The organism is Microcoleus sp. T2B6 (genome assembly GCF_036700475.1).
Classification (GTDB): domain Bacteria; phylum Cyanobacteriota; class Cyanobacteriia; order Cyanobacteriales; family Microcoleaceae; genus Microcoleus.
The window spans coordinates 14,225-103,316 of record NZ_JAUBOZ010000015.1; the positions used below are offsets into that span (position 1 = coordinate 14,225).

60 protein-coding genes are annotated in these 89,092 nt (G+C 45.5%); 44 read left to right on the top strand and 16 right to left on the bottom strand.

What is annotated here, in order from left to right; translation table 11 throughout:
• Nucleotides 1-229 precede the first annotated feature (229 nt).
• Nucleotides 230-1,744: a phospholipid carrier-dependent glycosyltransferase gene (locus QUA00_RS09270; protein ID WP_333409425.1), complete on the bottom strand. Its 1,515-nt coding sequence runs from the start codon at nt 1,742-1,744 to the stop codon at nt 230-232.
• Between the two features lie 123 nt (nt 1,745-1,867).
• Between QUA00_RS09270 and QUA00_RS09275 the strand changes: the two genes are divergently transcribed.
• On the top strand, nt 1,868-2,017 hold the full coding sequence (locus QUA00_RS09275) for a hypothetical protein (RefSeq protein WP_333409426.1): 150 nt from the start codon (nt 1,868-1,870) through the stop codon (nt 2,015-2,017).
• Nucleotides 2,014-5,679, top strand: coding sequence for a CHAT domain-containing protein (locus tag QUA00_RS09280; protein WP_333409427.1), 3,666 nt, complete (start codon nt 2,014-2,016; stop codon nt 5,677-5,679). Before QUA00_RS09275 ends, QUA00_RS09280 begins: the two co-directional genes overlap by 4 nt.
• A gap of 121 nt (nt 5,680-5,800) precedes the next feature.
• Here QUA00_RS09280 and QUA00_RS09285 read toward each other — a convergent pair whose 3' ends face one another.
• The 3 genes from QUA00_RS09285 to acsF form a co-directional block, all read right to left on the bottom strand.
• Nucleotides 5,801-7,198 carry a site-specific DNA-methyltransferase gene (locus QUA00_RS09285; protein ID WP_333409428.1) on the bottom strand — a complete coding sequence of 466 codons (1,398 nt, stop codon included), beginning with the start codon at nt 7,196-7,198 and terminating at the stop codon, nt 5,801-5,803.
• Nucleotides 7,195-8,076, bottom strand: a complete 882-nt coding sequence (locus QUA00_RS09290; protein ID WP_333409429.1) for a hypothetical protein — start codon at nt 8,074-8,076, stop codon at nt 7,195-7,197. The genes QUA00_RS09285 and QUA00_RS09290 overlap by 4 nt, the downstream gene beginning before the upstream one ends.
• A 162-nt stretch (nt 8,077-8,238) precedes the next feature.
• The gene (acsF, locus tag QUA00_RS09295) at nt 8,239-9,315 is read right to left on the bottom strand and encodes a magnesium-protoporphyrin IX monomethyl ester (oxidative) cyclase (RefSeq protein WP_333209316.1); all 1,077 of its coding nucleotides are present in this window, start codon (nt 9,313-9,315) and stop codon (nt 8,239-8,241) included.
• Nucleotides 9,316-9,801: 486 nt separating this feature from the next.
• Here acsF and QUA00_RS09300 point away from each other — a divergent pair, with 486 nt between their 5' ends.
• Both QUA00_RS09300 and rpmF read left to right on the top strand, forming a co-directional pair.
• The gene (locus QUA00_RS09300) at nt 9,802-10,278 is read left to right on the top strand and encodes a TM2 domain-containing protein (protein ID WP_333409430.1); all 477 of its coding nucleotides are present in this window, start codon (nt 9,802-9,804) and stop codon (nt 10,276-10,278) included.
• 176 nt (nt 10,279-10,454) lie between these two features.
• Nucleotides 10,455-10,628 (top strand): 50S ribosomal protein L32, encoded by a 174-nt coding sequence (rpmF, locus tag QUA00_RS09305; RefSeq protein ID WP_006632406.1) that lies wholly within the window; start codon nt 10,455-10,457, stop codon nt 10,626-10,628.
• Between the two features lie 42 nt (nt 10,629-10,670).
• Here the strand turns inward: rpmF and queA are convergent, their stop codons facing one another.
• Complete coding sequence (queA, locus tag QUA00_RS09310; RefSeq protein ID WP_333409431.1) at nt 10,671-11,813, bottom strand: tRNA preQ1(34) S-adenosylmethionine ribosyltransferase-isomerase QueA; 1,143 nt, start codon at nt 11,811-11,813, stop codon at nt 10,671-10,673.
• 157 nt (nt 11,814-11,970) lie between these two features.
• On the opposite strand from queA, the gene QUA00_RS09315 reads away from it, so the two are divergent.
• On the top strand, nt 11,971-12,360 hold the full coding sequence (locus QUA00_RS09315) for a hypothetical protein (protein ID WP_006632408.1): 390 nt from the start codon (nt 11,971-11,973) through the stop codon (nt 12,358-12,360).
• Nucleotides 12,361-12,713: 353 nt separating this feature from the next.
• On the opposite strand, the gene QUA00_RS09320 is transcribed toward QUA00_RS09315, so the two are convergent.
• Nucleotides 12,714-13,307, bottom strand: a complete 594-nt coding sequence (locus tag QUA00_RS09320) for a YraN family protein (protein WP_333409432.1) — start codon at nt 13,305-13,307, stop codon at nt 12,714-12,716.
• A gap of 14 nt (nt 13,308-13,321) precedes the next feature.
• Between QUA00_RS09320 and QUA00_RS09325 the strand changes: the two genes are divergently transcribed.
• From QUA00_RS09325 to QUA00_RS09335, 3 genes are all read left to right on the top strand, one after another.
• Entirely contained in the window at nt 13,322-13,837 is a 516-nt protein-coding gene (locus QUA00_RS09325) for a pentapeptide repeat-containing protein (RefSeq protein ID WP_333141352.1), read from the top strand.
• 295 nt (nt 13,838-14,132) lie between these two features.
• On the top strand, nt 14,133-15,134 hold the full coding sequence (locus QUA00_RS09330) for a DMT family transporter (RefSeq protein WP_333409433.1): 1,002 nt from the start codon (nt 14,133-14,135) through the stop codon (nt 15,132-15,134).
• Nucleotides 15,135-15,155: 21 nt separating this feature from the next.
• The gene (locus QUA00_RS09335; RefSeq protein ID WP_333141347.1) at nt 15,156-15,674 is read left to right on the top strand and encodes an SET domain-containing protein-lysine N-methyltransferase; all 519 of its coding nucleotides are present in this window, start codon (nt 15,156-15,158) and stop codon (nt 15,672-15,674) included.
• 511 nt (nt 15,675-16,185) lie between these two features.
• Here the strand turns inward: QUA00_RS09335 and dnaG are convergent.
• A complete protein-coding gene (gene dnaG, locus QUA00_RS09340) occupies nt 16,186-18,213 on the bottom strand; it encodes a DNA primase (protein WP_333409434.1) in 2,028 nt (675 codons plus the stop codon).
• Between the two features lie 261 nt (nt 18,214-18,474).
• Here dnaG and QUA00_RS09345 point away from each other — a divergent pair, with 261 nt between their 5' ends.
• The 3 genes from QUA00_RS09345 (at nt 18,475) to QUA00_RS09355 (ending at nt 22,625) form a co-directional block, all read left to right on the top strand.
• Nucleotides 18,475-19,410 (top strand): NAD-dependent epimerase/dehydratase family protein, encoded by a 936-nt coding sequence (locus QUA00_RS09345; protein ID WP_333409435.1) that lies wholly within the window; start codon nt 18,475-18,477, stop codon nt 19,408-19,410.
• A gap of 155 nt (nt 19,411-19,565) precedes the next feature.
• The gene (locus QUA00_RS09350) at nt 19,566-20,510 is read left to right on the top strand and encodes an Rpn family recombination-promoting nuclease/putative transposase (RefSeq protein WP_333409436.1); all 945 of its coding nucleotides are present in this window, start codon (nt 19,566-19,568) and stop codon (nt 20,508-20,510) included.
• An 18-nt stretch (nt 20,511-20,528) separates the two neighbouring features.
• Nucleotides 20,529-22,625, top strand: a complete 2,097-nt coding sequence (locus QUA00_RS09355; protein WP_333409437.1) for a tetratricopeptide repeat protein — start codon at nt 20,529-20,531, stop codon at nt 22,623-22,625.
• A 67-nt stretch (nt 22,626-22,692) separates the two neighbouring features.
• Here the strand turns inward: QUA00_RS09355 and QUA00_RS09360 are convergent, their stop codons facing one another.
• Entirely contained in the window at nt 22,693-23,430 is a 738-nt protein-coding gene (locus QUA00_RS09360; RefSeq protein ID WP_333409438.1) for a hypothetical protein, read from the bottom strand.
• A complete protein-coding gene (locus QUA00_RS09365) occupies nt 23,427-23,753 on the bottom strand; it encodes an MgPME-cyclase complex family protein (RefSeq protein ID WP_333409439.1) in 327 nt (108 codons plus the stop codon). Before QUA00_RS09365 ends, QUA00_RS09360 begins: the two co-directional genes overlap by 4 nt.
• Nucleotides 23,754-23,867: 114 nt before the next feature.
• Between QUA00_RS09365 and QUA00_RS09370 the strand changes: the two genes are divergently transcribed.
• The 14 genes from QUA00_RS09370 to QUA00_RS09435 all read left to right on the top strand — a co-directional run bounded on the left by QUA00_RS09370 (nt 23,868) and on the right by QUA00_RS09435 (nt 36,037).
• A complete protein-coding gene (locus tag QUA00_RS09370) occupies nt 23,868-24,074 on the top strand; it encodes a hypothetical protein (RefSeq protein WP_333409440.1) in 207 nt (68 codons plus the stop codon).
• A 61-nt stretch (nt 24,075-24,135) separates the two neighbouring features.
• Complete coding sequence (gene cas10, locus QUA00_RS09375; protein ID WP_333409441.1) at nt 24,136-26,508, top strand: type III-B CRISPR-associated protein Cas10/Cmr2; 2,373 nt, start codon at nt 24,136-24,138, stop codon at nt 26,506-26,508.
• Complete coding sequence (locus tag QUA00_RS09380; RefSeq protein WP_333106169.1) at nt 26,505-27,230, top strand: RAMP superfamily CRISPR-associated protein; 726 nt, start codon at nt 26,505-26,507, stop codon at nt 27,228-27,230. Before cas10 ends, QUA00_RS09380 begins: the two co-directional genes overlap by 4 nt.
• Nucleotides 27,217-28,485, top strand: a complete 1,269-nt coding sequence (gene csx10, locus QUA00_RS09385) for a type III-D CRISPR-associated RAMP protein Csx10 (protein WP_333409442.1) — start codon at nt 27,217-27,219, stop codon at nt 28,483-28,485. Before QUA00_RS09380 ends, csx10 begins: the two co-directional genes overlap by 14 nt.
• Before the next feature lie 2 nt (nt 28,486-28,487).
• Nucleotides 28,488-29,003, top strand: coding sequence for a hypothetical protein (locus tag QUA00_RS09390; RefSeq protein ID WP_333309485.1), 516 nt, complete (start codon nt 28,488-28,490; stop codon nt 29,001-29,003).
• Between the two features lie 43 nt (nt 29,004-29,046).
• Entirely contained in the window at nt 29,047-30,213 is a 1,167-nt protein-coding gene (locus QUA00_RS09395) for a putative CRISPR-associated protein (RefSeq protein ID WP_333409443.1), read from the top strand.
• Nucleotides 30,214-30,229: 16 nt separating this feature from the next.
• On the top strand, nt 30,230-31,084 hold the full coding sequence (gene csx7 / locus QUA00_RS09400; protein WP_333309478.1) for a type III CRISPR-associated RAMP protein Csx7: 855 nt from the start codon (nt 30,230-30,232) through the stop codon (nt 31,082-31,084).
• Nucleotides 31,085-31,112: 28 nt separating this feature from the next.
• The gene (locus QUA00_RS09405; protein WP_333409444.1) at nt 31,113-31,733 is read left to right on the top strand and encodes a hypothetical protein; all 621 of its coding nucleotides are present in this window, start codon (nt 31,113-31,115) and stop codon (nt 31,731-31,733) included.
• Between the two features lie 29 nt (nt 31,734-31,762).
• Entirely contained in the window at nt 31,763-32,722 is a 960-nt protein-coding gene (locus QUA00_RS09410; RefSeq protein ID WP_333409445.1) for an RAMP superfamily CRISPR-associated protein, read from the top strand.
• Nucleotides 32,719-33,192, top strand: a complete 474-nt coding sequence (locus tag QUA00_RS09415; RefSeq protein WP_333409446.1) for a hypothetical protein — start codon at nt 32,719-32,721, stop codon at nt 33,190-33,192. Before QUA00_RS09410 ends, QUA00_RS09415 begins: the two co-directional genes overlap by 4 nt.
• Nucleotide 33,193: 1 nt before the next feature.
• Nucleotides 33,194-34,285, top strand: a complete 1,092-nt coding sequence (locus QUA00_RS09420) for an RAMP superfamily CRISPR-associated protein (RefSeq protein ID WP_333409447.1) — start codon at nt 33,194-33,196, stop codon at nt 34,283-34,285.
• A gap of 2 nt (nt 34,286-34,287) precedes the next feature.
• Entirely contained in the window at nt 34,288-34,929 is a 642-nt protein-coding gene (locus QUA00_RS09425) for a hypothetical protein (protein WP_333409448.1), read from the top strand.
• Between the two features lie 369 nt (nt 34,930-35,298).
• Nucleotides 35,299-35,649 carry a type II toxin-antitoxin system RelE/ParE family toxin gene (locus QUA00_RS09430; protein WP_333106180.1) on the top strand — a complete coding sequence of 117 codons (351 nt, stop codon included), beginning with the start codon at nt 35,299-35,301 and terminating at the stop codon, nt 35,647-35,649.
• A 118-nt stretch (nt 35,650-35,767) separates the two neighbouring features.
• Nucleotides 35,768-36,037, top strand: a complete 270-nt coding sequence (locus QUA00_RS09435; protein WP_333106181.1) for a transcriptional regulator — start codon at nt 35,768-35,770, stop codon at nt 36,035-36,037.
• Nucleotides 36,038-36,428: 391 nt separating this feature from the next.
• On the opposite strand, the gene QUA00_RS09440 is transcribed toward QUA00_RS09435, so the two are convergent.
• A complete protein-coding gene (locus tag QUA00_RS09440; protein ID WP_333409449.1) occupies nt 36,429-36,623 on the bottom strand; it encodes a hypothetical protein in 195 nt (64 codons plus the stop codon).
• 45 nt (nt 36,624-36,668) lie between these two features.
• On the opposite strand from QUA00_RS09440, the gene QUA00_RS09445 reads away from it, so the two are divergent.
• The 5 genes from QUA00_RS09445 (at nt 36,669) to QUA00_RS09465 (ending at nt 39,987) form a co-directional block, all read left to right on the top strand.
• Entirely contained in the window at nt 36,669-36,986 is a 318-nt protein-coding gene (locus tag QUA00_RS09445) for a hypothetical protein (protein ID WP_333341232.1), read from the top strand.
• Nucleotides 36,987-37,061: 75 nt separating this feature from the next.
• Entirely contained in the window at nt 37,062-37,460 is a 399-nt protein-coding gene (locus QUA00_RS09450; protein ID WP_333106184.1) for a helix-turn-helix transcriptional regulator, read from the top strand.
• Nucleotides 37,461-37,542: 82 nt separating this feature from the next.
• Entirely contained in the window at nt 37,543-38,040 is a 498-nt protein-coding gene (locus QUA00_RS09455) for a helix-turn-helix transcriptional regulator (RefSeq protein WP_333106185.1), read from the top strand.
• Between the two features lie 157 nt (nt 38,041-38,197).
• Nucleotides 38,198-38,509 (top strand): helix-turn-helix domain-containing protein, encoded by a 312-nt coding sequence (locus QUA00_RS09460; RefSeq protein WP_333409450.1) that lies wholly within the window; start codon nt 38,198-38,200, stop codon nt 38,507-38,509.
• A gap of 278 nt (nt 38,510-38,787) precedes the next feature.
• Nucleotides 38,788-39,987, top strand: coding sequence for a glycosyltransferase (locus QUA00_RS09465; RefSeq protein ID WP_333143742.1), 1,200 nt, complete (start codon nt 38,788-38,790; stop codon nt 39,985-39,987).
• A gap of 602 nt (nt 39,988-40,589) precedes the next feature.
• Here QUA00_RS09465 and QUA00_RS09470 read toward each other — a convergent pair.
• Both QUA00_RS09470 and QUA00_RS09475 read right to left on the bottom strand, forming a co-directional pair.
• Nucleotides 40,590-41,498: a MoxR family ATPase gene (locus QUA00_RS09470; protein WP_333143741.1), complete on the bottom strand. Its 909-nt coding sequence runs from the start codon at nt 41,496-41,498 to the stop codon at nt 40,590-40,592.
• Nucleotides 41,499-41,869: 371 nt separating this feature from the next.
• Nucleotides 41,870-43,072 (bottom strand): bifunctional riboflavin kinase/FAD synthetase, encoded by a 1,203-nt coding sequence (locus tag QUA00_RS09475; RefSeq protein WP_333143740.1) that lies wholly within the window; start codon nt 43,070-43,072, stop codon nt 41,870-41,872.
• A 629-nt stretch (nt 43,073-43,701) separates the two neighbouring features.
• Here QUA00_RS09475 and QUA00_RS09480 point away from each other — a divergent pair.
• The 10 genes from QUA00_RS09480 to QUA00_RS09525 all read left to right on the top strand — a co-directional run bounded on the left by QUA00_RS09480 (nt 43,702) and on the right by QUA00_RS09525 (nt 57,888).
• Complete coding sequence (locus QUA00_RS09480) at nt 43,702-44,046, top strand: ATP-binding protein (protein WP_333144068.1); 345 nt, start codon at nt 43,702-43,704, stop codon at nt 44,044-44,046.
• Nucleotides 44,047-44,110: 64 nt separating this feature from the next.
• Nucleotides 44,111-46,654 (top strand): CBS domain-containing protein, encoded by a 2,544-nt coding sequence (locus QUA00_RS09485; protein ID WP_333409451.1) that lies wholly within the window; start codon nt 44,111-44,113, stop codon nt 46,652-46,654.
• A 60-nt stretch (nt 46,655-46,714) separates the two neighbouring features.
• Nucleotides 46,715-47,113, top strand: a complete 399-nt coding sequence (locus QUA00_RS09490; protein ID WP_333144070.1) for a response regulator — start codon at nt 46,715-46,717, stop codon at nt 47,111-47,113.
• Nucleotides 47,110-50,268, top strand: a complete 3,159-nt coding sequence (locus QUA00_RS09495) for a PAS domain S-box protein (RefSeq protein ID WP_333409452.1) — start codon at nt 47,110-47,112, stop codon at nt 50,266-50,268. The genes QUA00_RS09490 and QUA00_RS09495 overlap by 4 nt, the downstream gene beginning before the upstream one ends.
• Before the next feature lie 339 nt (nt 50,269-50,607).
• On the top strand, nt 50,608-52,548 hold the full coding sequence (locus QUA00_RS09500; protein ID WP_333144072.1) for a response regulator: 1,941 nt from the start codon (nt 50,608-50,610) through the stop codon (nt 52,546-52,548).
• A complete protein-coding gene (locus QUA00_RS09505) occupies nt 52,549-54,456 on the top strand; it encodes a PAS domain S-box protein (protein WP_333144073.1) in 1,908 nt (635 codons plus the stop codon). It abuts the gene before it with no gap.
• 534 nt (nt 54,457-54,990) lie between these two features.
• Entirely contained in the window at nt 54,991-55,161 is a 171-nt protein-coding gene (locus QUA00_RS09510; RefSeq protein WP_333409453.1) for a hypothetical protein, read from the top strand.
• Nucleotides 55,158-55,610, top strand: coding sequence for a response regulator (locus QUA00_RS09515; RefSeq protein ID WP_333409454.1), 453 nt, complete (start codon nt 55,158-55,160; stop codon nt 55,608-55,610). The genes QUA00_RS09510 and QUA00_RS09515 overlap by 4 nt, the downstream gene beginning before the upstream one ends.
• Nucleotides 55,611-55,738: 128 nt before the next feature.
• Entirely contained in the window at nt 55,739-57,400 is a 1,662-nt protein-coding gene (locus tag QUA00_RS09520; RefSeq protein ID WP_333409455.1) for a diguanylate cyclase domain-containing protein, read from the top strand.
• Between the two features lie 299 nt (nt 57,401-57,699).
• Nucleotides 57,700-57,888 (top strand): hypothetical protein, encoded by a 189-nt coding sequence (locus QUA00_RS09525; protein ID WP_333409456.1) that lies wholly within the window; start codon nt 57,700-57,702, stop codon nt 57,886-57,888.
• A 41-nt stretch (nt 57,889-57,929) separates the two neighbouring features.
• On the opposite strand, the gene QUA00_RS09530 is transcribed toward QUA00_RS09525, so the two are convergent.
• The 4 genes from QUA00_RS09530 to QUA00_RS09545 all read right to left on the bottom strand — a co-directional run bounded on the left by QUA00_RS09530 (nt 57,930) and on the right by QUA00_RS09545 (nt 72,739).
• Complete coding sequence (locus tag QUA00_RS09530) at nt 57,930-62,951, bottom strand: PAS domain S-box protein (protein WP_333409457.1); 5,022 nt, start codon at nt 62,949-62,951, stop codon at nt 57,930-57,932.
• A 929-nt stretch (nt 62,952-63,880) separates the two neighbouring features.
• Nucleotides 63,881-65,104 (bottom strand): hybrid sensor histidine kinase/response regulator, encoded by a 1,224-nt coding sequence (locus tag QUA00_RS09535; RefSeq protein ID WP_333409458.1) that lies wholly within the window; start codon nt 65,102-65,104, stop codon nt 63,881-63,883.
• A gap of 406 nt (nt 65,105-65,510) precedes the next feature.
• A complete protein-coding gene (locus QUA00_RS09540; RefSeq protein WP_333409459.1) occupies nt 65,511-72,002 on the bottom strand; it encodes a PAS domain S-box protein in 6,492 nt (2,163 codons plus the stop codon).
• Between the two features lie 605 nt (nt 72,003-72,607).
• Nucleotides 72,608-72,739: a hypothetical protein gene (locus QUA00_RS09545; protein WP_333144081.1), complete on the bottom strand. Its 132-nt coding sequence runs from the start codon at nt 72,737-72,739 to the stop codon at nt 72,608-72,610.
• 263 nt (nt 72,740-73,002) lie between these two features.
• Here QUA00_RS09545 and ppsA point away from each other — a divergent pair, with 263 nt between their 5' ends.
• From ppsA to QUA00_RS09565, 4 genes are all read left to right on the top strand, one after another.
• Nucleotides 73,003-75,480, top strand: a complete 2,478-nt coding sequence (gene ppsA, locus QUA00_RS09550) for a phosphoenolpyruvate synthase (protein WP_333144082.1) — start codon at nt 73,003-73,005, stop codon at nt 75,478-75,480.
• Nucleotides 75,481-76,063: 583 nt separating this feature from the next.
• Nucleotides 76,064-76,384: a DUF6464 family protein gene (locus QUA00_RS09555; RefSeq protein ID WP_333409460.1), complete on the top strand. Its 321-nt coding sequence runs from the start codon at nt 76,064-76,066 to the stop codon at nt 76,382-76,384.
• A gap of 1,516 nt (nt 76,385-77,900) precedes the next feature.
• Nucleotides 77,901-85,625, top strand: a complete 7,725-nt coding sequence (locus QUA00_RS09560) for a DUF4347 domain-containing protein (protein WP_333409461.1) — start codon at nt 77,901-77,903, stop codon at nt 85,623-85,625.
• Nucleotides 85,626-86,277: 652 nt separating this feature from the next.
• Nucleotides 86,278-89,092: DUF4347 domain-containing protein (locus tag QUA00_RS09565; protein ID WP_333409462.1), on the top strand; the 2,815-nt coding region annotated here is incomplete at its 3' end.

Here is an 89,092-nt window from a genome sequence, read left to right on the forward strand (position 1 = left end):
TTTTCTTGTGGAACGGGCCGGAGAGCCCGTTAGGAACAGGCTTTTCGGCCTGTTCCACAAAACTTAATTTTCTTGTGGAACGGGCCGGAGAGCCCGTTAGGAACAGGCTTTTCGGCCTGTTCCACAAAACTTAATTTTCTTGTGAAACGGCTTTCCGGCCTGTTCCACAAAACTTAATTTTCTTGTGGAACGGGCCGGAGAGCCCGTTCATAAAGGAATTATTTTTAACTTAAACCCAAGACGGCAGCCACATCCGAATTTTCCATTCCATTTGCGACAAAGGCAGTCCCAAATAGATAGGCATCCAGAAAATAAAAGCACCCAAAACCAGAAAAATAATTGTTACCCCCATCCCTCGGAGTCGAGTTTGAGGGCTGTGCAGCCACCTGTCAACCCACCAAGCAAGTGCTAAGCCTGAAAACACAGAACAGCCCATATAATGGTACAAAAATATGCAGCGAGTCACCTTCACCCAAGGCAGCAAATTAGCAGCCCAATTAACTATTAAATATAACGCCAGCCACATTTCAGCAGTCGGCGGAAACAAAATCGGCCACTGCTGTTCTATCGTGTCAACAGAAGCCTCGCTGCGCGTTTGCAGCCACACCAAAATCCGGTGAACTAAAACTCCTATTACTAGCAGTAAAGCTAAGGTTGATAGCCACCAAAGGAAGGGATTTCCCATCGCGTGAACGTCAAAAATTGCCTGATTTGCACCTTCAGGTAAAGGCGGCAAAACCGGATCTGGTTGGGCATTGCTGCTAGCAGTTTTGTAGAAGTAAACTATGGGGCGTAGCATCAAAGGCCAACTGTACCACGTGGAACAGTAAGGATGTACATCTGGGCCACTTTTAATCCGCTGGTGATAAGTCAAAATTTCCGTTTGCATCTGCCAGAAATTGGGAGTTGGATTAAAGTGCAGGTGAGGAATCCAAGAGATGCTGTAAACTAGAATAGGAATAATAGCTAGACTCAAGCCGAGTTCTATAAAATTGAGTTGAGTCAGTTTTTGTACTGGACTTTCGGCAGGAATTAGAGGTGAATCTCCCTCGCGGCTTTGTTCTTCATTTCCTCTGTTACCCTGGATGAAACGAACTGCCCAAGCACAGATTAAAATTAGATAAGTACCGAAAAGAAACCACAATCCGTTCCATTTGATAGCCGCAGATGCGCCGAAGCCTATCCCGGCTAGTACCAGCCAAAGCCAGCGCTTTTTGCCTTCTGCTTCTACGGATTTTAAAATAAATAACTGACCTAAAATCCCAAATAAAACCAGATAAATGTTGTTCAGCGCGTAGCGAGACTCAACTAAAAACAAACCGTCGCAGGCAATCAATAAAGCAGCAAGAAAAGCAAAGGTGCGGCGCCTAACTAGCTGATAAGCTAGGGCTCCCACAACTAGGGGAATAAAGGAACCTGTGAGAGCATTCAGCCAGCGGTAATCCCAAGGAGAAAGCAGGGAGCCAGCCATACTGTTGACGGCTGTTTTTCCGAAGGGAAGGTGAGTGCCGATCCAAATGCCGATCGCAATTATGTACTGGCTCAGAGGCGGGTGAGCGTTGAAAAACGGAGTTTTGGTGAGATAATCGTTGGCAAATTTAGCGTAATAAACCTCGTCAAATACTAAAGTGTTAAATCGCTCTAGTTCCCAAAAGCGTAGACTTAAGGAAAAGAGGAAGACACCGAGCATTGCTAGGGAGAAAATAACATTCGATTGGTTAAATTGTTTCTTCTTGATTTTCATAAAACAGCAGCAAATAATAGATACTAAATTTGAGGGCGATCGCTAATTTTAAATTTCTGAGTTGAGAGTAACGTAAAATAGGACTTGTGCAGAAACCGAATTTTTCATGAGGAACCGGGTTTTTTGGAAAAACCCAGTTTCTTAAACCCGGTTTCTAATAATGCTTGGAGAGTGCAGCGAGAAGCAGTAGCCACTATTGTTTCACCAACTGCTCCCCATCTAATTAGCAAGCCGGAAGGAAAAGCGGGCATCACAAGGTGCGATAGATTATGATAGCAGCTAATCATGTCTTTTTTGAGCGAGTGCTTATGAATCCCATACTTTCGATTGGGGGGCGTTGGGGGTTAGCTGTAGGTGCGACTATCCTGATGGGCTCTGCCGCCGCGCCAAATCCCCAGACATTTGAAAGTTTTGCTGATTTCTGTACCAACAAAGAGAATTTGACCCCTGAAGCCAGACATACGGTGGAGGTGTTGCTATCAAAAGCAAAAACACAAGAGTGCGATCGCGCTCAAACAGCACTGACTAATCTCACAGAACTTTCCCTAATTCGCAATCAAATAGTCGATATCAAACCATTATCAAAATTCACCAATCTGAGAGAGCTCAACCTCAGTAGAAATCAAATAACAGATGTGCAACCCTTATCGGGACTGACTAATCTGAGATATCTCACCCTCACTTCCAATCAAATCTCTGACGTGAAACCATTATCTGGACTGACTAATCTCACACTACTTTACCTAGCTGACAATCAAATAGTCGATATCAAACCATTATCAAAATTCACCAATCTGAGAAAGCTCAACCTCAGTAGAAATCAAATAACAGATGTGCAACCCTTATCGGGACTGACAAATCTGAGATCCCTCGTCCTCAATTTCAATCAAATCTCAGACGTGAAACCATTATCGGGACTGACTAATCTGACAGAGCTTTTCCTCGAAGCTAATCAAATCGTAGATGTAAAACCTTTAGCGGGATTGACTAATCTAACAGGGCTGTCCCTCGCATCTAATCAAATTGTAGATGTGACACCTTTATCGACAATGACGGAGTTGAATTTTCTTTATTTGAGTGGCAATAAAATTGCAGATGTGAAACCATTATCGGGATTGACAAATCTGATAGTGCTTTTCCTAGCATCAAATCAAATCGCAGATGTCAAACCTTTAGCGGGATTGACAAATCTGCCCACCCTAGACCTCAGTAGAAATCAAATCGCAGATGCCACACCTTTAGCGGGATTGACAAATCTAACTAACCTAGACCTCAGTAGAAATCAAATCGCAGATATCAAACCTTTAGCGGGATTGGTATATCTGACCACCCTCGATGTCAGTAGAAATCAAATCCCGGATGGAGAAGCCGATCGATTAATTCAGAAAAACCAACAACTATTAAATCAAAAAACAGATGAAGCCGAGCGATTGCTTCAGGAAGCTAAGCGACTATTGGCTCAGGAAACAGCAGCATCTTACCAGGATGCCTTGCAAAAGTTTGATGCAGCGCGTTCGCTTTATCGAATGCTTAGAAATTGGGAGGACGAAGCTTACACGCTGAATCAAATCGGCTTCATTATTAATAGATTAGGAGACAGACAGCAAGCCCTGAACTACTACAAGCAAGCTCTTTCTTGGCATCAGACTATACGCGATCGCCCTGTGCAAGCCCTCATCCTCAACAACATTGGGGCCGTCTACTATGCTTTGGGAGAGAAACAGCAAGCCATCGACTACTATAACCAAGTCCTTTCCTTAATTCGGGAAATGGGCGATCGCCCTGAAGCAAGTATCAACCTCAGCAACATCTCGAACCTACCCGCAAACAGCGATAGATCTTTGGTCAATCGCACTGCGGAAGCCACCACACTCAACAACATCGGCTTAGCCTACAACGATTTGGGAGAAAAACAGAAAGCAAAAGAGTATCTTAACCAAGCCCTTCCCTTATTCCGGGCTATGGGCGATCGGACTAAGGAAGCCACTATCCTCAACAATATTGGCATAGTCTACTATGATTTGGGAGAAAAACAAACAGCCCTCGACTACTACAAACAAGCCCTCGATTTGAGACAAAAAGCGGGCGATAGGCGTGGAGAAGCCAACAGCCTCAACAATGTAGGTAATACTTACTCAGAATTGGGAAAACTGGAGAAAGCAGAAGAATATTTCAACCAAGCCCTGCCGCTGTTTCGCACTGTGGGCGATCGTCCTGGGGAAGCCCTCACCCTCTACAATAGGGCTATTCTCAAAGGCGATCGAGGCAATTTAATCGCAGCCCTCACTGACATTGAAACCTCCATCAAAATCATCGAAAACCTCCGCACCAAAATTACCAACCACGAACTCCGCATCTCATACTTTGCCACGGTACAACACTATTACCAGTTATACATTGACCTGTTAATGGAACTGCACAAAACCAATCCCAACTCTGGTTACGATCGCAAAGCCTTAGAAGCCAGCGAAAGTTCCCGCGCCCGCAGCCTCCTCGAACTTCTTCAAGAAGCAAACGCCGATATTCGCCAAGGTGTCGCCCCGGAATTATTGCAGCAAGAACGCAATTTACAACAGCAACTCGAGGCCTTAGAAACACGCCGAATCGAAACTCTAAGCCGCCCCAATCATACCCCCGCAGAAAAAGTAGAATTAGACCAAAAACGGCAAACTTTACTAGGACAATATCAGGACATTCAAGCCCAAATCCGCTCCACCAGTCCCCGGTACGCCACCCTCACCCAACCGCAACCTCTAACGCTGGCACAGATTCAACAACAAATCCTCGATGACAATACCATTTTACTCCAGTATTCTTTAGGGAAACATCGTAGCTATCTCTGGGCTGTGACTAAAACCAGTATCACCAGTTATGAATTGCCCAAACAGGTTGACATCGAAAAAGCCGCCCGCAATTTCCGCAATGCTGTGACTAACCCGCGCTACCGAAACATTCCCGATCGAGTTGCTGAAGCTAACAACACGCTTAGTCAAATTATTTTACAGCCCGTAGCAGCACAACTCGCTCAAAAGCGCCTGCTGATTGTTGGCGATGGCATTCTCAATTACCTCCCCTTTGCCGCCCTCTCGCTCCCCGAAACACCCGGTGAAAATGGCAATCCGCCTTTAATAGTAGACCATGAAATTGTGCTTCTGCCTTCAGCTTCCACCTTGGGAATATTAAGACAAAACTACAATGACAGACAACCTCCAACTCGGACTTTAGCAATGCTCGCCGATCCAGTTTTTAGCGGTGACGATGAACGAGTCAGAACCCAGTCTAATAGCGCCAATCCCCAAGCAATAGAATCAGTCAACCTCGGTTTAAGCCGGTCTAGCCGCGCCAATAACATACAGTTGAGCCGTTTAAAATTTACACGCCAAGAAGCTCAAATTATTGAAGCGTTAGTACCAGCTAATTCTCGCACCGCATCTTTGGATTTTGCAGCCAGCCGCGCCGCAGCAACCAGTCAGAACTTAAGCCAATATAAAATCATTCATTTTGCCACTCACGGTTTAGCGAATAGCACTAACCCGGAACTATCGGGAATCATCTTGTCACTGGTAGATGAAAAGGGCAATCCATTAAACGGATTCCTGCGACTTACTGATATTTTCAATCTCAAATTAGCAGCAGATTTAGTAGTGTTAAGTGCCTGTCAAACCGGAATGGGGCAGAACATCCAAGGCGAGGGCATGGTAGGATTAACACGGGGATTTATGTATGCAGGGGCTCAGCGAGTGGTGGTGAGCTTGTGGAATGTGGACGATGAAGGAACGGCTACGTTAATGTCGAGTTTCTATCAGGGAATGCTGCAAAAAGGGTTAACGCCAGCGGCAGCATTGAGGGCGGCGCAACTGGAAATGTTGAAGCAGGAAGAGTGGCGTTCTCCTTATTATTGGGCAGCTTTTAACCTTCAGGGGGAATGGCGATAAATTTTAGGAAAAACAGTTAGGATATCAAGTTTGATTAATTGCTGATAAATCTTATATGGTAATAGTCGAGCAAATTTTTGCGATGTGGCAGAAGGCTTTTTGTGATTTTTTTTGTACGCTGCTACTGCCATTCTATCCATTGCCTCACAATATTTTCTAGTTCCCCAGCAAACGAATCAGTTGCATAAAGATCAAAGTTATTAATCATCTCGCTTTTTTCTAAGGGAGACTCAGCTTGAAATATAGATTCATCTAAGTTAAAAAGCGATAATTGGCGAGACTCGTCATCCGATGGATTCTGGTGTACGGATGTTTGCTGGCTGACAAAATCGCCCATCCGTTCGCAACCCTTAGCAAAACGGCGCAAAGTAGTTGCGATCGCCTCAGAACTATTATCAATTCCTATCCATCTCCTCCCAAACTCCGAAGCAACACTCAAAGTCGTACCCGAACCGGCAAAGCAATCGAGCACTAAATCATCAGGATTTGATGAAGCTCGAATAATTCTACTAACTAGATCACGGTTTTTCTCAGTTGGATAACCTGTAATTTTAATATTCTGATTGTGAGCATCGCGAAACTCTAGCCAAATATCTTGTACGGGAATCCCGCTACTGCTATCCAAATATATCTTGCGACGGGGATTTCCTGTTGCAGACCAATATATTTCCCCTCTAGCATCCATTTCATCTAGTGTTTGAGGTGGAAATTGCCAATGCTTTCCCGGTGGCGGATTCATCCCTCGCCAAGACTTTCCAGTTTCGCCATTTCGCACTCCAGGCGCATGAATCGGAACCTTTTTATATCGCCGTCCAGTTTCCTTTTCAATGTATTCATATTCTTTGTTGGCGCGCTTATCTGTCCATTCTTCAACAGGACGATTCCAGACATAAGTATCTGATTTACTATAAAACAGGATAAAATCTGAAACATTGCCGTAAGTCTTTTTTGTGTAGTTCTTTGGATTACATTTTTTGCGAGTAATCCAATTTCTAAAATTGCGTTGACCAAAAATTTCATCCATAATCACCTTGATATAAAAAGCCATTTTATCATCAAGATGGACATATATTGAGCCGTCATCAGCTAATAACTCTCGCAAGAGTATCAACCTCTGACGAATAAATTCAATATAGCTGTTCCCTCCTAATAAGTCAGAATAAGCCTCAGTCTGAGAACGTGATTGAAACACACTTTTAGTTGCAAAAGGCGGATCTATATAAATTAATCTTACTTTACCTTTTACTGAACTATCTTTAAGTAAAGATGCTAAAATTGGTAAATTATCTCCATAGTAAAGACGGTTCTCATTTGCCAGACATAGCTGTTCATTGCTAGACCACAGTTTTACACATTCAGCTTGATGAGTGTCTAAAACTTCACTTGCAGGCACTTTTCCTGGATATGAAAAGCACGCATCCAAGCTATTGTTTAATGAGCTTTCACTAAAATTAGATGCAGCTTCACCCTGCGATTGTTTTTTTGAAATACCCGTAGCCATTGTCACTCCTATTTTCAAGAACGCAGCCATTCCACTGTAATCCGATCTGGAACCATACGCAGTGTCAATACCATAATCTTATCTTGCCAGCTATTTTCAATATTTGCGTAGTCCTCCCACATCGACCCGAGTAAGAGACCAGGCCCATCATTCAGGAAAATTACTTTAGTTCTTAAGTTATGATTTTGTGTATAACTGAGGATTTCATCAGCGCAGCTACGATAACCACCTGTTCGGTCGTCTTCTTGGGCACCGCCTCTATCTGAATCATATCTTGCCAATCCTATTGCTAGCAAGTCATTTTCATTAATATCGTAAATCACAAAATCAACAGGACGTTTCGGGTTGGGATAGTGGGCGAAGACATTTCCCATCAGGATATCTTTTCCAGCTCGCTCTGGCCCTCTGATTGCCAAGTAGGGAAAGTGTAAGCGGAATAAGGAGAAAAATCTTTCAGTTAAGTCGTATCCCTTTTTTCCGCGACTTTTGTATTCCCACAATAGAGCCGACATTGCCTCATCGGGAATTGGACGAGTCATATAAGCAGCTTGAACTTCTTGAACAGACCTAAAACGTGCTCCGAACTGATTGCAAATTTCCGTTGCCTTTTTTTTCCTTCTGAGCATTTCCACGGGAAGCTCAGGGCTGACATACTTGCGAAACACCCTAAAAAGTTGAACTCGCATCCATGTGCTGGGAACCTCTGAAATCTGTATAAATAGACGCACTGATGATTCAGAAGTCCTGAGTAATTGCCCAAACATTACTAGAACAGGTTCGTAAAGTTGGCAAGCCTCCTGCAATATATCGGGATAGTATTCTCCGGCAGTCAAGGTGATCCAGTTGTGTCCATCTGCTTTGTAGTCTGCAAAAGAGTTGCGTCTTCCCGAACTCATATCACTCATTCCTCATCTCACAATTAACTCCTGCATAAAGTTCCTTAATTTAATTTGAAACCCGATCGCACGCCGCCCCTGAAAACTAATCTAACATCATACCAAAAAAAAGCGGTTCTGCTTGCTGCAGAACCGCCGTCACAGAGGATGAAAAATCAAAACTTAACGCACAGCGCCCTGTACTGAAGGTGATTCAATTGTTTTCATGAAGTACAGCTTCACTAATTGCCAGCCGTTCGACAGATACAAAGGCAATTTTTGGAAAAACTGCAAGAATTTCGGAGTATTAGAAGCAACAATTGCTGTCAATTTCTGATTGTTCTTGAGGCAAACATCCAGGCGTTCATAAAATTCTGGATTGTTCACGTCCAGCATGACAGGGAATACGCGGCCTGCTGTTTCGTTGGTCTTTTTAATCACTTCGATGTCGTATTCGCGAGCATCGAGTCCGAGCGATCGATAAAAACCGGCGCGCTGGATATCATTGAGATACATTGTCGCGAACACTGACAGCAAGAAGAAACGGCACCAAAGCTTAGCGCGCCAATCATTCAACATCTGAGGCTGAGCTCTCATCACCGCATCGAAGAAATCTCCGTGGCGGTTTTCATCCTGGCACCAATTTTCAAAGAATCGGAAAATCGGATAAATCTGGTCTTCAGGATGGGCTTTTAAGTGCTGATAAATCGTGATGTAGCGCCAATAACCGATTTTTTCCGACAAGTAAGTCGCGTAGAAAATAAACTTCGGCTTAAAGAATGTGTAACTGCGGCTCTTTGTCAAGAAACCCAAATCCAGGGACAAATTAAAGTCGGACAGCGCTTTGTTGAGGAATCCGGCGTGCCGCGCTTCGTCCCGCGACATCAGGTTGAAACCCTCGGCGAGCACTGGATTTTTGTCTTTGAGCCTGCGTCCCAATTCTTTGTAAAGCAAGAACCCAGAAAACTCAGCGGTGCATGAACGTTCTAGAAACTCAATGAACAACTGGCGTTTTTCGCCGTCAATGTGATCCCAAGATTGAGCGAACTCCTCATCCCGCACGAAGTGGTTTTTGTTGTAGTCAACGCGGAACTCTTGGATAATTGCTTCTAGTTCGGCTTCATTTACCGAGATGTCCATTTTGGCCATCTCGTCAAAGTCGGTTGTGTAAAATCTCGGCGTGAGAATAGTTTCTTTGGCTGGGGCTTTCACTCCCGGCCGCAGTTCTTCAAAAGTGGGTTTTTTGAGGGAATCTACCATATTTTTATTGGATTTCTGCTTATAACTACTCGCTTGTTTCCATTGTCGGGTACTGCGGGCGATCGCGCTCGTGTATGTCCGGCCAGCGCTGGCGGCGCGCTTGGTTTGGCGCTCCGTGTGGAATCCAGGTCTAAGCTGCTGTAATTTCCACGCCCTCCAGTTTACCAAGCTCTCGCCCGCGCAAATATGTTGCTGGCGTTAAGAATTGCTACGCAAAATTACTCACTGGGCATGGGCATGGGGCATGGGGCATGGGGCCTGGGGCATGGGGCCTGGGGCATGGGGCATGGGGCATGGGGCATGGGGCATGGGGCATGGGGCATGGGCATGGGGCATGGGGAATTGGGGAATTGGTAGTAAATAACCAATAACTTCGGACAATACACAAATATCTGCTGGTGTCAAGCTGTTTAAACACGAGATAGAAAGTACAAAATGTATAGAGGGACTCCAATTCTTAGAATAATCAGGCAGGACGGTCAGAAAATGAGCAATTTAGGTGTTAGTTACCTTTTATGGGCAGCTTGTTTTTTCGGCCCATTCGGACTCCACCGCCTCTACAACGGCAAGATTGGTACGGGTTTGCTGTGGCTGTTTACCTTTGGTTTGTTTGGGTTTGGGCAATTGTTTGATTTGCTGTTGCTGCCGAACATGGTGGACGAACACAATGCCAGTCTCAGGGGCAAACTCGGCGTATCTCGCGAAGGTATACCGCTATATCCAGTCAGCGGGGCGATCGCCGCGACATACCCCAAGCCAACTCCAGACCAGTTAGGGGTTAAACTCCTGAAGGCAGCTTATACCAAGAACGGAAGATTATCTGTCACCCAAGGGGTGATGGCAACCGGCGCTACTTTTGCCGAAGTGGAAGAGGCTTTCACGGCACTGCTCAAAACGGGTTATGTGAGTATCGAGAACGATGCCGTCACTGGCGTCGTGATCTACCACTTTCACGAACTTTAGCTGCTGCGGGTGCGTTACCTAGGGGATTTTGTCTATTTTTCCATAAGCTAATGGCTGACGCACCCTACTACTTGATATGGCTGGCCCAGCATTTGTTGCCGTTTTTCGAGTAAGCATTGCCGACAAAATCGGCTAGAATGTTTGTTTGTCTATATAAGCAGAAAGTATTTAGCGTCATGGCAGTCCCTAAGAAGAAAACCTCCAAATCCAAGAAGAATATGCGTAAGGCCACATGGAAGCGCAAAGCTGTAGTGGCAGCTCAGAAAGCTCTGTCTCTGGGCAAATCTGTTCTGACTGGGCGTTCCAACAGCTTCGTGTATCCCGGCAATGAAGAAGAGGAGGAAGAATAGAAACGGCATACCGGGCATAGGGCGAACCCGATGCCCGATCGATCAATCCTTTTTTGCTTTTGGTAAAATCAGCATGGCATCGCCAAAGGAATAAAAGCGGTACTGATGCTCGATCGCTTGTCGGTACAAATCCAACAGCCGAGGCCTTCCTATCATGGCACTTACCATCATCATCAAAGTAGAGCGGGGCAAGTGAAAATTGGTAATCATCCCCTCTACAACCCGCCACTTGTAACCAGGGTAGATAAACAAATTAGTCGCGCCGCAAAAAGGTTGCAAGGAAAAATCGCCACTCGCGGCGGCGGCTCCCTCTAAAGCTCGCACTGCTGTGGTACCCACCGCAATGATCCGCCCGCCTCTGGCTTGAGTTTCCCGGATTTTCTCGACGGTGGCGGCGGGTACTTCCACCCATTCGCCGTGCATTTTGTGAGCCGTCACGTCTGTCACCTCCACCGGGCGAAACGTCCCTACTCCGACGTGTAAGGTGACAAAAGTTTTTTCGATTCCCCGCTGTTCCAAGCGGCTGAACAATTCTTCGGTGAAGTGCAGGCCTGCTGTGGGGGCAGCCACCGCCCCAAGCCGATCGGCATAAACAGTTTGGTACTGTTCGGCTGAAGCTTGGGAATTTTCGATGTAGGGCGGCAGGGGTACGTGGCCGTATTCGTCCAAAAACTTCACCAGATTCTCATCTGTGGAGATGTCAAACTCCAACAGCCGTCCCCCTGTTGCGTCGTCCCTCTCTATAACTGTTGCAGTCAATCGACGACGATGGGGGGGCATCGTGGCATCGGGAAGGCAACAGCAAGGAGTTGTGGTCGAGTCCTCACAGGCAGGGGCGATGGGATCAAACTCAATTTTTGAACCCAACTTTAAGCGTTTCCCCGGTTTAACCAAAGCCAGCCAACAGTTGTGCTGCCGTTCTTCCATCAACAATATCTCCACAGCCGGGCCGTTGGGTTTGTGCCCGTAGAGCCTCGCTGGCAGCACGCGGGTGTTGTTCAGTACCAGCAAGTCGCCCGGTTGCAGCAAATCGGGTAAATCCCTAAAAATCCGGTGTTGGTGGCTGCTGGGAGAATCTACAGCCAGCAAGCGAGAACTGTCCCTCGGCACTACGGGATTTTGGGCAATGCGCGAGGGCGGAAGTTCGTAGTCGTAGCCGTCCAAAGACCAGTCCATCTCTGTCATCGGGTGAATTCCTGTGCGATCGATCTGTCAACTGGGTAACAAATTGGGTAAAAACCCCCATTCAAAGTCGGGTGCTTTTCCCCTTGTGGTGGCGGGTAGAGTCCGCGACGATAGAGGTATAGCATCAGCTTTGCTCATAAGGCTCATAAGGATCGTTATGGAATACCTCTACTACATCGCCAATACTAGCCTTACTCTGAGAGTCGTGGATTACCTACGCACGGCTCATCATCTTCCCTTGCAATTTATCACTGTTATTCACCAAATTGACGGCTGGGTGGTAAAGGTGAAAATGAGCCAATACTTAACTCCCGAAATGCACGGGGATTTTCGGGCTTTTATGAACGAACTCGGGATTCCTTACGATCCTGAAATTCGCTTGCAAATGGCGCTTTGGAGTTTGGAAACCGGACAGTCCCCACTGAGCGTGATGCGCCGCTACCAGGTGGCCGTGGTTTGTCACGGCAGCCCTGATCGTAAGGAAATTGAAGCCTTTCGCCAGCAGTTTGTCAAGGGTCTGGGATATTGCCCGGAAACTCTCGCCTAGATTGCTACGCATATAAATTAACTCTTATAGCCTTTCTCAGTAACATGAGGTGCTCTGGCGGGCATAGGGCATAGGGCATAGGGCATAGGGCATAGGGCATAGGGCATAGGGCATAGGGCATAGGGCATAGGACAAAGCCCCCATACCTCACAACGCTTGAGAATCGCTATATGACAGAACAGGAGAGGGAGAGAAGGGGGAAGCGGGAGAAGATTTAACGCTTTTTTCAGCTCCGTTAAAGCTCAAGAGAGAAATGCGCGACAGCCTAGGCAAGTTAACAATTAGTTAACAATTAAAAATTACCTAGTGGCCTTGCTTTGAGATTTTACCCTCTAAATTTTAATTATATACTTTTAAATGCTAAAAGCCGAGCGAATGTATTCTTGCAGGGTGAGTCGGTAGTTTCCTGCAACGGCGGATTGAGAGTTCGCTGCAGTTAATGGTGGTAATATTCGCTTAGTGTTTTGTTGTGAAGGTTCGCACCTGACTAAGGCGACATCAAAGCGACAAGAATTATTTGCTAAATCTGGGTGAGTGCTTAAAAATATTTCGGCTGTCTGCCACAGCTTGGCTTGTTTTGTTGTGCTAACAGCTAGCATTCCACCCGCATCCCAATTTCCCCGGCGGCGAGTTTTTACCTCTACAAATGCTAATGTTGGGGAGTGGTGATTGGGAAGAACTTGGTTTTTTGCGCTTTCTTCATCTCTTCCGAGTGCGATGATGTCAATCTCTCCCCAGCGACAGTGCCACTGCCGGTGCAGGATTTCCCAACCTTGCTGCTGCAACCACTCGGCGACTAAGTTTTCTCCCAATGTGCCGATATCCCTAGAGTTTGGGGATTGGGGGCAATTGGAGTCAGCGGTGGCTAACGGGCGATTCCCTACGGGATAGCTACGCTTGACGCTCTTTCTGGTAGAATCCAATTCTGAACTGTCACGACTGCCCATTAGCTTGAACTTGTATGATGATTTCTCGAATTCGCCAACATATTTATACTTTCTTGCTGAGTTTTGTTATTTTAGCAGTAATTGCCGCTGGGGCGATCGGCATTAATCCCGCACCTGCTTTGGCTTTGGATCACGACAAAGAAATCCTAGTCGGCGCTGATTTTAGTGGACAAGTTCTGACTGACGACAGTTTTAATAAAGCTAATCTTCGCAACAGCAATTTTACTAAGGCAGATTTGCGGGGTGTCAGCTTTTTTGCGGCCAATATGGAAGAGGCAAATTTTGAAGGCGCTAATTTCACGGGTGCTACTTTAGATTTAGCTCGCATGATGAAAGCAAATTTAACTAATGCTATCCTTGAGGGTGCTTTCGCTTACAATACCAGGCTGGAAGGAGCTATTATTGACGGTGCTGATTTTACAGAGACACTTCTGCGAGACGATATGATAGAAAAACTTTGTAAAGTGGCAAAAGGTACTAATCCCGTGACGGGTAGAGATACTCGCGAAACTCTTTTTTGCGATTATTAAAAGGCTAATTAAACAAAACTTACCCCGCGTGCGGGGTAAGTTCCATGTAAACTCTCTGGCAGTAGGGCGATCGGGATTGAGCCACGGCCCGATACATGACTGCAATATCAGCGGAACCCCCAGCAAATCGAAGATTTTCTGCTGTAAACGAGTCGGCGTCAGGTCGAAACTAACTGCAACACCCGCTAGTTTAGGCTGCATTCGAGTTTAAAATATTGAATTTTATTACTTTAGTCAACCTCTTGACGGTTAACTAACGGAATTTAGTTCCATTGCTAATGAATTAGGCTACTCAATGACTACAGAATTAAATAGTGGTTCTCAAAGATCGCCAAACACTCTCCATGCTTGGGGTATAGCAGTGTTGCTCCTTGTCACCCTAATCTGGGGTACAAGCTATCCGGTTATCAAGGGAGCTCTCAGCAGTCTTTCTCCTTCTGCAATATTTGCAACCCGCTACGTAATAGCAGCGTTGCCGTTTACCCCCTATTTGCGCTTCCTGAATTTTTCCCTGCTACGGGATGGAGTCTTCTTATCACTCATACTGTTTCCTGCATCAGTCCTCCAAACCCTTGCCCTTGAGACGACTTCTGCCGATCGTGCTGCATTCATTGCCAGTTTCAACGTCATCCTAGTTCCTCTGCTAGGGCAACTGCTAGGTAGGCAGGTGTTCCTAAAAACTTTCCTCGCCGCAGGACTTGCCATCTTTGGCATTGGAGTGATGTGTTGGGAGAGTGAACAGCTAGTGCTCGGCGATCTGTTGATGTTGGGCATGGCTTTTCTCTACTCGATCTACATTCTTAAGCTTGAGTCCACCACGTTGCGCCACCCCATTTTGCCACTCGCTGCGATCCAGCTTTGGGTGATAACAATATTTTCTTTAATTTGGGCCGCTCCCGATCTGCTTGCACAACAGGAGGCAATTGGCGCGAATCTTGGTATTCTTTTATATATTGGCTTATTTGATACTGCTGCTACGATTGTGCTTCAAGTATTAGCTCAACGATGGGTTAAGGCTGAGGACACGGCGCTCATGTATACTTTCGAGCCGATTTCCGCAGCGATTTTCTCGTTTCTACTACTGGGAGAGAAACTGGGAGTACGCGGTCTGATTGGCGCAGCTCTTGTAGTGGTGGCAATGGTTTTTGGTGAAAGCAAATCTCAGGGCACTGAGCAGAATGGCGAAATACAGGTTAACGAGTCGATTGTTGCAGCGCTGCCAGATTCGGATACTGAGCCCATTAACCCTCCAGCGTCGCTTCCGAGTAACCTCGTGGAAGTAGAATTAGATTTGTAATTGGTATTAAGAGTGAGGAAAATGGGTTTCGATATTTTCATCCAGCAAACAGAGAAAGGTAGAGGCGTTTTTGCCAGCCGAGACTTCTGTAAAGGTGAGACTGTGGTGGTTGGACGCCGAGTCGATATCTTGCCCGAAAGAACTACTCACACCTTTCAGATGGACTTTGACCTGCATATAGAATCAGATGAACCGGGATCAGTGATCAATCATTCTTGTAGCGCAAACACAGGGGTTCGGAATAATCAATTCGGAGCCTACGATTTCGTGGCATTGGTTGATATTCCTTCTGGAAGCGAGATTACCTGGGATTACTCTTCAACAGAGTACAGTTTCATTGACATTCCCAAATGTTGTTGTGGCTCCACCGAATGTCGATCCAAGCTCCTTGGATATAAATTTCTCCCTGACGAAATCAGGAAAAAGTATGGTGAGTTTATCGCCGATTACCTCAAGGTAACGGCACCTGAAACGGAACTTCCCCCGCGTACTCTTAAAGTTCCTAGTATTGCCCCCGTCAGTAAGGCGATCGGGCTTTAGCCCCCGCCGGATACATGACTAGAATGTCAGCGGAACCGCCAGCAAATCGAAGGCTTTCTGCTGTAAAGGAGTTGGCATCGTCAGGTCGAAACTAACTGAAACACCCGCTAGTTTAGGCTGCACTCGATTTTTAGCATCGTCGATAAATTAGTCACTAAGGTCCGAAAACTTTGAACGGGAAACTTCTCCAAAGTAAGCTTTGTTGAAGCTTTCCATTTCGCCGGAGTAGCAAACTAAACCTGGACAACCACCAAACCAGACTCCCAAGGATCTAACTACTCGTCATCCTCGAACAACAACAATGCTAATGGCGATCGTATATCCCATCTAAGTTTGCTTCCATTTCCATCTTCTGGCTGTTTCGTTCGTACCTGATTTTGGTTCATAAGCTGTGGCGGCATTTAAATTGTATGTCAAAAAAAATCAAAGTGTTGTGGGGTGGGCGTCCCGCCCGCCCTGAATATACAATTTAAATGCGCGACAGCTTAACAAGGACTAAAGTCTTTAACTCCTAGAAATTCCCACTCCAAGGTACGGATGTTAAATCGTAAAAATTAACTTGACGCAGCCGCTCTAATTCCTTAAGCCATTCTTGTTCGGCACAGAATAGTTGGTGATATTCTATAGCCTCTTCGCCACTGCTAGCGGCCTTGGCTTTTTCCCACATATTGAGTGCAATTCGGCGGCGCTTCATGCTGATAATTTGCTCGATACAGGCGAGGGCTGATCTAATTACTAGAGGTGCGCGATAAACATTTCTTTCTGAGAACTCATTTAAGTGAAATAAATGCGAGATTTGATTGAGTTGATTCGGATATTCAATGAAGCTATCTTGCAATTTCAATATTAACTCTGAAGGCGCTACTTGTAAAGACATTTTGTGCAATATTTCTGCATTCACAATCTGGTGCCACAAAAATCTGTGGTGAGAAAGGCTAAACTGCACGTCTCTAGCTTCTATTGCCTCTCTGACATCTTGGCGGTATTCGGGACAGTGCAAATAAATCTGCAATAATTGCGCTTCTGCTTCTTCTAAAAGACTGCGGGCTACGGCAGATAAGCTTGATTTTGAGTTTTTGTTTTCGCCGCTTGCACGCTGCTTTTTATATTGTTTGTTCGGCTTCAGCTTGTTTCTAATTAACAGGGGCATTGTCAATGATTCGTCTTGACTCTGCCGCTTTGCCCAATCGCTGACTACTTGGTTTAGCAAGTTTTCAGCAATCATTTTGGTGAGTCTAAAATCTCCTTTGCTGAGAATTTCGGCGCACTTTTGCAGGTAATGTGCTAGCTGATTGTCGTCAGTGATATTAGTTAATAAAGTAATTATTTTTTTTGTAATTTGCTGGGAAGTATCGGCTTGCTTCAAATCTTGATTGACGAGCATTTGTTGCAGTTGCCAGTCGAGCCACAACGGAGCATTTTCGAGCAATTCTCGATATTGTTCTGGGGAGTATGTTTTGAGGTATTCGTCGGCATCTTTGCCGTCGGGAATGTTGAGTACCCGCAGTTGCACTTCTCCTTGATAAGCGAGTTTTTCTATTTCTCCAATCGCGCGTTCTGCTGCTTGAGTTCCTGCTTTGTCGGCGTCAAAGTTGAGGATAATTTGTTTGGAGTCTGTGTAGCGCAATAACTGCCGTACTTGGTTTAAACTTAAGGCTGTGCCGAGGGAAGCGACGGCGTTGGAGATGCCGGCGGCCTGAAGTGCGATCGCATCAAAGTACCCCTCTACAACCACTGCGCGATCGGCTTTGCTAATGGCTGTTTTCGCCGTATCTAAGGCGAATAAAGTTTTGCCTTTATCGAAGAGTTCTGTTTCGGGAGAATTGAGGTATTTCGGCTGTTCGTCGCCGAGAGCTCTGCCGCCGAAACCGATGACTCTGCCTTGGGTGTCGCGAATGGGAATCATAATGCGATTGCGGAAGCGATCGTAATAACCGCTGCCGCCATTTTTTCGGGGTACAATTAATCCCGCTTGTTCTACTAATTGCGCCGGATAATTTTTCTGTTCTACTAAATAACTGTAAAGTGCTTCCCAACCTTGGGGTGCATAACCTAATTGAAATTGTTGGATAGTTTCTTCGCTTAGCTGGCGCTCTGATTTGAGATATGCTAAGGGTTCTTCTCCTTGAGTTTGTCGCAAAGCGTGTTCGTAAAAGTTGGCTGTTAGTGCTGAGATTTCATAGAGTTGTTCGCGCAGAGAAATTTGCCGCTGCAATTCTTGTCGGTGTTCTGGTTCAACTGTTTTGACGGGGACTTGATAATTTTTAGCTAATTCTAATACTACTTGGCTGAAAGGGCGTTTCTCCAATTCCATGAGAAACTTAAAAGCATTGCCGCCTGCACCGCAGCCGAAACAATAATACATTTGTTTGCCGGGACTGACAGTAAAGCTGGGAGATTTTTCGTCGTGAAAGGGACACAAGCCTACGAATTCTTTCCCGCGTTTCCGCAAGACGACGCGACCGGAAATAACGTCTACTATGTCGGCTCTTTGTTTGACTTCTTCGATTGTTTCTGGATGCAGCCGGGGAACTTGCATAGGGCTATTTTAGGCAAATTGAAATTATTGGAGAAGGAAAGCACTACACGGATGAGGACACGGATACACGGATGAATTATCGAGTCTGAGTGATTTCTCATGAGATTCAAAATCCCAGCCCCCTTAAAAAGGTGAAATAATCAGTGTCAAAGTCACCCTTTTTAAGGGGGATTTAGGGGGATCTCCGGGGATAGAAAACACGCCCTAGGGCCTAACTTTATTGTAAGATATTTACACTAACTGTAAGGAGCATCGAAAATAATGCGAATTTTAATGATGGGCGGTACTCGGTTTATCGGGGTTTATCTTACTAAGATTTTAGCAGCACAAGGGCATGAAGTGGTGTTGTTTAACCGGGGCAACAAGCCTGTACCGGTTGCGGGCGTGAAGCAGATTCAGGGCGATCGCACAAACGTTGAACAATTGCACGACAAGTTATCGACGGTCGAGTTTGACGCGGTTTTTGACAACAACGGCCGTGAACTCAGCGATACAAAGCCTTTAGCTGAAATATTTAAAGGGCGGGTGCAGCACTTTGTTTACATGAGCTCTGCGGGGGTTTATTTGAAATCGGATCAAATGCCTCATATTGAAGGGGACGCTACTGATCCTAAAAGCCGGCATTTGGGTAAATGCGAAACCGAAAATTACTTGGCCGAGTCCGGTTTGCCTTGGACTTCGATTCGCCCGACTTACATTTACGGCCCCCAAAATTATAACGATTTGGAGGCTTGGTTTTTCGATCGCATTGTGCGCGATCGACCGATTCCGATTCCCGGTAACGGAATGCACTTCACGCAGTTAGGGCACTGTCAGGATTTGGCTAAAGCAATGGCGGCGGTTTTGGGGAACGAAAGGGCGATCGGGCAAATTTACAACGTTTCGGGCGATCGATTTGTCACCTTTGACGGTTTAGCCCGCGCCTGCATTCAAGCGGCAGGCAAATCTCCTGATGCTATTAAGATTGTACACTACGATCCGAAACAATTTGACTTCGGCAAAAAGAAAGCTTTTCCGATGAGATTGCAGCACTTTTTCGCTTCAGTTAATAAAGCTGTTACCGAGCTTAAATGGCAGCCGGAATTTGATTTAGTTTCTGGCTTAAAAGATTCTTTTCAGAATGATTATGTAGTTTCGGGGCGGGACAAAGCTGAGATAGATTTTTCAGTCGATGACGAGATTTTGAAAGCCGTTTGAAGTTAAGTTATAGTGGGAGCATCTCAATAGCAAAAATCTAGCACCCGCCCTAACCCTCCCCTTAGTAAGGGGAGGGAACAAGAAACATAGCAAACACACTGTCACAGTAAGGTTTGCAGCCGTGTTAAGTCCAAATCTCGAAGGAGAAAAATAACATGAGATTTATCAATCCCAAAATGGATTTTGCCTTCAAAAAAATATTTGGCTCCAGCCAAAGTACAGAGATTTTGATTAGTTTCTTAAATGCCATACTCTATGAAGAAGAATCGATCATTAAAAGCTTAGAAATCCTCGATCCTTATCTTGGCCCTCAAGTAGCCGGAGCTAAAAATAGTTACTTAGATGTCAAAGCGCTACTTAATGACGGCACATTTGTGATTATTGAAATGCAAGTTTTGAAGGTACAGGCCTTTGGCAAGCGAGTTTTGTACAATGCAGCAAAAACCTATGCACTCCAATTAACAAGGGGAGAACTCTACAAGCAATTGCGACCTGTGATTGCTTTGACTATTACTGATTTTGAAATGTTTCGCGGCGAGCAAGATGTGATTTCGCATTTTGTCTTCAAAGAAAGAACTCGCTTGTCTGATTATCTACAAAATGACATTGAGTTAGTATTTGTAGAGTTGCCAAAATTTAAGAAAGAATTGGATCGACTGGAAACTCTTACGGACAAGTGGATTTACTTTATCAAAACTACTGGCACTTTGGATGAAGTCCCTCAAACAATGGTCACAGTCCCGGAAATTCAGAAAGCATTTGAAATTGCCAATCAAGTTAGTTTGACACAGGAGGAATTTAACATATTACAACAGCAAGAGTTTTTTGCTCAAGATCAAGAGGGTTCAGTGGCTTTAGGTCGGGAAGAAGGCAGACAAGAAGGCAGACAAGAAGGCAGACAAGAAGGCAGACAAGAAGGACAAGTAGGGTTAATTATGCGTTTGCTGAGTCGCCGTTTAGGTCAAATAAACCCGGATATTGAAAGCCGCATTAGCCAATTGCCGATAGACAAATTAGAGAATCTTGCAGAAGCCATGTTAGATTTTTCTAATGCCGAAGATTTAACAGCTTGGTTGGAAGCTAATTCTCCAAAAGACTAGGAATATTGGGTAAATCTCATGCTTGGAATAACACTCGGCAATCGCTACAGTATTATCCGTCACTTGGGAGGCGGCGGATTTGCTCAAACTTATTTAGCTGAAGATAAGCAGCTACCAGGCAATCACCTCTGCGTCGTCAAGCAGCTTAAACCTCATGCAACCGATCCCGAAACTTTAAAGGTAGCAAGACGTTTATTCGATACCGAAGCACAAGTTTTGTACAAGTTGGGAAATCACGATCGCATTCCCCGACTTTTTGCTTACTTTGAAGAAAATCAAGAATTTTATCTTGTTCAAGAATTTATAGAAGGCCACGATTTAAGTCAAGAAATTACGCAAGCTTCTCCGGGAACTGCGGGAGTCATGCAGGAGGATGCCGTCATTTGTATATTGCAAGAACTTCTCGAAATTTTAGATTTTGTACAGCAGCAAAATGTGATTCACCGCGATGTCAATCCCCGCAATATCCTCCGCAGAGATAGAGACGGAAAATTAGTTTTAATTGACTTCGGCGCCGTCAAAGAAATTACTACTCAAATCACCACTCCTCAGCCCAAGAATAGCTTGAGTGTCAGCATCGGTACTCCCGGTTATATGCCCAGCGAACAAGCTCACGGCAACCCGAAACTCAGCAGCGATATCTATGCCGTCGGTGCGATCGCAATTCAGTTCCTCACTGGCATAAATCCTCACCAAATGCCAAGGAACCCCGATACAGAGGAAATTATTTGGCAGGACAAAACATCAGTCAGTCCTGAATTTGCGAAGATTTTAGATAAGATGGTAAAGTACGATTTTAGGCAACGTTATTCTAGTGCCAGCGAAACGCTGCAAGCTATTAAAGAATTGAAAAATTCTTTCAGCGGTACAGTTCCTGTATTGCCTCCGGTTGCTGCTGCGAAGGGGCCGGTAAAATCCCGAAAAAAACTGTATTTAAAAATATTGTCGATCGCCAGTTTAATTGGCATCAGTATTATAGCATCTATTTATGGTGTAAATACTTTTAATGCGGCCAATGCAACTGACCTGTACAACCGAGGTAATACTCTTTACAATTTAAGCCGATTTGAAGAAGCTCTGGCCGCTTATGAGCGAGCAATAAATCTCAGGCCTGACTACGCGGAAGTGTGGCAGGAAAAAGCCAAAACTTTGTACGAATTGAAAAAATACCAAGAATCGCAGTCAGCTTATGATAAAGCCATAGAATTAAAGCCGGAATACTTGGAAGCTTGGACGGGACGCGGTTATGCTTTGGATAAGTTGCAACAGTCTCAAGAGGCGATCGCATCTTTTGATAACGCTTTGAAAATCCAGCCCGACTATGCTGCAGCGTGGGAAGGCAGAGGCGATGTTCTCTTAGATTCGCAGCGGTACGAAGAGGCCATCACTTCCTACGAAAAAGCCGTAAAATTTCAGCCCAATTTGTACCGTGCCTGGTACAATCGCGGACAAGCTCACCAAAAATTAAAACAGTACGATCGAGCCGTAGAATCCTATCAAAAAGCAGTTGAAATCAAATTCGATAATTATGAAGCTTGGTACAATTTAGGCAATGTCTTCCTAGAATTAAACAAAAACCAAGAAGCTTTTGAAGCCTACGAAAAAGCCGTGCGATTTCAGCCCAAGTTTTATCAAGGCTGGTACAGTAAAGGCATCGCTTTCCTGAAAATGCGGAGGCATGAAGAAGCGGTAGAAGCTTACGAAAAAGCTGTTAAATTAAAACCTGATTATTATCAAGCGTGGTATAATTTAGGTTGGTCATACCACGAATTACGCAAGTACGAACAAGCAATTGAGTGTTACAGCAGAGCCTTAGATTTAAACCCGAAAGAATATCAAGCGTGGTACAATAGAGGCAATGCTCAGTACAATTTGCAGCGGTACGAAGATGCGCTAGTCTCTTACAATGAAGCTGTCTATGTCAAGCCTGACTACTCGGAAGCCTGGTACAGCCGCGGCAATGCACTGGTGGCGGTAAAAAGATACGAAGATGCGATCGCCTCCTATGACAAAGCAATTCGCTACAAACCCGATTACGGAGCGGCAATGGAAGCAAAAAAGCGGGCAGAAAGTCAGCTAGGAAGCAGCCCGCTAGAATCGAAACAACAACAATAATTGTTATTAGTTCCCTTAAGCGGACTTTGTTTGACAAGAAGCAATTTGAATTGCCAAGTTTTATCTTTCAGCGAACAGCGGGAGAAATTACGGTAACTCGGCGGCTGTCTACTAACATCGGCCAAAAACCTCGATCGCTCAATGCTTTTACGGCATCAGTAGCGGCGTTTTGATCCGTTGTATAAGCGACGAATAAAAAGGGACGCTGGCCATAGGAAGCTAAGCCTACTTGCGTGCCGAATGCTTGCCTGACTTGGGCGGCTAATTCCGGTTGGTTGAAGTAATCTACTAACACTGCATAACCAGGGCCCAGGGGTTGGGGATTGAAGGCAAGATTACCGGTTGAAGGATTGGTGATTGGTTCAGAACCTGGTGCTGGCTGAGGGCTGTAGACTGGCAAATTTTGGGGTAGTGCCGCTGCGGGCGATCGTACTACGTAAGCTTGCAATCCGACAACATCTTCGATGTATTTAACCCAATCGCTGGCGATTTGCGAGTCGCGAAAGCCGCCAACTCGCGTCACCGTGTCGTTGATGTACTGACAAACTGTGTTGTTAGTATTTCCAGGGAAAGAGCGTTTTGCTCTTTCTTGCTGTTCGGGTGTTGGGGTGACAATTAACAGTAGATATTCATCGGACTGGGGCGGTTGACAGCTCGACTCAGCTTTAACAGAATTCGATAAAATTGTCAATACCAAAAGGGCGATGGAAGTAGCAGGAAATAGGGGTAGAGACAAAATAAATTTGTACAGTTTACCCCTAATTGTTGTTAGTTGTTGGGTCTGATATTTGGCTATTTTATTCATGCTGTCTGTAGGGATGCAAGGGCATCTGGAATAGTTGGTGATGGTGCTGGAAATTCACCTGTCAGTACATATTCTAATCGCAGTTTCAACCAGGTGATGAAGACAGGATCTGTAGAAATAATAGCGGCGGCTGGCTGAGGGCATTTTGCTTTAAATTCTGCCATTGTTGGTGCTTCTAGGAAAGCTGGCTGTTTGACTAACCAGAAGTCTATTTCTTTTTCTTGTTCGTTGTAGTTGCGAGTTCTTTCTTTAAACACTTCATCTAGGGCTTCTTCTTCTAGCAAAAAGCGTTGGCTGGCTAAAACGTAGTAGTAGGTTTGCATTTTTCTCGGTTGTTAGGGGTTGACGGTTAGCGGTTAATGCCGCCTGTACCGGCCAGTTTTGCTGGTCAGGGGCGGGTTTGCCGAGTTGCGGTCGTTGGAGAGTTCTAGACTCTTGTGCCGTTTACTTTACCTTATTTGCTGTCATCTTGGGTAGATGCAGAGCAAGTCGCCTCAGAAAAATTTTTGGTGGTGAGAGTTGGGGGAGTTGTGAGAGTTGCGAGAGTGGCTGGTTTTTTTGGGATTTGGGCGATTATTTTTCGGGCTGGTGATTTTCGGGAAAATTTAGGTGACAATAGGAAATTAGATGGAATTGCAGGTTGAATAATTACCAATTATTGAGGCAATCTGGGGGCGGTTAAACCTGATTGGGAGTGGTTTGCATATGAAAAGTTGTTGGAGTGCGATCGCGACTGGTATTGCTTGGTGTCTGGCTTGGGGTGAGGGGCGCGAACCTCCATTTGAGATCGGCGTGTTGCAGGAAATGCGACGGGCTTTGAATTCTGGGGAGGAAGTGCCGGAAAATGTGAGAGAGATTGTCGATCGGGTTCGGGAACTTCTCGCTATTCCAGAAAAAATTTCCAGAGAAGAGTTTCCCGAAACAATTACTGATTTGCAAAATAAATACCCGAACTTGTGGAATCAGCCGGGAAAAATTGGCTTAGTTTACGGTGGTGTAACTAAGGTTAAGCAGTATGTATTTGAAGACGCAAAACTGCCAGATATTCGCGGTGCATCCGCACTGCTAGACCGCATCAACTTAGTTGATTTACCTGCTTTTTTTGACAAACGTCCTGAATCTCAACGTTACAATATTTACTTGCCAGAAATAAAAAGCTGGCTAAATAAGAGCTTTCCGCGTGAACCTAAGCTTTCAGAAGCTTTGATTCCTGAAATGATTGTTTATTCTACTGGTGGGAATATCTTAGCTTTCTGTCCAGCAGCTTTTGTGGATGAGTTAGCTGATGCCATTGAAAAACGCTATTCCTATGTAACCCTAACTGCTAATTCATGCGCGGTTGGAGATACGTTTAAGCTTTTAGAAATTCGATTTGGTTTGCTGCGAGACCCGATAGAACAAACCTTTTGGCTCGATCGATACCGCCAAGAATATCAAAATCCGCTGGTTGAGGCTTATTTTGGCAAGCTAGATAAACAGCCAAACGAACCCTGTATTGCTGACCCATCTTGTGTGGAAGAGGCCTTTGCAAATCGCAAGAGTTTTAATGAATTAACTACTAAATTGGCTGTGCTTTTTAATCAGCGGCGCAGTGGGAATGACTTTGAAAATCGCCCCAGCCGTCGCTACCCGCCGATGTTGGAAACGCACCCTTATTTGCAAAGGGATGAGGCCGATCGCCGATCGGCTACTACCCGCGCTACAGACAATCCCGACAATCCCAATCAAAAAGGTCTTCCGGGCAATCCTTGGTTTTCTGAGGTTTCTGCGCGCAAACGCAAAGCGGGCGATCGGGCTAAGCACGGGAAAATCAAAGAAACTCATTGGTACAGAAACAAAGAATGGGCTGCTGATGTCATTGAAGGTTGGGTTGACAAGTTTGAGGATTTCTTAGAAAACCATCGCGAAAAACTTCAGAAATACTGGGGGGACAACAACCTTGAAGACGTTGAAATAGCTCAATCTTTAACTCAGCTTGGCAGTGTGAGTAATGGCTTTGTAGCCTACATCTATGCCGACGGCAATAACATGGGAGGCTACATTCAAAAAATTACCACTCCCCAAGAATATCAAGATTTTAGCGAAGATGTTGACAATGCCACTAGATATGCTGTTTTTCAAGCCTTAGCTGAGCATCTTCAACCTCGCGAACTTAAAGGAAATAACAAGTCAGAATCGACTCTTCCAGATGGCGCTTGGATTCATCCCTTTGAGATTATTACTATTGGTGGCGATGATATTATCTTGATTGTGCCAGCAGATCGGGCATTGGCGATCGCCAAAACCATCGGAGAACAGTTTGAACAAATTTTGCTCAGACAAGTTCAGATACCCAATGTGGAAATCAAAGGTGACTATCAAACTCAGCCATCAGAAAAACCTATCGATCTCAGTAAGTGTCACCGCTACTTAAGTCAAAATGCAGGAACTACTAATTGTCAATTAAGTACATCTATCGGCGTGTTGATTGCCGACTATAAAACTCCTATTTACTACGCAAAAAAACTTTACGAACAATTGCTCAAGTCAGCCAAAAAACGTGCTAAAGATTTAAAACAGCACGGATACTGTGGAGGTACAGTGGATTTTTTTGTGATGAAATCTGTAACTGCGCTTTCATCTAGCATCGAGGACTTCCGCAAGAAAGCATTAACCAAAGACAGTCCTCAAGAACTTAAGTTGTACGCCGCACCGTACACTTTGCATGAAATTGGTGGATTGATTGAGTCTGTCAAAGCCTTGAAAAAAGCTGAATTTCCCAAATCGCAACTCTACCAAATTCGCAGTTTCCTAGAACAAGGGAAAAACACAACAATTCTCAACTACCGCTATTTCCGAACCAGACTCAAAGATGGTAATTCAGAAATACTTAAAAAAGAGTTTGAAGAAGCTTGGTGCAAACCAAAAGATCCCGAAAATAATGGTAATCTAGCTCCCTGGATGTCTGTGATAGAGGAAAACAAACGAACCGTATATGAAACCATCTGGCGAGAAATTGTAGATATTTACGATTTCATTGAATTAGAAGATTCCCAATTTAGTTCAGAAATATCGGTAGATGCGGAGGTTGAATCATGATTGTTCTCACGAATTTATCAAGGTCAATTGAGCCTTACACACTTACAGCAGTAATTGATACAGCTTTGTGTGTAGGCGCGGGCGGTTCTTCCGGTTCCCTTGCAGATAAACCAATTGTCCGCAATTCAGAAGGAAATCTGTTAATTCCCGGTTCTCAAATCAAAGGTCGCCTCCGCCACGAATGCGAGAAAATTGCTAGAGGCTTGGGTTGGGAGATTTCCGAGTCTCCTAGTCCTGGAAACATGGTAATTCGCCGAGAAAATGCACCGGATAAATTTAAGCGCAGCGAATACGAAGTTTTAGGATATAATGAGACTTATCACTGTTTGATTAGTCAAATTTTCGGCGATCCTGTTTTGCCATCGCGGGTAATTTTTGAAGATTTAATTTGTACGGAAAATCCGGAAAATTTAGCTGATTTTATACGTCCGGGAGTCACAATGAATCGCCGCCGTCGCACCGCGGAAGAAAACAAACTTTACTTTTTAGAGACTTCTCCACCTCATGCTTCACTGAGGTTTGAGGGTCAAATTCATCTGTTACCAAATTGTCCCGATTATGCCAAACCTTTGATATTGGCGGGTTTCAAGCACATTCACGCATTAGGTGGAAGTAAATCGGCTGGTTTGGGATGGCTGAGTTGGGAAACTTTACCGAATTTTGAAGTTACTGATGCAGATTGGGATTGTCTAGCGAAGGGAGGGGAAAATGCAGCGAATTGAACTGGAAATTAAGGTTTTGTCTCCTTTGGCGATCGCCCGTCAGAAACCGGGTGGTTCGATTAGCGAGGCTGTGGACTATATTCCAGGTACGGTGATTCGGGGTGCTGTGGCTGCTCAGATTTTGGATCTATCAAATGGGCTATCGACTGATTTGACCAAAAATGGCGGCGATTTTCAAGCTTTATTCTTGAGTGAAAATCCCGCAATTTTTCAAAATGCTTATCCAGCACTGATATTTGATGGCGATCTAGTCTCTAAAGATACATTTGAAGAATATGGAGTTTTACCTGCAACAGCACTTAGTTCTAAAAATAAGCCGGGTTTCAAAGAGGAAGAGGACGATCCAGAAAGAAATGGCGTTTTTGACACTTTAATCGATCGCTTTTGTGCTGAATCTTATGGATATCCCTACGATCCAAATTGCCCAAAAGATGGAGGGAGAGTTGATTCTGCTGGCATTACTTTTTATGGTAAATTCGACGATATGTATCACAGTCTTAAGGTCAACAAACGCCTACTAACGCGAGTGGGGATTAATCGTCGCAGGGCTACATCTGAGGAAGAAATACTTTACAGTCTGGAGGTTTTGAATGAATCTCAGGAAACCAAACAAGATCCTGTTTACTATCTAGGTGCGATTTTAGTGGAACAGGATTTAGCAGAATCTCTGCGGAATTTTATCGATCGACGCCATCAAAGCTTTCGGTTAGGCGGTTCGACTTCCCGAGGATTGGGGAAAGTTGAAATTGAGACAAAAGAGCCTATTGATGCTAAGATAGATGTGAGCGATCGCATCACTAAATTCAATCAAAAGCTAAAAGATCGTTGGTACAAATGGGAAGTTTTTGGCAATCCTATTCAAGAGTCACCAGCAAACCGCACTTACTTCACCCTGGACTTGCAATCCGATGCTATACTGACTGAAAATTGGCTGCGTACCACTGTAATATCCAAAAAGATGTTGCACCAGTTTGCAGGGGTTGAAGCTCAAGATAAATCTTTGCATTTGGAGGCGGCTTATAGCAGTTATGATTTTATGTCTGGTTGGAATGCGGGCTGGGGGTTGATGAAAGATGTAGAGTTGATTACCACGAAAGGAGCGGTTTATTTGTTCAGTACAACTCAACCAGAGCTTTGGATTAAGAGATTGGGAGAGTTGGAAATGAGGGGATTGGGCGATCGCACTTGCGAAGGTTTCGGACAAATTAAAATTTGCAACCAGTTTCATAATATATTTAGAGAGGAGGCAGTGTAGATATGTTAGAAATTTTAGATATATCCTTACAAGAACAATTAGAACTCAGAATTGAGCGAGAAATCAGTAACCAGATGGACGCAATAATTGAAAAAGTAAACAGGATAGCTAAAAAATTCTCCATTGCCACAAAAGATAAAAAATCTCCCTTCAAAAATGTTCTGGCTGTTGCTACTGATTCCAGTTCTTCCCTTGAAGTTATCAAAAACTACATTCGCTATCAGATAGGTCGCAAAGATTCTAGTCCTATCTGGAAAATCCTCAACGAGGAAGATATGTTTGCGATAGCATTAGTTAAAGAACTTGACAAATTAAATGAGGACGTTACAAAGATATTACAAAAAATGAGAAAGAATCTACCTAAAAGTAATCCTCTGGAATCTTACCTGACCGATACTCAGAATCGGGAGAGAATAGAAAGAAATATTCATCTCAAAATTGCACAGCTCTATCTAGGCTATCTAGCACGAGAGCATACAGCAATGGTAGGAGAGAAAAATTTAGGTCAAGAAAGTTAAACAGACATCAAGATCGAGCGCTCAAAAATTAGGAGAAAAATTTATGTCTACTAAAGATAAAGAGATACGTCGCTTAGTCATTTCAACTGTTGGTACAAGTTTACTTACTAATCAAATTAATAGTAATAAAAAGTCTCAATCAGATTGGTATTTTTGCTTGCAGGATAATGCTAATCTAACTGAAAAAAACCTTGAAAAGGGTTCGGATATTGATAAGATAATTAAAAGCTTAAAGCAGAGTGCTGAAACCAAACTCAATGAAGTTAATACAATCGGAATTAAAGAAGCGAGTGCTGAACTGAATGGTATTTATGGATTGTATAATGATCAACTAGAAAACGGTAAGCTAGACCATCATGTTCTAATTACTACAGATACAGCACAGGGACAAGTTACAGCAAATATTGTTGAAAAATTTTTACGGGATCGAAAAATTAGTGTTGAAGTGTATACACCTGAAAAACTTTCAACAGCAGATAATAAAGTTTTCAATCAGGGAATTGACAATTTACTAGATTGGCTTGATAGACGAGTAAAGGAAGACAAGGAAAAAAACTATGAAATCTATTTCAATTTGGTAGGTGGATTTAAAGCATTGCAAGGATGTATGAATACAATGGGGATGTTTTATGCCGATAAAATTATCTATGTTTTTGAAGGAGCGAGCTCAAATTTAATTACTATACCTCGCTTACCCATAACCGTAGATTATTCCCGGCTGACAGATCATGTACCTACTCTAGCATTACTCGATGCTGGTGCTGGGCTACTTCCATCAAAAACAAAAAACATTCCAGAAGCTATGATTGCAGAAATTGATGGCAAAATGACCATTTCTAATTGGGGACAGCTTATTTGGAATCAGTGTAAAGATGAGTTTTTGTCACAGAAGTTACAAGAGTTTCCCAGGCTATCTTACGACGAAAATAGGTTTCCCAGAGACTATAACAACATTAGTACGGCACAAGAAAAGGTTAAACTCCAAGAAACATTGGCTAAAGTTTCGGGCTTACTCGAAGAATCTAACGGTGATACTAGAGATTTAGTGAAATCAGTTAGTTATTCTCCCTACAAAGGAGCAAAAGAAAAAGAAGTTTATCATTTTTATGTTGGAATACATTGGCGAGTTAGTTGTAAAGTCTCAAATGGAAATCTAACTCTGCGATATTATGGAACTCATGATTATGTAGAAGGAAAAGAAACAAATTAAATTAGGCAAAGAAGAAATGTTTGACACATTCAAAAACCGACTGGAAATCACAGGAACGCTCATAACTGTAACCGCATTACGCATTAGTAAAGGTCGATCGACCGAACCCACTGGCTCCGATCTACCTGTAATCAAAGATGCTTTGGGTAGACCTTTGATTCCCGGTTCAAGCTTTAAAGGTGCACTACGATCGCGCTTAGAGAGCTTCCTCCGAGGTATCGACCCAAATCTAGCCGAAGATCCGGCTAACTACACAAGTTCAATTAGAAACAATCAAGTCAAAGATTTGAAAAATGAACACAAGAATAATGACTTTGAGCTAACACAAGAGCTCATCAAAATAACAGACGATATTGGCAGTTTATTTGGCACTCCTTGGATGGCCAGCAAATTTCAAGTTCGCGACTTAACTGTACAACCCGATGCGTGGTTCGGGCAATATCAAGAACGAGATGGCGTAGCCATTGACAGAGACACAGAAACCGCCGCCGATGGCAAACTTTACGACTACCAAGTTGTCCCCGCCGCAACTCCCTTTGATTTTAAAGCAGTAGTTGAAAATGCTCATGATTGGGAATTGGGTTTATTAATGATTGGTTTGCATCAATTTGAGACCGAACAAATACCTCTCGGAGGAGGGCGATCGCGCGGCTTAGGAGTGGTTAAACTAGAAATTGATAAGATGCGCTGGATTGATGTCGAAGACCATCCCGAATTTTTGTTAGAATACTTAAAAAAGTTAGTGATGGGAGATGAAACGGCTTATGAAGATGCAGCCGATTATAAAGATGACTGGGTACAAAAGCTGATCGATAAACTCCTGAAAAATAAAACTTCTCAATCATCTCCAACTCAAATAGTTCAAGGCTAAAACTAAACATCCCACACAGGAGGTCAATATGAGTTTCAGCAATTATAAAGATATCGGTGAAGTTCTCCAAGAGTTTCAGATTACTTACACTGAAGCTAATTTTATGGGAGAAACTGCATTTAGTATCCCTGACTATTTTCGGGAAGACTTAGCATTTATGATGCGGGAAGCAGTTGTGGACAATTCAGAGTTTGCTGTGTGCGAAAATTTGATCTATCCAGTTCTCAAAGAAGTTTGGAAATCTTATTATACTAAGTTTGTTTTATGGAGCCATAAGTCTCTTACTTACGACCAGAATCTGTGTGGTTTTCCTGAATATATTTTGACTAAACGCTCCCCTTTAGGAAAATTTGTGTTTGGCAAGCCTTATTTTCTATTAGTTGAGGCCAAGCAAGACAAGTTCGATGAAGGTTGGGCGCAGTGCCTAGCTGAAATGTTTGCAGCACAGCGACTTAACAATGAACTTCACGTAATAATTTTTGGTATTGTTTCCAACGGCAAGGATTGGGAGTTTGGTAAATTGGAAGAAACAGTTTTTACAAAAAATGTTAACCGCTATTTAATAGAACAGCTAGATCCACTCTTTGCTGCCGTTAACTATGTTTTCCAACAGTGTGAAGTTCAGCTAAATCAGTTAGTAACGGCTTAATCTTAAACTATCCCTAGACCTACTAAACTATGCACAAACGACTTGTCAACCACTGTACAATTGACTTAACTCTCATTCCCGACGGCCCAATTCTCATCAAATCTGGTAAAGAAGGAGCCGATCCAACGAAACCAGATATGGAATTTGTCGAGACTTACCACGCAGGAGGGAAGTCAATTTATCTACCGGGAAGCAGTTTGAAAGGTGCTATTCGCGCTCATGCTGAGAGAATTGTCAGAACCCTAGGAAGAGATAGTAATCCTAACGATCCGAAAGTTCTCTGGGCTAACGATCCATTGAATGACAAGCATGATTACTTGAAAAATAAATCATCCAGCGATATTTACAAGTTCTCTTCTTTTACCGATCGCATTTTCGGCAACACTTCAATTGCTAGCAGACTTAGAATCCAAGATGCTCACCCAATTGATAAGAAACAGCTCAAAATTCAAGAACGCAATGGAGTCGCGATCGATCGCGTTTTCGGTTCCGTAGCCGTTGGCCCCTTTAACTACCAAGTCTGCACCGCCGGAGAATTTCGCACTAAAATACATCTCAAAAACTTTTCCTTAGCACAATTAGGCTTGATTGGCTTAGTTTTGCGAGACTTAAATGATGGCTGGTTTGGAATCGGTTTTGCCAAATCTCGCGGTTTGGGGACGGTGACAGTCAAATATAACGAAGCCGTAGTTCAATATCCCGGTTGTAAATTAGATGAAGATAATCGCCAAATTCAACAAATAGTCAAACCCGGTCGATGGGGACAGGCTTTCTTGCTGGGTGCAGGAGAATTTTTAGACACTGAAGAAGCCGCAAATTATGGCTTTTCTCAACCCGATCGCGAACAAACCCCTATTGCTGCTGAACCGATGGATTTAGGTTTTGGAGTGCAGCTAAAATGGCAAGGGGACGGTGAGACTGGTGTACCGAATTTATTTAAATGTGCAGTTTGTGCTTGGAGTAAGCTTTTAACAGGTGCCGCAGCATGAAGAAAGGTTTTGTATACGTTCGATCGGGTTTGTCACAAGATGAAGTTAAAGAGTTGTTAGACAAATTAGCAACTGAGAAAAGTTATTATTTTGTGCGATCGCCCCACGCAGTCAGCGGCATTTGTATGAACTTACCCCAAGAATTTCCCGGTTTTGAAGGGCAAATGTTTAATGCCGATCGCGAATTGCGCTGGAAAAAGCAGGGAAGTGCATATCAAGCGTTACTGCTGAGTCGAGTTGAAGCCGATTTAGAAGGATTTGAGCCGATCGATAAAGATTGCGAGTGGCAAATTTGCGAGCGCACGGCTTACTTTCACCCCCTTGACGAACCAAAATTCCCTAAAACTTTTGTCTATAAAGGAGAAAATGATGAAAAAATTCTCTCTAACAATATTAGCATAGGTCAGCGATACTTTCAAGAAAAAAGAACTGCTACCGTTCATTTTGTCGCCCTCACAGTCAGGAGTTAACATGACTACAAATCTCCCACCCAAGCCCCGACGTTCTACACCGCCGCCAAGTAGTCCGGTTTCTAATAATAATTCCGCTGAAACTGGAGAACCTAAACCTTATGAATTAATTAGTTTCCCCAAGGAACGACCGCCAAAAAATCCTCCGACCGGACATCACCAATATTTGGGCGATCGCCTGCACGGAACTTTGTTTCTAACTCTGAAAGTTCAGACTACTTTGCACGTCTCTACAGGCGTAGTTGTCATGGGTAGCGACATAGGCAGCCGCGTGCCTTTAATCAAAACAATGGTTCAAAATGTTGACCAAAAATTATCAATTCAAGGTAGTTCACTCAAAGGCTGCATCCGGTCAGCATACGAAGCCATTACTATAAGTTGCATCTGTAAAACAAAAGCAGATAGAAACACAATTCCCGATGGATATTCCGAATGTAAACTAGACCGAAAAAAAAACCTAGTTAAAATTTGTCCTGCCTGTCAAGTATTCGGTGCCTTAGATTGGCAAGGGCTAATTGAATTCAGCGATGCTAAATGCGAAAATACAGGCTTTGCTACGGGATTTATGCCATCTTTATATCGTCCCCGTCCCGATCAAAGACGAGCATATTTTGACGCAAGAGGCAACGTAGCAGGGCGCAAGTTTTACTATCACACAATTCGGGCGATCGACAAAGGTCAAAATCAAGGAATTACCGTTCAGCAAGCGGCTAAAGAGTATACTTTCCAAACACAGATACAATTCAAAAACTTAACAGCAGCAGAGTTAGGAACGCTTTTGATTGTGTTGGGGCAAGATCCAAAGTATCCGATCGCCCTCAAGGTAGGCGGCGGGAAGCCGATCGGCATGGGAACAATGACTGTGGAGGTAACAGCAGCAAGGGTGTTGCAGAATAAGGGAGATTTGCGCGATCGCTATTCCTCCTACAATCCTCCAGAATCTGACAGCATGACAGGCACAAAATTGCAACAATTTATGCAAAAAAATATTCAAGCTGCTCATTCTAGTTTAGTGCAAGCAACTCAATTGCAACAACTAGCTGAAGTGTTGAAATATCCGACCGATCGCGAACCTCCAACAGGAATGTATTAAAGATGTCGAATACTGAATTAGTGACTGAATCTTTGACCGAAAACCAGTGGAAAATTGCCCACGCGATCGCTCAAACTTTAGTTAAAGAACAAACCGATGTAAATGAATTTGGAAAGGCGATCGCCTATCTCCGCAATGCAGTTAATCAAAATCAAGCTGATGCCAATTCCCGGTTTTTCAAGTATCTTAAAACCCTAGTCGGTAATGGCAGACAAATCGGACACAGTGGCAAAACCACAGATTATTACCGCAGCATCGACAAAGCTTGTAGCGATTGTCTCAAAGGATTTCAAGGGGATGCTAGCACTTTGCTGCAAATTTTAGGTTGGGCATCTCGTTTGATGCGTTACTACAAAGAAGCAGGGCCGATTGGAGAAGTTGTCGCCCCAGTTGTAGAGTCAGCGAGACAAGTTGAAATTGCTAAGGCGATCGGCAGTCATGAGTTTGCAGTGGGTCAAATTGTCGAAGCCAAAGTTACTGCTGTAAAAGGAAACAAGGTGACATATGAAATTCTGGGAACTATCAGGCTAACTGAAAAAGAACCAAAAAAAGCACAATCCCTCTCTGAAGGACAAACGGTTAAGGTGGAAATTTTAGACCTTAAGGAGGATGGCAGTCTTAGAAAAGTCAAATGCTGTGAATAAAAATATTGAGCCTTCCTGAAGGCTGGATGATTTTGGCGTAAGGGTCGTGTTTCGTGCCTACTTTGTCAGAGTTTCGGAAAACAACGAGGGGGTTGTCTCTGCGGATTTCATCCTCTCGCTTTAGCAATGCCAAATATCGAGCGATACCGAGCGTGTTCAGACTGTAATATATAGTGTAATATGAATGGTAGGCTCAGAGTTTAAACTCTAAACCTTGTAAATTTTGATACTTAACATAGGAAACAAATGTATGTATAGGTTGAAACGCCTTAACTTACCTGAATCAACTCTTCAAGCTCCAGCTAGAGCGACTGAATCAACTTTTCAAGCGCCAGATAGAACGTATTTAACAAGAAAAAGGAAAATAACATGGTGGAGATTGAGTTCACTGACGAATTCGAGCGGTGGTGGGAAACACTTGATGCAGAAACGCAAGATTCTATTGCTGTCAAAGTTCGGCTCCTAGAAGAAAAAGGAACGACTCTTGGCTTTCCTCACAGTTCAGGTATCGAGGGCTCTCGTCACGGACGTATGCGAGAACTTCGGGTACAACATAAAACGAAGCCATACCGGATTTTGTATGCCTTCGATCCCCGGAAGGTTGCGGTACTCCTTTTAGGAGGCGACAAAACTGGTAACGATCGCTGGTATAAGAAAAATGTACCGACAGCAGATCGGCTCTATGACCAACTGTTAGAAGAGCTTAGGGAAGAAGGGTAGATATCAGAATAAAGCATTTCTGTAAATTGCACACTCCTCACCACCATAAGGAGCTGAAAGTGGACACAAGTTGATATGAGATATGAGAACAAAGTCTTTTAGTGTATTACGAGAGCGGATGAAGCCAGAGCGAAGGGCAAAAATTGAAAAGCGAGTTCAACTCGCCTTACTTCATCTTACCTTTTTGGAACAGCTAAAGTCGTTGGGTTATGCAGATGAGGAACTGGAAAAAGAACTCAGCAATTTTGATTCCACTTTTTCTGATTTGGATAGCCCAGAGGATATTCAAGTATCTGCCCTCTATGGCTACATCCAAGCTCTTGGTGGGAGTCTAAAATTAGTCGCTAATTTCCCTGACAAGGAAATCGTTCTTGCTCAGTTCGAGTAAGTAATACTCAATAGTATCGACAACAAAAAAGAGTTCGGGAGATTATAATCATCCGGCTCTTTTTTGCAGAGAAGGGCTTGACTTTTATCAAAATGACAGCTATTCTTTAGAAGACTGGAGAGTGAAAATTTTCCAAAGACTTCAACAAGTCTTTCAACTTACCCCGCAAGGGGATGGAAACACGCCTCTAGTATGGTGATTGAACAGTTGATTCAGTTTTCACCTCTTCCCCGCAAGGGGACTTTAATCCATCGACCTAATTGCTTCCCACACTTTTTTAAACGCGCGATCGCCCTTTCCCAATCCTCCATTCGGTCAAGGGCGATCGCGTCAGCTTAGGAAGAATGTGCGATTTGGGGAACTCAGCACCAAAGGATCTCGCAGGATCTCCCTAATTTGCTGTCGATCGGTCTCTACCGTCCGTCGCTGGTTTACCAGAGGAAGCAACCACCGCCATCCCCAACCGCAAGACTTGCGTCACTTGGCTTTGATGAATTTTCTCTGAGAGCATGATGAAGCTATTCCCCCGGAACTTCGGCAACAACTTTGCTTGCCCAATTCGTAATCTTGCATTTTCACGACACATTTGTTTAGCCTTGACTAAACAAAGCGTTTAGCTTAGACTAAACCAATGTCCTATAAAACTTACAACACCATCCATCCCAACGATCCACCAGGAATACGGCCCCAAATTCTGACAGACTTGCTGGAGTTGGCGAAACTCAGCAAGCATAGCTGCTTGAAAAAAGCCATCGAAATGATTTCGGATTTACAAGCCAACGGTATGAATTGCAGATACAAAAAGCATTTAGGAGGGCCGATTTACGAACTCAAATCTCGGGCAGAAGAAGGTGGCGCACGAGTTATTTTTTCCAAATTTCTCACACAGAATTTGCTCTCTGTCGCGCTGAGTGCAAAACAGAAGATGCTGCTAGTGCTGCATTCCTAAATTGGACAGCCGAAGTTATCCAAGCAGCGCGGAATGGCATACAAGTGTTAGTATAAACTAACCGAGGTAAAAAATATGACAAAAATTGATGGCAAAGCAAGCGATTTATTGGCGGCACTCCTAGCCGAACCAGAAGCAATGGTAGATGTCAATCCTCCTGAAACTCTCAAACCTACTACGGCAGAGGAATTACAACAAAAATTAGAATATTTTCTCATTTTAGATAGTTTGGGAGAATTGCTGCAAAAAATTCGCAACTCTCGCGGATTGACAGTTAGAGAAATGGCTCGCGAAGTGCAAAAAAGCCCTGGAAGGATATCTCAAATTGAGGGAACGCGCGATCGCATAGAGTTGAAAACTCTGGCGGAATATGCCAATGAGTTAGGCTATGATGTCCAAATTGCTCTCATTCCGCGAAACGATCGCCAACCAGCTCTTTTTGCTCCGATTCCTCTGTCGCAAGCGAGCGCCTAAATAAAAAAGCGATCGCGCGCTGCTATTTTGCCCTTCACCCGATTTGTGGCATTCTATATCTGAAAACCTCACAAAACACCGCATGAAGGAGGGCAGCAAGTACCAGTCGCTCTTAGATTATCTGCGCGAAAATCGCCATCTCGACGAAGTAACCCTCAACTTCGCCGAAATAGAGGCATTACTAAACAACGCCCTCCCCCCTTCCGCACGCACTCAACAAGCTTGGTGGAGCAACCGCAAAAAGGGCGCTCTGCAAGCTACCGCTTGGATGGAGGCAGGATATCGGGTGGAAACAGTCGATTTCGACGCACAACGGGTAACATTTCGCAAGTTAATCCAGAAAATTCAGGTTCAGCAGGCGGGCGATCGGGTGCAGTGGAATGGCGAACTCATCAACGCATTGCGTCTCCATATGGGGTTGACACAAGCAGAATTTGCAGAACGGTTGGGGGTTGACCAGAGGACTGTAAGTAAATGGGAGAACGGACAGTCACCAGCTCGTTCCACGCTAAAACATCTGAATTTAGTCGCCGAAGTAGCTGGTTTCAGCTTTAGGGCAGAATCTAAAAACACAGATTAAGTTGTTGACATTTTACAATTTTAAGTTGTATATTGTTAGAGTAAGGCTTAGCTAGGCGATTGTCAAGTGCGATCGCGCCAAAAAACAAAGCCCCCAAAAACAAAAGCCAGCGCCGCAAATTGGGCACTGGCCGATTCAAAATTAAAAAATCACCTCTATGATACACCATTCTTTGACGCCTCGCCCGATTACCGATCGGGAAAAACGAATCATTCAGCTTTACGCTGACTGTCAACTGGCGATGACTCCGCAGCAATTCTACGCAAAATGGGATGTCCCGCAAGAAGCTCTAGCTCTCATTTGCTGTCGATCGCTTTCTACTGTGCGTCGCTGGTTTACCAGGGGACGCAAGCACCGCCATCCCCAACTGCACGACTTGCGTCACCTCGCCTTGATGAATTTTCTGTTAGAGCATTTTGAAGCGATTCCCCCAGAACTTCGGCAACAACTTTGCTTAGCCAATTCGTAATCTTGCATTTTTTTCTAGCCACCTGACAAAGTAGGTGGCTAGAATTTAGCCCCCTATAATTAAGCTGAGACAATCCCTGACAAAAAACAGATTTTTTTACTTGGGAAGTCGCTATGCCTTTCAGTGTTTATAAAACCATTGATGCCCTTATCTTAAATCGCGAACCAATCCATCAAAACATAACAGAATAAATAACCCCACCCCAAATCCTGTCTAGACTTCGATCGATTAAAGGCTAAACTAATATAGAGTTTTACCATAAAAGTTTCTCCCCGTTCATGAACATCGCTTATTTAGTCAACCTATATCCCAAAGTCAGCCACAGCTTTATCCGCAGAGAAGTTATAGCCGTTGAAAATTGCGGCCTGAAAGTCGCACGCTTTTCGATCCGATCGTCCAAGTCAGAACTCGTTGATGAGGCCGACAAACTAGAGCAAGAATTGACTCAAGTAATCTTAGGAGTTGGTGTACAGGGGTTAGCGTGGGGTTTGCTCCGCCTTGCCGCAACTAGACCCATTCGATTCATCGAAGCTTTGCGCCTAACATTTCAAGTTGGCTGGCACTCGGAACGGGGGATTTTGCTGCATCTAGCTTATTTAGCAGAAGCTTGCATTCTTTTAAATTGGTTTGCAGAATCGGGTACAGCACACGTTCACGCTCACTTCGGGACAAATTCGACAACAGTTGCAATGCTGTGCCGCGTGCTTGGCGGCCCGACTTACAGTTTCACCGTTCACGGCCCTGAAGAATTTGATAAAGCCACACTTCTTTCCTTAGACGAAAAAATTAAGCGATCGACCTTTGTAGCAGCAGTTAGTTCCTTCGGTAAAAGTCAGCTTTTTCGGTGGTGCGATCGCACTTTTTGGTCAAAAATTCACGTCATACACTGCGGCGTAGATGCTGCATTTTTAGCTGCACCCTACGTCCCCATACCCGCAGCACCCCGCTTAGCTTGCATAGGGAGGCTCAGCGAACAAAAAGGTCATTTATTATTGCTAGAAGCTGCTAACTTGCTAGCAGTTCAAGGCTTAGAGTTTAAGTTGGTACTCGTAGGAGACGGGCCGCTGCGATCGGATATTGAACAGCAGATTCAGCAACTCGGCCTGCAAAATCATATAGAAATTACCGGCTGGGCCAGTGGCGATCGAGTTCAGCAAGAGATTTTAGCTTCACGGGCAATGGTATTGCCTAGTTTTGCTGAAGGTTTGCCCGTCGTAATTATGGAAGCCCTCGCTCTCAATCGGCCCGTAATTAGCACTTATGTTGCTGGCATCCCGGAGCTCGTAGAACCCGGTGTTTGCGGTTGGTTAGTTCCTCCCGGTTCCGCCGAAGCATTAGCCGTAGCAATGCGCGCGGCACTGGAAGCACCTCTAGAAAAGCTAGAACAAATGGGGAAAACAGGAGCCGAGAGAGTTGCTCAACAACACAATGTTGATTTAGAGGCAAAAAAATTAGTGGCGCTGTTTGAGAGTGCTTGAGAATTGTGCAAAACCTATTGATTAACTGACATCAAATCTGTTATACCAATTTTTTATGAGGCCCCGTAGAATCTGATCCCCCCTAACCCCCCTTAATAAGGGGAGTAGGGGGTGGGACAAGATTCTTCTCAAAGTCAACCCCTACTCCCCTTCTTAAGGGGGATTTAGGGGGATCGAGATATGTGCAACTTCACCTTAAATTGGTATTAGCATCGGAATTATTCATATATCTCTTCTCGACCTCTGCGTGAATCAACGTCAATCCATTGTCATCTGCGGTTAATAAATGCTCTTTTTTTAACTGCAGATACAGGCAGATTAACACAGATTAACGCAGATGAATTCTATCAATTCCGGTTGCAGCGTCCGTGATTGTTGACGGTTGACTGGATTTGACGCCCGACGATGCTACCGGGTTTGATATGAGATATTGCACCATGATTAATAAGTCTTTCAAGGGCGGGTTCTCCTGCCCACTCCACAGGAAAATTAATTGTTTGTGGAACAGGCCGGAAAGCCTGTTCCTTTAATTAAGTTGTAATTGTTTGTGGAACAGGCATCTTGCCTGTTCCTTTAATTAAAGCAACCTACTTACAAACTTTTTAAGGAATAGGAACAGACCGCAACAACTTGTCAACAATCGCCTTAGCCCTCTTTCCCCCTGCCGGAATTAATCGGTGAGAAAGTACGTGCGGTGCCAAATATTTCACATCATCAGGAGTCCCATAATCCCGGCCCTCCATAAACGCCAAAGCCTGCAAGGCCCGGTGCAAAGCCACCGCACCCCGGGGACTCACCCCCAGAGTAATCTCCTCATCCTCCCGCGTCGATCGCACCAAATCTACAATATACTGTTTCAAAGAGCCTTCCACCTTCACACCAGCGCACAAACGGCGCAATTCCTGCACTTCTTCCAAAGAAATACAAGGCTGCAAATCTTCAACAGCAAAACTATCAGAAAGCCGTTCCAACATTTGCAACTCTTCCAACGCAGCGGGATAGCCCAAAGTCAAAGACAAAGTAAACCGATCCATCTGGGCTTCCGGCAGCGGAAAAGTGCCTTGATATTCGATCGGGTTCTGAGTCGCAATCACAAAAAACGGCGTCGGAACATTTCGAGAAACTCCATCTACTGTCACCTGCTTTTCTTCCATCACTTCCAGCAAAGCTGACTGAGTTCGCGGCGTCGCCCGATTGATTTCATCGGCAAGCAAAACATTAGCAAAAACTGGCCCGGGCAAAAACTCAAACTCTCCGCTGCGCGGATTCCAAATATTAGTACCGGTGATGTCCGTCGGTAACAAATCGGGAGTGCACTGAATCCGCTGAAACTTGCCATCGATCGATCGCGCCAAAGACTTCGCCAGCAGCGTTTTTCCCACACCCGGCACGTCTTCCAGCAGCGCGTGACCGCCCGAAAGCACGGCTACCAGCACCAAGCGAATAGCATCCGCTTTGCCAACAATAGTTTTGCCTAGATTTTGTTTTAGCCGCTCAATATTTTGTCTCATATCCCTGATTTCTAATTGTTAATTGCTAATTGCTAATTGTCGAAAAGATATCAAGATTGCCAAAATCTTGAGTCTTTGCCTTGCGGACTTCGGATTTGTACAAGTAGAATTTAGTCTGACTCATCTTGCACCATTTTTAAAACCGATCGCCTGTTGTAGATCACATAATTATTAGACTTTAGCAGCTATAGCGGTTCTCAAGCGTGGTGAGGTATGGAGACGAGTCCTATGCCCTATGCCCTATGCCCTATACCCTATGCCCTATACCCTATGCCCTATGCCCTATGCCCTATGCCCTATGCCCTATGCCCTATGCCCTATGCCCTATGCCCTATGTCCTATGCCCTATGCCCTATGCCCTATGCCCTAGGCTATAATACGCTTCTAGCAATATCGCAATCTGCCTGAATTTGAGTTTTGAGAGCTTCCAGAGAAGCGAATTTTTGTTCGGGTCGCAAAAACTCTACCAAACTCGCGCTCAAGGTTTGACCGTACAAATCCCCAGACCAATCTAACAGGTGAACTTCCACAGTGGGTTGCAGGCCGTCTACCGTGGGGCGGCAGCCAACATTCATCACCCCATTGACAAAAAATAAATTTGATGCTATGCCGGGGATTATAGATTTGGGATTTTCCCGCTGATAGGAAGAACTTTCCTCTTTCATCTTTTCCCCTCCATGCTTCACCGAGACTCGCACCGCGTACACGCCAAAACGTGGCAAAAATTTTTCCGGCGGCAGTTCGATATTAGCAGTAGGAAATCCGATCGTCCTACCCAGCCGCTGTCCCCCAACCACAGTTCCGACTAAACTGTAAGGTCGCCCCAACAACTGATTCGCTCTTGTGAGGTCGCCGGATGCCAGACCTTCGCGGATTGCAGAACTGCTGATCCGATCGCCCTCACCGCAATTATGCAGCGGTACAAGAGCAACATCAATACCGTAACCAGAGGCGATCGACTGCAAATCCACAGCCGTTCCAGCGCGTCCCCGTCCAAACCGAAAATCAACCCCCACACTAATTCGACTCGCTTTTAGTTGTCGCACCAAAATTTCCTCGACAAACTCAGAAGCAGTCAAAGCCGCAAGTTCTCGATCGAACGGCAGCAGCACAAGTTGCTCGACGCCCATTGCTGCGAGCAATTCTACCTTTTCTGCCAGAGGTGTCAGCAGTTTTTTCGGTTGACCCGTAAAAAATTCTTGCGGGTGCGGATCGAATGTCACCACAGTGCCGTAAAGCCGATCGACCCCATCAGAATCGATCCCAGAGAGGCTGTTGCCCTCTGCCCTAGGGCCTATCAAACCATCGAAATTATGGCGGCTGTCGGCTCTATCGGGCGGTGCTGCTGAGTCATTTTCGCAGGTCGCCGGATGTTCGCTTTCCAAATTTTCATCTCTGCCAGCGTTGGAGAGCAAGTTTTGCCCCGACGCAATAACCGTCGCAGAATTTTGCCCAGGCGATCGATTTAAAATTGGCTGCACGACTTGTCGATGCCCTAGGTGCAAACCATCAAAGTTTCCCAAGGCAACAGAAGTTGGAGTCAGAGCAGCGGTACAAGAAGAAGTTACCCACACGCTTAAAATTTTGACATACTTAGCCAGATTGCGATCGCCAGTCGATTTTAGATTTTAGATTTTAGATTTTACTCCACAGATAAATCTGGAAGGTTGAACTTTGGTCTAAACTTTTTGGTTTTCCACGACAGGAGTACGTGGCACGGTATCCGTCTTTGACTGAGGTCAATCGATTTTAGATTTTAGATTTTAGATTTTCGATTGAAGCATTGACCCCACGGATAAATTCGGGGGGCAAGTTTCATGGGATACAGGTTTTTTATTTCACCGGTCCTGAGTCTGCTTTCGGAATGAATCCGGGGGCTTGTATCCTGGATGCTTTCGGTCAGGCAGATAGTCTCTGCCATTTATTCACAGCTTGCCAAAAAGAGCATCTGCTACACATAGAGCCGCAAAAGTTATTTTTGATGAAAAATAAATATTTTCGCTCTAACTGTAGGGAAGAAAAGTAATTGCCAATATTACTGACAGCCTTAAAACTATATTAAGTTTTGATTAAAAAAACTAAAACACAGAGTAGAAATTGTCAGAAATTATCAAGCTCCACTGCCTAAATTGTTGTCTGAGGCAGACGAACTCAAACAAGTTTCGATAAATCTGATGCACAATGCTTTACAAGCGATAGAGAATTGCCGAGTTTTAAAAGTAGAGGTGAGAGCAGAAAATCAGAGCCTGCTCGTCAGTGGCAACTGAATTACCCGGAAATTTGGCCCCGAATATTCGATCCGTTCTTTACCAGAAAACCCGCCGACGAAGGCAGCGGATTGGGACGGGAGATTGTTAAAAAAAGTGTGGAAAAACATTCGGGTAAAATAGAAGTAACATCAGTTATCGGTCAAAGGACGTGTATTGTGTCAATTTCGATCGCCATCAAGGGCGATCGCACTAAAAATCATACCAATGCGCGACTAAATAAAAATGCAACTCTAGACCGATGTCAAATCTCGATTGCGGTTAGCGTGTCGCGACTGTAAAATCGGAAATCTAAAATGGTATTAAGTCCCGGTTCCGCCTGCATCTATCCCCCTTGATTGGCCCATGTCAACAACAGTTTCTGATACCCAAAGCTTGCTAGAACAGGCGATCGACCCCAAACTACCTGTGCTGCCTCCAGACACACCCTTGAAAGTCGCAATTGCTGCCATGACTGAGGCGAGTGCCAGTTGCATTTTAATCGCGTTTGAGCAGCAATTGCTCGGAATTTTTACAGAAGGCGATGTTGTGAAAATAACTGCTAGCGGTATTTCGCTAGCAGGGGTGGCAATTTCTGAGGTGATGACTGAAAACCCGATCGCCCTGAACCTCGATCAAGCGGGGAATATCTTGAAGGTATTGAGCATATTGCGATCGAAAAGAATCCGTCATTTACCCCTCCTAGACGAAGGTGGCAACTTGCTAGGCGCTATCACCTGCGAAAGCATCCGTCAAATCCTCAAACCGGCAGATGTGCTGAAAATGTGGCGCGTCCAAGAAATTATGACTACACAATTAATAGTTACCTCAAGCAGCGCCTCAGTTTTAGAAGTCGCAAAACAGATGAGAACCCACCGGAAAAGCTGCATAGTCATTTGCACGGACAGCGACAACCAAAATCAGAAACCTGTGGGCATAATTACAGAACGCGACATTGTTAAATTCCAAGCTTCTGGACTAGATTTCGCAGATACTCCCGTCACCGCCGCGATGAGTTTTCCGCTGATACCGTTGCAGGTAAAAGCCACCTTGTGGCAGGCTCACCAGTTAATGCAGCAGCACGGCATCCGGCGCTTGGTGGTGGTGGACGAGGAAGGATATTTAGCCGGAATTGTGACTGAAAGTAGCCTGCAGCAGGTCTTAGATCCGGTAGAAATGCACGCAAATGTCGAGCTTTTGCAGGAAACACTTGCCGACAAAATTCAGGAGTTGAACAAAATGAACGAACAATTGCAAAAAGAAGCGTTGCGGAGAAGAGAAGTAGAGGAAAAGTTTCGGGTTTTAAATGATAATTTGGAAGAACAAATTAAACAGCGGACTTTAGAATTAATTAATGCCAACAGTCAGTTAAAAAAGGAAATACAAGACCGCACAACCGCTGAATCTGAAGTTCGCCGCCTCAACACCGAACTCGAACAGCGAGTTCTAGACCGCACGGTTCAACTAGCAGCCAGTAACGAAGAATTGCAGCAACAAATTAGCGATCGCAAATTGCTCGAAGAAAAATTGCACTTTTCTGAAAAGAAAGTCCGCGCCGTTTTTGAAGCGATGACCGACATCGTTCTCGTGCTAGACAGTCAGCGGAACATAGAAGTTTTGCCAACGAATGTGGCAGCGGCTTCTGAGCCTGATTGTGATATAGTCAGCTTGACCATAGAACATTTTTTTGACGACGACAACCCGGATGATTGGTGGGTGTTAGTTCAGCAAGTGTTAGAAACACAACAAACACTCAATTTTGACTACAGCTTAACAGTTTGTGGTCGCGAAATTTGGTTTTCCGCCTGCATTTCCCTGTTCTCAAAAGATGGAGTCATTTGGGTTGCCCGCAACATCAACTCCCGCAAAATAGCCGAGTCAGCGCTGTGCAAAAAAAATGCAGAATTATCTCATACCTTAGAAGAACTGAAGCGGACTCAAAAAGAACTCATTCAATCAGAAAAAATGGCAGCCCTCGGACAGTTAATTGCCGGAGTTGCTCATGAAATCAATTCTCCTTTAGGGGCGATTCGCTCTTCTGTGCAGAACATCGCCGACTTCTGGACCGAACAATTGCAGCAGTTGCCGATATTTTTTCAACAACTATCCCCGGAGCGGCGGCAGGATTTCTTTGCTTTGCTACACCAGTCCAGCCAAGAAACAGATACCTTATCTAGTAAAGAAAAACGTCAGTTAAAAAAACTTTTGCAAGGGCAATTAGAATCAGAAAACATTGACGACGCTGCCAGTCTTGCCTGTACTTTATTAGATATCGGCATCGGCAATAATGTAGAACCTTTTTTACCTTTGTTGAAAGACAGCCAAAGCCGAAATATTGTAGAAACCGCATACCAATTTGCTACAGTACAAAAAAGCACTAGAAATATTGCTACTGCCACAGATAGGGCAGCCAAAATCGTTTTTGCTTTGAAAAGCTACTCTCGTTACGACCAGTGGGGTTCCAAAGTAATCGCTAATATTACCGACGGTATTGATACTGTTCTAACGCTTTACAACTACCAAATCAAACACGGTGTGGAAGTCGTCAGAAACTATGGTACTAATTTGCCCCCGGTGCTATGCTATCCTGATGAACTCAATCAAGTTTGGACAAATTTGGTTCACAATGCTTTACAAGCGATGGGCAACAAAGGAGTGTTACAAATTGATGTCAAATGCCAAGCGAACGCAATATCAGTCAGTATTACCGACAGTGGCCCCGGCATTCCTCCAGAGATTATGCCGAGAATTTTTGATCCCTTTTTCACAACTAAACCTCCAGGGGAAGGCAGCGGTTTGGGATTAGATATAGTTCAAAAAATTCTGGACAAACACCAAGGTGAGATGCAAGTAGAAAGCGTGCCTGGTCAAACAAAATTTACTATCTCCTTGCCCATCGAAATTCCTTGATAGCCATAAAAAAAATAGGTAAATGCACCCATTCTTAAAATTTAATAGAAGTAAAATTTTATGCTGAAACCAGTAATTTTGTGCGTTGATGATGAAGTTGTGGTCTTAAATAGTTTAAAAATTCAGCTTAAAAAAGAATTTGGGGATGCTTACCTCTATGAAGTAGCAGAAAACGCAGATGAAGCTATGGAAATTCTGGAGGAAATTCAGAAAGAAGATGAAAGTGATATTTTGGTCATAGTATCTGACTGGTTAATGCCAGGGATTAAAGGAGATGATTTTTTGATTATGGTTCACCAAAAATATCCTAAAATTGTGAAGGTCATGCTGAGCGGGCAAGCAAACGAAGTAGCAATAGCACGGGTGAAAGAGCAAGCAAACTTGCACCGTTGTTTGTACAAGCCGTGGGAACGCCAAGAATTAGTAGAAACAATAAAATCTGGGTTAAAAAAAATATGAACCATAAACCTGTGATTATTTGCGTGGATGACGAACCGATAATTCTTGAAAGTTTGAAAATTGAGTTAAAAAAAACCCTGGGGGAAGAACATTTATTAGAAACCGCTGAAGGCGGCGAAGATGCTTTAGAGTTAATCGAGGAATTACTGGCTGATGGCTGCGAAATCGTAGCAGTAATTTGCGATTATCTGATGCCGAATATCAAAGGGGACGAATTGCTGAAGCAAATTCACAGAATTTCCCCAAAAACTATCAAAATTATGCTGACGGGGCAAGCAGACCTCGAAGCAGTGGCGAATACGATTAAATATGCTAAATTGTACCGATATATATCGAAGCCTTGGCAGTCAGAAGACTTGAAGTTGACGGTAAAAGAAGCCATCAATAGCTATTTTATGGAGAAGCAATTAGCGGAACAAAATGCTCAACTCCAAAAGCTAAATCAAGAATTGGAAACTTTAGTCGAGGAGCGGACTGCACAACTACGCTTGTCTGAGGAAAAGTTTGCTAAAGCTTTTCGTTCGTCTCCCAACCCGATTACTATTACCAGATTTAATGACGGTCGTTATTTAGAAATTAATGAGGCTTTTTGCCAGACAATCGGTTATTCTGCCGCAGAAATTCTCGATCGCACGGCGATTGATTTGAATCTTTGGGAAAATATACAAGCCCGCGCTGAGTTGTGTAAAATGTTAGATGAAAAACAAATTATTCTCAACTACGAATTTGATTTTCGCACTAAAACAGGGGAACTCAGAACCGGGCTACTGTCAGCAGAAATCATTGACATTCATGGCGAAACCTGCGTGATTTCTGTGATTCAAGATATTAGCGATCGCAAATTAGCCGAAGAAAAACTCCGATCAGTAGCGGCTTCTTTAGCAGCAGCGCAAAGAATCGCCCGTGTCGGTAATTGGGAATGCGATTTATCGACCAACACAACTACTTGGTCGCAAGAGTTATCTCGGATTTTTGGGATTGAGCCAACTCAGCCTGCGCCAACACTAACTGAGTTTTCGCAATACGTGCATCCCGACGATAGACAAAAGTGGCAAACAACGATCGACGCTGCTATTGCTAGCGGGCAATCTTACACTTTGGAATATCGAATTCTGCGGCCGGAACCGAAAATTGCTGCCGATAATTCCCCGTCACAAATAAGTGAAGGCGGCTTCATCCGCTACATCGAAGCCAGAGGAGAAGTAGTTGTCAACCAACAAGGGCAAGTGACAAAACTATTCACAACTTTGATGGACATTACCCCACGCAAGCTGGCAGAACTAGCCCTAGCAGAGAGCGAAGAAAAATACCGTCATTTAGTTGAAACTTCCCAAGATATTATTTGGTCTTGCAATGATCAAGGCCACATTACTTTTGTGAACCAAGCAGTTAAACAAATATACGGTTACGAGCCTGAAGAAATGCTTGGCTGTTCTTTTAGCGATTTTTTAGCTCCAGGAGAGATAGACTGGAAATGGGAACTTCAGCAGCGCTTACTGACAGGAAAAACTGTGTTTCAGTACGAAAATATAGTATTAGGAAAAGACGGCAGAAAGATTGATGTAACTACCAAGGCGATCGCGCGCATGGACGCTGAAGGAAATATCATCGGCACAACAGGCACTGCTAGCGATATTACCGAACGCAAACAAGCTGAAATAGTCCTGCAAAAAGCCAAAGAAGAAGCCGACAGAGCGAACAGGGCAAAAAGCGAATTTCTCTCGAATATGAGCCACGAATTGCGAACTCCCCTCAACGCAATTCTCGGTTTCAGCCAACTGCTAGCCCGCGACCCAGACCTCGGTGCCGACCAACAGCAATACTTAGGAATTATTACCCAGAGCGGGGAACATTTGCTCGTTCTGATCAACAATATTTTGCAAATGTCAAAAATTGAAGTCGGGCTGGTGACACTTAATAACAGCACCTTCGACTTGCACAAACTGCTAAAAAATACTGAAAATATGCTGAAGCTGCAAGCCGAAAAAAAAGGGTTGCAGTTAATTTTTGATTGCCCAGCCGACCTACCTCAATATATAGAAAGTGACGAAAGCAAGTTGCGACAAGTATTGATCAATGTAGTGGGAAATGCTATTAAGTTTACGACCGAAGGTGGTGTTAATTTGAGAATCAAACATGAGTTGTTGAAAACTAAAACTCATGGAGAGATGCCGCCAATTGACTGTTGCTGTTTGCTATTTGAAGTGGAAGACACTGGTTCAGGAATTTCTGCGGCAGAAATGGACAATTTATTTAAACCTTTCGCGCAAACTGAAAGCGGAAAAAAAGCTCAAGAAGGAACAGGTTTGGGCTTGCCAATCAGCAAGCAGTTCGTTAAGTTAATGGGAGGGAAGATGACGGTAACAAGCACCCCCGGTCGCGGCAGCATTTTTAGATTTGATGTTAAAGTTTCGCTCCCTAATGAAATGGAAATTCAGGTGGCTCAAACAGCTAGCCGAGTGGTCGGTCTCGAACCAGGACAGCCAGAATACCGGATTTTAGTTGTTGACGATCGCCTGGAAAGCCGCTTGCTGTTGGTCAGAATGCTGACATCGCTAGGCTTTGCGGTGCAGGAAGCTGAAAATGGCGTTCAAGCTGTGGAAATGTGGTCGAGTTGGGAACCTCATTTGATTTGGATGGATATGCGGATGCCGGTGATGGACGGTTACGAAGCTACTAAACAGATTAAAGCGCATTTGAAAGGTCAAGTAACGGTGATTATTGCTCTGACTGCAAGTGCTTTTGATGAAGAGCGATCGGTGATTTTGTCTGCTGGTTGCGATGATTTTGTAGCGAAGCCTTTTCGGGAGCAAGTGATTCTGGAAAAGATGGCTAAGTATCTGGGAGTCCGCTATGTTTACGATCGAGAAGCTTCGCTAAGTTATGATGCTGCGGTGTCCGCCGAGGTTTCCACGGCAACTGAAACGGCTGATTTGCCTTTTACGCTCAATACTTCATTTTTGGAAGCGATGCCTGCTGAATGGGTTGATGAATTGTATTCTGCGGCCGATGCGGTTGATAACGAGGAGATTTTTCGGCTGTTGTTGTCGATCCCTCCTATTAATGCTAGTTTCGGCAGCGCGATCGCTGATTTGGCGAATAACTTCCGGTGCGATCGGATTATCGATTTGATTGAGGAGTTTAGAAATTGTTGAAGGATGAAAGAAGAAGGGATAATAGGGGCAGGTTCAGGATTATTGATGATGTAGGTCGATCGCCTAGGGAGCATCTCATATTTGTAAAAATACTTCTTCTGGCTCCTTCCTTCTGCCTCTTTCCTCCTGCCTCCTGCCCCGCAGCTTCGGGCCTCAAAACTCCAATTTCTAGCTTAGCTGCCAAAATGAGATGAGCCCCTTTAATCTCCCATCTCAAATCTTAACTAGGATAAGTTGTGTAAATATAAAATGAGTTGATTGAGGATGGAGTGCTATAATGACTTTTTAACCAGTTTTCAGCATTTCAACACTTCTTAAATTAACAAAAAATAACCAGCGATGACCAACAATCACAGAGAAGAAAATAAAGGCAACATATTAATTGTTGACGATACTCCCGAAAATTTGCAAGTTTTATCAGCAACGCTGTGCGATCGGGGCTACAAAGTCCGCGGCGTAATTAGCGGCAAAATGGCAATCAGAGCCGCGCGATCTGGTTCTCCAGATTTGATTTTGCTGGACATCAAAATGCCGGAAATGGACGGCTACGAAGTCTGCACGCAGCTCCAGGCAGATCCGAAGACATCAGAAATTCCCGTTATTTTTATCAGCGCTTTAGATGAGGTATTGGACAAATTAACCGCATTTCAAGTGGGAGCGGTAGATTATGTCACAAAACCGTTTCATGTAGCAGAAGTTTTAGCGCGAATCGAACACCAACTGACTATCCAAAGACTGAAAAAACAATTAATCGATCGCAATAAAGAACTGCAAGAAGAAATAATAGAACGCAAAAAAGCCGAAGAAGCAGCGGCCGCTGCATCCCTCGCAAAAAGTCAATTCGTTGCCAACATGAGCCACGAATTGCGGACTCCCCTGAACGCCATCCTGGGTTTTACCCAAGTCATGAGCCGCGACTCTTTGCTCAGCCACGAAAATCTCGAAAATCTCCGAATTATTAACCGCAGCGGTCAACATTTGCTGGAACTAATTAACGATGTTTTAGACTTGTCGAAAATAGAAGCAGGGATAATTGCCTTAGATGAACGCAGCTTTGACCTTTATCTACTCCTCGACACTCTCGAAGAAATGTTTCAAATCAAAGCTGAAACAAAAAAAATGCAACTGAGATTTTCCGTCGAGGCTAATGTTCCCCAATATATAAAAACTGACGAAAAAAAGCTGCGCGTCTGCTTAATTAACCTGCTGGGAAATGCCATGAAATTCACTCCCGAGGGGGGCAGTATTTGGCTGCGCGTGAGCGTGGAAAGCAACCAGCCGCAGTCGGTAGAATCGGGAAGTTATCCTAACTATACGTCGCTCGAACCATTGTTAATTTTGTTTGAAGTTGAAGACACGGGAATTGGCATTGCAACAGCAGAATTTGATACTTTATTTGAGGCTTTCGTGCAAACACAAGCCGGGAGAAAAGCGGCTGATGGTACGGGATTGGGTTTGACAATTACTAAAAAATACGTGCAGATAATGGGCGGGGATATTAGGGCCAAAAGTGTTGTAGGTGAGGGAAGCAGTTTTAAATTTAATATCCGAGTATTTGCCGCTATTTCGTCTGAAATAACAGTGGCGACATTGCAGCGGGTGATCGGACTAGAAGCAGATCAACCAATTTATCGGATTTTAGCAGTAGACGACAATCCAGACAATCGGCTGCTGCTGCTTAAAATGTTACAACCAATTGGTTTTGAAGTCCGAGAAGCGGAAAATGGCTACCAAGCTGTTGAACTTTGGGAAAGTTGGCAGCCTCATTTAATTTGGCTGGATACGCGAATGCCAGTAATGGACGGTTTTGAAGCTGTCCAACGAATTAGATATAAAGAGAAACAAACTCAGTGGAAAACTGTAATTATTGCTCTGACTGCTAGCACTTTTGAGGAAAGAAAAGACGAAATTATCGCCGCAGGTTGCGACGATTTTGTGCGAAAACCTTTTCAAGAACAAATCCTCTTTGATAAGATGGCTTGCTATTTGGGAGTGCGCTATCTTTATCAAGAGTTGCCCCAGCTCCCAGTCGGGGCTTTACGGCGTTATTGTGTGAAGGAAAAACCCGATTCATTTTTCGGAGGGCTGCTGGCTCAGATGCCTCAAAGCTGGGTGCAGGAACTCTACGACGCCGCTAATGATGTTAATGAAGAGCTAGCGATTCAACTTGTCGATCGCATCTGGGAAAGTCATCCAATTTTAGCTGAGGCTTTAAAAGATTTGCTTGCCGATTACCGACTCGACAAGATAATGGATTTAACTCAATCGAGTTTAAAATAAATGGATAATAGCGAAATTAAAGTATTGGTGGTTGATGACCAACCAAGCAATCTGCGGTTCTTATCCAAACTGCTAACATCCCAGGGGTATCAAGTTTACCGAGCTATTTGCGGGCCACTGGCGTTGCATGTTGCGATCGCCCATTGCCCGGATTTAATTTTGCTCGACATTAGAATGCCGGAAATGAACGGTTATGAAGTTTGTCGGAGACTGAAAGCGACACCAGAAACCGAACAAATTCCGGTAATTTTTTTAAGCGTCTTAGATGAAATGAATGATAAATTACAAGCTTTTCGAGTAGGAGGCGCCGACTATATTACTAAACCATTTCAAGTAGAAGAAGTTTTAGCGCGCATCGACAAGCAAGTCCGCTTGCAAAAACTGCAACAGCAATTAAAAGAGCAAAATTATCAACTGCAACAGTCACAGTCGCTGCTTGCTAGCATATTAAATAGTTCCTTAGACTGTGTGGTGGCTTATTCGGCTGTCCGCGACAGTGAGGGAAATATTGTAGATTTCCAGTGGCTCTTGATCAACCCTGCCGCCGAAAAATTTTATGGGCTGCTATTCAATGACATAGTTGGCAAGAATTTGTTATCCCAAGTTTCCCAAGTTAGCAATAACGGGTTATTTGATTTGTATGTTTCTGTAGTAGAAACAGGAGAAACTGTAGACCAAGAAATTTATTACGAACAGGAGCGAGATACAATTGTTTGGCTGCACATTGTGGCGGTAAAATTAAACGATGGTCTGGCAGTAACATTTCGTAACATCACCGAGCGCAAACGAGCAGAAATTGCCCTACGAGACAGCGAAGAACGCTTCCGCGCGATATTCGAGCAAGCAGCAGTCGGCATAGCTAAAACCGCACTTTGTGGTAAATTTATACGGGTAAATCCCGGCTTTTGTCAAATAGTCCGCTATGCAGAATCGGAATTGTTACAGCAAAATTGGCAGGCAATTACTCACCCGGATGACAGAGAAGCGGACAGAGAATACCTGCGCTCGCTGTTATCCGGGAAGATTCAAACTTTTTCTGTGGAAAAGCGTTTGGTATGCAAAGATGACGCAGTGCGCTGGGCAAATGTTACTGTTTCGGCAATGCGCGATGTCAAGGGGACGCTGCAGTATTTGATTTGTGCGATCGAGGATATTTCCGAACGCAAGCTGGCACAAGAATTGCTGCAAGAGAGTTTAGACACTCAAACCCGCTACGCTCAAGAATTAACTCGTTCTAATGCCGAACTAGAACAGTTTGCTTACGTGGCTTCTCACGATTTGCAAGCGCCTTTGAGTACGATTGTCGGCTACGCTCAACTATTAGAAAAGCGCTGTCACAACCAACTTGATGCCCAAGGGAATAAATTTATCCGCAATATTGTTAACTCTTGCGGGCGGATGCAGGGGCTGATTGATGACTTGCTGGAGTATTCGCGGGTAGGTCGCAGTGAGAAACCTTTTGATGTGATAGATTGCAATCGGGTTTTTGAGGATGCTTGCGCTAATTTGCAGTTGGCCATCCGCGAGAATCAAGCTTCTGTTACTAGGGGGGATTTGCCCAGGGTAAAAGGTGACAGTTTTCAACTGCTGCAACTGTTTCAAAATTTAATTGGTAACGCCATTAAGTACCGCAGCAGTGAGGCGCCGGTGGTGCAGGTGGACGCTTCGTGTCAGGAGGATAGCTGGGTGTTTTCAGTGCAGGATAATGGTATTGGGATTGCCTCACAGTACCATCCGCGAATTTTTCAGATTTTTCAGCGCTTGCACACCCAAAAACAGTATTCGGGAACTGGTATCGGTTTAGCGATTTGTCAAAGAATTATCGATCGGCACGGCGGCAGCCTTTGGGTAGAATCAGAACCCAATCGAGGCTCGACTTTTTATTTTTCTATTCCTATATCAAAGTGAAGTCAATCGATTTTAGATTTTAGATTTTAGATTTTAGAATTGAAGAAAGCGACCCCACTGATAAATCCGGGGGCTGGTGATATCGATTTGAGATTTGAGATTTGAGATTTGAGATTTGAGATTTGAGATTTGAAGAAAGCGACCCCACTGATAAATCCGGGGGCTTGCGATCAGGATTCGGAGCTTGTTTCTCGCTCCACGGATGAATCCGGGGGCTTGTCAGCAAATTGCTTGATTGTCACCCGTCCTTTACTTAAGCTTTAAATATCTTTATCTGTTCTTTACAAAAATGCTTATAAAGTGTAGCATATTCACTGATGACATCGAGCTAAAAATCTATCAATATAAATCTATTAGCTCTATCCTTATACAACTTATAAATCAGCGGTGCGCGCAAGACTTGTTAATTTTTTTCAACTGTACCCAGAGCATCTTGCTTTGGGATGCAAGAGTTTCCCTAGTAGTTCGGGGAGAAGGATTTGTGAGGTGTTTGCAGTTTGCAGGTTGTCGGACAGACTGCAAAGTGAAACAAGCATGATTCGCAAACCTTTGCAAATGGAGAAAAACCGTAAATTGCTGCAACACAATTTCAGTGTTCTCAGCCAGATTTACCGGATGATGGCAAGAGATTCTTTGCAGGTACTCAGACACGGCTCAAAGTCCCGCAACCTCACAAAAGACGTTCCTAGTGAGGCAAAGCCGTGAATTGTAAAAAGAAAAAATTTACTCTTTTAATAGCAAACGATGACGAGGACACGCGCTTTTTGGTGGAGGAAGCACTGCGAGAAGTTCGATTAGCAATTACGAGCGAATTTGTGGAAAATGGAGAACAAGTGCTAGACTACTTGTACCGTCGCGGTCAATATCTTGGTAGCAGCAATTGGCACCAGCCAGACTTGATACTTTTGGATCTGAATATGCCGAGGCTGGACGGACGAGAAACACTAACTTCGATCAGAGCTGACCCCCATTTGCAACAAATTCCGGTTGTAATGCTCACCACTTCCCACCGCAGAGGAGATATCTTGCTTTGCTACCGCTTGGGAGCCAATTCTTTCATATCCAAACCAGTCACTTTTGAAGGCTTGCTTGAAGTAATGAAGACTTTATGTGAGTATTGGTTTGAAATCGTTTCACTCCCGCCGGATATGTAAGCATTAATGGAGCGCTAAATGCTTAGTTTGAGTGTATAGTGAATTTGATCGGCCGAAATATTGGCCGATCGCAAGTATCGCTATCAAAACAAAAAAGTTGCTTTCGACGCGCTCCGAAGGCTATAGTTGTGTTAACACGTCACCAATGTCTGAAAATTTTGTTGGTTGAGGATGACCTCGGAGCTCCGACAATGATCGAAGACCTTCTAGGGTCATTCAGCGAGTCTCTATTTCTGCTCCAAACTGTTAAGTCTCTGGAGATAGGAGTTGGGCGTCTGGAAGTAGACAAGTTTGACGCCGTACTATTAGATTTGTCAGTGTCAGACAGCTTGAGGGGAAGCGAGGATCTCGCAGTTTTGAAAGGGCGATGGCCCACATTGCCAATTGTGGTGCTGACAGATATCAGCGATGAAAATATGGCCCGGTCAGTATTGCGCTGGGGCGCTCAAGATTGTTTGGTAAAGGGAAGATTTCACAGAACTCTGCTGGTGCGGGCAATCCATTACGCGATCGAACGCCAGCAAATCGAAGAACAATTGCGGCAGCAGGCTCTCCGACAGCGCCTGTTGGGGAAAATGATCGAACATATTCGATCGTCAATAGATCCGGCAAGCATTCTCCAAAATACCGTTGCAGATGTGCGACAATTTCTCCAAACAGACCGCGTTTTAATTTATCGCTGTCAGGATTGGGTGTCTCAATTGGACGGGGAAGAGCACAAAGGTGCGATCGTCGCAGGTGACGGTTTGCCAGAAGGTGATATTGAAAACCAAAATATTAGTGCTGCTTTGGCGGTATCCTGCTTTATTTTAGTCGAATCCCAGTCGGTACAAGCAATAGCAGATGTCAGCACTGCCCCCTTGGCTGGCAGTTGCAAAGAATTGTTGACAGATTGTGAAATTGCAGCAGTTATAAGCGTACCAATTTGGCAATCAGGCGACTGGGAAACGGCAAAAGAAACACAAGAAGCCACGGTTTGGGAAGTCGAGAACAATCAAGATGCAGCGGAAAATTATATCGGGAACCAGGCGAGTGGCAAACCGCAGGCGCACAGTAAAAATTTGCCGGATTCGATCGCAGAAAATGGCCATAGTTTGTGGGGAATGCTGACAGCATACAATTGCTACGGTGTCAGGGAATGGCAGCAGTGGGAAATAGATTTTTTAGAGCACTTGGCAAATCAAGTGGCGATCGCGATCGAACAATCTCAACTTTACCGCAAGCTAGCAATAGCCAATCAAAAATTGCAGCAACTGGCAACTACTGACGGACTGACTGGCATTGCCAATCGCCGCCAGTTCGATCGCATTTTGAGCTTAGAGTGGCGCAGATTGGCAAGAGAGGAACTGCCACTGTCTTTAATTATGTTTGACATCGACTTTTTTAAACTTTACAACGAGTTTTATGGGCATCTCGGCGGGGACGATTGTTTGCGCCAAGTTGCGGGGGCGATCGCCAGCGCCACCAACCGGGCTGGGGATTTGACTGCCCGCTACGGTGGCGAAGAATTTGCCCTAGTGCTGCCCAACACCAGCGCCCAAGGGGCAAACGCTGTCGCCCGGAAAATTTGCGACGGCATCGCCGGCTTGAAACTGCCCCACGCGCGATCGTCGATCGGCCCCTACGTTACCCTCAGTTGCGGCATTGCGACAGCGATTCCTTCTGCCCAGGAATCTCCCACCACCCTAATTCACAGCGCTGACAGCGCCCTTTATCAAGCCAAAACCGAAGGCAAAAATCGCATTTGTCACGCCAGGAGTAACTCGGAATCTTCCCCAATTTTTATGTAAAAGTTGAAGGTAATATCATTTCCGGTTACACCAGAATGATGTTGACTGTTGACTGTTGACTGTTGACTGTTGACTGTTGACTGTTGACTGTTGACTGTTGACTGTCAACAGTGAAATCGAATTTACTATTCCGATGCTAACGGATTTGATATAATTGGTAATTTGTAATATCGTGTTTGATTTTTCACTCACAACGGTATTTGATATTACTGAGATGTTGCACCCTTCTCAATTACTTGTTGAGGAACAGGCAAGATGCCTGTTCCACGAGAAAATTCACTCTTTGTGGAACAGGCATCTTGCCTGTTATTTTGAAGGGTGCAAGAGCTGAGATATTACCCATTTCCGCATTTGATATTACTGAGATGTTGCACCCTTCTCAATTACTTGTTGAGGAACAGGCAAGATGCCTGTTCCACAAGAAAATTCACTCTTTGTGGAACAGGCCGAAAAGCCTGTTCTTGAGAATCGTGCAAGATGTGAGATAGTAACCATTTCCGCTTCCTAATTTCCAATTACCAATTGCTAATTATTGCCCCAAATTTGAATTCCTACCAGTTAAATTCGGCCGCACTGGAATTTCAATCAAAAACTCCGCGCCCTCTCCCGGTGTCGAAATACAACTCAATCTGCCGCCGTGGCGATCGACTATAATCGAGTGAGAAATCGACAGTCCCAAACCCGTGCCCTTGCCCACAGGTTTAGTCGTGAAAAAGGGGTCAAACAGCCTCGATCGCACTGACTCCGGTATCCCCCCCCCGTTGTCGGCAATCGATACCGCTACGAAGTCCGCAGCCGCCTGATAACTGCGAATAGCGATCGTGCTGGGATGTCGATCGCACTCCTCGATCGAACGCTGCTTGTCCCGTTCTTCCAAAGCATCGATCGCATTAATTAAAATATTCATAAATACCTGATTCAACTCGCCCGGAAAACATTCAATTTGTGGCAAGATTTGGTAATCTTTAACTATCAGAATTTCTCCTGGACTGCTGTGAGATTTTAAGCGATTTTGCAAAATCATCAAAGTGCTATCAATTCCTTCGTGAATGTTAACCGCCTTCCCTGCGGACTCGTCCAATCGGGAAAAATTACGCAACGATTTCACGATTTCGACAATTCGCTCGGTTCCTACTTGCATCGAATTAAACAATTTCGGGAAATCCTCAGCAATATAAGCCAAGTCTATTTCCTCAATTTTCTGCAAGACTTGGGCGGGAGGATGAGGACAGTAATGCTGGTAAACTTTAATCAATTCCAGCAAATCTAAAGTGTAATTGCGAGCCGGATTGAGATTGCCGTGAATAAAGCTAACAGGATTATTAATTTCGTGAGCAACACCAGCAACTAACTGACCCAAGCTCACCATTTTTTCATTTTGAACGAGCTGAGCTTGAGTCGTTCGCAGTTTGTTAATAGCTGCTTCTAACTCTAGCGCTTTTGAACGTTCTCGCGCTTCCGATTCCTGCAAAGCTGACTCGGCTTGTTTGCGATCGGCAATTTCACTTTGTGCTTGCTCAAACAGCATTGATTGCTGGATCGCGATCGCCAACTGCACGCTAATTTGTTTGAGACACTCGACCTCAATTTCCAGCCAGTGGCGAGGGCCCGCGCACTCGTGGGCAATCAATAGCCCCCACAACTTCTCGCCTTGCAAAATTGGCACTACCAAATTAGCTCGCACCTGAAATTGACTTAATAAATTAAGGTAGCACTGGGAAAGACCAGCTTTGTAAATATCATCTACAGGTACAGCGCGACCGTGTTCGTAAGCAGAAGCATAGCTGTATTCAAAGCAGGGATCGTTAATAGTTAGTCCCTGAATCGATCGCCACTTTTGGCCCACCGACTCGACAGTTACAAAACCGCTCCTATCGGGATTAAAGCGATAAATTATTGTCCTGTCTGTTTGCAAAAATTGCCGTACTTCAGCCACAGCTTTTGTCAAAATTTCTTTTAAATTGAGAGAAGAGCGAATGCGTTCCAGCATCTCTACCACCAAGCGTTCTCGCTTTAATTGCTGGCGCAAGATAGCCTCGGCAAGTTTGCGAGAGCTAATATCTTCAATCACAGCAATTACATAGCTAGGTTCCCCAAACCCATCCCGCACTAAAGATACAGTCATATTAGTCCAAACAAATGAACCGTTTTTGCGAATAAAGCGTTTTTCAAGGGAATAATTAAAAATTTCCCCAGCTAACAGTCTGTCGCGCGACTCGGCATCTGCTGCTACATCTTCGGGGTGAGAAATCTCCCCAACATTTCGCGATTTCAGCTCCAATTCTGAGTATCCCACAATATTGCAAAACCCTTGATTTGCATTCAAAAATTGACCGTCGCGCCACACTTTAACAATGCCAATCGCCGCTTGTTCAAATACAGCGCGAAATCGCTGTTCGCTTTCTTGTAAAGCAATTTCTGCTTTTTTGCGATGGCTAATGTCCATTGCCGTGCCAAACAGCCGCACCACCTGACCCAACTCATTTTTAATAGCTTGTCCTTTAGCGTTAACGTGCCTAATTTCTCCTGATGGGAAATAGATGCGGTGGTCGATATCGTAAGCTGTTCCTTCAGTCACTGCTTTTTGTACAACTTCTGCGAACCTTTCTTTGTCATCGGGATGAATTTGCTCTAAAAGTTCTTCCATTGTCGGTGGCAGATTCAATTCTCGACCATAAACTCGAAACAGTTCTTCCGACCAAGTAATAAGTCCTGCCTCCCTATCGAATTCCCAATTGCCGATGCGGGCTATTTTTTGCGCTGCTTGCAACTGTTCGGCAAGTAGTTGCAGAGATGCGATCAACTGCGTTTTTTCGGCTTCTGCTGCCACGCGGGCGCTGATATCTTTGTGAGTGCCCGTTATCCGCAACGGCGCACCCCATTCGTCGTACTCGACTACCTTGCCCATTGCCAGAATCCACTGCCAATTGCCCGCTTTGTTGAGCATCCGAAATTCAAATTCATAAATCTCAGTCTCACCTTCCAAATAGGAATTTAAACATTCCATTACCTTCCCTCGGTCTTCTGGATGCAGCAAACTTTCCCAACCTTTGAGGTTGTTTTCAATTTCGGTTTCTGCGTAGCCAAGCATTGATTTCCAATGAAAATCGAAATAAGTTTCGCCAGTAGCTATATTCCAATCCCACAGCCCCAAAGAGCTGCCTGAAACCGCCAACTGCAATCGCTCTTGACTGAGTTTTAATGCCGATGCGGTGCGTTTTAGTTCTGTGAGGTCGGCAATTATGGCTATCATTCCTATCGGTTGACTAGCGCTATCTTTAATGCAGTTAGCTCGCAAGAAAGTTTCTATGATATCGCCATTTTTACTCTTGATTTCAATTTCACTGTCCCAGGAAAAACCTTTCCGCAGCCCCCTAAATAACTTTCTCAAATCTTGAGATTTGGGGTACATTACTGCTGGGCCGCCGGCATTATTTAGTTCCTCAACTGTATAGCCGTAGCGCTGAATAAATGCTTGATTGTGATAAATGGAATAACCGTCCAAATCGGCGATCGCGATCGCATCACTAGCACTGTCTACAGCTTGAGTTACCAGGCACAGAGTTAGTTCGGCTTGTTTGCGATCGGTAATGTCAAAAATCGCTCTGTCGAGCCACAAAACTAGCCCTTCTATATTGTAAGTTGGCCTACCTCTTTCCGACATCCACCGCACCGCCCCGTCAGCGCGAACAATCCGGTATTCTAGATTGTACGGCTGTTTCGACTCTACGGCTGCGCTGATTTGTCGATCGACCATTTCCTTGTCTGCCTCGTGGACAATTGTCGCAAAACTCAAGCCGTTGTTGCCAATAAAATCCCCAGCAGGATACCCACTAATTACCTCAATTTCATCGCTAATAAATACCATCGTCCCCTCAGCATCGTACAAGCTGCGGCAGATAGCGCCGGGGATATTCTCAACGAGCGATCGAAATCTGGCTTCGCTCTCCCGCAAAGCTGCTTCTGCCTGTTTTAAATCAGTAATATCCAGCACCATGCCTTCCCAAACTATATCCCCTTCCTGCCCTATTTCAGTCGGACAATCAACTCGTTCCGGTTTCGACGAAACCCCTTGCATCCACTTAAGTTTTCCCGACGGTAAAATCGCGCGCCATTCCTGCTGCCAGGGCTGCATATTTGCCGCAGAAACAGCAAGAGATTCTTCAATTTTTTGACGCTCATCTGGATGAAGAAAACTAAAAAGGAGTTGAGGATTCTGCTGAATATTTTCTGGTGCCAATTCAAATAAATCGCGGCTGCCCGAAGAAATATAAGGAAAACTTTTTTTGCCGTCGATTGAGAGACGAAATTGATAAATTATTCCCGGTAAATTGGCAGCAAGTTGCCGCAGTCTAGCTTCGCTTTCTTGCTGCGCTAATTGTTGGCGCCTATCCTGAGTGATATCTCGAATTATCCCGACGAGAATTTTACTGCCATCGGTATTTTCAAAGACAGTTTTTTTAGTAGACAAAATGTGCTTTGCACCGCTGCCGTCCGTAAATATTTCCTCGCTCTCGTTTTCTTCCCCCGTCCTAAAAACTTGTTCGTCATTCTGCCAAAAAATCTCAGCTTCTTGTTTTGGGAAAAAGTCGTAATCCGACTTGCCCAGCAGTTCCTCGCGCTGCTTGCCGAGCAGCTTGCAAAAAGCATTATTTAACAGTATCCAGCGGTGATCTTCGTCCTTGACAAAAATGGGATCAGCCAGTGCATCTATCGTATAATTCAAAAACTTTTTACTAGCTTCCAGTTCGGAGAGTGCTAAAATTTTATCCGTAATATCGTGGATAGTTCCTGTCGTCCCCTGTGGCGCGCCGTCCCAGCCCAACATAAAAAATTCTTGCACTTCCACCCACCGAATTTCGCCATTTTTGGTAATATATCGACTTTGATAACAACAGGATGTTTCTTGATTTGGTTTCTGACCTCTAAACGAATTTAAATATTGGTATTGATCCTCAGAATGAATGTAACTCAAACAGGAAGTTCCTAAGCTTTCATCAACGGTAAATCCGGTAATTTCCGTCCAAGCTGGATTTAGAAAAGTCCAATGGCCCGCAGTATTTGTTTCAAAAACTACTTCTTTGATATTGCCAACAACCTGCTGGTATTTTTGTTGACTTTTTTGCCATTCTGCTTGCCGTTTCTGGCGGGCGATCGCGCACCTGAGCGTCCGCACCAGCAGCCGGCTGTCTACCTGTCTTTTCACCAAATAATCTTGGGCGCCGGCGGCAATTAACTCGACAGCCAGTTCTTCGTCATCTGCGGCTGTCAGAATGACGATCGGAATATTTATACCGCAATCTTGCAGTCGGAAAAAAGTATTAAATTTTAGGCTGTCAGGAAGTGAAAGATCTAATAAAATTACATCAAAAATTTTGTCGCTTAAAATTTCAATCGCTTCCCGGAGGCGAACTACATTGGTGACATCAATTGATAGTCCTAGTTGGCCCTCAGACAGCAGTTCTTGAATGAGTTCTGCATCTTCTGCACAGTCTTCTACTAAAAGAATTTTTAAACCAGGCGTTAAAGTTGACTCAAACACAGAGGTCATACCATTTTATATTTTAGATTTGAGATTGGAGATTGGGAATGACTGATGAGTATCGCAGTTTGGTTCTTGCGTACAGTGGCATTTTTTTTTACTGCTATCCTTTTGCTATTTTTTAGTAATTATAAAATCTCAGCAGCGGATGCAGCTACCTAGCTGATGATTGGGGAACTTGAACCGCACCAGGGCTGTTTCATTCTCTTGTAGGGGCAATCCCACGCCCGGTTGCCCCGATATCTAAAACCCCTACCCGCTCGTCTATCGGCTGGGCGGGCACGGGGAGTAGGGGTCGCACCGCCCCTACAAAACCCTGGTTTTTCTGAGAATGAAACAGCCCTGTGAACCGCACGCACGAGAGTGGGCTGTGTGCTTGCAGACCCCGCAGATTTGTAGAATTGAGTTGTTCGCTGCAAGTTTTCCGCCTCGCCCCAAACCTAGCGATCCAAAACTATAATACTCTTACCAATATTGCAACTCAACTCTCTTTTAATTTACAACCTTTGGCAGGGGAATAGCAAGAGGCCACTCAAAAGAGTGCGGAGTAATCAGGATTTGCCTTGCTGATAGCCTTGGAAACTTTAGATTATAAATTGCCGTTTAAAGCTTGCCTAAAGTTGCCTTATTTTTTTAAAATGGTATAGCAATCCTCAATCATTTGTGAATTTCTTACTCCCTCCCTGCGGCTTCGGGGAGGGTTGGGGTGAGGTAAAAAGTTTACGACTCCTGCAAGGATTGCTATATTACTACTAAGCTACGAGAATTACCGTTGATTTACAAAATACGCTCTGAGATTGTCTTCGGTTAATTGCCCGCAATTAGCGCCTATTTGTATTGAGCAATGCAAGTCCTCTCTCGATCGAGTAACCAAGACTTGCATTCCTTGCTACAAATTTAATTACCAACTTAATTAGGGTTGTCTAACTGGACACAATTTAACTCTGTTGAGTCGCTCCATTTTTCTGCGGTTTTGGCAGCACAACTGTAAACACGCTGCCTTGACCGACATTGCTGCTAATAGCAATCTCACCGTTAAAAGGTTTTAAAAGTTCAATACAAGTATAAAGTCCTAGACCTGTTCCTGTGGGTTCCCCTTCGGTTTTTTCCTCGCCTTTAGGCGGCTTGGAGGTGTAAAAAGGGTCAAAAAGTTTTGACAAATCTTCAGATGATATGCCGCATCCCGTATCTGCAATATCCATGTATATGTTCGAGTCGTCTTGCCGAGTCACGATAGTTATTTCTTTGCTTTTCTTTTCCCACATAGCATCCATTGCATTATTGATTAAATTATAAAATACTTGAGAAAGATAGGAATAAATTAATGGAATACTGCCAATTTCTTCGTCATAAAAGTATTTTTTTCTAATTTTATTTTTAAAATACAGGTTGCCTTCCAATAGCTGAATTTCTCTCTGCACTAAATCGTTGATATTCACCGGGTGCAAATCTTGCTTTTGCTCGTTTCGGCTTTTCATCATCAGAGTATCCATGATCTGATTGATTTTTGTGACAGCTTGAAAAATATACTTGGTATAATTAAACAGAGAGTCTTCTTGAATTTGTGTGGCTTTTGTTTCAATCAAATCGACGCTAGTCTGGATCACTTGCAGCGGACTTTTGAGGTTGTGAACCATGCCCTGAGTCAAACGTCCGATGATCGCTGTTTTTTCCTGGTTTATTAATTGCTTGGTTTTTTGTTCAACAAGTTTTTCCAGGTTTTGGTTGAGGTGGGCAAGTTCGAGGTTTTTTTCTTCGAGTTTTTTTTGCAAGCTGCGGATTGTCAAGTGGGTTTGAATCCGGCTCAAAACTTCTTCGTGCTGGAAAGGCTTAGTGATGTAGTCAACGGCTCCTGTCTGAAAGCCTTTTACTTTATCAGGCGTATCGGAAAGGGCGCTCATGAAGATGATGGGAATATCTTGCGTTGACGGGTCTGCTTTCAAACGTCGGCAAGTTTCAAAACCGTCAATTCCTGGCATCATGATATCCAAAAGAATCAAGTCTGGATGGATGTAGTCAATTTGCTCGATCGCACTTTCGCCGTCTAGAGCCACTAATACTTTAAACCCGTAATTCCTTAACAACTCGAAAAGTACGTCAAGATTTGTTTGGTTGTCATCGACAATTAGTATGATGCTTCTTTCGGAATTCTTATCGTTCATATTCAAGGGAAATCTTCAAATTTTTGAGTGTTGAGTTGTGGTTTGTGACGTAAAACGTGATTCAATGAATTTTTTGCGGATCTAGAAACCCGGTGGGAGCATCTCATATTTGTAAAAACACTTCTTCTGGCTCCTTCCTTCTTCCTCTTCCCTCCTGCCTCCTGCCTCCTGCCTCCTGCCTCAAAACTCCAATTTTTAGCTTGGCTGCTGTCATTGAGATGCTCCAAACCCGGTTGCTTCCTAGATGCTTCTATTTGCAATAACCGTTTGAGGAGCAGGCTGCGAGTCCGGGCCGCCCAAGCAGATTAAGTTGTCGCTTCGCGGGAGGCCCGAACCCCTGATTGAGAATGGTACTCAGGGCGCGAGATTTAACTGATTTTGAGTGGTCTGTTAGCTACCGTCAATTTTAGGACAAATGTTGCTTCAAAAAATCTCGAATTTGCTTGAGCTGAAATCCTTTAGCAAGTTGGCGCAGGTGATGAACGAAAGGCACTAATGTCGGGTCAGAATGTTCGAGTTTAGCAGTTTCTTCCAGAATAGCTTCAATATCGCCCATTGCAGCCAATCTTAACAACGCCAAGACTGACTCTGACGCCGGAGACACCATCGTTGAGTCAGCAGCAGCAATCTCAGAAGATGCTTTTGCAGTTTGATCTGTCCGCTTTTTGGTTTGCGCTCGTTCTTCGTAAACCCATTCTAGTCTCAAATGCAGGCGCAATAATTCTAAAAGCTCGTTAGTTTGAATCGGCTTGGTGAGAAAATTATCGCAACCTGCAAGTATGCTCTGTTGCCTGCTAGTCTCGTAAACGTTAGCGGACAAAGCAAGGATAACCGTATCTTTTAATTCCGGCAACTGTCGCAGCCGCCTGGTAGCTTCCCAACCGTCCATTACGGGCATCAGCAAATCCATTAAAATTAGATCGGGTAGAAATTCCTGTGCTTTGTGCAAGCAGTCTTCGCCGTCTGTGGCCTGTGCAATTTCAAAGCCTAAATGAACAAGTAGCCTGTGCAACATGGCGCGATTTACTTCGTGATCGTCCACGATTAGCACTTTCCGCTGGGGGCCGATAAAACCTACAAGCCGCCTTTTTTCTTGCCGGGAGGGGAGTTCCGAACACTGGGCGACTGCTGGCAAGTCTAGATCCAACCAAAATATGCTGCCTTTGCCGGAGGTACTTTGGACGCGAATTTGGCTGCCCATCATTTTGACTAATTTTTGGCTGATCGAAAGTCCCAGGCCGGTACCTTCGACGAAATTTTTATGATCGCCCACTTGATGAAAAGGCAAAAATATTTCTTCTAATTTATTCTGAGAAATGCCAATGCCGGTATCTTCGATTTGAAAGCGAATTTTAGGGGTAGGGGTACGATCGCCGGTATTGTCTGTTGTCACCTCGCGCGCCTCTGTTGTTCCTAGCGGCGGGTTCGACATTTGCTGCGCGTCTATATTCCCGGCCAAATTGATTGTTTGAGTGGCAATTTCCGCTGTCAAACTAGAATTTTCGCAGTTGGTTTGAGGATAATTATCGGGGAAATTTTCTGCATAACCGACTTTGAAGGTAACGCTGCCGCTGTTCGTAAACTTAACGGCATTACTGAGCAAATTAATCAAAACTTGACGTAACCTTTTTTCGTCGGCCCAAATGCCGTCTGGCAGGGCTGAAACCTGCTCGTAATTAAAAGCAATTCCTTTTTGAGCAGAGCGCATCTGGAACAAATCAATAATACTTTTAACAAAACTGGAAAAATGCACATTTGTCAGTGACAGCTCCATTTTACTCGCTTCGATTTTTGAGAGGTCTAAAACATCATTAATCAGCGTCAGCAGGTGGTTGCCGCACTGGTGAATGTTGTTAAGACTTTCCTGCTGATCTGCGGTCAAATTTTTATCGACTTTGAGCAGTTGAATGTATCCCAAAATCCCGTTCAAAGGCGTCCGCAATTCGTGGCTCATGTTGGCGAGAAAGTCGCTTTTAGCGCGGTTGGCGGATTCGGCGGCTTCTTTAGCTAATTGCAGGGCGGCTTCTGCCTGTTTGCGATCGGCAATTTCGGTTTGTGCTTGTTCAAATAGCGTCGATTGCTGAATGGCGATCGCCAACTGCACCCCCAATTGTTTTAGGCACTCTCCCTCCAATTGTTGCCAGGGACGCGGGCCCGTGCAGTGGTGGGCAATTAACAGCCCCCACAAGTTTTCGCCTTGCAAAATCGGCACTACCAGATTCGCTCTCACCTCGAACCGAGTCAACAAAGCCAAGTGGCAGTCGGCCAGACCGGCATTGTAAACATCTTCTGTTGCTCTAATTCTGCCGTCTCGGTAAAGAGTAACGTAGGCTTCCCCAAAACATGGGTCATAAATATCCATTCCTACAATGGGTAGGGTATTTTCGGCAACCGACTCTACAGCGATAAACCCGCTCCAATCGGGATTAAATTGGTAAATAACTGTGCGATCTACTTGCAAAAACTGTCGCACTTCTTCGACAGTTTTGGTAAGAATTTCTTCTAAATTTAGAGAAGACCTAATGCGTTCCAGCATAGCTACTGCCAACTGTTCGCGCTTTAACTTTTGGCGCAAAATTACTTCAGATTCTTTGCGTTTTGTGATGTCTGTAATTACTGCAATTAAGCCGATGTAATTCCCATTAATATCTTGAATACTGTCAGCTCGCACCAGAGCAGTTACTGCTTCGCAGCTCTTAGTTTGCAGTGAAAGTTCGCCACACCAAGAGCGACCTTGGCGAAGGCTTTTATAGATTTGTTTGTAATTTTTAGGTCGGACATAAAGCGCGGCCATATCGCCAATATCATTGAGTTCTTCCACCGTGTAGCCGTAGCGCTGAATGAAGGCTTGATTGTGGTAAATAGACCGCCCATTCAAGTCGGCGATCGCGATCGCGTCGCTGGTACTTTCGACGGCTTGAGTGACCCGCAGTAAAGCTAATTCTGCTGCTTTGCGATCGCTGATATCCGTCATCGAACCCACCATCCGCAGAGGGTTTCCGGCTTCATCCCACACTGCTTGAGCGCGAGCGAGCACCCACTTATAGCTACCGTCTTTGCACTGCAAGCGGTATTCGGCGGCGTAATTGGGGGTTTGCCGATCGAGATAACCTTGGATCGCTGCTTGCACTCGTGAGCGATCTTCTGGATGGATGCGATCGATCCATGCGGTGTTGCGGCTGTCGATTTCGCCGTCTGTGTAACCGATAATTTCTTGCCAGCGGGCCGATCGAAAAGCTTCATTTGTTTGAAGATTCAGATCCCAAATTCCGTCTTGATTGCCTTTGAGAACTAACTGCCAGCGTTCTTCACTTTTACGCAATTCTTCTTCGGCTTGTTTGCGCTGAATATGATCGCCCAACTGAGTCGCTACAGCCTTGACCAACTCTACTATACGCGGTTCCATAATCGAGCGATCGCGCTTGCAGAATACTAAAACTGCCAGCACCTTTGAGCTAGCGTGAATTGGCACTCCGAAACAAGCTTTCAATCCGACTGATTTCGCCATTTGCGATCGGGCAAAAAGATGATTTTTGGCTAGAGAAATATCTTCAATCCATTCTACATTTCTGGTTGACCAAATCCGTCCAGGTACTGCCACTCCGGCGGCGAATCTAATTTTTTTACTTTCGCAGCCGAACCTATCTAAATCGCGATCGCTAGCGTACCAAGTTTCGCTGTGTTCCAAAAAAGTACCGTTAGCACTCGGTATCCAAGCTTCTGCAAAATTCCAGCCGATCGCATTGCACAGCAACCGCAAAATATCTGGGAGGGCGCTCTGAAAATCTGCCGACTGACTAATGGCTTGAGTTGCTGCCAGCAACAGCTTTATTTCATCTTCTGCTTGCTTGCTTTCTGTAATATCAGTGGCCGTGCCGAGAATTTGTTGTAACTTACCGTCTGCTGTTTTCGCAAATACAGTATCTCGGCTGACCATCCAGCGCCAAGAACCATCCTTGTGCCTAATTCTGTATTCAATTTCAAAGATATCCCCTTCGCTGCCTGTTTCGACTTGCTGTAAATAATCAGGCATTTTGATTAAATTTTCGGGGTGGATTAAAGTTGACATCATCCACGGCCCCATTGCCTGAATCTCCTCTACTGTATAGCCAAGAATGTGGTAGATAGAAGCGTTTGCATAGATATTTTTTTTTTCAATTAAGTCACAAACATACAAAATATTAGGACTGGCTCCAGCAATTTGCTGAGCGAACCGCTGGCTTTCCCGCAATGCTGCTTCTGTTTTTTTTCTTTGGGAAATATCGCGAACAATGCAAATGATTTCCCCGTCGGGCAGCATTGTCAGCGAGACATCTAGAGGGACTTCCGAGCGGTCGCGACGGCATCCTACTGCTTCGGTGCTGTAAGAACCTTTCTTCACTACAGTCGGCAGGACTTCTTGCTCGAACCTTTGCAGTTCTGCACCTTGGTAGAAGATTTTCCAACTTTTACCTAAGATTTCTTCGAGAGAGTCGTAACCGTAGATTTTTAGTCGTGCTGCGTTGCAATAAATCACCTCTTTGTCGGCACTGAATATGGCGATACCTTCGGAAGCTTGGGCCATTGCCGCTGCTTGCCTGTGGAGTTTTGACTCAAAACGTTTGCGATTGGTGATGTCGCGGACGATCGCGATAATTTCGTCCTCTGTGCAGAAGACAATTCTCGCTTCAAAATCGTACAGTTCACCCTTAACTGGCATTTGATATTCTACGACTTGAATCTCGCCAGTGTCGATCGCTTGTTGATGGCCCGACAAGATTTTGTCAGCAAAAGCAGCCGGCAATATGTCTTGTGCTTTTTTGCCAATTAGTGATTTTTGTGGTAGGATATTCTCGAAATCTTTGGCCGGTTTGAAGTCTACAAAAGTGCCGTCTGCCCGACAGCGAAATATCATGTCTGGTATCGCATTTAAAAGAGCGCGGTTTGTGGCTGCGCTCTTACCCAATTCAGCTTCAGCTTGCTTGCTAAATGTAACGTCGCGAGCCACTGCATAAATCAAACCTTCTTCTGCAAACGGCGATGCTGTCCACGAGAGCCATTTATAAGTACCATCTTGGCAAAGATAGCGGTTTTCTAAGCTAATAACGGGGTGGCTTTTTTTAAGTTTTTCTAATTCCGCTACAGTAATTTCTCGGTCTTGTGGATGCACGAATTCTATCAAAGGTTTGGCTAAGATTTCATCACTGCTATAACCCAATACATTTGACCAAGCGGGGTTTAAGCGTTTGAAATAGCCATCAAAACCTGCAATGCAAAGTAAATCCAGCGAGAGATTAAAAAATCGATCGCGGTCTTGCTGGGTTTGTTTCAATTCCGTAACATCCATCACCAAACCATCCCAAACTATATCGCCGTTGGCTTGCTTTTCTGGCTTCGACGCGCCTTGCAGCCATTTCACTCGATCTCCCATAACTTGTCGCCACTGGTGTTGCCAAGCTTGCTGAGTCGCCGCTGAAGTTGCCATCGATAGCTGCAAGTCTGAGATGTCGTCTGGGTGAACTGTTGCAAAAGCCAAAGCGGCATTTTCTTCTATTTGTTCTGGCTTTAAATTGTATATCTGCCAACTGCCGGAAGAAACGTAAGTAAAAGATGTTTTACCATCTACATAAAGCCGATATTGATAGATCATTCCCGGCACGTTGTCGGTCATTATTTGAAATCGAGCTTCGCTTTCCTGCAACGCTATCTGCTGGCGTTTGTATTCGGTCACATCTCGCATTGTGCCGACCAACATTTGACGACCATCGGCGTTCTTAAAAACTGTTCTTTTTGTAGATATAATGCGTTCTTTGCCGCAGGCCTCGGTAAAATTTTCTTCTGTTTCCTGAGAAAGACTTCTTTGCAATACTTCCTCGTCTTGTTGCCAAAAAAAAGCCGCTTGTGCTGGGGGTAAAAAATCGTATCCTGACTTGCCAATCAGTTCCGAGCGCCTTTTTCCTATCAAATTGCAAAAAGCATCGTTTAATACGATCCATTTGTGCTGCTCATCTTTGACAAAAATCGGGTCAGGAATAGAATTGATCGTGTGATTTAAAAACTCTTCTGAGGCTTTTAATTGAGCTTCGTAACGGTAGCGATCGCTCACGTCTAAGACTACTTTAATCATGTGGTCGATCGAGCCGTCTAGGGCGCGAATACAGCGCAGGGAAACTCTAGTATAAACTGTTTTTCCGTCTTTTCTGCGCCACCTTTTGTCTAGAACATAGCCTTCGCTCTCCCCGGCAAAAATTTTTTTTAACTGCTCTAAACTGGCCTGCAAGTCATCAGGAAAACCCCACTGATCCCATTTTATGTGCAAAAAATCTTGGCGATTGTATCCCAGCAAATCGCACAAAGCATTGTTCACTTCCAACCACTCGCATTTTTCGGGTTCTGAGGGAGAAATTGGAGGAGCAATAATGGCAATTCCGACCAGAGAATTCTCGACTACTGACCGATATTTTTCTTCGCTTTTTCGTAAAGCTTCTTGGTTCTGCTGTCGCTCGACTGCGTAGCGAAGCGATCTAATTAACACTTCGCTGTCGATTTTTCGCTTGACTAGATAATCTTGAGCGCCGGCTTGGATTGACTGCACGGCAAGCTCTTCATCGTTGCGGGCAGTCAGGACGACAATCGGAGTATTCAGGCTATATTCTTGTATTTTGACAATTGTATTTAAGTCTTGGCTGTCGGGCAGCGAAAGATCTAGTAAAATCACATCAAAATTTTCGCCTACCAAAAGTTCCTGCGCTTTGCTGAGACAGTCTGTACAACTTACTGATAGCCTTTGGGGTTCGGCTCTACTGACATTTGTTTCTAATAATAATTCTTCGATCAGATCGGCTTCTGCTTGATTGTCTTCGACCAGAAGAACTTTAAAGCCATTTCGCTTTGCGGGTGGGCTCAAAACTGATATCATATACCTTGTTTTTTGTAATAAGGCAGTTTAGCTAACTATTATAGCATATAAAGAATTGTATAGCCACAAATCCCGCCCTTCCCAGTTAAAAACTCTTTGGTTCAATAATTACAATGCACTTTATCTCAAAGGTTGAACGGTTCTCAAGAACGGGCTTTCCGACCCATTTCACAAAGAGTAAATTTTCTTGGGAGGGGTTCTTCTAACCAGCCCTTAAAAGGCTTATTGAAAATGGTGCAATATATAGCCTTTCGAGCTCTCATATGAGGTACTCATGGGCATAGGGCATAGGCCTCCGTGGGCATAGGGCATAGGCCTCCGTGGGCATACGTCACTTTTTTGAGAACCGCTATATAATATCTATCCGGCTGTGTTTTTCTTCTAAGTAGGCTAACGCAATCAGAGGGAAAATTTTTAAGGTTTTTAGAAGCTGGGTTTCAGGAGGAAACTAAGCTGCTTAGTATTTTTTTGGGCGATCGCCCCTGTGACCAGATTTTAAATTTTAGATTTAGTCCACAGATGAATCGGGGATGTGGAACTAGAATCTCCAATTTTGGGCGACTCACGACTTCTGTCGGAAAGTAAGTATCCGTTTTTGGGCGGGTTCAGCCGATCGCGCGATCGAACCCCACCCTTTGTTGCCCTTGGATTCCGCTACCCACACAATCCGAGCCATATCCCCACACCAATGAGCGCTCAACGCCCAAAAAGCGTTGGGAACTATCTTCGCTATTCATATTTTTACCACTTCTTTTATAATACCTTACATAAACTAATTACTGCAATTTCTTTACTTTTTGCAATCAAATAAAATATCTCCACCGGCCTTGCTATTTAGCCAAAAAGTGATAATCTTGAAATAGAGGCAATCGAACACTCGGTTGATACAGCCTAAGAAAAAATCCGAGAATTTTGGTAACAAAATTACAAGTCCCAATAAACTGTCTTTTGTTTACTGTCCTTTGACCGAACTGAGATGAAGTTGAGAGGAAAAAAAGCAATGATCGAAAATTTAGCAATTGAACAAAAACCCGGTTTAATTCCCAAAGAAAAAGCCTTAGTATTGTTGTTTGATGAAGTCGGCATCGCCGACATCCCATTAGTAGGCGGTAAAAATGCTTCTTTGGGCGAAATGATTCAACAATTAACCTGTCAAGGAATCAGAGTTCCCAACGGATTTGCAACTACAGCACACGCTTACCGGTACTTCATCCAGTCAGCGGGTTTAGAAGCTAAATTGCGCGAAATTTTTGCCGATTTAGACGTAGAAGATCTGCAGAACCTGCGACAAAAAGGCAAGCAAGCGCGGGCACTGATTCTCGACACACCATTTCCGCGAGAACTCCAAGCGGCGATCGCGGATGCTTACGAAAAATTGTGCGATCGCTACGGCGACAGTACAGACGTAGCAGTGCGTTCCTCCGCCACCGCCGAAGACTTACCCGACGCCAGTTTCGCGGGACAGCAAGAAACCTACCTCAACGTCCAAGCTTGCGCTGGTGTCCTCGAATGCTGTCACAAATGCTTTGCTTCCATATTCACAGATCGCGCGATTTCCTACCGCCAACAGCGGGGTTTCGACCACTTTGAAGTCGCCCTATCAGTCGGCGTCCAAAAAATGGTGCGATCGGACTTAGCATCCTCCGGCGTCATGTTCAGCATCGACACCGAAACCGGATTCAAAAACGCCGTATTAGTCACCGCCGCCTACGGATTAGGCGAAAACATCGTCCAAGGAACCGTCAACCCCGACGAATACTTCGTCTTTAAACCAACCTTAAAACAAGGTTTTCGCCCAATTTTAGAGAAACGACTCGGCAGCAAAACCCTCAAAATGGTGTACGATATCGGCGGTTCTAAATACACCAAAAACGTCTCCGTCATCGCCGCCGAAAAAAATAAATTTGCCATCCAAGATGATGAAATTCTGCAACTAGCAAAATGGGCCGTAGTCATCGAAGAACACTACTCTAAAGTGCGCGGGACATACACCCCGATGGACATTGAGTGGGCAAAAGACGGCAATACGGGCGAATTATTTATTGTCCAAGCGCGACCCGAAACAGTACAATCTCAAAAGTCGGCTAAAGTTTTGCGAAACTACAAATTGCAAGGCAGCAGTGCAGTTTTAGCAAAAGGACGCGCCGTTGGCGAATCAATCGGACAAGGCAAAGCCCGCGTGATTTTAGACGTTCACAGAATCGCTGAATTTCAATCAGGAGAAGTTTTAGTTACCAACAAAACCGACCCGGATTGGGAACCGATTATGAAAAAAGCAAGTGCGATCGTCACCAATTCCGGCGGCCGCACTTGTCACGCCGCCATCATCGCCAGAGAAATGGGAATTCCCGCCATTGTCGGCACCGGCGATGCCACCCAAATCTTGAAAAACGGGCAAGAAATCACTGTTTCTTGTTCCGAAGGAGAGGAAGGCAAAGTTTATTCCGGTTTGCTTCCTTTTGAAATTCAAGAAACTGCGATCGAGAATTTGCCCCGCACCCGCACTAAAATTTTAATGAATGTCGGGAACCCAGAAGAAGCCTTTGGTTTATCAGCCATTCCTTGCGACGGCGTAGGCTTAGCGCGGTTGGAATTCATCATTGCCAATCACATTAAAGCACACCCCCTGGCACTGATTCACTTTGACGAATTGGTAGATGAATCAGTCAAAGAAGAAATTGCCAACCTGACAGCACTTTACCAACACAAACCCGATTTCTTCACCGACAAACTAGCCCACGGAATTGCCACAATTGCCGCCGCATTTTATCCAAATCCAGTTATCGTGCGGATGAGCGATTTCAAGAGCAACGAATATGCTAATCTTTTGGGAGGGCGGCAGTTTGAACCCAAGGAAGAAAACCCGATGATCGGGTGGCGCGGCGCCTCTCGCTATTACGACCCAAATTACCGCGAAGCTTACGCTTTGGAATGCAAAGCATTAAAGCGAGTTCGCGACGAAATGGGCTTGACAAATGTGATTCCGATGATTCCATTTTGCCGCACCCCAGAGGAAGGCAGAAAAGTGTTAGCCGAGATGGCAAAACACGGTTTAGTTAAGGGCGAGAACGGCTTGCAAGTGTATGTGATGTGCGAATTGCCGAGCAATGTCATATTTGCTGACGAATTTGCCCAAGTTTTTGACGGATTCTCGATCGGCTCTAACGATTTAACTCAGCTAACATTAGGATTAGACCGGGATTCGGCTTTAGTCGCACACATTTTTGACGAACGGAATGAAGCTGTCAAGCGAATGGTAGCAATTGCCATTAAAGCCGCTAAGAAGTACGATCGCAAGATTGGGATTTGCGGTCAAGCACCCAGCGATTATCCTGAGTTTGCTCGTTTCTTGGTTGAGTTGGGAATTGATTCGATTAGTTTGAATCCCGATTCGGTTTTGAAGACTTTGTTAGATGTTGCTAAGGTGGAAGGTGCGGGTTCGTTGATGGATTTAGCGGGAGATATTGCTAAGGTTTAACCGTTTTGGTTTGGGAGAGCAACCGGTTTCTCAAACAAGCCTATTCCAGGTTTATGAAGTACACCCCATAAACCTGGTTTCTTTACAGTTCTTGCCTCTAAACTAATTCTGTTCAAGAAACCCGGTTTCTCGCGCTCTACATCTACATGGAATATGCTGTATTTGATGGCTGGTAATTGACCGAAAGCATCCAGGATACAAGCCCCCGGATTCATTCCGAAAGCAGACTCAGGACCCAGAAATAAAAAACCTGTATCCCATAAACAAGTCCCGGAATTTATCCGTGGGGTCAATGCTTCAATTCTTTAATCTAAAATCTAAAATCTAAAATCTAAAATCTAAAATCTAAAATCGATTCACCTGACATAATATCACATCATATCTGCGTTTCTGGCTTTGTTTAACCCTGGCGCGGCGCGCGATCATCGCCCTCCTCACCCGCCAGCTAACGCTTAACACAGGGGCGGCCTAGTTTGAGACTCGATCGGGAACTTTTCTTATTTAAAACCGTCTTCTTGGGGAGGATTTTTTGTTGCCGATGGCCTAAATCAAAAAACATATTCTCCACATAATCTCTGAAAATGTGCTAACTGCTCTCCTGATTATTTTCATAGGTTTAGCTCCCTCGCTGCTGTCTTTGTGGGTGATGCGCTCTGCCCAGAGCCAAGCCCGCGACAGAATTGCAGCGGCCAGACTTGCGGTAGCCAATAGATCCCTGCGAACTCAACTAGCAACTGCCGATCGCACTTACATACAAAGCCTCGGTTATTCGATCGGCGATATCACTTGCGAGTATAACGCCCGCTCTAATTACATTCGCTGCGCTGTCAATCCTTCTGGGCCCTGTCAAGGTTGTCGGTACTACCAAGCCAGAACTCTTGGCGCTCGCGGTGAAAAGATATAGCTTGTATTGGTGCTTGTATCTACGTCTATTTGCGGATGTAGTAATCCATGAGTTAGTATGTACTTACGTGTAATGATTATTGGTGAAGCTTGTTTGGGACGACCCACGCCCCAACTCAGCAATTAAAACCTAATCGAGCATTATTGCTTGGTTACAGTTGCCATAACACGCGGATTGCGATCGGTGTTTTTCTAGTTGAGGACTTACGATCATAAACGAAGTTTAGATCATGAATTTTGGTTGGGTGGCGAAAAATCTAGGCATAAATTGGGTTTCTAGTCTCCTGGGCGTAACTCCCGCAGTTAAGAAAATTAGCCAACAAAAATCGTAAGTAGCACAGGAGCAAATCTCCAAATCAGTTTCTCCAAAACATCATGAAAAATTCTGCACGAAACATTGTCCAGAGCATTTATCTTAAACAGAAACCAGCTCGAAGACTCGCTTGTGGACAGTTTGAGAAGTTGCTTGTGGGCGGCACTAATCTGTTTTTGCGATCGTAGCGAAACAGTCTCAAACCTAGATTGCTATCTCCAGACTCCAAGTCATGAATTTTTAAGACGCTTCGTCGATACAGGGTATGCCGATTTCAATTGAATCTCATATGTTGCACCATTTTCAAGAATAGGCTTTCTGGCCTTTTCCACAACAAGTGAATTTTCTTATGGACTGGGCAGGAGAACCCTCCATAGAATGGTTATTGAGAATGGTAAAAGATATCAGTTGAATGACACTTCGGGCACGGTCAGCATAATTATGTGACGGCTATCACTCCCTAATTAATGTCTAGTTGCTATTGTGAATAGGGCTTGCACACCCAAACCAAAGAAACCGAGTTTTTTACCGTGAGCGACGGCTGCAACCCAGTTTTTTGGTTCATCAAACCCGGTTTATGCGTCCAGAGATAGTGAATTTTATCGGCAAATTAAAGTGCATTAGACGATCTGCAGAAAACCTCATCAAGTAAATTTTTGAGAACTCGTGTTATTATCTACTGCGCGATGTAAGAGACAGGCGTGTAACAGATACACTCGCTAACAGAAAAGAAAAAAGCCGAAGGCAAAATATCACCCGATAGAGAGGTTCTTGGGATTTAAACCCCCAATTCTCAGCGCTTCTGCCGGCGATATTTGCAATGCTATCAAATATCAATATAGCACTGCTTTGTGCTGAGTAAAATTAGCTTTTTGCCATTGCTCCAAGTCAAGTGGCAGCTTCTCTTACTCTGCAATTAAACCTTGTCAATAGGTGATAATTATCATCTTGAAGTGGGTACATCATCTACAATCCGTGAGCCAATTTGACCATGCAAAGCATCTGCAACAAACCAATTTTTATCACTCCAAAAAGATGTGACTCCCCCGCAAGGATTGGGGGCGCAAAATCCCAAACAACAGCAACTTATCATCAGAAAAAACCAATAAAACAAGTAAAAACAGTAGGGGCAATCCCCCCGTGGTTGCCCCTGTCCCAGAAACTTCGTGGCGGCACGAGAATTGGGCATCCCCACAGAGAATTTTTGCGATCAACTGTAGGGGCAAACTTCCCGTGGTTGCCTTCTCGGACTATAAAAAATGTACTGTTCCTCGATGGCAGAGTAGAGAACTACGACAGCTTGGCAAGAGGAGCAACAGCCGATACAGAGGTATTTGTACTGGACTCGACACGGGATGGAGTCGAGCAAATTACTAGAATTCTGGCGGTTTGCAGCGATTTAGATAGCCTTCAGATAGTTTCTCACGGTCGAGAAGGGGGCGTGCAGCTAGGATCGATCGAACTCTGCAACGACAACTTAGAAACCTACAGCCATTTGTTACAGCAGTGGGGAAAAGCCCTCAGCGAGAGAGGAGATATCTTGTTATTCGGGTGCAGCGTCGCAGCAGGGGAAAGCGGCGCGGCCTTCGTGCGGCGGCTGAGCTTGATGGTGGGTGCAGATATTGCAGCTTCCGACAACTTGACGGGGAGTGCGGCACTCGGCGGCGACTGGGAATTAAAATTTGCGACTGGGGAAATAAAGGCGAGAATCGCCATTGAAAAAGAAGTGCTCGAAGCCTACCCTTACGCCCTCGGCATATTAGTTAACGAAACTTTCAAAAACTCCACAGTTAGGGGGCCGTGGATTTACGGGGGAAACGACGGGGCACTGTTCAATCCGAGCAGCAACGCTCCAGCAGCCGATCAACTTATCCCCGGCATTACGGGAGGCACAGTATCTGGGGTGCTTCCGGGTTTGGGCGGTTCGAGTCCCGGCGATGGTGCTCTGCGATTAACTCCTGCAGTAAACCTTCGGGAAGCCTTTGTCATCTACAACAACCCTATTCCTTCCACGGACGGTCTCAGAGTTCAGTTTGATTTTTATTCTTACGGTTCAAGCGGGCAATTTGAGGCTCCGCAACCCAATATTGGCCCTCAGCCAGGGGACGGGCTGGGTTTCTTCTTGATTGACGGCACTGTTAGCCCAACAAGGACTGGGGGTTATGGCGGTTCTGTGGCTTACGCTCCACGAACGGGTATACCCGGTATTGAGGGAGGTTATTTAGGCATTGGGTTTGATGAGTTTGGCAATTTTTCAACGTCTACAGAAGGGCGCTCCGGCCCTGAGCCGCCTGCGATTCCGGGTTCTTCTATTGGTTCTTTCAGGCCTGATTCAGTAACGGTTAGAGGAAATCAAGCAGAAGGTTATAAGTTTTTAACAAATGCGATCGTTCCTTTCGGCATCGATAACATTCCTACGAGTATTAACTTTATCGGCCCTCCCGGCACCAGTTTTAATTTCAGCAATACGTTCACGAGCGATCGCAATTTAGCCAAAAGATCCGTTCAAATTACGCTGAATCCATCTAACGATCCGGTGAATCCCTCTCGCCTAACGGTTGCCTTCGATAAAAACTTCGACGACATCTACGAAACTAAATTGATCGACATCCCCAACTTGGCAACCGCAAACGGCCGAGTACCGCCAATTTTCAAATTTGGTTTTGGCAGTTCCACAGGAGCCGCCAACAACATTCACGAACTTCAAAACCTGGTAGTTGAAACTATCAATCCTCCCAGTATCACCGCTGAGGTTGCCACTATCAAGACTGGCCCGCAGTTCGTCAAGCCTGGAGGCAGCATTACCTACACGATTACTACTGTAAACAAGGGGCCAGCGCCGGCTACAAATGTTCTGATTCAAGATGAAATACCTTTTGAACTGCTGGGTCCGGGGGGAATGCGGCCGGAGCTGATTGCCTCGAACAATGGCACTTATGTGAACGAAACGAAGGCTGTCACCTGGCCGTTAATTCCGGTTCTCAATGCGGGTGAGACTCTGACTTACACCCTGACAATTAATCTGCCGTCAGGTTTAACCAGCGGTAGCAGTTTTGCGAACGTTGCATTCAGCACTAGCTCGACTTTCGACCCCGACCTCAGCAACAACAGCGGTATACTCGCGCCCGGTCAAATCGAGGGGCCGGGTGTAGTCTCTACTACTGTTGTCGGTACAGTGGCGGATTTAGTTACTACCAAAAGTGGCCCTGTGACTACTTCGGCCGGGTCAAGCGTCGCCTACACATTGACTACGACTAACATGGGGCCAGACCCCGCTGCCGATGTGACTATCACCGACAGCATTATTCCGGGTTTAACAGGAGTCAGCCTATCGGATGGGGGGAGTTACGACTCTGTTTCGGGCATTGTCACCTTCCCAGCACTGACGGTGCTGGCCAATGCGGCTACTGCGACCCACACCGTCAGTTTCATCGCCCCAGCCACCCGTACCGACATCAGCAACACGGCCCGGAGCAGCTCGGCGACTTTCGATCCGATCGCTACTAACAACAACGGCTCGACAACCAACAAGGATGGCACTCCCACTAACTCTACGGTTACGACAAGTATTGCGCCCAATGCCGACCTCGCAACCACCAAAACCGGATCTACGGATGCTCCGGCGGGTAGTTCGGTCAGCTATACGATCGCTACAGTCAATTTAGGGCCGAGTCCTGCAGAAGCTGTAACCATCACTGACAGCATAGTTCCGGGGTTAACGGGAGTCACGGCATCTAACGGTGGCGTTTACGATCCACTGACGGGCATTGTCACCTTCGCGCCCGTGGCAATAGCCAACGCGGAGACAGTCACGCGGACGATCGGCTTCACAGTACCGCCCACCCTAACTTCCATCAGCAACACGGCAAGAAGTACCTCCATCACTCCCGACTCCACTCCGGCCAACAACAACGGTACAAACCCCAACGCCACCGTCACTACCTCGATCGATGGTGTGGCCGATGTTGTCACGCAAAAAACGGCTCCGGCCACCATCAAGGTGGGTGACACGCTACTTTATACAATCACTACTACCAACAACGGGCCGAGTCCCGCGACCAACGTAGTCATCACCGACAGCCTGATTCCCGGCTTAACTAATGTCAGCGTGTCCGATGGCGGAACCTACAATCCAGACACAGGGGCGATCGAGTTCCCAGCGATCGAAACTTTAGCCAGTGGCAGCAACCAGAGCCGCACCATCAGCTTTGTACCGCCGCCTACTCTGACGAGTATCACGAATATTGTATTGAGTCGATCAGACACTTTTGACCCGGACTTAACCAACAACGACGGCTCGACAGTGGCAGTGCCCGGTGAGGCGGGGGGGCGAGTTGTTACTTCGATCGATGGTGTGGCCGATGTTGTCACCCAAAAAACGGCTCCGGCCAGCATCGAGGTGGGCGACACCCTCCTTTATACAATCACTACTACCAACTTCGGCCCGAGTCCCGCGACCAACGTAGTCATCACCGACAGCCTGATTCCCGGCTTAACTAATGTCAGCGTGTCCGATGGCGGAACCTACAATCCAGACACAGGGGCGATCGAGTTCCCAGCGATCGCGACTTTAGCCAGCGGCAGCAGCGTCACCCGCCGCCTGATTTTTGTACCGCCGCCTACTCTGACGAGTATCACGAATATTGTATTGAGTCGATCGGACACTTTTGACCCGGACTTGACGAATAACGACGGTTCGACAGTCGCAGTGCCTGGTGAGGCGGGGGGGCGAGTTGTTACCTCGATCGATGGTGTGGCCGATGTTGTCACCCAAAAAACGGCTCCGGCCACCATCAAGGTGGGTGACACGCTACTTTATACAATCACTACTACCAACTTCGGCCCCAGTCCCGCGACCAACGTAGTCATCACCGACAGCCTGATTCCCGGCTTAACTAATGTCAGCGTGTCCGATGGCGGAACCTACAATCCAGACACAGGGGCGATCGAGTTCCCAGCGATCGCGACTTTAGCCAGCGGCAGCAGCGTCACCCGCCGCCTGATTTTTGTACCGCCGCCTACTCTGACGAGTATCACGAATATTGTATTGAGTCGATCGGACACTTTTGACCCGGACTTAACCAACAACGACGGCTCGACAGTGGCAGTGCCCGGTGAGGCGGGGGGGCGAGTTGTTACTTCGATCGATGTAGCCCGCGCCGACCTGGTTACGTCCAAGAGCGGTCTCACATCTGCTCCGGCTGGCAGTTCCGTGACTTATACTATAACTACCACCAACAATGGGCCGAATGCTGCTGAAAACGTAGTGATTACAGACAGCATCATTCCCGGTTTAACGGGAGTCACCGCATCGGACGGCGGCACTTACGACCCAGTGACAGGGGTTGTCACCTTCCCAACAATTCCCAGCTTAACTAGCGGCAGCAACATCAACCGCGAGGTAACAGTAGTCGTTCCAGCGACGGACAGCATTAGCAATACTTCCCAGAGTCGATCGACCACTTTTGACCCCGACCCCAGCAATAACAACGGTTCCGAGTCCAGAGCCACTGTCACCACTGCCATTAGCGCGCAGCCAACACCCAACAAGCTTCCATCAGCCGACAGCAGCAATGTGGCGATTGCGCCCAACAGCGTTGTCCGACTCGGCGGGCTCGGAGGCAGAGACTCAGACGGCACAGTGGTTACATTCACCATCAGCACCCTGCCGTCGGCAAATCAAGGCATCCTGTTCTTGGGCGACCCCGCAACCGGGGGAGTCGCCGTCACGGCAGGTCAAACCCTGACGGCCGAGCAAATGACGCAGTTATTCTTCCAGTCTGTCGGCAATTTCACAGGGGCTAACTTTACCTACAGCAGCAGCGACAATCTCGGTGGCAGCAGTCCTGCCGCCACCGTTTCTCTGGTGTCGCTGGCGTTCAACTACCTGCCGGTACCCACAAACTTCAGCAAGACACTGGCGCCAAACAGCACCGTCAACCTCACAGTGCTGACGGCAAAAGACCCCGACGACTCGATCGAATTCTTCACTATCAACACCCTGCCGGCGGCAAATCAAGGCGTCCTGTTCTTGGGGGACCCCAGCCAGGGAATCCGGGTCACGGCAGGCCAAAGACTTAGCACAAGTCAAATCAGCCAGTTATTTTTCCAAGCGTCTGGCAATTTCACAGAAACCAATTTTACCTACAGCGCGACAGACAGCCGCGGCGCGATTAGTGGATCCCCGGCTACGGCTTCTCTCCTAGCACTATTACCTCCTAATGACGAGCCACCCGTGGCTAACAACTCTCTTCTGGCTGTGTTGCTGGGAAGAACTGCGAAGATTCCCGGACTGGGAGGAACTGACGCCGACGGGACGGTGGTTTCCTTTACTATCAACACTTTGCCACTAGCCACTGAAGGTACGCTGTTCTTGGGCGATCCCAGCCAGGGGGTGCGGGTCACGGCAGGTCAAACCCTGACGGCGGAGCAAATTACGCAGTTGTTCTTCCAGGCGTCTGACAATTTCATAGGGGCAAATTTCACCTACAGCGCTACAGATAACCTCGGCGCCACCAGTGCGGCTGTCGCTACTGTCTCTCTCATTCCCCTTAAGGAACTGATACCGGCGCCCACACCTGCGCCGATACCAACACCACCAACACCAGCACCAACTCCAACACCGGCACCAATCCCAACACCCACACCCGCAACGGAACCAAAACCAACACCACCAACACCCGCGCCGATACCAACACCTGCGCCGATACCAACACCCGCGCCCGTGCCAACACCCACACCCACGCCGGAACCAACACCCGCGCCCGTGCCAACACCCACACCCGCGCCGGAACCAACACCCACACCGGAACCAACACCCACACTCGCACCGGAACCAACTCCGGCACCAACTCCAACACTCGCGCCCGCGCCGGAACCAACATCGGCACCCACTCCAACACCCACACCCGCAGCGGAACCAGCCCCGACGCCCCTACCCGGGCTAACACCAACTCCAACACCCGCGCCGGAACCAACATCGGCATCCACTCCAACACCCACGCCCGCAGCGGAACCAGCCCCGACGCCCATACCCACGCCGGAACCGGAACCAACTGCAAGTCCAACTGCAACACCGGAACCAACATCACCAACACCAACACCAACACCAACACCAACACCCGCGCCGGAACCAACCCCTATATTCAACCTTGTACCCGAACCCGATACCGGTTGCGGTTGTGACCCCTTGCCCTTGGTGCCCCCGATAACATTTATCCAACCCCAGCCTTCGCAAATACTCAACTTCGACTCCAACGCCGCCCAACTCATCGACATCCAAAACACCAGCATCGGCACTCCTGGAAACGATTCCTTAACAGGAAACGAAACTAACCAACTGTTTCTCTCCCTCCGCGGCGACGACACAGTGTTAGGTGAAGGCGGCAGCGATACTATTTTCGGCGAACAACAGCGAGACTTCATCGCAGCAGGTAAAGGCAACGACATCGTTTACGCCGGCAAAGAAACCGATGCCGTATTTGGCGGCAAACAAGACGATCGCATTTTTGGCGATCGCAATGGAGACACATTGTACGGCGATCGCGGTATAGACACCATAATCGGCGACAACGGCAACAACATCGACTTGACAGGTAACGACGGCGACCTAATTTTTGGCGGTTCTTCAGGCGATGCCATTGCTAGCAACCAAGGTTCAGACACCGTTTACTCCGGCAAAGCTGGCGACATCGCCTTTGGTGGCAAAGAAGACGACCTGATTTGGGGTGACAAAGGTCCAGATACCCTTTCCGGCGACAACGGAGACGACTCTGTGTTTGGTGGCGTGCTCAACTCCCTCGATAGCGACCCCGACGGCTTCGATTTACTGACAGGAGGCGATGGCAACGACTTACTTAACGGCGAAGAACAAGACGATACCTTGCTGGGTGGCAACGGACGGGATTTGCTGTTTGGAGGCAAAGGGGGCGATCGCATTTTTGGCGAAACTGACTCGGATACTCTTTACGGCAATCTAGGTTCCGACACCATAATCGGCGACTACGGCACTCAACAAGCCAGTACAATTGCCACGGATGAAGCGGACTTAATTTTCGGTAACGACATCGGCGATCTCATCGGCGGTGGCAGCGGTAACGATAGTATTTTTGGCGGCAAAGGTAACGACTTAGTTTATGGTGGCAAAGACAACGACCGGATTTGGGGCGAACTCGGTTCCGACACCATTGTCGGGGATGAGGGGGACGATTCGCTTTATGGCGGCTTGCAAAATCAGTTAGTGTCCGATGTGGATGGCCGCGACTTGCTATTTGGAGGAGATGGCAATGATTTTCAGGGTGGGGGTGAGAGTTCCGATTCTTTGAGTGGGGGTTTTGGTAACGATACCCTTCGTGGAGGCAAGGATGACGATGTAGTACAGGGAGATGCTGGCAACGACTTGATGTACGGCGACTCGGGCAGCGATATTTTGTGCGGCGATGAAGGTAACGATACTATTTTTGGCGATCGCGGGGAAAATCTGCGAGGCGCTGTGGGCTCTAACGGCCAGCAAGACTGCATCAACGGTGGCAGTGGGGATGACCTGTTATACGGCAATGAAGGTCAAGATACTCTCAATGGTGATGATGGTAATGACACTATTTACGGAGGGAAAGATAGCGATATTCTCAATGGGGGTGCAGGGGATGACTGGCTGTTTGGCGATGGGGGAGATGATACTTTGATAGGAGGTATTGGGAACGATCGCTTTGTGTTAAGCGCTAATAGCGGTATGGATACTGTGCTCAATTTTTCCGTAGGAACTGATAAGTTTTTCCTGGCTGGTGGCTTGAGTTTTGAGGCTTTGCAACTTAACTCGATGGCCAATGGCACACTGCTACAAGTTGCGGCGACTGGTCAGGTTTTGGCTCAGGTTTTTGGGGCTGATAATACTATTACCTCTCTGGATTTTCTGACTCTTTCTCCTTAAGATAAAAGCGCTTTAAATTCGCTGAACTTTTCCGATATTTTACCAACTCGGTTTGTTTGACAAACCGGGTATTTTAATATTTAAAAAATTACAAAAATCAAGCTCGTGAATTATTGGATTGTTCGCATTAACGACGAGCATAAAATTGGTTATTAGTAAGTTATTAACTCCTGATGAAAGCCAGAGGACGGAGTTTATGAATACAAAATTTATAACCATTTTTTGATGGAAATAGAGATAAGCTGAGATTCGGCTGATTGAATACCATTAAATTGGTTTTTTATCAGGAATCACGTCCTACTAAAAGTCAGAATAACTACACCATATGTACTCCAAAAGCGAACAATTGTCAACTACTTTTAGGCAGTAAATCTGGCTGCCGTCGGCGTATTTTCGTACATCTTATCTGTTTCTTCTTATAGGTAAATAATTTAGCGCCACGTCTGACTTGGCTAAAAAACGCCTAATTTATAAGGTAAATACAGCGAACTGATACTTGGGGAAGATGTCGATTTAAAAAAAATCGAAGTAAATAGAACTTGTTAGGTATGCGAAGTCGAGAAATTAGCAGTGAGAAATTTCCTATGAGCCCTTAACAATAATATCTACCACTGAAGACTGATAATTAACAAATCAAGGAGCTATGTAACTCATGAAAAATTTATGGTGCAACTACTCTTCACCGATTCACAAATCAAGTTGCGATAGCCGCGACACCGACTGCATAAAAGCTTCTTTGATGGGGGGGCAGTTAGTCAGCGATCGGGTGAGGGATATTTCCTGTTTAACAAAAGCGAGTCTGGCAGTCAATACTCAACATAAAAAACATTTAGTTTGCATCGATCCGAGGGTAGAGAATTATCAGCATCTTGCCAGCGGAGTCAAACCGGGGACAGAGATAATTGTCCTCGATCAAACTCTGGACGGAGTAGAACAAATTACCGAGATTCTAGCTAAACGCAGCTTAATTGCCAGCCTTCAGATTGTTGCTCACGGCAATGAAGCTTCCGTGCAACTGGGGTCAACTGTACTGAAGGATGAAAACTTACCAAAGTACGATCGGCATTTGCAGCAGTGGGGAAATGCTTTCACGGAAAAAGCCGATATTTTATTATTAGCCTGTAGGGTTGGGGCTGGAAAATCAGGGATGGCTTTCGTGCGGAAGCTGAGAGAACTAACAGGTGCAAATATAGCCGCTTCCAACAATTTAATTGGCAGTGCAAAGTTAGGAGGAAACTGGAAATTAAATGTTACAGCAGGACGAGTAAAAACCGCAATAGCATTTGAAACAAAAACGCAGGAAACTTACAGCGCTGTCCTCATTACTTTAGTTGACGAAACTTTTCAAGATGCAAGTCTAATAGGGCCTTGGATATCTGGGGTCAGCGGCACGGCAGACCTTCCAGCTTTAACAGCAGGAACCGGAACGGAGAGTTTTCCGGGTTTGAACATCGACCCGCCCGGCAGCGGGGCTTTGAGATTAACTTCAAGAAGTTTTGACCAATCTACTTTTGCCATCTATAACAGTGCGGTACCAGCCAGCAGTGGCCTTAAAATTGTCTTCGATATATTTGCCTACAACGGCACTGCACGTCCGAATTTATCCAATAATTTGACAGGGGACGGCATAAGTTTCTTTTTAATTGACGGTAGTGTGACGCCAACAAAAGCTGGAGGCTATGGAGGTTCTCTCGGCTACGCCCAAAATATAAACGAAAATCAGGCCGGTTTACTCGGAGGTTATTTAGGAATTGGATTTGATGAATTCGGAAATTTTTCAACTCAGAATGAAGGGCGTATAGGCGGAACTGCGGACGGGTCTAGACCAGATTCGGTAACGCTTCGAGGTAGCCAAGCTACGCAATATCGGTTTTTAACTTCTAACTTTGTGCCGGGGGGAGTAGATAATATTCCCAATCCCGTAAGTCCGCCAATCAACAGCATTACTAGCACTCGCGAACCAGCCAGAAGAAGAGTTCAAGTTATTTTGCAACCTCCCACTTCTTCTGCAACGCCCAACCGTCAACTTACTGTTAGCTTTGATCTCAACAATAATGGTTCGTTTACAGATCCGGGCGAGACTATTATCGACATTGGCAATTTAGAGGGAATAAACGGGCAAATCCCGGCAACATTCAAATTTGGTTTTGCTGGTTCAACGGGAGACGCAACAAATATTCACGACATTCGCACTTTGTCGATCCAAACTATAAACGTGCCGACTACTACAGCAGATGTTGCGACAACGAAAAAAGGCCCGGCTGCAGCGGCACCGGGTAGCAGCATTACTTACACAATTACGACAGTAAATAATGGCCCGAACCCGGCCGAAAACGTGCTGGTTGAAGACCAACTGCCCCGAGGGGCAGTATTTGGCAGTGCCGACGGCAGTGGCACTTTCAACCCGACAACGAGACTGGTCTCCTGGCGTATTCCGAATTTACCTGTTGGGGCCAGCACCGCCCGCACCGTAACCGTTACGGCCCCAACTACACTCGGCCCTATTACAAACAGTGTATTCAGCAGCAGCAACACGATCGATCCCGTACCCGCCAACAACAGCGGCAGCAGCGCGGAGGCCAGAGTCACCACCACTATCACGAACAATATTGCCGATGTAGTGACGCGCAAAACCGGGCCCGCTACTGCGGCTGCGGGCTCGACAGTCACCTACACAATTACGGCCACTAACAGTGGGCCGAGTGCGGCAACCAATGTGGCGATCGCCGACACCATTGTTCCGGGCTTAACAGGAGTCAGCGTGTCGGAGGGCGGAAGTTACAACGCAACTACAGGTATTGTGACTTGGACGGCGATCGCATCCCTAGCCCGCGCCGCCAGCGCCAACAGAACCGTCAGTTTCGCAGTTCCCGCCACCGGCGGCCCCATCGCCAACACTGCTAGCAGCACCTCAAATACCCCAGACCCCAATCCCGGCAACAACAACGGCAGCAGCCCGTCGGCGAGAGTCACCACCACGATCACCGCTAGCGCCGATGTTGTTACGCGCAAAACCGGGCCCGCTAGTGCGGCTGCGGGCTCGACTGTCACCTACACAATTACGGCGACTAACAGTGGGCCGAGTGCGGCAACCAATGTGGCGATCGCCGACACCATTGTTCCTGGTTTAACAGGAGTCAGCGTCTCAGAGGGCGGAAGTTACAACGCAACTACAGGTATTGTGACTTGGACGGCCATCCCATCCCTAGCCCGGGCAACCAGCGCCAACAGAACCGTCAGTTTCGCAGTTCCCGCCACCGGCGGCCCGATCGCCAACACTGCTAGCAGCACCTCAACTAGCCCAGACCCCAATCCTGCCAACAACAACGGCAGCAGCCCGTCGGCAAGAGTTACCACTGCTATCACCCAGAGTGCCGATGTAGTGACAGTCAAAACCGGGCCCGCTAGTGCGGCTGCGGGCTCGACTGTCACCTACACAATTACGGCGACTAACAGTGGGCCGAGTG

Bases quoted from the DNA above. Each gene is read 5' to 3' on its own strand.
- QUA00_RS09365 (WP_333409439.1), bottom strand. From the start codon at position 23,753: ATGCAAACCTACTACTACGTTTTAGCCAGCCAACGCTTTTTGCTAGAA.
- QUA00_RS09335 (WP_333141347.1), top strand. From the start codon at position 15,156: ATGGGTTTCGATATTTTCATCCAGCAAACAGAGAAAGGTAGAGGCGTT.
- acsF (WP_333209316.1), bottom strand. From the start codon at position 9,315: ATGGTAGATTCCCTCAAAAAACCCACTTTTGAAGAACTGCGGCCGGGA.
- QUA00_RS09460 (WP_333409450.1), top strand. From the start codon at position 38,198: ATGATACACCATTCTTTGACGCCTCGCCCGATTACCGATCGGGAAAAA.
- QUA00_RS09290 (WP_333409429.1), bottom strand. From the start codon at position 8,076: ATGAGTTCGGGAAGACGCAACTCTTTTGCAGACTACAAAGCAGATGGA.
- QUA00_RS09325 (WP_333141352.1), top strand. From the start codon at position 13,322: ATGATGATTTCTCGAATTCGCCAACATATTTATACTTTCTTGCTGAGT.
- QUA00_RS09495 (WP_333409452.1), top strand. From the start codon at position 47,110: ATGAACCATAAACCTGTGATTATTTGCGTGGATGACGAACCGATAATT.
- QUA00_RS09350 (WP_333409436.1), top strand. From the start codon at position 19,566: ATGAGATTTATCAATCCCAAAATGGATTTTGCCTTCAAAAAAATATTT.
- csx7 (WP_333309478.1), top strand. From the start codon at position 30,230: ATGTTTGACACATTCAAAAACCGACTGGAAATCACAGGAACGCTCATA.
- ppsA (WP_333144082.1), top strand. From the start codon at position 73,003: ATGATCGAAAATTTAGCAATTGAACAAAAACCCGGTTTAATTCCCAAA.
- QUA00_RS09315 (WP_006632408.1), top strand. From the start codon at position 11,971: ATGGAATACCTCTACTACATCGCCAATACTAGCCTTACTCTGAGAGTC.
- QUA00_RS09530 (WP_333409457.1), bottom strand. From the start codon at position 62,951: ATGACCTCTGTGTTTGAGTCAACTTTAACGCCTGGTTTAAAAATTCTT.
- QUA00_RS09430 (WP_333106180.1), top strand. From the start codon at position 35,299: ATGGTGGAGATTGAGTTCACTGACGAATTCGAGCGGTGGTGGGAAACA.
- queA (WP_333409431.1), bottom strand. From the start codon at position 11,813: ATGACAGAGATGGACTGGTCTTTGGACGGCTACGACTACGAACTTCCG.
- QUA00_RS09415 (WP_333409446.1), top strand. From the start codon at position 32,719: ATGAAGAAAGGTTTTGTATACGTTCGATCGGGTTTGTCACAAGATGAA.
- QUA00_RS09280 (WP_333409427.1), top strand. From the start codon at position 2,014: ATGATAGCAGCTAATCATGTCTTTTTTGAGCGAGTGCTTATGAATCCC.
- QUA00_RS09330 (WP_333409433.1), top strand. From the start codon at position 14,133: ATGACTACAGAATTAAATAGTGGTTCTCAAAGATCGCCAAACACTCTC.
- dnaG (WP_333409434.1), bottom strand. From the start codon at position 18,213: ATGCAAGTTCCCCGGCTGCATCCAGAAACAATCGAAGAAGTCAAACAA.
- QUA00_RS09395 (WP_333409443.1), top strand. From the start codon at position 29,047: ATGTCTACTAAAGATAAAGAGATACGTCGCTTAGTCATTTCAACTGTT.
- QUA00_RS09505 (WP_333144073.1), top strand. From the start codon at position 52,549: ATGGATAATAGCGAAATTAAAGTATTGGTGGTTGATGACCAACCAAGC.
- QUA00_RS09500 (WP_333144072.1), top strand. From the start codon at position 50,608: ATGACCAACAATCACAGAGAAGAAAATAAAGGCAACATATTAATTGTT.
- cas10 (WP_333409441.1), top strand. From the start codon at position 24,136: ATGAAAAGTTGTTGGAGTGCGATCGCGACTGGTATTGCTTGGTGTCTG.
- QUA00_RS09450 (WP_333106184.1), top strand. From the start codon at position 37,062: ATGACAAAAATTGATGGCAAAGCAAGCGATTTATTGGCGGCACTCCTA.
- QUA00_RS09445 (WP_333341232.1), top strand. From the start codon at position 36,669: ATGTCCTATAAAACTTACAACACCATCCATCCCAACGATCCACCAGGA.
- QUA00_RS09360 (WP_333409438.1), bottom strand. From the start codon at position 23,430: ATGAATAAAATAGCCAAATATCAGACCCAACAACTAACAACAATTAGG.
- QUA00_RS09425 (WP_333409448.1), top strand. From the start codon at position 34,288: ATGTCGAATACTGAATTAGTGACTGAATCTTTGACCGAAAACCAGTGG.
- QUA00_RS09270 (WP_333409425.1), bottom strand. From the start codon at position 1,744: ATGAAAATCAAGAAGAAACAATTTAACCAATCGAATGTTATTTTCTCC.
- QUA00_RS09435 (WP_333106181.1), top strand. From the start codon at position 35,768: ATGAAGCCAGAGCGAAGGGCAAAAATTGAAAAGCGAGTTCAACTCGCC.
- QUA00_RS09470 (WP_333143741.1), bottom strand. From the start codon at position 41,498: ATGAGACAAAATATTGAGCGGCTAAAACAAAATCTAGGCAAAACTATT.
- QUA00_RS09545 (WP_333144081.1), bottom strand. From the start codon at position 72,739: ATGAATAGCGAAGATAGTTCCCAACGCTTTTTGGGCGTTGAGCGCTCA.
- QUA00_RS09320 (WP_333409432.1), bottom strand. From the start codon at position 13,307: ATGGGCAGTCGTGACAGTTCAGAATTGGATTCTACCAGAAAGAGCGTC.
- QUA00_RS09390 (WP_333309485.1), top strand. From the start codon at position 28,488: ATGTTAGAAATTTTAGATATATCCTTACAAGAACAATTAGAACTCAGA.
- csx10 (WP_333409442.1), top strand. From the start codon at position 27,217: ATGCAGCGAATTGAACTGGAAATTAAGGTTTTGTCTCCTTTGGCGATC.
- QUA00_RS09300 (WP_333409430.1), top strand. From the start codon at position 9,802: ATGAGCAATTTAGGTGTTAGTTACCTTTTATGGGCAGCTTGTTTTTTC.
- QUA00_RS09490 (WP_333144070.1), top strand. From the start codon at position 46,715: ATGCTGAAACCAGTAATTTTGTGCGTTGATGATGAAGTTGTGGTCTTA.
- QUA00_RS09485 (WP_333409451.1), top strand. From the start codon at position 44,111: ATGTCAACAACAGTTTCTGATACCCAAAGCTTGCTAGAACAGGCGATC.
- QUA00_RS09535 (WP_333409458.1), bottom strand. From the start codon at position 65,104: ATGAACGATAAGAATTCCGAAAGAAGCATCATACTAATTGTCGATGAC.
- QUA00_RS09380 (WP_333106169.1), top strand. From the start codon at position 26,505: ATGATTGTTCTCACGAATTTATCAAGGTCAATTGAGCCTTACACACTT.
- QUA00_RS09345 (WP_333409435.1), top strand. From the start codon at position 18,475: ATGCGAATTTTAATGATGGGCGGTACTCGGTTTATCGGGGTTTATCTT.
- QUA00_RS09420 (WP_333409447.1), top strand. From the start codon at position 33,194: ATGACTACAAATCTCCCACCCAAGCCCCGACGTTCTACACCGCCGCCA.
- rpmF (WP_006632406.1), top strand. From the start codon at position 10,455: ATGGCAGTCCCTAAGAAGAAAACCTCCAAATCCAAGAAGAATATGCGT.
- QUA00_RS09440 (WP_333409449.1), bottom strand. From the start codon at position 36,623: ATGTGTCGTGAAAATGCAAGATTACGAATTGGGCAAGCAAAGTTGTTG.
- QUA00_RS09465 (WP_333143742.1), top strand. From the start codon at position 38,788: ATGAACATCGCTTATTTAGTCAACCTATATCCCAAAGTCAGCCACAGC.
- QUA00_RS09410 (WP_333409445.1), top strand. From the start codon at position 31,763: ATGCACAAACGACTTGTCAACCACTGTACAATTGACTTAACTCTCATT.
- QUA00_RS09455 (WP_333106185.1), top strand. From the start codon at position 37,543: ATGAAGGAGGGCAGCAAGTACCAGTCGCTCTTAGATTATCTGCGCGAA.
- QUA00_RS09405 (WP_333409444.1), top strand. From the start codon at position 31,113: ATGAGTTTCAGCAATTATAAAGATATCGGTGAAGTTCTCCAAGAGTTT.
- QUA00_RS09540 (WP_333409459.1), bottom strand. From the start codon at position 72,002: ATGATATCAGTTTTGAGCCCACCCGCAAAGCGAAATGGCTTTAAAGTT.
- QUA00_RS09510 (WP_333409453.1), top strand. From the start codon at position 54,991: ATGATTCGCAAACCTTTGCAAATGGAGAAAAACCGTAAATTGCTGCAA.
- QUA00_RS09355 (WP_333409437.1), top strand. From the start codon at position 20,529: ATGCTTGGAATAACACTCGGCAATCGCTACAGTATTATCCGTCACTTG.